Genomic DNA, 115,343 nt, shown 5'->3' with positions numbered 1-115,343 from the left:
GGCGATCGCATTGTCGGGGTGAAATGCGGCGATGAGATCATCAAGGGCGACGCCTATGTGATGGCCTTCGGCTCCTACTCAACGGCGATGCTTAAAGGGCTGGTGGATATACCGGTCTATCCCCTGAAAGGGTACTCATTGACCATTCCGATTGCCCAGGAGGACGGGGCGCCGGTTTCCACTATCCTTGATGAGACATACAAAATCGCTATTACCCGTTTCGATCAGCGCATTCGCGTCGGCGGCATGGCCGAGATCGTCGGTTTTAACAAAGCGCTGCTGCAGCCGCGTCGCGAAACCCTGGAGATGGTGGTGCGCGACCTGTTCCCGCGCGGCGGCCACGTCGAGCAGGCGACGTTCTGGACCGGCCTGCGGCCGATGACGCCGGACGGCACGCCGGTGGTCGGACGCACGGCGTATAAAAATTTGTGGCTCAACACCGGCCACGGCACGCTTGGCTGGACCATGGCCTGCGGCTCCGGGCAGCTTATCAGCGATCTGATCTCCGGGCGCACGCCGGCGATCCCTTACGACGATCTGGCGGTCGCCCGCTACAGCCCCGGCTTCACCCCGGCGCGCCCGCAGCATCTGCATGGCGCACACAACTAAGGAGCTTGCATGACCCGTCCGGTAGTGGCCAGCATCGACCTGCTGGCCTTGCGGCAGAATTTACAGATAGTGCGTCGCGCGGCCCCCGGGTCGCGCCTGTGGGCGGTGGTCAAAGCCAATGCCTATGGCCACGGCGTGGCGCGCGTATGGAGTGCGTTAAGCGGGGCGGATGGTTTCGCCTTGCTCAACCTGGAAGAGGCGATCCTGCTGCGCGAGCAGGGCTGGAAAGGTCCGATCCTGCTGCTGGAGGGCTTCTTCCATGCCGATGAACTGGCGGTGCTCGATCAATATCGCTTAACCACCAGCGTCCACAGCAACTGGCAGATTAAGGCGCTGCAGCAGGCGAAGCTGCGCGCGCCGCTGGATATCTATCTCAAGGTGAACAGCGGCATGAACCGGCTGGGCTTTATGCCTGAGCGGGTGCATACCGTCTGGCAGCAGTTGCGGGCGATAAGCAACGTCGGCGAGATGACGCTGATGTCGCACTTCGCGGAGGCGGAGAACCCGCAGGGGATTGTCGAGCCGATGCGCCGTATCGAACAGGCGGCGGAGGGGCTGGATTGCCCGCGCTCGCTGGCCAACTCGGCGGCGACTCTCTGGCATCCGGAAGCGCATTTTGACTGGGTGCGTCCGGGCATCGTGCTGTATGGCGCGTCGCCTTCCGGGCAGTGGCAGGACATCGCGAACACCGGGCTGAAGCCGGTCATGACGCTGCGCAGCGAAATCATCGGCGTGCAGAACCTGCGCCCCGGCGAGGCGATAGGCTATGGCGGCCTGTACCGCACCACCCAGGAGCAGCGGATCGGCATCGTCGCCTGCGGCTATGCCGACGGCTATCCGCGGGTGGCGCCGAGCGGCACGCCGGTGCTGGTGGACGGCATACGCACCACCACCGTTGGACGCGTATCGATGGATATGCTGGCGGTTGATTTAACGCCTTGTCCGCAGGCCGGGATCGGCGCGCCGGTCGAGCTGTGGGGCAAAGAGATTAAAATCGACGACGTGGCGGCCAGCTGCGGCACCGTCGGCTATGAGCTGATGTGCGCCCTGGCGCCGCGGGTGCCGGTTGTGACCCTGTAACCTATTCCGGGGCGGATCACTCCGCCTCGTCTTCCGCGACCCGCACCCCGACCTTCAGCACGTGATCGTTCTCTTTTTCCGCTACCGTCCACACCATCCCGGCGAACTCCACCTGGTCGCCCACCACCGGCGCGGCGCCCAACAGCTGCTGCACCACTTCCCCGAGTGACTGCTGATGCTCGCGGAACTCCTCTCCGCCGTCGAGACCGTAGATTTGCGCCACATCGGCGAAGCGGGCCTCGGCATCAAGAATAAAGTCGCCGAAAAAGCGCTGATCGAGCGCCACCGGCGGCGACTGGCTGAACATTTTTCCCAGCGCCGGCAGGTCGTGCTCCCGGCCAATGACGCACAGGATATCGCCTTCCCGCAGGCGGGTGCTGCCGGTGGGGTGCAGCAGGGCATTGTTGCGAAACAGCGCCGCAATCCGCGTCTCCGGCGGCATATGCAGATCGCGCAGCGCCGCGCCGATGCACCACTTATCGGCGCCCAGCTGATAGACAAACTGCTCCCACGGGTTTTCCGGGTGAATATCCAGCCCGACGCGGGAGATGGGCCAGCTGATGGGCGGCACCACCACTTTGGCTTTCTTCGCCGCCCACGACAGCGAGGTGCCCTGCAGCAGCAGCGACACCAGCACCACGAAGAAGGCGACATTGAAGAACAGACGGGCGTTGTCCAGCCCGGCCATCATCGGGAATACCGCGAGAATAATGGGCACCGCGCCGCGCAGGCCAACCCAGCTGATAAACACCCGTTCGCGCAGGTTAAAGCCGCGAAACGGCAGCAGGCCGGCAAACACCGACAGCGGGCGGGCAATGAAAATCATCCACATCGACAGCAGCAGCGCCGGGATGGCGATAGGCAGCAGGTCGGATGGCGTCACCAGCAGGCCCAGCACCAGGAACATGGCGATCTGCGCCAGCCACGCCAGGCCGTCGAAGTTCTGCAGGATGCCGTGTCGGTTGCGGATCGGCCGGTTGCCCAGCAGAAAGCCGCAGAGATAGACGGCAAGGATACCGCTGCCGTCGAGGGTGGTGGTGACGGCAAAAATCATGATCCCGCCGCTCAGCGCCAGCAGCGGATAGAGCCCGGCGGGCAGCACGATGCGGTTAATCATCTGCAGCAGCAGGTAGCCGCCGCCGAGGCCGATGGCGATCCCGAGGCCGAACTGCTGAATGATATGCACGGCGAACATCCAGCTGAGGCCGGTTTGGTGCTGCTGGATCATTTCGATCAGGGTGATGGTCAGGAAGACAGCCATCGGGTCGTTACTGCCTGACTCAATCTCCAGCGTTGAGCCGACGCGCTCGTTGAGCCCCTTGCCGCCGAGCAGCGAGAAGACCGCCGCGGCGTCGGTGGAGCCGACAATAGCGCCGATCAGCAGGCCTTCGATCATATCCAGCTTGAACAGCCAGGCCGCCATCATCCCGGTCAGCGCCGAGGTAATCAGTACCCCGACCGTCGCCAGCGATAGCGCGGGCCATAGTGCGACGCGAAAGGAGCTGGCCTGGGTGCGCATCCCACCGTCCAGCAGGATCACCGCCAGCGCCAGGTTACTCACCATATAGGCGAAGGGGTAGTTGTCGAAGGGGATGCCACCGATGCCGTCAATGCCTGCCAGCATCCCGATGGCCAGAAAGATGACCAGAATCGGGATGCCAAGGCGCGAAGAAAAGGAGCTCAATAAGATACTGCAGGTTACTAAAACAGAACCCAGAATAAACAGACTAATGACCGCAGCGGCGTCCAATGTTCACGTACTCCCTGACTGGCGTGAAAGAATGGCTAAAAGTGACACTATTTTAACAATTCGCAGGGGATCCGCCTATGCGTCCGGGAAATTTATTCTGTCAGCACCGGGTGGCCGCTGATCGTCAGAGTGGTGGTAGCAGCCTGATTCACCAGTCGCGCGCGGGCGCCCAGCGGCAGGGTCACCGTGCGCTGCTCGTGGCCAAACTCCAGTCCGCTAATCAACGGCAGGGAGAGCTGCTGGCGCAGGTAATCAAAGACCTGCGGCAAATCGTACCCCGCGTCATAGTCGTTTGGCGCGCTGCCGGTGAAGCTGCCAAAGATCACCGCTTTCTGGGCCGCCAGCACGCCGCTATGCAACAGCTGAAGCAGCATGCGCTCGACGCGGAACGGGTGCTCGTTGATATCCTCCACCACCAGGATGCCGTCGCGGATCGCCGGTAGCCACGGCGTGCCGATAAGCGAGGTCAGCATCGCCAGATTTCCCCCCCACAGGGTGCCTTCCACCCGGCAGTTCGGCCCTTCGCCCGGCCATTCGAGGGTAAATTCCGGCTGGCGTAGCGCCTGCCAGAAATGGTGCTCGGTAAACGGATCGAGGGTCTCCGCGCCGAAGTTGCCCGCGAGCATTGGCCCGCTGAAGGTGATGACGTTGCCCGTAGCCAGCAGGCCCGACTGGATAGCGGTGAAATCGCTGTGGCCGCAAATCAGCAGCGGGTCGCGCTGCTGGCGGGCAATCAGTCCCTGCCAGTCGATAAGCGGCAGCAGGCGGCTGGCGCCGTAGCCGCCGCGCACCGCGAGGACGATACGGTTGCGTCCGGGCAACTGGGCAAGCTGGTTAATATCGGCCAGGCGTTCATGTTCAGTCCCGGCGAAACGCTGCTGCCGGCGGGGAATGACCTGCTGGTGGGCCACCTCATGTCCGGCCTGCTGCAGACGCTCGACGCCGCGGGCTGCCGCCTGCTGGTTGATGCAATAACCCGATGGCGCGACCAGATAAAACTGAGACATGATAATTCCTTGCTATGAATGAAAGGGTTATGATGCCGCCTGGAATGGCGATTGTCATCTCCAGGTGGCTAACTTCAGTCCGCACCCGTCATCCTTCAGGTTGTCGGCCGGCGGGGGACGTACCGCTGCCGTCGTTCTGCAGCATGATGGCGTTTGGGTAGATAAGGATAGATGTGTGAAATTGAGATGGTTGCTTATTTTAGTCGTTTTTCTGGCCGGTTGTAGTTCGAAACATGATTACACCAATCCGCCGTGGAACCCCGAGGTCCCGGTGAAGCGGGCGATGCAGTGGATGCCGATCAGTGAAAAAGCCGGCGCCGCCTGGGGCGTGGACCCGCAGCTGATCACGGCGATCATCGCCATCGAGTCGGGCGGTAACCCTGCGGTGGTGAGTAAATCCGGCGCCGTCGGGCTGATGCAGCTCAAGCCGTCGACCTCCGGACGCGATGTCTACCGGCGGATGGGCTGGCGCGGCGAGCCGTCGGTCAGTGAGCTGAAAAACCCGGAACGTAATATCTCGATGGGGGCCGCCTATCTGAGCATTCTGGAGAACGGTCCGCTGGCGGGGATCAAAGACCCGCAGGTGATGCGCTACGCGGTGGTGGTCTCCTATGCCAACGGCGCCGGCGCCCTGCTGCGCACCTTCTCGTCGGATCGCCAGGACGCCATCGATGAGATTAACGATCTCGACGCCGATGAGTTCTTCGAGCATGTGGTGAAGAAACACCCGGCACCGCAGGCGCCGCGCTATATCTGGAAACTGCAGAAAGCGCTGGACGCCATGTAGTCCTACGCTCACCCCGCAGGCCTGGCGGGGTGAGCTTTTCACACTCGCCTAATCCTCGGTACGCAGCGACGTGATAGCGCTCATCGGCGCAATGAGCGTTTTATAGTCCCGGTAGCGCTCGGGAAGGGATCCTGGGCCGTTCACCGCCACGCAGAGCATGCCTGTCGCGTCATCCCCCTGATCGCCTTTCAGCGCTATCGCTTCTCGTAACGCGTCAATGCAGGCATGGGCGTCATGATGTGAGATGCCGCAGATATCGAGACGAATGGTTTTGCTAATGGCTTCTATCCATAACCCGCCCCACAGAACGCAACCCGTGGGCATGAGCAGGCAACTAAAGATGCTGTAAGCGGTGAGGTCGAGCCAGATAAAGGTCTTACTGACAACGATAACGCCGAGGGCGAGCGAAGGGATGCTGATGGCCAGCATATTACACCCGCGGCGCAGCGGACTTAAGGCTAAGCCCGCGCTATCTATCTGTTCCTGCCAGAGGTTATGTCCGGCAATACTCAGGCTGCAGGGCAGATCTTCATGACACGGCTTTCGCACCTCAAAATGGTCAAACAATATTCTTTCAATGACGTTCATTTCTTGGTTTGCATAGCGTCCGTTGGCCAAAACCTGCCCGGCCTCCGGGATCCACAGATACTTTTTACTGAGTAAGCTAAACATCGCCAGCTGAATCACCCGGGTCCCTTCTCCGGTCAGCCAGGCCAGCAGCCATGGACTGACCTCCGTCACGTGCGGCTGGGGCTGAGCCGCTGGCCGTGTCAGGACGATCGTCGTACCGATAGCAATATAGATACCCGGGACGATAAACATAAATCCGCCGAGAAACAGCAGTGGATGCAGATGCATCATAAAATTCTACATACTGTCCCCTCGTTAATCCAGGCGCTGCAGACAAAAGGGATACTGAATAAGGTTGATGATTTTTACATATTCAGCAAATCTTTCGGGAAGCAGGGTGGTTGTACCAATCGCCACGCAATAATCGGCGTTTTCATCGGTCAGGGTATCTGCGTCAGCAATAAGCGTATCTTTCAGGGTATCAATATAGTGGTGAAGAATATTAATAGCGATCCCCTCCCGGTCGAGCCGGGTGGCATTTAAGGTGATGCATAATAGCCACAGCCACCACAGTCCGGAAACCATAAACATCACCAGCCAGCTCAATACGCTGGAGTGAATTATCGCCTGATGATCAAAAAGCGTTTTCCAGACGAGCACAGCGATTAACAGCAGGGAGGGGGCGGCAATCACTATCATGTTCCACGTTTGGTGCGTTGGGCTTAGCCGCAGCCCGCTGCAGTGGGGATCGGTAGCCCAGTGGTTTTGTTCAGCGACGTGCAGAGAAAGCGGCAGATCCTGGTGACTGGATTTTGGCGTAGCGAAATGCTCAAACAGTATTTTTTCCACACAGGTCATTTTGCAGTCGGCATACTGCTGATTGGCGCAGAGCTGAATATTTTCTGCAGAATAGATGAGAGTGACATAGTTTTTTCTTAACAGCCGGAACATAGCAAGCTGAATAACGCTGGTGGCGCGATGACGTAGCCAGGCTAAAAAAGAGGGGGAGATAGAATAGGGCGCCGGAACGGCGGTGGTATTTCCGGCAGGGCGGGTCTTCGCAATAATTATATTCAGCAGAATATATATCACTGTGGTGGATAATACATAATAACCCATAAATGATAACGGATGTAAATTGGCAATATAGCTAATGACGGGGTTCACTTTTATTCCTTGTGAGCGCTATAACCGGTTTGCGCCAGCATAGTAAGCTTTCTCATCCGCGGGGGGCAAGTGAAATAATGGGGGGGCATTTTTAAGTTAATTTCAGCAATAAAAGCGAGACGGAAAGTCTTCATGAAAGCCTCCGCCGTCATGGCCGGAGGCTTATATTGCTGCGGTCAGTTAAAAGTCGTAGCCCACGGTGGCCATGACGCTGCGCTCTGCTCCCCAGTAGCAGTTGCCGGTGCCGTAGCAGCCGGAAATATACTCGCGGTCGCCGATATTGTTGGCGTTAACCTGCACATAAGCGCCTTTCAGCGTTGGCGACCAGACGCCGAGGTCGGCCCGCATCATGGCATCCATCAGCGTGACCGACGGCAGCCGCGCGGTGTTGGCATCATCCGCCCACTGTTTGCCGATGTAGCGGACGCCAGCGCCCACCGAGATCCCCGCCGGGAACTGATAGCGCGCCCAGAAGGAGGCCATCTGATCCGGGGTCAGCTGCGGCGTGTTGTTGTCGGTACCGTCCCTGGTGTCCTGGAAGCGCAGACGATTCCAGGTATACGAGGCGATAGTACTCAGCTGCGGGGTGATCTGGTGGTGTGCTTCCAGCTCAACGCCCTGGGAATGGACCTTACCCGCCGGAATATAGGTGGCGGTGGCGATGTTCGGGTCGCGGGTGGCGACATCCTTTTGCGTCAGGTCGTAAATTGCAATGCTATAGAGGTCGCGGCTGCCCGGCGGCTGGAACTTCAGACCGGCTTCGACCTGCTCGGCGGTGGTCGGTTTCAGCGGTTTGCCGTCCGCGCCCGGCAGCATCGCCGGGGTGATCGCCTGGCTGTAGCTCAGATAAGGCGAAAGGCCATTATCCAGGGCGTACAACAGCGAGGCACGGCCGCTGATATGGTCGTCTGAACGGCGGTTTGAGGTGCCGAAGGTATCGCTGACCTGCTGGGAAACGATGCGGTCGTAGCGTGCGGAAACATCCACATGCCAGCGGTTCCAGACCATCTCATCCTGCAGATACAGCCCGGTCTGGTAGTAGCGGCGATGATTGTCATCGCTGTAGGTGACGGTATGCCCGGTCTGCGCGGTATAACCGGTAAACGGGTTTAGCGGCGCCGCACCGCCGGCGCCGGTCCACAGATCGTTGCGGAAGCGATGATATTCGGCGCCGAGGATCAGGGTATGCGCCAGGTCGCCAGTATTGAAATCGGCGCGCAGGCGGTTATCGGTTGACCAGCCGTCCAGCGAACCGCGCGAACCGCTGTAGCCGCGGGCCAGCATGTCGCTGTCATCTATCCAGCCGACCTGGTAGACCTGATCGAGAGAGACGTTGGTATGGGTGTAGCTCCCGGCGGAATAGACCGACCAGACGTCGGTGAACTGGTGGTCAAACTCATAGCTGTAGATCTGCTGGCGGCGCTGATAGCCATCTCCCGGATCGCCCTCGTTGGTGCTGGGGGAGAGCTTACGACCATTGTGCGCGTAGCGGGTGCCGTCCAGCGGCAAAGAGCCATGATAGCCGCCGGAAGGATCTTTTTGCAGATAGGCGCGCAGCAGCAGCGAGGTGTCGCTGTCCGGCTGCCACAGCAGGGAAGGTGAAATGGCGTAGCGCTCTTCGCGGGTATGGTCATACTGCGTGTCGCTGCTGCGGGTCATACCGATCAGCCGCCATGCCCACTGCTCGTTGATGGCGTCGGTGTAATCGAAGGCCGCGCCTTTGGTATTTTGCGTACCGCCGGTCAGGCGGACGTGGCCCTGCTGGCTGAACTGCGGGCGTTTGGAGGTCAGGTTGACCACGCCGCCCGGCACGCTCTGCCCGTAGAGCGCGGAGGAGGGGCCGCGGATCACATCGACGCGTTCGATAAACCACGGGTCGATTTGCACAACGTTATGGCTGCCGCCGTCGCTCATCAGGCGCATACCGTCGAGGAACAGGTTATCGACGTCGCCGCCGTGGTAGCCGCGCAGGGAGATGGCGTCGAACCGGGTCGCGCCGCCGCCGAAGCTGGAGTAAACCCCCGGAGTATATTCCAGCGCCTGGCTGATGGTATTCGCCCCCTGGTCCGCCATCTGCTGGCGGGTGACAACCGATACCGACTGGGCGGTGGTGATTAACGGCTGGTCGGTTTTCGTTGCCCCGAGCGAAGTGCTGGCGCTGTAGCCTTCAGTCGGCGCGCTGGCGGACGCCGGCGGGCTGGCAGTGACCACCACCGTCTCTTCGGCTTGCGCGGTGAGGGGAAGGGCGACCACGAGGGCGTACAGCAGCCTCGGGCGTTTTCGAGAAATAGCCACGTTCATAAGATCATCCTGAACCAACGCGGTCTGGTACTCCTGTACGCCGCCGCGTGAAAAACGAATCTGTCATTGTTCGTTAAAAAGTAATGCGAATTATTATTGTTTGTATTTATGCGATCAAGCGAAAGGTGACCGGTTCAGGGCTATGGGGGGAGTGACGTGCTTCCCGCGGGCCGCAGAGCGGGGCTGCACGGGGCCGTTGTCAGCAGGGAGATAACTCCCCCTACTGATTTTGGTAGGGGGAGGGACGGGCCGGAAAAGCGTCAGGCGCCGGTCTTTTGCGCTGCCGCCGGCGCGGGGTCGTTGGCGGCTGGCTTGCTCTGCGCGGAAGGGGCCGCCGCCGGGCGCGTGGCGGGCAGGGCGTCACAGGGTTTCTCCCGCGGGCAGATCAGATCCAGCATCTTCAGGGTGACGCCGTTGGTCCAGCCAAAGCCATCCTGTAGCGGATATTCCCCGCCGCCGCCGCCGGTGCCGGTCGAGCTTACGTCATACTTCTCCACCAGCTTTTGCTTGCTGTCATAGGTATGCTGAACGTTGCTCAGGAAGCGCCAACTGACCTCCATGGCGATCTTTTGTTGGCCGTAGTTTTGCAGGCCCTCGACCGCCACCCACTGCAGCGGCGCCCAGCCGTTCGGGGCGTCCCACTGCTGGCCGCTGTTGACGGTGGTGGTGGTCAGCCCGCCGGGTTTGAGCAGCCGCGACTCAGCGGCGGCGGCCACTTTCGTCGCCCGCTCGCGTGACGCCGCATTGACGTACAGCGGGAACAGCGCCGCCGCGGTCAGCTGATTGCGCACCTTGTGGGTTTTCAGATCGTAATCGGCGTACCATCCCTCTTTATCATTCCACAGGTATTTCTCGATGGTCTGCTGGCGGGCGTTAGCCAGCGCATCGTACTGCGTAGCGCCGGCGCTGTCCCCGGATGCCTTGCTGGCGCGGGCGAGGGTTTTCTCCAGATGGAACATCAGGGCATTGAGATCGACCGGGACAATCGAGGTGGTGCGAATGGTGGCGAGCTGCTGCGGATTATCCATCCAGCGGGAGCTGAAATCCCAGCCGGAGGCGGCGGCGGAGCGCAGGTCGCGATAGATCTCGGTTGCCGGACGATTCGGGTTGCTCTTGGCGGTTTTGACGTCGTCAAGCCAGGACTCGGGGCGCGGGGTGTCGTTATCGTCCCAGTAGCGGTTGAGCAGCGCGCCGTCCGCCATCCGCACCGCCCGTTTGTCGGCGCTGCCGGGGGCCAGCGCGTCCGCCCCGGCCATCCAGTAGCGATACTCCTTCTCCAGCTGCGGCTGGTAGGTTTTCAGCACCTGGTCGCCATCGTGCGTCGCCAGCAGGCTCACCATAAAGGAGAAGAAGGGGGGCTGCGAACGGCTGAGGTAATAGGTGCGGTTGCCGTTGGGGATATGGCCCCAGGTGTCAATTTCCGCGGCGAAGTTGGCGACCATATCTTCGACTTTATCCCAGTGACCGCTTTCGGCAAGACCCAGCATGGTGAAATAGCTGTCCCAGTAATAGACTTCGCGAAAGCGTCCTCCGGGGACCACGTAGGGCTTAGGCAGCGGCAGCAGCGAGTCCCATTTTTCCACCTCGACAGTGCTGCGGGTCAGGACCGGCCACAGGCCATCGATATGTTGACGCAGGGTTTGCCCTTTGGGCGGCACATAGGTGTCATTTTCTTTCGGCAGCGTGAAGTTCAGCTCGACGAAGTGGCGCAGGTCAAAGCTGGCCTGGTTTTTCTGCATCCGGTAATCGGCAAGGATCATCAGCGGATCGCTGTTAGGGATCGCGTCGGCGAAGGTTTTTTGATCGGCAAAGAGCTTCGCGCTCTGGACATCATTGAACAACGGGCCCAGCAGAATATCCGGCGAGGGGGGCGGCGCGGTTTTGCCGTCTTCCGCCTGGACATTCAGGCTCATCAGAGCGAGCAGGGCGCCGCCAATCGCCAGGCGCAGGGAACAGGGCAAAGCAGCGGGACGATGTGCATCAGTACTCGTCATGGGGAGTTCTCCTTATCATTATCGACTGCGGGCCACGACGTTTGGCCATCCAGAAACCTTAGACGAATATCTGCCGCTGCGCGTGTCAGGGGTAACATTTTGCGCGAAAACAGAGGATTTACCTGTCAGGTTTTCTGATACAACCGCCAGCAAAGCGGTTAGGCTTACAGGCAAGCCAACGCGCCCGGGAGCCAGTCATGAATCGACGTCAATTTCTGCTGTTCAGCGCCGCCGCGCTGTCTGCGGCGCGGGGCGCGGCGGCCACTGCTCCGGCGCTGACGCTGCCGCTGTGGCCGGATCAACCGCCGGGCGGAGGCGGGCCGGGGGGAGAGTCTCGGTTATCCGCCCGCGGCGCGCTGAGCCATATCGCTCGTCCTGTGCTGACGGTCTGGCAACCCGCCCGGGCCACTGGCCACGGGGTGCTGGTGGCGGCCGGCGGCGGATACCAGCGGATCGAGATGGGCAGTGAGGCCTGGCCTGCGGCGCACTGGCTGACGGCGCACGGCTATACCGCCTATGTCCTGAGCTACCGCTTGCCGGGGGAGGGCTGGCAGGCCGGTGCACTAGCGCCGCTGCAGGATGCGCAGCGAGCTCTGCGACTGATCCGCGCCCGGGAATCGCAGGTCAGCGTGCTCGGTTTTTCGGCGGGGGGACATCTGCTGGGGATGGCTGCCTGTCGGCCGGCGTTTACCAGCTACCCGCCGGAGGATGCGCTGGACCACCAGCCCGCCACCGCCGACGGCGCCGCGCTGATCTATCCGGTGATCACGCTCCTGCCGCCCTGGAGCCATACGGCGACCCATCGTCTGCTGGTGGGGCCGCAGGCGAGCGAGGCGGCCGACCGCGCCTGGTCGGTACAAACCTGGGTGACAACGGCCACACCGCCCTGTTTTCTGGTACAGGCGCAGGACGATCCGATTTCCGATCCGCACAATACGCTGTTGATGGCTGACGCCTGCCGCCAGCATCAGGTTCCTGTGCAGCTTTTCCGCTATACCCGCGGTGGCCATGGCTTTGGTATGGGGCGCCCGGGAACGCCGACGACCGCCTGGCCCACGGCCTATGCCGCCTGGCTGAAGGCGCTGGCGTCCACGATGGCGCAAAAATCGTAGCGCTGCCTCACGACGGTGCAACCGCAGCCGGGCGCGGGCGGCTGTTCTGGCGATTTTTTGCACAACCAGACGGCGGGTCAGAACAGATTTGCACAACGCCGCGGCGGCAGAGGACCTGGCATAATTAATGCTTATCTCTTACCGGGATTACCACAAAGTGAGTACAACCGGAGGGGATAGCCATGATTAAAATTACGCTACCTGACGGGCATTATTATGACGAGATGCTGACCGCGCAGGGTGAACAGCGGCCGCACTATAATGCCTGGTGGCAATGGTTTCGCAACACTGATCAATTCTCTATCCGGCAGAAAAAAGCGCAAGCGGAACTGCTTTTTCACCGTATCGGCATCACCTTTAACGTGTACGGCGAGGATGAGGGAACCGAGCGGCTGATCCCGTTTGATAGTGTGCCGCGGATCATACCCGCCGGGGAGTGGCAGCGCATTGACCGCGGTATTCGCCAGCGGGTGAAAGCGCTGAACGCCTTCCTCTATGACATCTATCATGAGCAGAATATCCTGCGCGCGGGGCTGATCCCGGCCGAGCAGGTGCTGGCCAACGAGCAGTATCAGCCGTGCATGCAGGGCATCAACCTGCCAAACAACACCTATGCCCATATCACCGGCGTCGATATGGTGCGCAATAACGACGGTCAATACTACGTGCTGGAGGATAACCTGCGTACGCCATCCGGCGTCTCCTACATGCTCGAAAACCGTAAGATGATGATGCGCCTCTATCCGGAGATGTTCGAACAGCATCACATTGCGCCGGTGGAGCGCTACCCGAGCTATCTCCTGCAGACCCTGCGCGAAAGCTCGCTGGTGGATGACCCTTGCGTCGTGGTGATGACCCCGGGGCGCTTCAACAGCGCCTACTTCGAGCACAGCTTCCTGGCGCAGCAGATGGGGGTCGAGCTGGTGGAGAGCGCCGACCTGTTCATTAAGAACGGCGCGGTGTATATGCGGACCACCGAGGGGCCGCGGCGGGTGGATGTGATTTATCGCCGCATCGATGACGCCTGGCTCGACCCGCTGGCCTTCCGCGCCGATTCGATGCTTGGCGTACCGGGGCTGCTGTCAGTCTATCGCGCCGGCGGCGTAGTGCTGGCCAACGCCATCGGCACCGGCGTCGCCGACGACAAATCAATCTATCCGTACGTTCCGGAGATGATCCGCTTTTACCTCGGCGAACAGCCGATCCTCAGTAATATCCCCACCTGGCAGTGCCGGAAAGCAGAGGACCTGCGCTATGTGCTGAGTAACCTCGAGCTGATGGTGGTCAAGGAGGTCCATGGCGCAGGGGGCTACGGCATGCTGGTTGGCCCGCGTTCGACCAAAGAGGAGCGAGAGGCCTTCCGCCAGCGCCTGCTGGCCAATCCGGCCAACTATATCGCCCAGGACACCCTCGCGCTGTCGACCTGTCCCACCTTCGTTGATGAAGGTCTGTCGCCGCGACATATCGATTTACGGCCCTACGTGCTGTCCGGGCAGGAGATGCGGCTGGTACCTGGCGGCCTGACCCGCGTGGCGCTGACCGAAGGGTCGCTGGTGGTCAACTCGTCGCAGGGCGGCGGAACCAAGGATACCTGGGTGATGGAGGATGACGCATCATGCTAAGTCGTACGGCGAGTGAACTGTTCTGGATGGCCCGCTATCTCGAGCGGGCGGAAAGCTACGCCCGGGTACTGGACGTGACCTGGAAATTATCGATGATCCCCCGCCACAGCCAGCAGTCGCGGGATCTGGCGCTGCCGCTGAATTTGTCGATGACCCACGAGCTGTTTCAGGCGCGCCATGCCCGTTTTACCATGAGCAACCTGCTCAACTTCTTTGCCCTCGATGGCAACAACCCCTGCAGTATTTACAGCTGCGTGGAGATGGCGTGGAACAATGCGCACGCGGTGCGCGGCAGTCTGTCGGCCGAAGTGTGGGAGAGCATTAATGCGACCCGAATCGAGCTGCGAACCCTGCGCCACCAGGGGCTGGGCGAACTGGGGAGCGACGGCTTTTTCGAGTGGGTGAAAGAGCGGGTGCATCTGTTTCGCGGGGCGGTGATTGGCACGCTGCTGCGCAACGACGCGCTGAGCTTTATCGGTATCGGCACGCTGATTGAGCGTGCGTTTGCCACTACCCAGCTGCTGCTGATTAAGGATCAACAACTGACCAACGACCCGGATCCGGTGCGGGAATACTATCGACTGGATACCTTGCTCAATGCGGTCAGCGCCCGCGAAGCCTACAACAGCCTCTATCGCCAGCCGGTCAGTCGTGAAACGGTGATGGAGCTGCTGATCCTGCGTAACGATATTCCGCGTTCGCTGCGCGCCAGCATTGCCGATCTGGTCGGCGAGCTGGAGAAAATCGCCAACGATCGCTCCTATCAACCGCTGCGCCTGGCCCATCAGCTCAACGTTGACCTGCGCTTCAGCACCCGCGACGACCTGGCGCAGGCGGACCTGCAGACCACCCTTAACGGCCTGCTGGCGAGAATTAACGCGCTGTCCGACAGCATCAGACAAACCTATCTGGAGGCCTTATGAAACTGGTCATCGATCATCTCACCCGCTATGGCTACGATGAAGAAGTGAAGTTTTCCACCCAGTATCTGCGCCTGACGCCGCGCAGTACCGGCCGGCAGACCATCACCGCCTGGACGCTGACCCTGCCGGACGGGGCGGCGGTGACCACCACCGACGGCTGGGGCAATGTGCTGCATGTGCTGACGCTGGATAACCCGCACAAGGAGATCACTATCCGCGCCAGCGGGATTGTCGATATCGCCGACGAAGGGGAAGAGACGCGTGATGAAGAGGCCGAGCTGCTGTCGCCGCTGGTTTTTCTGCGCTGTACGCCGCTAACCCGCGCTGATACGGCGATCCGTGAGTTTGCCCAGCGCCTCTATCGTCCCGATGCAGCGGAAGAAAGTCTGAATCAACTGATGGCGGATCTGCTGTTAAGAATGCCATACTCCCCCGGCGCGACCCAGGTGCAGGACTCCGCCGCCGACGCCTTCGCCCGCGCGAAGGGAGTGTGCCAGGATCATACCCATGTTTTTCTGGCCTGCTGCCGCGCGCTGGAGATCCCGGCGCGCTACGTCAGCGGCTATGTTTACAGCGATAACGCTCAGCATGTGGCGATGCACGCCTGGGCGGAAGTCTGGCTCGAAGGCCGCTGGCTGTCGTTTGATATCACCAATAATACTCGTCGCCTGAATCAGCATTTGCGGCTGGCGACCGGGCTGGATTATCTCGACGCCTGCCCGGTACGGGGCACCCGGCTGGGCGGCGGCGGGGAGATTATGTTAACCAACGCTGAAGTGCGCGAACAAAGCCAGCAGGCGCAGCAGCAATAATACGGGAAAAACCGCAATGACCTACTGTGTGGCCATGTGCCTGGCGGATGGACTGGTGTTTGCTTCCGACTCCCGCACCAACGCGGGCGTCGACCATATTGCCACTTTTAAAAAGCTGCACGTTTTCCATCAGGAGGGGGAACGGGTGCTGGTGCTGCAATCCGCTGGCAACCTGGCCACCACCCAGAGCGTGATAAGCCTGCTCAGCGCGCGCATCCGTACCCAGCAGGAGCCGAATCTGATGCAGGTCACCTCCCTCTACGACGCCGCGATGCTGATCGGTAAAACGCTGCTGGAGGTGATCCAGCGCGACAGCAGCAACCAGCAGAACTGCAGTAACACCAACTTCAACTGCAACCTGCTGCTTGGCGGCCAGATCGCCGGCGAAACCCATCGTCTGTTCCATATTTATCCGGAGGGCAACTTTATTGAAGCCACCCGCGACACGCCTTATTTCCAGATCGGTGAAAGCAAGTACGGCAAGCCGATCATCGATCGGGTGCTGACCATCGATACGCCGCTGGAGCAGGCGATGTGCTGCGCGTTGATCTCCATTGACTCGACGCTGCGCAGTAATCTGTCCGTCGGCCTGCCGCTGGATACGCTGCTCTACCGCAGCGATAGCCTGAGCAGTGCCGGGCAGCATCGCATCACCGACAGCGATCCCTACTTCAACCGCATTCGCAAGGCGTGGTCCGAGGGGCTGTTGCACACCTTCCAGACGCTGCCGACCTGGACCCCAGCAGAGCGGGAAGAGGAGTAGCCCTGGAACTCGACGTCGCACGGAGCCCGGCCACACGGAAGATGACCGGCTCCCTTCGCCCTTAGCGCGTCTCCGCCAGCCGCTCGCCGCTGGCGGCATCAAACAGATGCAGGTTTTCGCGGCGGAGAGTCAGCCCCAGCGTCTGCTGCGCCGCGACCGCCACCCTGCCGGCAACCTGCACATGCACCGGAAAACCCTGCCAGTCGAGATGCAGCAGGGTGGATTCCCCCGTCACCTCCATGATGTTTACCGTTGCCGGCGCGCCATGCGCATCCGGCAGAATATCCTGCGGGCGCAGACCGACAATCAGCGGGGCATCGCCCTGCTGCGCCACGGCCTGATGCCAGCGTTCGGCCAGCGGAAACCACAGCGCGCCGCAGGCGACGCCGGGCTGGCCGTCGCGCACGGCGCGCTGACCGGGCAGGAGATTCATCGGCGGGGAGCCGATAAAGCGGGCGACGAAGGTATTGCAGGGCTGGTCGTAAATGGCCAGCGGCGCCCCCTGCTGGACGATCTGCCCGTCGCGCATCACCACAATCTGATCGGCCAGAGTCATCGCCTCCACCTGGTCATGGGTGACATAGATCATAGTGGTATTGATGCGCTGGTGAAGGGATTTGATCTCCGCGCGCAGCTCCATCCGCAGCTGGGCGTCAAGGTTCGACAGCGGCTCATCGAACAGGAAAACCTGGGGGTTTCTGACCATGGCCCGGCCCATCGCCACCCGCTGGCGCTGGCCGCCGGAGAGCGCACGCGGATAGCGAGCCAGCAGTTTATCTATCCCCAGCAGGCTGGCGACCTGCTGCACTTTGCTTTTCTGTAACTGCTTATCCACCTTTTTGACCTGCATATGAAAGGCGAGATTTTCCGCCACCGTCAGGTGGGGGTAGAGCGCGTAGCTCTGAAAGACCATCGCCACATCGCGGTCGGCCGGATCCAGATCGTTGACCGGCCGCTTGTTCATCAGAATGGTGCCGCCGGAAAGCGTTTCGAGACCGGCCAGCAGGCGCAGCAGGGTCGACTTGCCGCAGCCGGAAGGGCCCACCAGCACGGTAAAGCTGCCATCGGGGATGGTGAGGTCCAGCGGCTGGAGCACCGTCTGTTTGCCGTAGCGCTTGGCGACATCGATCAGTTCAACACTGGCCATCGGTGGCCTCCTCAAGGTGATGTTGCAGGGTATGCCAGTCGGGATAGCGGCGCGGGGAGGTGCCGATCGCCTGCGCGGCGACGGTATTTCCCCAGCGCAGCGCGGCTGCCGCAGGTTTACCGCTCAGCAGCGCGGCAAGGAATCCTGCGTTAAAGCTGTCGCCAGCGCCGATGGTATCGATCACGGTGACTGGCCGGGTCGGCGCATGGTGATGGCCGTCGGTCGTCCAGCAGTCCGCGCCGTCGGCGCCGCGCTTTACCACGCACCCGCCGCGGCCGCTGAGCCGTGCCGCCAGGGCTGCGGCGGCTTCGGCGAGGGTCGGGTGGCCGGCCAGCTGCAGGGTTTCAACGTCGTTGAGCAACAGCCAGTCGCAGTCGCCCAGCCAGCGGTCGACCTCATGACGCAGCGGGTCGCTCCAGCCCTGAGGCGGCCAGCCGGTATCGACGGCAAGGGTAAACCCGCGCTGGCGGAGCGTGGCGAGCAGCTGCGGATAGTCGGATAGCAGCCCGGTACAGAGAAAGGTACCGCAGAGCAACACGATATCGCCCTCGCCAGCGGCGGCCGGCAGCTGGCTCAGCACATCCCCGGCGGTCAGGCGGGTAATATGTCCGTGGTTGCTGAGGAAGGAGCGCTCTTTGTTGGGATGGGTGATCGCCACCGTCAGCGAGGTTTCACAGGGATACTGCGGCCAGCGTGCGCTGCCGCCGGGAAACTGTGCCGCCAGCCACGGAGTAAACGCGTCGTCGCCCTGACAGCCGACCGCGCAGTGCGGAAGCTGCATGGCGGCGGCGGCCAGCGCGCAGTTGCCGGCAGAGCCGCCGGGCCGCAGCGCGCTGTGCTCGAGCATCATCTCAGTCCCCTGGGCAGGCCAGTGGGTCAGGGGTCCCATCACTAAATCAATATTGTAATTGCCCACGATATAGAGCACAGGTGTCCTGGTGTTATCCATAGTTATCCTTTACTTCCTCCGTTGGTGAGGCCGCTGACCAGCGATTTTTGCAGCCAGATAGCAATCAACAGCGGAGGGACTGAGGCCAGTATGCCGACCGCCGCCACCAGCCCGTCATCGGTGGCGCGGCCAGCGGTGAAGCCGGCGATGGTCACCGGCAGCGTTTGGGCGGCGAGGTTGCTGGTGAACAGTAGCGCATAGAAAAACTCGTCCCACGCCAGCAGCCAGCCGAACAGCGCGGCGGCGCCAAGCATCGGTTTCGCCAGCGGCAGAGTGATACGCAGCAGGACCTGCCAGATGCGCAGACCGTCAAGCCGGGCCGCCTGCTCGATATCCTGCGGCAGGGTATCGAACTGGTTTTTGACCATCCACGTCAGAAACGGCACGATCAGCGAGCAATAGACCAGCACCAGCCCGCTGCGGGTGTTGAGCAGGCCAAAGTGTTCAAGAATAAAATAGAGCGGCAGCACAAAGGCCACGGGCGGCACCATATAGATGCCGAGGCCGGCGTACAGCCAGCCGTCGCGGCCGGGATAACGCGAAAAGCTGAAGGCGGCGGGGATCGCCAGCAACAGCGACACCAGCGTCGCGCCGGCGGCCACCAGCAGGCTGTTGCCCAGCGCGGGAAGAAACAGCGCCCCGGGTTCGCCAGGGGCCAGCGACAGCAGGTGGCCATAGCGGCTGAAGTCCCACTGCCGCGGGAGCCACTCCAGCGGGACGCGGGTGAGGTCCGCGGTGGTGCTGACGCTCATCAAAAACAGCCACAGCATCGGGGCGAGGATCGAGATCGCCACCGCCAGCGCCGCCAGGTAACGCAGTACGATGTACCCTTTACGCTTCATCATCAACACTCCGGCGCCGCTGACGCAGCAGCAAAAACAGATACAGGGCTATCAGCACGGCGCACATCAGGCTCATCAGCATGGCGTAGGCCGCGCCGCTGCCGGCGCGCAGGTAGCTGAAGGACTCCTGATAGACAAAAAAGCTCAGCGTTTTGGTGCTGTTGAGCGGGCCGCCGCGGGTCATCACATAGATAATGTCGAACACTTTGAAGGCATCGATGGTGCGTAGCACCAGCGCGACGCCAAGGGGGCCCACAATGGCCGGAAAGGTAATGGCGCGAAAACGCCGCCAGGCCGAGGCGCCGTCGAGCCGCGCCGCCTCGTACAGATCGTCGGGAACGGACTGCAGGGCGGCCAGCACCAGCAGGGTGACCAGCGGGTAGTTTTTCCAGATATCCGCCAGCATCACCGCGTGCAGCGCAGAATCCGGCGAGCCCAGCCAGCTGCGATAGCTGTCAATCAGCCCCAGCTGGCTGAGCAGAGCATTAACGCTGCCGTAGTCGGGATTAAAGTTAAGCCGCCACATCATGGCGTTGACGATAGTCGGCAACGCCCACGGCAGGATCACCAGCACCCGCAGGACATTTCGCCCGACAAAACGCTGATTCAACAACAGCGCCACCAGTACGCCGATCGCCCCCTCAATCGCCACCGAGACCACGGTGAAATAGAGCGTTCGCGCGAAGGCCGCACGAAAGTCCGGGTCGGTCAGGGCATAAAGATAATTATCCAGCCAGACGTAGTGGGTCGCCTCGCCGCTTCCCGCCAGCGCGGTATCGGTAAAACTCAGCCACAGCGTGCGCGCCAGCGGCCATGCGGTGAGGATAAACATCGCGATAAGCATGGGCGCTAACAGCACCCATGCCTGACGATGCTCGCGTCGTTGCAGACTCAGCATCATGCCTCCTTAACGCAGACGGGCCGCGCTGGTGTCGACCGCCTTGAGGGCGACGTCGGGCGTGGCTTTACCCTGCAGTACCGACTGAAGCTGCTGTTGCAGGGTATTTGACAGGCGCGAGTAATCTGCCGTTTCGGGACGAGAAAGCATCACGTTCAACGACTTGTCGGCGGCGGCGATCAGGCTCTCCTGGCCTTTGGCAACGGCAGGATCCTGGTACGAGGCTTTCCACACCGGCAAGCTCAGTTTGGCATACTTGTCCTGTACCGGCTGGGAGGTCAGATAGTGAATATACTGCCAGGCCTCTTCCGGATGCTGACTGGCTTTGGCGATGCCCAGCCCCATTGAACCGTTGACGGCGCCGGGTTTATCCGGGGTATCGCCTGGGGCGGGGACAATGCCCACATCACCTGCGACTTTACTCTGTTTCGGATCGTTGGCCATGTTGTACATATAGGTCCAGTTGAGCGCAAAGGCGGCGTCGCCATTGGAGAAAGCCTTACGCACATCCTCCTCAAGGTATTCACGTGAGGCCGGGTTGCTCAGCCCCTGATCGAGCGAGGTTTTCATCAGCGTGACCGCTTTCAGCGAGGCGGGCGTCGAAAAATCGAGCTTGCCGTTCTGGTAGAAGCTCCCGCCGAAGCCGGAGACGAGGGTGGTGTAATCGCAGACCAGCGCTTCCGCTTGCGACCAGCTCCAGACCAGAGGATATTTAACGATCCCTTTGTCCTTAAGCACTTTGGCGTCGTCCATTACCTGCTGCCAGCTGGCAGGCGGCGTTTTGATCCCCGCTTTGTCCAGCATGGCTTTGTTGTAGTACAGATATTTGGTGTCGAGGATCCACGGCATGCCGAGGGTTTTGCCTTGATACACCACGGTATTCATCGCCCCGGGGAAAATCTTTTCGCGCTCGTCGGCGGCAATCCGTGAGGAGACATCCTGCAGCAGATCGTAGCGGCTAAACTCCGCCGGCCAGATCGCGTCGAACAGCACCACATCGTAGCCGTTACCCCCCGCGCCGCGGGCGGCGACGATCTTGTCGTGCAGCGCTTCATAGGGGACGAATTCGAGGTTGACCTTCACGTCAGGGTGTTGCTTTTCGAAGTCACTGGTCATCGCGCGAATGTCGTTTTCGCTATAGGCCGCCTGGGTCATGAACAGGGCATTAATCTGGGTCGCTGCGCTGACGCTCCCGCTGATAACGAGCATCGCCAGCAGACAGGCGTTGACCCGTAGTGCGCTGTGGTATTTCATCTTTGCTCTCCGCTGTGCTGTACTGAAAGGGGTTATGATTTATTAAATCAATTTGATTGATTTAATCAGGGCGACAATATCGGCAACATCTCCCGAGTGGTCCCAGCACTAAGCGTAGCAAAGGGTATGCCATCGCGAAGGCTCGCCTGCGCGGGTCGTTGTCAGATCTGTGATGCCGGCTAAAATTTCACCAGTCCAGCCTGGAAGGGAAACGATGAAAACATCAGGTACAAACCTTGAACATGCCCGGGTCCATAACCGCCGGGTGATCATTGAGGCGGTGCGTTTACATGGCGAGCTGACCCGCGCCGAGCTGGCGCGGCTGACCGCGCTGACCCCGCAGACCGTGTCGAATATTGTGGCGGAGCTGGAGCAGATGGATCTCCTGACCAGCCACCAACCGCGGCGCGCCAGCGGCCGTGGACAGCCAGCGGTGCCGGTGAGCCTCAATCCCGCCAGCGCCTGGTCAATTGGCATCCATCTTGATCATCAGACGCTAATTGTGGTGCTGGTGGATCTGGCCGGCGAGGTCCATTTTCGCCGACTCATTCTGGTGCAAAAGCCCCAGCCTGGTGCGACCTTTGCCCGCCTCGCCGAGGTGCTGGATGAGATCCGTGCGCTGCCGACGCTGGACTGGTCGCGGGTGCTGGGGATGGGGGTCGTGATGCCGGGGCCCTTTGGCGTGGAAGGGATCTCGTCGACGGGACCCACGACGCTCAACGGCTGGGAAGGGGTCGATGTAGCGGCGGAGCTCGGGCGACTCAGCGGCCTGCCGGTGACTCTCGAAAACGACGCCACGGTGGCCGCCATTGGCGAACGCTTTCACGGCGTGGCGCGGCAGCTCAACTCTTTTGTCTATCTCTATATTGGCACCGGTCTGGGCGCCGGTATTTTTACCGATGGTCATGTGTATACCGGCCATGCCCATAACGCCGGTGAGGTCGGGCATATTGTGGTCGCGCCGAACGGTCGCCCTTGCTATTGCGGGAATGAGGGATGCCTTGAGCGCTATGTTTCGCTGCAGGCGGCCTATGAGTTTTGCGGCCTCGACCCCTATCGCGCGCTGCCGGAGGATCTGCTGTCGGTGGACGCTGCGCTTTTCGACCAGTGGATCACCAGCATCCTGGCGCCGTTGCGTCAGGCGATCAATTTGCTGGAGTGCGTCTTCGATGCCGAGACGGTGGTGGTGGGCGGTATGATGCCCGCCCCCTTGCTGGAGAAAGTGCTGGCGCGGCTGCCGCCGCTGTATCAGTCTGTGCGCGGGCGTTACCTGCCGGCGCAGCGTGTCAAAATGGGGATGACCGGCACCGATACCGCCGCGCTGGGCGCCGCTGCGCTGCCAATCTTTGATGAATTTAATCCGCAGTTTCAGGTGTTGATGAAAGCGGTGAATACAAACGCGCTTTTTGGCAAAGCTAAGTAAATTAAATACTTTGTTATTTAACGTGTTATCTCACATCTTCGGAGGGAATGAGGCAACACGGCAAGGTATCGGAAGTGACGGAAAAGAAGACGGCTGTCTATGTGGATGACCAACAGCGCATCCTGATCCGCCAGCTGGCGCGCAGCTGGCTGTGGCGCAGCGAGCTGCCGACATGGCTGCTGATTGTGACGGTTTACGGCGGCTGGTTTGCCTGCGTGGCGGGCTGGCGGACGCTGGGTTTGATGCCGGCCACGCTGCTGCTGATCTGGTTTACCACCTGGTATATGTCCTTACAGCACGAGCTTATCCATGGGCATCCCACCCGGCTGGCATGGTTTAACCAGCTGTTGGGGACGCTGCCGCTGGCGGTCTGGTATCCCTACGGCATCTACCGCGACAGCCACCTGGCGCACCATCGCAACCATCTGCTGACGCACCCCGAGGACGACCCTGAATCGTACTATGTGACGGCGGAAAGCTGGCAGCGCTTCTCTGCCTGGCAGCGCCGCCTTATCCACCTGCGCAACACCTTCTGGGGGCGTCTGCTGCTGGCGCCGCTGATGGATATTATTCACACCCTGAACAGCGCGCTGCGGGCTTTCCGCGAGGGTGACCGCCGCGCTATCGCCATGTGGAGTCTGCATCTGTTGCTGCTGACGGGCCTGCTGACCTGGATGGCGGCGCAGGGGTTTTCCCCACTGTGGTTTGTGCTGGCGGTGAGCTACCCGGCGCTGGCCCTGACCAAAGTGCGCTCTTTTCTCGAACACCGCGCCGCGGATGACCCGCTGGCCCGCTCGGTGATCAACGAGGCCGGGCTCCCCTGGCGGGTGCTGTTCCTCAATCTCAATTACCATGCGGTGCATCATGACCTGCCCGGCGTCCCCTGGTACGGTTTACGTCGGCTGTATCTGCATCGCCAGGCGGCTTATCTGCAGCGTAATCAGGGGTTCCTGGTGCGCGGGTACGGTGAGTGGCGACGCCATTTTGGCCGCCGGGCGGTGGCGGTGAACGCCCATCCGGGCTTTGGCGAGCAGGCGCAAGCGGGAGGAGAACATGGCTGAACGCATGACCTTTCCGATGTATGCCATCCACCGTCAACAGACCCAGGCCCTGTGGCAGGCGGTGCAGTCGCTGCTGGCCGAACGCGGCGTGACCGTGACGGGAGACCCTCCGGCGGCTGACCCCGAGGATCTGCTGGACCACTGGCGCCAGCCGACGCTGTTGCTGAGCCAGACCTGCGGCTACCCGCTGGTGACCCAGCTGCCGGAGGTGCAGACGGTGGGCTGTTTCCACTACGCCGCGCCCGGTTGTGAAGGGCGACGCTACCGCAGCCTGTTGGTGGTCCGCGAAGCGGATAGTCACCGGATGCTGGGGGACTTTTTTGGCCGTCGGGCCGTGTGCAATGCCGAGCACTCGCAGTCCGGCTACAACGTGCTGCGTAAAATGGTCGCGCCGCTCTCCCGGGAGGGGCGATTTTTTTCGGCGGTGGTGTTCAGCGGCAGCCATCGGCAGTCGCTGCGCGAGCTGCAGCAGGAAAACGCCGATATCGCCGCCATCGACTGCGTGACCTACGCGCTACTGCAGCGCCATCAGCCGCAGGCCCTGGCAGGCCTGGTGGCGATCGGCTGGAGCCCGGCCGCGCCAGGGCTGCCGCTGATCACCGCTGGCGCCACCCCGGCGGCGACGCTGAATAGCCTGCGCGAGGCGCTCCAGCAGTTGGTGAGCGATGCGCGCTATCGTCCCCAGTGCGACGCCTTACTGATCTGCGGCTACAGCGATATGCCGCGGGAGGCCTATGCGCCGCTGCTGGCGTGGCGGGATGAGGCCGCGGCGCTGGGAGTCAGCCAGCTATAGGTAAAATGCCCCGGCCAGCGATCTGTGCCGGGGCGGGCCACGTCGGGCTACGGCGCGGTGAAGCGGTTTTCCACCGCGGGCAGACCGAGCTTTTCACGCAGGGTGCCGGGTGGATAGCGATCGCGCATGGCGCCGTTACGCTGCAGAATCGGCACCACCTGGTCAACAAAGCGGTCAAAGTCTCCCGGCAGCAGCGGGAACATCAGGTTGAACCCATCGGCGGCGCCCGCCTGCCAGGTCTCTGTTAAGGTGGCGGCAATCTCCTCGGCACTGCCCAGCAGCAGCCAGCTATCGGAACTCTGTAATAACAATTTCCCCAACTCCAGCAGGGTGAGCCGCGGATCGTACTGGCGGATAAGCTTCAGCGCCGTGCGGATGCCATCAAAGCTCTCTTCATCGGGGAGCGGCGGCAGGGGTTGGTCCCGTGGCAGGGTGCTGAGATCCATCCGAAGATAAGAGGAGAGCAGGTCGATAGCCATCTGGTCGCTCATCAACTGCTCGTTAAGCTGCTGGCGGGCCGCCTTTTCCTCGCTGGAGTTCACCACCACCGGCAGGACCCCGGCGATAATGTTGAAATGGGCCGGATCGCGCCCGTGCTGGCGCAGCCGCTGGTTCATCTCTTCGCGATAGGCCAGCCCTTCGGCGATCGAGTGAATAAACACGAAGTGCATATCAGACCAGGCGGCGGCCAGCGCTTTTCCCGCCTCTGAAGAGCCGGCCTGCACCAGCAGCGGATGGCCCTGCGGCGGGCGAGGGACGTTGAGCGGGCCGCGCACGCGAAAGTACTCGCCCTGATAGTCGAGGTGATGCACCTTGCCGGCATCGGCGAATAATCCGTGCGCTTTATCGAAGATCGCCGCGCCATCTTCCCAGGAATCCCACAGGCGAGTGACCACGTCGATGAATTCATTGGCCCGCTGGTAGCGGGTGCCGTGGCGGGGAAGCTGCTCCAGACCGAAGTTTGCCGCCTCTTCTTCCAGCCACGACGTCACCACATTCCAGCTGGCCCGACCATTGCTGAGGAAATCCAGCGAGGCAAAGTAGCGCGCCAGGTTATAGGGTTCGTTATAGGAGGTCGACGCGGTGGCCATCAGACCGATATGCTCCGTCACCGCGGCGAGGGCGGAGAGCAGCGTCAGGGGTTCAAGCCGGGCGTTGGCATAGTGGGTCAGGCCGCTGGGCACCGTATCCCACACCGCGATATGGTCGGCGACAAAGATAGCGTCGAGGGTCGCCGCTTCGGCCTTGCGCGCCAGACTGGCGTAATAGTTGAGGGTAAATATTTCCGCTTCTGGAGCGTCAGGGTGACGCCAGGAGAAACGGTAATCCCCCTGCGGGTTATAAAAGAACAGGTTCAGGATCATGTGTCGGGTAGACATAGCGTGGACTCGCGGCTGAACGCCATCCGTGGCGGGGTGACGGTCAGTGTTGGGTGAGGTTGGCATTAACCCATTGCTCGGCGACGGCTGCCGGATCTTTATGCTGGAGATCCACCTGCTGGTTGAGGGCAATCAGCGTGGCATTGTCCAGCTTGCCGGAAACCTCATTGAGCACGGCGCTGATCTCCGGCGTCAGGCTGGCTTTGCGCACCAGCGGCACCACGTTCTGACTCGGTTGCTCATGTTTATCATCTTCCAGAACCACCCATTTCTCCTTCGCCAGGTTGCCCTGGGTGGAGATGACCGTCGCGACGTCGATTTTGCCCGAATTGAGCGCCAGCCGGGTCAGCGGCCCGCCCATGTCCAGCGATTTCACCGCTTTGAACTCAAGACCATAGACGCGCTTCAGCCCCGGCAGGCCCAGGGCGCGTACCGCCAGCTCCGGTGGTCCGCCGATCACCAGCTGCGGGGCGACGGGCTTCAGGTCGGAGAGGGTGCGCAGATGGTATTTCTCCGCGGTCTCGGCACGTACCGCCCAGGCGGTGATCGAGGTGGCCGGGGCCGGGGTCAACAGGGTGAAATCGGCGGGCAGGGCCTGGGCCAGCTCAGCGCTAACGGCCTGCTGGCTGGTGGCCTCGGTCTTGCCGTTATAGAAATTGAGCAGAGCGCCAAGATATTCCGGGACGATATCGATCTCACCGCTCTGCAGCGCCGGAATAATAATTTCCCGGTTGCCAAGGTTGAGACGGGTGTTGGCCTCGATATGATTTTTCTTTAACGCGCTGGCGTAGATGTTGGCGAGAATGGAGCTTTCGGTAAAGTTGGCCCCGCCCACCGTGACGCTGGCGGCAAGGCTGCTAACGCTCAGGCTGAATAGCCCGGCAGCCAGCAGCGAGAGACGAAATCGACGGGCGGTGACGGCCTTGCCAAATAATTGCTTCATAATACCTCTTTTATTTTCAGGTTAATCAGCCCCAGGCGCTGGGGTCATGTCAGTTTCACGCTAATAAGGCGCGGCAATACGGCGATGAACCAGGCGGCCGGCGCAGCGGGCGAAAAGCAGTTCACCGCCTATCGCCAGCAGGGAAACCACCAGCGAGCCGCCGATCACCTGCGGGATATCCCGCTGCCCGAGGCCGTCGATCAGAAAACGTCCCAGCCCACCCAGACCGGCATAGGCCGCGACCACCGCCGTGGCGATAAGCTGAACCAGCGCCGTGCGCACCCCGGCGAGGATCAGCGGCGCCGCCAGCGGGATCCGCACCTGCCACAGGTTTTGCCAGGGGGTCATGCCCAGCGCGATGGCCGCATCGCACAGTGGACGGTCGGCGTGATAAATCCCCACCCAGGTGTTAGTGAGAATGGGCGGGATCGAGAGCGCGATAAGCGCCGCCAGCACCGGGATATCGTTAAAGCCAAAAACAATGATGCATAATAAAATCAGCCCTAACGACGGAATGGCGCGGCCGAGATTAAACAGGTTGATCACCACAAAGGCGCCTTTGCGCCAGTAGCCCAGCGCAATGCCGAGCGGCAGGGCAATGGCGCAGGCCACGGCCATACTGACCAGCACGTAATAAAGGTGTTGGCCGAGGCGCAGCAAGATGCCCTCGTCACCCAGCCAGTGCTCCGGCTGGGTTAGCCAGTGAAAGGTGGCGAGAAGCAGCGTCATCATTCGGTCCACGGCGTTAGCCAGTCGCCAAGACGGGCAATCAGCCCGTCAAAGACCAGCGACAGGAGCAGGCTCAGGACCAGGCTAACGACAATCGGCGTCAGAAAGTCCTGATTAAAACCCGCCAGCAGCAGCTGCCCCAGCCCGCCCTGGCCGATCAGCGCCGTGACGGTGACCAGGCCGACCAGCGTCACCGAGGCAATGCGCAGCCCGGCAAACAGAGAGGGCAGCAGCAGCCACAGCTCGATATCGAAGAAGCGGAACCCGCGGGTGTAGCCGAGCGCCCGCGCGGACTCCAGCGCCGCCTGCGGCAGCTTCTCCATGCCGGCCAGCACGTTGCGCAGCAGGATCAGCAGGGAGTACAGCGTCAGGCCAATCAGCGAGGTGGTCAGCGACAGCCCGGTAAACGGCAGCAATAAAATAAACAGCGCCAGCGAGGGAATGGTAAAGAGCACGCCGCACAGGGTGATGAGCGGCTGCGCCGTCGCGGGCCAGCGTAAGGTCACCGCTAACAGGCCGCCGGTGAGCAGGGAGCCGAAAAGCAGGGCCAGCAGGACCATCCGCGCATGCTGCAAGAGCAGATCGCCGATCATCGCGCGGTTATCGATAACCCAGCTCCAGTCAATCATGAGATCGCACCCCCACCGCGCCGTCGAGCACCTGCTGCAGCAGGGTGTGGGATACCGCCCCCTGGTATTGTCCTTCGTCATCCACATGCACCAGCACGCCGGTCGCCACGTCGAGCAGCGCGCTGTAGGCAAAACGCAGGCTGTGGCTGCTGGCGAGCGGGCGCTCCACCGGCAGGGTGAGGCCCCGCAGCGGATCAAACCAGTGCAGCGGGCGTCGCTGGCGGTCAAGCACCAGACGCAACGGGCTGGCCAGCGGTGGATGGGCGCTGGCGATCGGCGTCAGCGCTTCGTCGAGCAGGGGGACATCGTGACGCGGCAGCTGGCCGACCTGTATCATGCCCAGCCGCTTCAGATTGGGTTCCGGGCCAATAAAGCGGCGCACGAACTCGCTCGCCGGGTGGGCCAGAATACGGTCGGGGGTATCAAACTGCGCCAGCACGCCGCCTTCCTGGAAAATGGCGATTTTATCGCCGAGGCGGATCGCTTCATTGATGTCGTGGGTCACTAATACAATGGTTTTCTGCAGCCGCTGCTGCAGGAGCAAGAGCTCATCCTGGAGGCGTTCGCGGACCACCGGGTCGATGGCGGCGAAAGGCTCATCCATCAGTAAAATGGGCGGATCGGCGGCGATAGCGCGGGCGATGGCCACACGCCCCTGCTGGCCGCCGGAGAGCTGATGCGGATAGCGGTGCAGCAGATGACTATCGAGCGACATCAGCGCCACCAGTTCGTCAATCCGCGCGCGGATCCGCGCTTTGCTCCAGCCCGCCAGCCGCGGCACGGTAGCGATATTTTGCGCCACGGTACGATGGGGAAAGAGCGCAGCGCTTTGCATCACGAAGCCGATCTGGCGGCGGATCTGGATAATATCAGCGTCAGCGAGACGGACGCCCTGAATATAGACGTCGCCGCTGTCGGGAATATCCAGCTGGTTAATCATCCGCAGGATAGTCGTTTTTCCGCAGCCGCTCGGGCCGACGAAGGTGCAGAATTCGCCATGATCAATATCCAGACTGAGGTCGCGAATGGCCGGCTGGGCGCTGCCTGGATAGGTTTTAAAAAGATGCGCTAATTTTATCATGGCGGAATTTAACACTCTGAATAATAAAGTCCTGACCCGGATAAACTGGCGCCGGGATCCTGGCTCAAACTACAGAGCGCCTGCGGGGAGGGCAAATACGTTATTTGCATTTGCATAGTGAAAAGCTGGTTAATCATCTGCGGGGGAAGAGAGGCCAGGCCGTTGTTTTATGGATTTGTGATCGGCAACACAAATGACTCTCCATTGGCCGCCGTAAAAGATAAATTACCAGGGTTGATTTTAATCAAAGTATGACCGGCTGTGAGATGGCGGAAAAAGCAGCACCGTCCGCCGCACAAGAAAAACAAGATTGTGAATTTAATGTTTCTTTGGTGTAAATAATGACTGCGCATTTTCCCCAACCGCCGGGGATAAAATGTGATGCCCAACCGGCTTGTCGTTAAATAACGGCGTTTATTGCATCCGCTTTTTATTGTTTACAGCATTAATTTAATTTTTGGATTTCCCACCAGCCTGACAGTGATGCTCGAATAGCGTACAAAAGGCGTATTTTTTATCGCCATTTTAGCGGCGCTGTTATCGCCATCAATTATTTTTATCCCCGCATTCGCGCACGCCGGAAGTCGCATAAAGAACACTCATTTTTATTATAACTTAATGATTTTAATGTTTTTATTTTTGTTGGCGAAGTCTGGCTATCCGCCGCGGCGGAGCCTTTGTGAGAGCTCTCACATAACCCGGCAATCGCGATTTGTTACACTTTCCGCCGTCAACAAAGGAATGAAAGTGAGACGCGATGAATACTTTTTCTCTGCCTAAAACACAGCATCTGGTGGTTTTCCAGGAAGTGATCCGCAGTGGGTCAATCGGGGCCGGAGCAAAAGCGTTAGGACTCACTCAGCCGGCGGTCAGTAAAATCATTGGTGACATGGAAAGTTATTTTGGCAGCGAATTAATCGTCCGGCGAAATACCGGCGTTTCGCTCACCGAGGCCGGGCAGGTATTTCTCAACTGGTCAGAAGCGATCACCCGTGAAATGAAAAATATGGTCAATGAAATGAATGCTCTGACCAACAGCGCGGTGGTGGATGTCTCCTTTGGTTTCCCTTCGCTGGTCGGGTTTACCTTTATGTCGGAGATGGTGCATCAGTTTAAAATGACTTTCCCGAAGGCGCGGGTATCGATGTATGAAGCGCAGCTCTCCGCTTTTTTACCGGCGATCCGCGACGGGCGTCTCGACTTCGCCATCGGGACGCTGAGCGATGAGATGAAACTACAGGACCTGCACGTCGAGCCGCTGTTTGAATCTGAGTTTGTGCTGGTGGCGAACCGGGCGCGGATCGGCAATGGCACCGTCCGCCTGGCCTCGCTCCAGCATGAGCAGTGGGTGCTGCCGGAGACTAATATGGGCTATTACAGCGAACTGCTGACCACCCTGCAGCGCAGCGGCATCCGCCGCGAAAATATCGTCAATACCGATTCGGTGGTGACGATCTATAACCTGGTACTCAATGCCGATTTTCTGACGGTGATCCCCTGCGACATGACCACGCCGTTCGGCTCGAGCCAGTTTGTCACCATCCCCATTAAAGAGGCCTTGCCGGTAGCGCGCTATGCGGCGGTATGGTCGAAGAATTACCGGCTTAAAACCGCGGCGGCGTCGCTAGTGGAGATGGCGAAACAGTATTCTTCGGGGCAGGGCAACCGCCACTGGCAGCCAATAGAAATTGCCTGACTGATATTGATTAAATAACCCAACACACTTCCTCGCTGTTATCAGCAGGATGACGCCCGGTCATTGACTTTATATTAAGATACAGAGGCTATCATGCATATTACCTACGATCTTCCGGTATCCATTGACGATATTCTCGAGGCGAAGCAACGCCTGGCGGGAAAAATATATAAAACGGGCATGCCCCGCTCGAATTATTTTAGTGAACGCTGCCAGGGTGAAATATTCCTTAAATTCGAAAATATGCAGCGCACAGGCTCATTTAAAATCCGCGGTGCCTTTAATAAGCTCTGCGGTTTAACCGCGGCGGAAAAACGCAAAGGGGTGGTGGCCTGTTCGGCGGGCAACCATGCGCAGGGGGTCTCGCTCTCCTGCGCCATGCTGGGCATTGACGGGAAAGTGGTGATGCCGAAAGGGGCGCCGAAATCGAAAGTCGCCGCCACCTGTGATTATTCGGCAGAGGTAGTCCTGCATGGCGATAACTTTAACGATACCCTCGCCAAAGCCAGCGATATTGTTGAACTTGAGGGGCGTATTTTTATTCCCCCCTATGACGACCCGCAGGTTATCGCCGGGCAGGGAACGATTGGCCTCGAAATATTAGAAGATCTGTATGACGTGGATAATGTCATCGTGCCCATTGGCGGCGGGGGCTTAATTGCCGGCATCGCGATTGCGATTAAATCCATTAACCCGACGATCCGCATTATCGGCGTGCAGTCAGAAAATGTTCACGGGATGGCCGCCTCCTGGTATGCCGGGGAGATCACCAGCCATCGCCACGCCGGCACCTTAGCCGATGGTTGCGATGTCGCCCGGCCAGGGAAACTGACCTATGAAATCGCCCGCCAGCTGGTGGATGACATCGTCCTGGTCAGTGAGGACGACATTCGCCAGAGCATGGTCGCCTTAATTCAGCGCAATAAAGTGATCACCGAAGGGGCCGGGGCGTTGGCCTGCGCCGCGTTATTAAGCGGCAAACTAGACAGCTATATCCAGAACCGCAAAACGGTCAGCCTGATTTCCGGGGGCAATATCGATCTCTCCCGGGTATCGCAAATTACGGGTTTTGTTGACGCTTAATTCAATACATAAGTGAGGACAGGATATGAGTACGACTGAGAGCATTGCATCCAGCCAGACAAGCCTTTCGTCCTGGCGTAAATCTGACACCACCTGGACCCTGGGCCTGTTTGGCACCGCTATCGGCGCCGGGGTGCTGTTTTTCCCTATCCGCGCCGGCTTCGGCGGGCTGATCCCGATCCTGGTGATGCTGGTGCTGGCCTATCCCATCGCCTTCTATTGCCATCGGGCGCTGGCCCGGCTGTGCCTGTCGGGGGCTAACCCCTCCGGCAATATCACCGAAACGGTGGAAGAGCATTTTGGCAAAACCGGCGGGGTGGTGATCACCTTTCTGTACTTCTTCGCCATCTGTCCGCTGCTGTGGATTTATGGCGTCACGATCACCAACACCTTTATGACCTTCTGGGAGAACCAGCTGCAGATGCCGGCTCTCAACCGCGGGGTGGTGGCGCTGCTCCTGCTGCTGCTGATGGCGTTTGTCATCTGGTTTGGTAAAGACCTGATGGTCAAGGTGATGAGCTATCTGGTGTGGCCGTTTATTGCCAGCCTGGTGGTGATCTCCCTGTCCCTGATCCCTTACTGGAATAGCGCGGTGATTGAGCAGGTCAACCTCAGCGATATCGCCTTAACCGGTCACGACGGCATTCTGGTGACGGTATGGCTGGGCATCTCCATCATGGTCTTCTCCTTTAACTTCTCGCCAATCGTCTCCTCGTTTGTGGTCTCCAAACGCGAAGAGTATGAAGCGCAGTTTGGCCGGGAGTATACCGAACGCAAATGCTCACAGATCATCTCCCGGGCCAGCATGCTGATGGTGGCGGTGGTGATGTTCTTCGCCTTCAGTTGCCTGTTTACCCTCTCGCCGCAGAACATGGCGGACGCCAAGGCGCAGAATATCCCGGTACTCTCCTATCTGGCGAACCACTTTGCCTCGATGTCGGGCACCAAATCCTCGTTTGCCACCCTGCTGGAGTATGGCGCGTCGATCATCGCCCTGGTGGCCATCTTCAAATCGTTCTTCGGCCACTATCTCGGCACCCTTGAAGGGCTGAACGGTCTGATCCTGCGCTTCGGCTATAAAGGGGATAAAACCCGGGTCTCCAGCGGCAAGCTCAATACCCTGAGCATGGTGTTCATCATGGGCTCGACCTGGGTGGTGGCGTATGCCAACCCTAATATCCTCGACCTGATTGAGGCCATGGGCGCGCCAATTATCGCCTCGCTGCTGTGCCTGCTGCCGATGTACGCCATTCGTAAAGCGCCTTCGCTGGCCAAATACCGTGGCCGTCTCGATAACCTCTTTGTGACCGCCATTGGTCTGCTGACCATCCTCAACATCGTTTACAAACTGTTCTAATCCGGCTCAGGCCACGCGGAGTACAACATGACTGAATTTCCGGTAGTACTGGTGATCAACTGCGGCTCGTCGTCGATCAAATTTTCCGTACTGGACGCCGTCAGCTGCGACTGCCTGCTGAACGGCGTGGCCGAGGGCATCAACGCGGAACGGGCGTTTCTCTCGCTCAACGGCGGCGAGCCGGTGGCGCTGGCGCAGCGCGGCTATGAAGGCGCCCTGCAGGCGATTGCCGGGGCATTAGCCCAACGCGACCTCATCGACAGCGTGGCCCTGATTGGCCACCGCGTTGCCCACGGCGGCGACCTCTTCACCGAGTCGGTCATTATTAGCGAGGAGGTTATCAATAACATTCGCCAGGTATCGTCCCTGGCCCCGCTGCATAACTACGCCAGTCTCAGCGGCATCGCCTCGGCGCAGCGGCTGTTCCCGCAAGTGATGCAGGTGGCGGTCTTTGATACCAGCTTTCACCAGACCCTGGCCCCGGAAGCTTTTCTCTATGGTCTGCCGTGGGAGTATTACCAGAACCTCGGGGTACGCCGCTACGGTTTCCACGGCACCTCGCACCGCTATGTGTCCCGGCGCGCCCTGGCGCTGCTCGGGTTGCCGGAGCAGGAGAGCGGCCTGGTGATCGCCCACCTGGGCAATGGCGCCTCGATCTGCGCGGTGCGCAACGGCCGCAGCGTGGACACCTCGATGGGGATGACGCCGCTGGAGGGGCTGATGATGGGCACCCGCAGCGGCGATGTCGACTTCGGCGCCATGGCGTGGATTGCCGGGGAAACCCGGCAGACCCTCAGCGACCTGGAGCGGGTGGCCAACACCGCCTCCGGTCTGCTGGGGATCTCCGGCCTTTCCTCCGACCTGCGGGTGCTGGAGCAGGCGTGGCATGAGGGCCATGCCCGCGCCCGCCTGGCGATTAAAACCTTTGTCCATCGCATCGCCCGTCATATTGCCGGTCACGCCGCCGCGCTGCAGCGTCTCGACGGCATTATTTTCACCGGCGGGATTGGCGAGAACTCGGTGCTGATCCGTCGGCTGGTAAGCGAGCGGCTGGCGGTCTTTGGCCTTGAGATGGACGTCGCCCGCAACCAGCAGCCTAATTCGGTCGGCGAACGCCTGATCTCCGCCGACGCCAGCCGGGTGCGCTGCGCGGTTATTCCTACCAATGAAGAGCGCATGATTGCCCTTGATGCGATCCGCTTAGGGCGGATCCACACGGCGGCGCTGGCCTGACTTTTTATTCTGTAGAGAGACGATGTTCATGAAAGTAGATATCGATACCCAGGATGTACGATACGCCGAGGCCTGGCAGGGCTTTCGCGGTACGGCGTGGCAAACGCAGATCGACGTCCGCGATTTTATTCAGCATAACTACACCCCTTACGAGGGCGATGAGTCTTTCCTCGCCGACGCGACGCCAGCGACCACCGCCCTCTGGGAGCAGGTGATGGCCGGGATCCGCGTCGAGAACGCCACCCATGCGCCGGTGGATTTCGACACCAATGTGGCCACCTCCATCACCGCCCACGCGGCGGGCTATATCAACCAGCCGCTGGAAAAGATCGTCGGCCTGCAAACGGACCAGCCGCTGAAGCGCGCCCTGCATCCTTTTGGCGGCATCAATATGATCAAAAGCGCCTTCGAGGCCTATGGCCGCGAAATGGATCCCGACTTTGAGTATCAGTTTACGGCGCTGCGCAAGACCCACAATCAGGGGGTATTTGACGTCTATTCCCCGGATATGCTGCGCTGTCGCAAGTCGGGGGTGCTCACCGGGCTACCGGACGGCTATGGCCGCGGACGGATCATCGGCGATTACCGTCGCGTGGCGCTGTACGGCATCCGCTATCTGGTTCGCGAACGTGAGCTGCAGTTTGCCGACCTGCAGCCAGCCCTTGAGCGCGGCGAGGCGCTGGAGGCTACCCTGCGCCTGCGCGAAGAGCTGGCCGAACAGCGGCGTGCGCTGCAGCAGATGCAGGAGATGGCGGCCCGCTACGGCTGCGATATCGCCCACCCGGCGCGTACTGCCCGGGAGGCGGTGCAGTGGCTGTACTTCGCCTACCTGGCGGCGGTGAAGTCGCAGAACGGCGGCGCCATGTCGCTGGGGCGCACGGCCACCTTCCTCGACATCTATATCGAACGCGATTTGCGGGCGGGTCGGCTCAATGAACAGCAGGCCCAGGAGCTCATTGACCACTTCATCATGAAGATCCGCATGGTACGTTTCCTGCGCACCCCGGAATTTGACACGCTGTTCTCCGGGGATCCCATCTGGGCGACGGAGGTGCTGGGCGGTATGGGGCTGGATGGCCGCACCCTGGTCAGTAAAACCACCTTCCGTTACCTGCATACCCTGCACACCATGGGGCCGGCGCCGGAGCCGAACCTGACCGTGCTCTGGTCGCAAGCGCTGCCGGTGGCGTTTAAAAAATATGCCGCCCGGGTCTCTATCGCCACCTCGTCGCTGCAGTATGAGAACGACGATCTGATGCGCAGCGATTTTCACAGCGACGACTACGCCATCGCCTGCTGCGTCAGCCCGATGGTGATCGGCAAGCAGATGCAGTTCTTCGGCGCCCGCGCCAATCTCGCCAAAACGCTGCTCTACGCGATTAACGGCGGGGTGGATGAGAAACTGAAGATCCAGGTGGGGCCGAAAACCGACCCTCTGCGTGATGAGGTGCTGGACTATGACACCGTGATGGCCAGCCTCGACCACTTTATGGACTGGCTGGCGGTGCAGTACATCAGCGCACTGAACATCATCCATTGTATGCATGATAAGTACAGCTACGAGACGGCGCTGATGGCCCTGCACGACCGCGACGTCTACCGCACGATGGCCTGCGGCATCGCCGGCCTGTCGGTGGCGGCGGATTCGCTGTCGGCGATAAAGTACGCCCGGGTGAAGCCGGTGCGCGATCACCACGGGCTGGCGGTGGACTTTGTCATTGAAGGCGACTATCCGCAGTACGGCAACAACGACGATCGGGTCGATGCCATCGCCTGCGACCTGGTGGAGCGCTTTATGCGCAAAATTCAGGCGCTCCCCACCTGGCGTCAGGCGGTGCCGACCCAGTCGATCCTGACCATCACCTCCAACGTGGTATACGGACAGAAAACCGGCAATACGCCGGACGGACGTCGGGCGGGGACGCCGTTCGCCCCGGGGGCCAATCCGATGCATGGCCGCGACCGGAAAGGGGCGGTGGCGTCGCTGACCTCGGTGGCGAAACTGCCGTTTACCTATGCCAAAGATGGCATTTCGTATACCTTCTCCATCGTGCCGGCGGCCCTCGGCAAAGCCCCGTCGGCGCAGGAAAACAACCTGGTGGGACTGTTGGACGGCTACTTCCACCACGAGGAGACGGTGGAGGGGGGACAGCATCTCAACGTCAATGTGCTGAACCGGGAAAAGCTGCTCGATGCGATAGAACACCCGGAGCAGTATCCGAATCTGACGATCCGCGTCTCCGGCTATGCGGTCCGCTTTAACGCGCTGACCCGCGAGCAGCAGCAGGATGTGATCTCCCGAACGTTCACCAGCCAACTCTGAGCGGCCGCCAGGCCACAGGAGAGCCTTTAACGGGCTCTCCTGTTATCATCTTCACATTACCGCAACAAAATAATCACCACTGTTGATCATATTCGCATTTTTGCACCACGCTGGCGCGCAGCGACCGCTAACTGCATCTATGTTTAGCTCACGGGTCGGTACGGATACCGCGTTGTCCGGCTCGCCACGTGATGGCAACCGATCTCCTGACCTGAAAGGGAATGCGCCCTTGCCGGATGCGGTACGGGTTGCCGTCGCGTGCGCACTGACCGGGGCGTCCGCTCTCCGGCGCGCCATTTCTACCTGGCGGGATTTTTGCTTCTTCCACCCTGGCCGTCCTGGCGCTGCGCCAACGTCGGCACCACACGGTAAGTGATATTTTCTGCGTCATTCCATGACGCCAGGCTTTACATCGCTGAGGAATATCCGAATGTCTTTGAAACTGAAAACAATGACGCTTCATGTTGTGATAGCAGGTTGTATGAGCATGGCCTTTTACGCCCAGGCAGACGTGAAGATCGGCGTCGCCGGGCCTTTTACCGGACCCAACGCCACCTACGGCGCCCAGTACTGGAAGGGGGCCTCGCAGGCGGTGGCCGATATCAATGCCGCCGGTGGCATCAAAGGCGAAAAGATTGTGCTGGTGCAGGGGGATGACGCGTGCGAACCGAAGCAGGCGGTGGCGGTGGCCAACCGGCTGGTGGATGAAGCGAAAGTCTCTGCCGTGGTGGGGCACTTTTGCTCTTCCTCAACGATGCCGGCCTCCGAGGTATATGACGAAGCCGGGATCCTGACCATTACCCCCGGCTCGACCAACCCGCAGATCACCGAGCGCGGCATGAAGGACCTTTTCCGCATGTGTGGTCGTGACGATCAGCAGGGGGCGATTGCCGCCAACTATATGCTGGATGTGCTGAAGGCGAAGAAAATTGCCGTCATCCACGATAAAGACACCTATGGTCAGGGGCTGGCCGATGCCACCCGCGCGGCGCTGGCGAAGCGGGGCACCAAAGAAGTGTTGTACGAAGGCCTCTCCCGCGGTGAAAAAGACTTTAATGCCCTGGTGACCAAGATCGGCGCCCTCAAGCCGGACGTGGTCTACTTTGGCGGCTGTCACCCTGAGGCGGGCCCGCTGGTGCGTCAGATGCGCGAGCAGGGGGTGCAGGCTAAATTCTTCTCCGGCGACTGTATCGTCACCGAGGAGCTGGTGACGGCCGCCGGCGGGCCGCAGTTCACCAACGGCGTGCTGATGACCTTTGGTCAGGACCCGCGCACCCTCCCGGAAGGCAAAGCGGTGATCGAGAAGTTCCGCGCCGGCGGCTTTGAACCAGAAGGCTATACCCTCTACGCCTACGCCTCCATTCAGGCCATTGCCGCGGCCTGGAACGCCGTGGGTACCGATAACGCCAAAGCCAGCGACTGGCTGAAGAGCCACGACGTCGATACGGTGATGGGCAAGAAAGCCTGGGATGGCAAAGGCGACCTCAAGGTGTCCGACTACGTGGTCTATCAGTGGGACGACAAGGGCAAATATCATCAGCTCTGATCGGCCACGACCTGAGGACACTCTGTCCTTTTGACTTGCGAATCGTCACACGGCGGCGGTCGACCGGGAACGGAACCCGGCGGCCGTCTGCCTGGCGGCTGGAGGGGCTATGACGGCGTTTTTTCTGCAACAACTGATCAATGGGCTGACGCTGGGCGCAGTGTACGGCTTAATCGCCATCGGCTACACCATGGTGTATGGGATCATCGGCATGATCAACTTCGCCCACGGCGAGGTGTATATGGTCTCCGCCTATCTGTGCGCCATCGGCCTGGCGCTGCTCTCTTTCTTCGGGATCCACTCCTTTCCGCTGCTGATTTTCGCCACCCTGGTGTTCACCATCGTGGTCACTGGCGTATATGGCTGGGCTATCGAGCGCATCGCCTACCGGCCGCTGCGCAACTCGACGCGGCTGGCACCGCTGATCTCGGCTATCGGGATGTCGCTGATCCTGCAGAACTATGTCCAGCTGAGCCAGGGGCCGAACCAGCAGGGGATCCCGACGTTGCTCAGCGGCGCGCTGCGCATGACGGTGGGCGATGGGGTGGTGCAGATCACCTGGACCAAAGTGTTTATTCTCGTCGCGGCGCTGGTGGGGATGCTGATCCTGACCTGGATTATCCAGTACACCCGGCTGGGGCGCATCTGTCGCGCTACCCAGCAGGACCGGCGCATGGCGGCGATCCTCGGCATCAATACCGACCGGGTGATCTCCCTGGTGTTTGTCATCGGCGCGGCGATGGCCGGTCTGGCCGGCGTGCTGGTGACCATGAACTACGGCACCTTCGACTTCTATATCGGATTTATTATCGGCATCAAAGCCTTCACCGCCGCGGTGCTGGGCGGGATCGGCTCGCTGCCTGGCGCGATGCTGGGCGGACTGCTGCTCGGGGTGGCCGAAGCCCAGTTCGCCGGGCTGGTGAATTCGGATTACAAAGATGTCTTTTCCTTTGCGCTGCTGGTGGCGATCCTGATTTTTCGCCCGCAGGGGTTGCTGGGACGTCCGCTGGTGGCCAAGGTCTAAGGAGGCTTTATGGGTGAATTTACGCGCCAGCCTGCGCGGGATATCAAAAGCGCGCTGATCGACAGCGTGCTGGCCGGTCTATGCGCGTTAATTGTCTTTGGCCCGATCGTCGGCGTGGTGCTCAAAGGGTATGGTTTTACCCTCGCGCCCGCGCGGGTGGCGATCCTGGTGGCGGTGGTGATGGCCGGCAGGCTGGCGCTCAGCCTGCTGCTGCAGAGTCGTCGGGGAAAAGCCTTTATTGCCCGCTTTGAGGGGGCGGATGACGGGGTGTACGTCCGGCCGCCGGGCTACCGCTCGCGGCTGCGCTGGATAATGCCGCTGCTGGTGGTCCTGGCCATCGCCTTTCCGCTTCTCGCCAGCAAATATCTGCTGACCGTGGCGATCCTCGGCCTGATCTACGTTCTGCTTGGCCTGGGGCTGAATATTGTGGTGGGCCTCGCGGGCCTGCTCGATCTGGGGTACGTGGCGTTCTACGCCATCGGCGCCTACGGCCTGGCGCTGGGCTACCAGTACCTGGGCCTCGGCTTCTGGGCGATGCTGCCGCTGGGGGCGGTGATGGCGGCCCTCGCCGGGGCGTTGCTGGGCTTTCCGGTGCTGCGCATGCATGGCGACTACCTGGCTATCGTCACCCTCGGCTTTGGCGAAATTATCCGCCTGGTGCTTAACAACTGGGTGAGCTTCACCGGGGGGCCCAACGGCGTACCGGTGCCGTCCCCCACGCTGTTTGGCCTCGAATTTACCCGCCGGGCGAAAGATGGCGGCATCCCCATCCATGAGTTTTTCCACGTCAGCTATAACCCCAACCTGAAATTTATCTTCCTCTACGCCGTGCTGTGCCTGGTGGTGATGCTGGTGCTGCTGGTGAAACATCGTCTGACGCGGATGCCCATCGGTCGCGCCTGGGAAGCGCTGCGCGAGGATGAGATCGCCTGCCGGGCAATGGGGCTCAACCACGTGCTGGTGAAGCTCTCGGCGTTTATGCTCGGCGCGTCGACCGCCGGCATCGCGGGGGTGTTCTTCGCCAGCTATCAGGGATTTGTTAACCCGACGTCGTTCACCTTTTTTGAGTCGGCGCTGATCCTGGCGATTGTGGTGCTGGGGGGAATGGGCTCCACCCTCGGGGTGGTGCTGGCGGCGTTTGTGCTGACGGTCACTCCGGAGTTGCTGCGCGGTTTTGACGAATATCGGGTGCTGCTGTTCGGCGTGCTGATGGTGGTGATGATGATCTGGCGGCCGCGCGGCCTGGTGCGCACCAGCCGCAGCGGGGTCGCGTTGCGAAAAGGAGTCGCGCCATGACCGACAGCATCTTACGCGTTGAGCATCTGATGATGCATTTCGGCGGCATCAAAGCGCTGAATGATGTCAATCTGGAGGTGGAGCGGGGGTCGATCACCGCCCTGATCGGCCCCAACGGCGCGGGCAAGACCACAGTGTTTAACTGTCTGACCGGTTTTTACCGGGCGACGGGGGGGAGCATCGTGCTGCGGGCGCGGGAAAAGGTCACCGATGTCATTCAGGTGCTGGGGCAGAAGCTTCACCCGGACGATTTTCTCCACCCGGCGCAGCTGGGGAGGCGGATCTATTACAAGATGTTCGGTGGCACCCATCTGGTGAACCGCGCTGGCCTGGCGCGCACCTTTCAGAATATACGTTTATTTCGCGAGATGTCGGTGATTGAGAACCTGCTGGTGGCCCAGCATACCCAGGTTAACCGCCATCTGCTGGCCGGGATCCTCAATACCCGCGGGTATCGGCAGGCGGAGAGTCAGGCGCTGGATCGCGCTTTTTACTGGCTGGAGGTGGTGGAGATGGTGGACTGCGCCAACCGTCTGGCGGGGACCCTCTCCTACGGACAGCAGCGACGGCTGGAGATCGCCCGCGCCATGTGTACCCGCCCGGAGATGATCTGTCTGGATGAGCCGGCCGCCGGTCTCAACCCAGTGGAAACCCAGGCGCTGAGCCGGATTATTCGCTTTCTGCGCCAGCAGCACGGCATCACGGTGCTACTGATCGAACATGATATGGGGATGGTGATGGAGATTTCGGATCATATCATCGTCCTCGATCACGGGGACGTCATCGCCCGCGGCGCGCCGCAGGCGATCCAGGCCAACGCCAGCGTGATTGCCGCCTATCTTGGCGCTGAGGAAGAGGAGACGCGCCGATGAGCCAGCCATTGCTTGCCTTTGATGAGGTGGATGTCTTCTACGGGCCGATCCAGGCTCTGAAGCAGGTCTCCCTCACCGTCAACGAGGGGGAGACGGTGGCGCTGATCGGCGCCAACGGCGCCGGTAAATCAACACTGCTGATGTCGGTCTTCGGCCAGCCGCGCATTGCCGGCGGGGAGATTTTCTATCGCGGGGAGGCGATCAGCCGGAAATCGACTCACTTTATCGCCAGCAACGGCATCGCCCAGGCCCCGGAAGGGCGGCGCATCTTTCCCGATATGACTGTCGAGGAGAACCTGCTAATGGGGACCATTGCCATCGGCAACCGCTATCAGGCCGAAGACAAGGCGCGGATGTACCAGCTGTTCCCCCGGCTGGAAGAGCGGCGGGGACAGCGGGCGATGACCCTCTCCGGCGGCGAGCAGCAGATGCTGGCCATCGCCCGGGCGCTGATGAGCCGACCGCGCCTGCTGCTGCTGGATGAGCCGAGCCTGGGGCTGGCGCCGCTGGTGGTGAAGCAGATTTTTCAGATCCTGCGCGAGCTGACGGCCCAGGGGATGACGCTGTTTCTGGTGGAGCAGAATGCGCGCCATGCCCTTAACCTGTCGGACCGCGCCTATGTGATGGTGAACGGTCAGATCCGCCTGAGCGGCAGCGGCCAGGCGCTGCTCAACGACCCGGAGGTGCGTAAGGCATATCTGGGGATCAGCGGCTGAGGGGGTTATTCCCGCGGTTCGTTACGGGTTTTAATGTGCTGCCAGAAACGTTCGGCGGCCTGGTTAAGCCGCGAGCCGGAGCGGTAGAGCCAGGCGCCGATCGGCAGCGACAGGCGGTCATCGAGGATCGTCAGTCGGCCTTCGTCCAGCTCGCGCTGAATAGAGTATTGCGGCAGCCAGCCCACGCCGTCGCCATTGAGGATCATGCGCTTGAGCAGCTCACTCATGGAAGAGACGAAGGTGAGGGAGAAGGTGATCTCCGGCGTACGGTCGATGACCTGGTTGACCTGGCGCCCCATATAGCTGTCGTTGGCGTATTTCATCAGCGGCAGCACGCCGCGATGTAAATGAAACAGCGGGCGGCCATGTTCGTCGCAGGGGGAGACCAGGTGCAGGTAAGAATCAAAAATTTTATGATTAATAAACGGATAGTTCATTAATTCTTCATTATAGAAGGAGAGGATAAAATCGCTTTTTCCCTCTTTCAGATTAAATACGGCGTCGTTGACGTTAATCGATTCAACATGAAAAGTCTTATTTTTACGGTCGGTGTAACCGGCGATGATTTCCGGCAGCAATAACACCGACAGCGAAGGGGCCGCGTCGATTCTTATTTTCTGGGTCGTGTTATTTAACCCCTTAATACGACTGATCTGAAAATCCATGTCATCGAGCATATTTCGCGCATAGCCGACAAAAATTTTCCCGCGGTTGGTCAATTGCAGGGGGTTGGCGCTACGATCAAAGATGCTGAATCCGAGGGAGGCCTCCAGCGACTGGATGCGACGGCTGAACGAGGACTGAGAGATGTTGCGGGCTTTGGCCGCCAGGGTAAAGCTGCGCGACTCCTCGAGGGCAATCACATCATACAGCCATTTTACTTCCAGATTTGCCAACACCGATCCAGTCCTCAAAAACGTAATAAAGGCTATGCAATTTTAGCATAGCGCATAGAAACTATGCAATTAACATAATTATCGACAGGTGTTAACATTTTTTGGAAAGTTGAGATTTATGAATGCATATCGGCGACCCTACATGAGCACGATATGAAATCGCGACTCACGGTTATTTATTGCTTTATTTTATTGTCCAGGACTTATCTTATTAAATCGCTGGCGACGATGACGAAAGCAATGAATAACCCAGGCCTCTTACCTTAAATAGTTTGTCAGGAGTTCCATGTCACAACAAATTGAATCAGTTAAAATGGCTCTGCAGGAGCTGGGGATTAATGCAAGCGGCGAATTCTTTTACAACCCTGATTACGATTTGCTTATTGCACATGAAACCGCTCCTGAGCTGACCGGCGCGGCCCGCGGCGTGATGACCGACTCTGGCGCTGTGGCTGTTGATACCGGGATCTTCACCGGCCGTTCACCGCGCGATAAATACATCGTCCGCGACGAACAGACTCGCGACACCGTCTGGTGGGCAGACTCCGGCCTCGGCCGCAATGACAATAAGCCGTTATCGCCAGAAGTGTGGAGCAGCCTGAAAAACCTGGTCGCGGGCCAGCTGAGCGGTAAAAAACTGTATGTCATCGACGCCTGGTGTGGCGCCAGCCCGGACACCCGTCTTGGCGTACGCTTCGTCACCGAGGTGGCGTGGCAGGCCCACTTTGTCAAAAACATGTTTATCGTGCCGAGCGCCGACGAGCTGGCCAGCTTTACGCCAGACTTCGTGGTGCTCAACGGCGCGGGCTGCACCAATGCCAACTGGCAGGCGCAGGGGATGAACTCCGAGAACTTCGTCGCCTTTAATCTCAGCGAGCGTATTCAGCTCATCGGCGGCACCTGGTACGGCGGCGAAATGAAGAAAGGGCTGTTCTCGGTTATGAACTACCTGCTGCCGCAGAAAGGCATCGCGTCGATGCACTGCTCGGCCAACCGTGGCGAAGCAGGGGACGTGGCGCTGTTCTTCGGCCTCTCCGGTACCGGCAAAACCACCCTGTCGACCGATCCGCATCGTCAGCTGATTGGCGATGACGAGCACGGCTGGGACGATGACGGCGTGTTTAACTTTGAAGGCGGCTGCTACGCCAAGACCATCAATCTCGACCCGCAGGCGGAGCCGGAGATTTATGGCGCCATCCGCCGCAATGCGCTGCTGGAAAACGTGGTGGTGCGCGCTGACGGCAGCGTGGATTATGCCGACGGCAGCAAAACCGAAAACACCCGCGTCTCCTATCCGCTGTCGCATATCGACAACATCGTCAAGCCGGTGTCCCGCGCGGGCCATCCGTCGAAGGTGATTTTCCTGGCCGCCGACGCGTTTGGCGTCCTGCCGCCGGTCTCCCGTCTGACCACCGAGCAGATGCAGTACCATTTCCTGTCGGGTTTCACCTCAAAGCTGGCGGGCACCGAGCGCGGCATTACCCAGCCGACGCCGACCTTCTCCGCCTGCTACGGCGCGGCGTTCCTGCTGCTTCACCCGACCCAGTACGCCAGCGTACTGGCGGCGAAGATGGCGGAATCCGGTGCCGAAGCCTGGCTGGTCAATACCGGCTGGAACGGCGAGGGCAAACGCCTGTCGCTGCGCGATACCCGCAGCATCATTAGCGCGATCCTCAACGGCACTACCGGCCCGCTGCGCGAGGAGGCCATCCCGGTGTTCGGTCTTGCGATCCCGCAGAGCATTCCAGGGGTAGACAGCGCGGTGCTGGATCCGCGTAATGGCTGGAGCTCAGCGGATAAGTGGCAGGAGAAGGCCGAGAGCCTGGCTCAGCTGTTTATGGATAACTTTAAGCAGTACAGCGATACCGAAGCGGGCGCGCGTCTGGCGCTGGCCGGTCCGCAGCTGCAGAATAGCGCGGTCGAAGCCTGATCCGCGGCCAGCAGGTCGACGCCTGGCGCCGACCTGCTGGCGAGCCGCTTTACTCCGCAAAGGCCCGCAGCGCATCGCCCGTGAGGCGATAACGCACCCACTCATCCTGCGGCTGCGCGCCAATGCTCAGATAGAAATCAATCGCCGGCTGGTTCCAGTCGAGCACGCTCCACTCCAGACGCCCGCACTGACGCTGTACAGCATATTGCGCGATGGTTTTCAGCAGCGCTTTTCCGGCGCCGATCCCGCGATAGTCGGGGGTGACGTACAGATCCTCCATATAGATACCATTGCGTCCAAGCCAGGTGGAGTAGCTGGTGAAGAACACCGCGTAGCCCACCGCTTTACCCGCCACCTCGCAGATCAGCGCTTCGGTTTTGCTGCCGCTGGCAAACAGCGTCTCTCTGATCTCCTCTGCCGTCGTCACCACCTCTTCAGGGGCTTTCTCGTAGACCGCGAGTTCATAAATCATGTCGTAAATAGCGGTGGCGTCGTCCGGGGTGGCCTGGCGGATCGTGATGCTCATGGGGCGTCCTGTATCAATAGTCAAAAGAGAGCAAAATTGCTGACCCTGAGGATAAGCGGTATTGTGAAAAGAATTAAGTGCAATGAAATCAGCAAACGATGAATATTATGCATCCTGTCCTGCGCCGGATTGACCTCAACCTGCTGCCAGTCTTTGACGCGGTCTATCGCTCCCGCTCGGTGCGCCTGGCGGCGGAAGAGCTGGCAATGAGCACCTCGGCGCTGAGCCATGCGCTTTCCCGGCTGCGCAGCGCCCTCAACGATCCGCTGTTCTACCGCGAAGGCCACCGGATGTGCCCCAGCGTCTATGCCAGCCAGCTGGCGCCCTCGATTGCTTCGGCGCTGAAGTTTCTCAACCAGGAGCTGACGCCGCCGGCGGCGTTTGTGCCGGCCGCCAGCACCGACTGCATGCAGATTGCGATCACCGATTTCACCGCGTTCTGCGTCTTTCCGACGCTGATGCACCACCTGCAGCGCGAGGCGCCCGGGCTGCGTTTTGAACTCCGTTATCTGCCCCACAGCCCGGCGCTGACCGAGCTGCTGGCGGGCGAGGTCGATCTTGCCCTCGGGTTCAATACCCCCGACCAGCCAGCCCATCCCGATCTCGAGGAGATTAACTGGCTGCGGGACGAATATGTGGTCATCAGCCAGGCCGACCGGACGGCGCTGACCCTCGACGCCTACCTTGCGGCCCGACATCTGGTGGTGACCCCGTGGAATGAACAGCAGGGGGTGCTGGATTGCGAACTGGAACGGCAGGGGTATTCCCGGCAGGTGGCGATGAAAACCCCCTCGATGCTGAGCGCGCCCTTTATTATTGAGCAGAGCGACCTGTTGATGGCGCTGCCCCGGCGAGCGGCGGAGACGATGGCCCGCGCCGCCCGGCTGACCATTTTCCCGCTGCCGTTTCCGGTTCCGCCGTTTGACGTCAAGATTTACGCCCACCAACGCAGCGGGAAACGCGAGGCTACCCGCTGGCTGATCGCTCTGTTGCAGACGCTGGTGGGGGAGTCTGCCGCGTCCGCTTCCTGACGCGCTTTGCGGCCGGCAGCGTGTATCCTCACCCCAGGCCAGGGTTTTTATGCCGTCAACCCACGGCGACGTACCCTGGCCTCGGTCACAAAACGGAAAACTGACTTTTTCGCCGTCACCCGCGGCGTGGTTAGCACGGCATGTGTTAAATGATTGTATGTAAAAGTAATGTTAATTAGTTAAATGTTATTCATGCGTAAAATGCATTAATGGATGCGTTTATTACGCTTATTTCGTTCCCGGTTCTGTTTCAGTCTTCAGCAACAGGCGCGCGACAACGCGTGGATAACAAACTGGAGACCTGCATGCATTCAACAACCTCACTGATGAGTACCCGTGACCGGATCGGCGCCATCCTGCGCGTCACGTCCGGTAACTTTCTCGAACAGTTCGACTTTTTCCTGTTCGGGTTTTATGCCACCTACATCGCACATACCTTTTTTCCGGCGAGCAGTGAATTCGCCTCGCTGATGATGACCTTCGCGGTCTTTGGCGCTGGCTTTTTGATGCGCCCCATCGGCGCCATCGTTCTTGGCGCCTACATCGACAAGGTGGGGCGGCGCAAGGGACTGATCGTCACCCTGTCGATCATGGCCACCGGCACCTTCCTGATCGTGCTGATCCCCTCTTACCAGACCATTGGCCTGTGGGCGCCGCTGCTGGTGCTGATCGGCCGTCTGCTGCAGGGCTTTTCCGCTGGCGCTGAGCTGGGCGGGGTGTCGGTCTATCTGGCCGAGATCGCCACGCCGGGCCGCAAAGGCTTTTACACCAGCTGGCAGTCGGGTAGTCAGCAGGTTGCCATTATGGTGGCGGCCGCGATGGGCTTTGCCCTCAACGCGGTGCTGGAGCAGAGCGCCATCAGCGACTGGGGCTGGCGCATTCCGTTCGTCTTCGGCTGCCTGATCGTACCGTTCATTTTTGTCCTGCGCCGTAAGCTGGAGGAGACCCAGGAGTTTACGGCCCGCCGCCATCATCTGGCGATGCGCCAGGTGTTCGCCACGCTGCTGGCGAACTGGCAGGTGGTTATCGCCGGGATGATGATGGTGGCGATGACCACCACCGCGTTCTACCTGATCACCGTCTATGCGCCGACCTTTGGTAAAAAGGTGCTGATGCTCAGCGCCTCTGACAGCCTGCTGGTTACGCTGCTGGTGGCGATTTCCAACTTCTTCTGGCTGCCGGTGGGCGGGGCGCTGTCTGACCGCTTTGGCCGCCGACCGGTGCTGATTGCCATGACCCTGCTGTCGCTGGCTACCGCCTGGCCTGCACTGACCATGCTGGCGAACGCGCCGAGCTTTTTGATGATGCTGAGCGTGCTGCTGTGGCTGTCGTTTATCTACGGCATGTACAACGGGGCAATGATCCCGGCGCTGACCGAAATTATGCCCGCCGAAGTGCGCGTGGCAGGTTTCTCGCTGGCCTACAGCCTGGCGACCGCGGTATTTGGCGGCTTCACGCCGGTGATTTCCACGGCGCTGATCGAGTATACCGGTGATAAAGCATCTCCCGGCTACTGGATGAGCTTTGCCGCGGTCTGCGGCCTGCTGGCCACCTGCTACCTCTATCGCCGTAGCGCCGTTGCGCTGCAGACAGCACGTTAATCAGGGAGAAGATGATGCGTAAAACGACAGGAACCCTGCTGGCCACGCTGCTGCTGGCCGCCACCGGCGGCAGCGCGCTGTCCGCTGAGGTCACCGTGATGATCTCCGGCGGCTTCAAAGCGGCGCTGGAAAAGCTGGCTCCGGCGTGGGAAAAACAAACCGGCAACCACCTCGTGGTGATCCCCGGCCCGTCGATGGGGAAAACGCCGCAGGCGATCCCTAACCGCCTGGCGCGGGGCGAACACGCGGACGTGGTGATTATGGTCGGGGACGCGCTGACCAGCCTCGAGAAAGCGGGCCGTACGCAACCGGATTCGCGCCGGGAGCTGGCCGACTCGCCGATCGGCGTGGTGGTGAAGGCAGGGGCGCCGCTGCCGGCTATCCATAGCGCAGACCAGCTGCGGGCGACGCTGCTGGCGGCGCCGTCGGTCGCGTACTCCGACAGCGCCAGCGGACGCTATGTCAGCTCGACGCTGTTCCACACCCTGGGCATTGATGACGCGATGCAGAGCAAAGCGCAGATGGTGGAGCGCATTCCGGTGGCCTCGGAAGTGGCGAAGGGACGGTATGCGATCGGTTTTCAGCAGGTGAGCGAGCTGCTGCCGGTACCCGGCGTGACCTTCGTTGGTGAACTGCCGGATAACCTGCAGTACATCACCCGCTTTGCCGGGGCGGTGACCATCAGCGCCGACCACCCGCAGGAAGGCAAGGCGCTGCTGACGTATCTGGCCTCACCGGCGGCGCAGGAGACCATCCACGCCACCGGCATGCGAAGCGCGGCCGCCGCCGCGCCGGTCAGCCAGAAGGATACTGTTCAATAATCAGCTTCTCCAGCTCTGCCGCCACGTAGGACTGAATACGGCCGCTGAGACGGATCAGGCCTACCGTGCGCGTGACCACCGGGTCAGTGAGCGGCACAGCGCGGAGAACGGAATGCTCCCCGGCGGGCATTGACATCGCGGGCACGGCGGCAATGCCGATGCCCGCTTCCACCATCCCCAGCATCGTGGTGACGTGGCGGGTTTCGCAGATACTTGGCCGCGCCGGCGTTAGATGCGCCAGCTCCCGGTCGAGTAGCGTCCGGTTGCCCGAGACCCGATCCAGGCCAATATAATCCTGTTCAAAATACGCCTGCCAGCTAAGGTGCGTCTTGCGCGCCAGCGGATGATCGTACCGACAGGCGGCCACATAGCGGTCGTCGGCCAGTGGGGTGAATTCGAGACTGGCTGGCAGGTTTTTGGCAAAACAGAGGCCAAAGTCAGCCTGTCCGCTGCTGACGGCCTCGATCACATTGCCGACGCTGCTGTCAATCAACCGGATGCGCACCTGGGGATAACGCGCCTGAAAGCTGCGAATGATTTCCGGCATAAAGTAGTAGGCGGCGGAGGGCACCGTCGCCACCGTCACCAGCCCGGTGCGCGCCTTGCTGACCTGGCTGATATCCGCCAGCACCGTCTCGACATGGGCCAGCAGCTGCTCCGAACGTTCGGCAAAATTTTGCCCATACAGCGTGAGGGTCACCCGCCGGGTGGTACGCTCGAACAGCCGGTTGCCCAGCGCCGTCTCCAGCTTTTCGATGCGTCGGCTAAGGGCCGACTGCGACAGGCAGATGGATTCGGCCGCCAGCCGAAAACTGCCATATTCCATCAGGGCGCGAAAGGCGTAGAGATCGTTGAAGTCAAAATTTACGGGCATGGCGGCGGCATCCTTATCGGCTGTCTGGCGCCATCGCCCCGTCCGGCGAGGGGCGATGGCGGGTCGCATATCGGGCAGGTCTTCGGGCGCGCGGGAAACCGCGCGCCGGGGCTTACACCTTAAGCAGTTTTACCGTGGCATCGATATCGATTTCGTCTTCCGAGAAGATCAGAGTTGTCCCCTGAAAGGTGGTGATCGCCAGCTTTTTCACCGAGCGCATCTCCCCCGACTGCACCGCGGATTTTGGCCGGATGCTGTTCATCAGCAGCCCGACCGACAGCACGGCGTTTTCTTTATCGACGCGGGTCTCGACCGGCTCTTCTTCCCGGTACACCACATAGGATTTGATGGAGGTCAGCTTCAGCCGCTCGCCGGCGATATAGATATATTTGCTCTCCGGAATGACCTTCACCGCGTAGGCCGACAGCCCTTTATTGTTGGTGGTAGGTTCGAAAGTCACCGCCGCGTCTTTCTTGATAAGATCAGGATTGGCGACCTTAATCACGTGAAAATAACGATTTTCGCCGTTTTCATCTTTGATAAATCCAAAACCTTTATCTTTAAACCACGTTGTGATTGTTCCGTTCATCGCCATTACCGTATTACTCGTTGGTTAACACAAATTTTGCAGCGCGCAGTGTAAAGCACATTGCCTGTGCAGGCCATGCCTTTGCGATAAGTGTGGGTGATAAATGGCGCCGCCGCGAGGGCGGATTGTGCGCCAGCGTCGTGCCGGCGGCCAAAATGGGGTACTATCGCCAGCCACTCCTTCTTCGGGCCGCCTGATGTCCACCATTATCGATACCTTTGTCGCGCCGCCGTGCCGCGAACAGATCACCCTCTTGTATCAGGATGAACACCTGCTGCTGATCAATAAACCGGCCGGGCTGCTGAGCCTGTCGGGTAAAGATCCACGCAACCTCGACTCCGTGCATCACCGGCTGGTTCAGCGCTTTCCGGGTTGCACCCTGGTGCACCGCCTGGACTTCGGCACTTCCGGCCTGATGGTCATCGCCCGCAACAAGGGCATTAACGCCTTGCTGTGCCAACAGTTCAGCCAGCGCACGGTGGACAAGGTCTATACGGCGCTGCTGTGTGGCCATCTGGTGGAAGACGAGGGGATAGTGGAGGCGGCGATCGCCAAAGATCCGGCCCGTTTCCCGCGCATGTCATTGTGCGCCCGGCACGGCAAACCGGCGCGTTCGCGCTATCGGGTCATCGACCGCCTGTATCAGTCACGGGAAGGAGAGAGGGCGCTGGCGTTGACGCGGGTGGCGCTCACCCCGGAGACCGGGCGCACCCATCAGCTGCGCATCCACTGCCAGCTGCTGGGCTATCCGATCCTTGGCTGCGATCTGTACGGCGGCCGGGAGCTGCCTGGCACGGAACAGGCTCCGCGGCTGATGCTGCACGCCAGCGAACTCCGCTTTGTCCACCCCGTCAGCCATGAGCCGATGCATATCCAGCAGGCGAGCCCGTTTTGATTGCCCGCGGCGGGAAAGCCCCGGGTTACCACATCAGATCGTCGGGCACCTTAAAGTCGGCATACGGATCGTCTTCATCCTGTTCATCCTGACTCAGGGCGCTGTGCAACACGATGCTGCTGGCGTCGCGCTGGGCAATTTTCTCAGCCACCACCGCCGGAATAATCGCGTATTCACCTTCGGGCTTGTTATCCACCGCCAGGCGGGCAATCGCCAGGCGGCCGTTAATCAGCTGGGTCTGGGTGAGCTTGTCGACCATGATTTTTTTGATCAGATTATTATCGGTAAAGTTAAAGCCGATATCGCCCCGGGCGACCGTAATGCGGTTCATCTCAATCAGCTGCTTCACCTGGGCTTTATACTCTTTCGCCAGGGCTGCCTGCTTTTGCTGCTCGCTGAGCTGCTTATCGCGCTCAAGCTGAGCTTTTTTATTTTCTTCCACCGCTTCCCGGGCCTCACGGGCCTGAACGCGGGATTTTTTCGCCGTTCTCTGGACTTTAGCCATTTTTTTGCTGCTGACCAGGCCGGCTTTGAGCATCTGCTCTTGTAAGGTGAGTTTTGTCATCTGCGTGTCTGAAACTGAGGAAACATCTGCCAAGTATACCTGCATTGGCCGAAACGACGCCAGACTACCAACCGTTCGTTACCCCGATTAGCCTGACAGCCCCCCGCCGAAGCCGCGTTAACCCAGCCTCGCAGGCCCATCTTTCCCGTCCCCGGCGAAGGATCTTCACCACCATTTTTGGCAAGCCGACGATCCTTTTTCGTTATGAGTTGTCTTTTTTGTGATCTTGATTGTAGTACAATTTTTATTAATAGTACTACTATGTGTCACAGGCAAGGATGAACAGGTTCACGTTTGTACTACCAGACTGGGTGGAAATGCGCTGAACGGAGTAAAGTAACCGGGCATAACCCCGTTAAGGACACGCTATGAACCTGACTAAAACCGATCGGCTGATGGTGACCCTGGGCCGCCAGATTGTGAGCGGCAAATATCTTCCCGGCGCGGCGCTGCCGGCGGAGGCTGAGCTGTGCGAGGAGTTTGCCACCTCCCGCAACATCATCCGCGAAGTCTTTCGCTCGCTGGAGGCGAAGCGCTTGATTGAGATGAAACGCTATCGCGGCGCCTTCGTCGCGCCGCGCAGCCAGTGGAATTTCCTCGACAGCGACGTATTGCAATGGGCGCTGGAACAGGATGAAGACCCGGGGCTCATCGCGGCGATGAGCGAAGTGCGTAATCTGGTGGAGCCGGCGATCGCCCGCTGGGCGGCAGAGCGGGCCACCTCCAGCGATCTGGCGCAGATTGAGGCGGCGCTGAATGACATGATCGCCAACAACCAGCAGCGCGATGCCTTTAATGAAGCCGACATTCGCTATCACGAAGCGGTGCTGGCGTCAGTGCATAACCCGGTGCTGCAGCAGCTCAGCGTGGCGATTAGCTCGCTGCAGCGCGCGATATTTGAACGGACCTGGATGGGGGATGAGGCCAACATGCCGCAAACGCTCCAGGAACATAAGGCGCTGTTCGATGCGATTCGCCATCAGGACAGCAACGCGGCAGAGCAGGCGGCGCTCACCATGATCGCCAGCTCGACACGAAGACTGAAGGAAATCACATGACATCTCGCTACATCGCTGTTGACTGGGGATCGACCAATTTTCGCGCCTGGCTGTTTGAGGGCGAACGCTGCCTCGACAGTCGGCAGTCGGCGGTGGGGATCGCCCGCCTGAACGGTCAATCGCCGGCAGCGGTGTTAGCGACACAAATCCATGGCTGGCGGGAGGGGCATACCCCAGTGGTCATGGCGGGAATGGTAGGCAGCAACGTGGGCTGGAAGAACGCGCCCTATTTACCGCTTCCCGCCGATTTTACGGCCATTGGCGACCAGTTGACCGCCGTAGATGAAGGGATCTGGATTGTCCCCGGGCTTTGCACTTCCCGCGAAGACCACCACAACGTCATGCGCGGCGAAGAGACACAGCTCCTCGGCGCACGCCTGCTGGCCCCTGCGGCGGTGTATGTCATGCCCGGCACCCATTGCAAATGGGTCAAAACCGACGGCCGGCGGATTGAAGACTTTCGCACGGTGATGACCGGCGAACTGCACCATCTGCTGCTGACGCACTCCCTGATCGGTGCGGGATTACCCGAGCAGCAGGCTGCGCCGGCGGCGTTTCACGCCGGGCTGGCGCGCGGCCTGGCCGCACCCGCGGTGTTGCCACAGCTTTTTGAGACCCGCGCCGCGCACCTGTTGGGGGCGCTGGCCCGGGAGCAGGTGAGCGAGTATCTATCCGGCCTGTTAATTGGCGCCGAGGTGGCCAGCATGCGCGCCTTCATTGCCGACGAACAGGCTATCGCGATCGTTGCCGGCCCGTCCCTCACCGCGCGCTATCAGCAGGCTTTTCAGCTGCTGGGGCGCCAGGTGACGACAGTGTCGGGCGACGATGCCTTTCTGGCTGGTATAAGGAGCATCGCACATGCAGTGGCAAACCTCACTTCCGCTGATCGCTATTCTGCGCGGCATCACCCCTGACGAGGCGCTGGCGCACGTCGGCGCGGCGATCGCCGCCGGGTTCGACACCGTGGAGATCCCGCTCAATTCACCGCAATGGCAGCAGAGCATCCCGGCCGTGGTCGAGGCCTACGGCGCGCAGGCGCTGATTGGCGCCGGAACGGTGCTGCAGGAAGCGCAGGTCGATCGGCTGGCGCAACTGGGGGCGCGGCTGGTGGTGACCCCCAATGTGCAGCCGGCGGTGATCCGCCGGGCCGTCGGGCACGGGATGACCGTCTGCGCCGGCTGCGCGACGGCAAGCGAGGCGTTTACCGCGCTGGAGGCCGGGGCGCAGGCGCTGAAGATTTTTCCCTCTTCGGCGTTTGGCCCCGACTACATCAGGGCGCTGAAAGCGGTTTTGCCCGCGTCGGTGCCGGTATTTGCCGTCGGCGGCGTCACGCCGGAAAACCTGGCGCAATGGATCGAGGCCGGTTGTGCGGGCGCGGGGCTGGGCAGCGATCTCTATCGCGCCGGTCAGCCGGTAGCGCGGACCGCAGAGCAGGCCGCCGCATTTGTTAGGGCGTATCAAGAGGTTGTGAAATGAAAATAACCAAACTGACCACCTGGCGTTTACCCCCGCGCTGGATGTTCCTCAAGATTGAAACCGACGAGGGGATAGTCGGCTGGGGCGAGCCGATCGTCGAAGGCCGGGCGCGCACCGTGGAGGCGGCGGTACATGAGCTGGGGGACTATCTGATTGGCCAGGATCCGGCACGGATCAACGATCTGTGGCAGGTCATGTACCGCGCCGGCTTTTATCGCGGCGGGCCGATCCTGATGAGCGCGATCGCCGGTATTGACCAGGCGCTGTGGGACATCAAAGGGAAGGCGTTAAATACGCCGGTCTGGCAGCTGCTGGGTGGCCTGGTGCGCGATAAAATCAAAGCCTACAGCTGGGTGGGAGGAGACAGGCCTGCCGAGGTCATTGCCGGAATTAAGACGCTGCGCGGGATGGGGTTTGATACCTTCAAGCTCAACGGCTGTCAGGAAATGGGGATGATTGACAGTTCGCGCACGGTGGATGCGGCGGTGAACACGGTGGCGCAGATCCGCGAAGCATTTGGCAACGACATCGAATTTGGCCTCGATTTCCATGGCCGCGTCAGCGCGCCGATGGCGAAATTGCTGATTAAAGAGCTGGAACCCTATCGGCCGCTGTTTATCGAAGAGCCGGTGCTGGCCGAGCAGGCGGAGTACTACCCGCGGCTGGCGGCGCAAACCGCGATCCCGCTGGCCGCCGGCGAGCGCATGTTCTCGCGCTTTGAGTTCAAGCGGGTGCTGGAGGCCGGCGGCCTGGCTATTTTGCAGCCCGATCTCTCTCACGCTGGCGGCATCACCGAATGCTTCAAAATCGCCGGTATGGCGGAAGCGGCGGATGTGTCGCTAGCTCCGCACTGCCCGTTAGGCCCCATCGCGCTGGCCGCCTGTCTGCACGTGGACTTTGTTTCCTACAACGCTGTCTTCCAGGAGCAGAGCATGGGGATCCACTATAACCAGGGCGCCGAGTTACTCGACTTCGTGAAAAACAAAGCCGATTTCAATATGGAGGGGGGGTACTTTAAACCATTAATGAAGCCGGGGCTGGGGGTCGACATCGACGAAGAGAAAGTGATCGAGATGAGCCGACGCGCTCCTGACTGGCGGAACCCCGTCTGGCGCCTTGCCGATGGCGTGGTCGCCGAGTGGTAGTCCCCGGTTAATACCTGCTGCGATTCTTAATATCAATCTTTGCCTGGTGCGGGCGGTCTTCCCCTGCCCGAGGCAAAGTCATGGGGTTATTATTATGAGCATTGAACTCTGTACTTCTACATTAAAAAAGCTAAACAGCAAAATCATCCCCTTTATTATTATCTGCTATTTTGTCGCGAATCTTGATAAAACCAATATTTCCATTGCCGCGCTGCAAATGAACGCCGATCTGGGATTAACGGCCAGCATGTACGGCCTTGGGGTCGGCATGTTTTATATTTCCTATATTATTTTCGAAATTCCCAGCAACCTGATCATGACCCGGGTGGGGGCGCGGATCTGGATCGCCAGAATAATGATCACCTGGGGAATGGTGAGCGCCGGCATGGCGTTCGTCCAGACGCCGACCCAGCTCTATATTATGCGTTTTTTACTCGGCATGGCGGAGGCGGGATTCACCCCAGGGATTATTTACTATATCTCCTGCTGGTTTCCGAAGCGCAACCGGGCGCGGGCGATGTCGTTCTTTTATATGGGATCGGTGCTGGCGTCGATCATCGGGCTGCCCGTCTCGGGGCTGATTTTAAATATGCATGGCATCGCCGATGTTGCCGGCTGGCGCTGGCTGTTCGCCATTGAAGGCGTTCCCGCCATCGTGCTGGGGGCGCTGGTGCTCTGGCTGCTGCCTTCCAGCCCGCAAAAGGCGGCATGGCTCTCTGAGGCGGAGAAAGGCTGGCTGACGGCGCAGATTGCCGCTGATAACCGCGGCGCGGTAGTCAATCAACACGCCTCCTGGTTCAGTGCGCTGAAAAATAAAGTGGTACTCCTGCTGAGTCTGGTCTGGTTTCTGCAGGCGTTCGGCTCCATCGGCATCACGCTTTTCTTACCGCTGATCCTCAAAAGTATGGTCAGCGAGCAGAGCGATGTGGTCATTAGTCTGCTGTCCGCGGTGCCGTTTATTTTCGCCTGCCTGTTTATGTACCTCAATGGCCGTCATTCGGATCTGACCGGCGAGCGGGCGTGGCATATGGGGCTACCGCTGATTCTGGCCGGTCTCTCGCTGGCTGTCGCCATCTATGCCGGCAACCTGCTGGTTGCCTATCTGCTGCTGGTGCTCACCGTGGGCTTCAATTTCGCGCTAACGCCGGTGTTCTGGGCGGTGACCACCGAGAAGCTGGCGGGCGTGGCGGCCGCGGCCTCCATTGCATTTATCAACACCATCGCCAATTTTGTCGGCTTAGGCCTGCCGCCGCTGCTCGGGAAGATTAAGGACCTGACCAACAGCTATCACTCCGGACTGCTGATCGTCGCCGTGGCGCTGGCCCTCGGCGGAGTTATCGGCATCATCGTCTCCCGGAGCGGCCAGAAACCCTCCGCCTTCCACACTCTGAAAGAAGATAAGCTATGAAACTGAACGTGTTAAAACAGGCTTCGCTCCCGGATGCCCTGACCGCGGAACTGGCGCGACGCTATCACCTCGTGGAGCTGACAGCACTCACCGATGCCGACTTTCGCGCGCTGGCCGGCACCTTTACCATGCTCATCACCAACGGCGAAGCCACCGTGACGCGAGCGCTGATCGCCAGCCTGCCCGCGCTGGAGCTGATCGCCGTCTTTGGCGTCGGCTATGACGGCGTGGATGTGCAGGCGGCCGCTGAGCACCAGGTGCGGGTCAGCCATACGCCGGGGGTGTTAACCGACGATGTGGCGGATCTGGCGCTGGGCCTGATGCTGGCGACCTCGCGGCAGATCGTCGCCGCCCACAAGTTTATCGAAGCGGGCGAGTGGGCGGCGGGCGGTTTTCCGTGGACGCAAAAAGTCTCCGGTTCGCGGGTCGGCATCGTGGGCATGGGGCGCATCGGCCAGGCCATCGCCCGGCGCTGCGAGGGGTTCGCCATGCAGATTGCTTATCATGACCGCAAGCGTCTCCCGGCGCTAAATTATGCCTGGCGGGAAGATCTGCTGACCCTGGCCGCGGAGAGTGATTTTCTGGTTATCTGCACGCCGGGAACGGCGGCAAACCAGGGGCTCATTAACCAGCCGGTGCTGGCGGCGCTGGGGGAGAAAGGGATCCTCATCAATATCTCGCGCGGCAGCGTGATTGATGAGCCCGCGCTGGTTGCCGCGCTGGAGAGCGGGATTATCGCCGGGGCGGGGCTGGATGTCTTCAGCCATGAACCGGCGGTACCGGCCGGGCTGCTGCAGCGCAGTAATGTGGTCGTCACACCGCATATGGCCAGCGCCACCTGGAGCACCCGCGCGGCGATGGCGCAACTGGTGCTCGATAACGTTGCCTGCTGGGCTGAGAAGAAGGCGCTGGTGACTCCAGTGGCGGAAAGCCTGGCGGACTGACCGCAACGCCGTGAACGCGCTGGGCTGCTGTATTGTACAGCGTGTTCGCGGCGGGGATTACTCCCGGGGCTGAAGCTGATAAATCCAGGCGCTGACCTGCTGTCCATCGTCGGTGGTCACCTCCACCGGCACCCGATCGTACCCCTCCTCAAAGTCGTCCAGCATGGGCCAGTGCGCCGCCAGCCGATCGGACAGGAACAGATAGCCGTTGACCCGCGGGCCGTGAGCGTCGAGGACGATCCCCGGAAAATCGGCGGCTGCGCCCCAGCCGCGCGCGTAAAAGGTGCCGGTGACGTAGCCGGGACGCCACTCGCCCCCGATCGCCTCCAGAATGTGCGCATTGCTGCGACCGGGACAGAGCGTCCCATAGACAAATAGCGGTTTCATTTTCTCTCTCTCGTTCGCCCTGATACCCGCCCACAGCGGAGCGGAAAACCAAAATACGGGGTAATTCAGCGCCTGGCAATGGCCGGGTGGGGCGGGGCAACCCTCCGGGCATCTCTCTGATGCCGGGGGAGGCTTTGGCCTCGGCGCTAATGAAGCTATATCGATTGCGATGATATTTTTATTATTTATATTTAAGATCAATATAAATAAGCCTGACGGAGAGACTAATTCGCTAATTAACATTCAATGGGGAAATAATAAAACGATAGCTTATGGAATATTCCTTCTCAATGGATTAAACAAGAGCCATAAAAGCAGCCGTAGGTTGAATTCAGATATTATTTAGGGCCAGGCGTTACCTCCCCTGGCTTTTTCGCTTTATGATAAACCTCCCTTGTACAAAGAATACCATCTGACTTCTAAACCCTCGCGGGCAGAGTTGATATTTCCTTTCCCTGAAGCGGCAGGCAATAAATCGAGCCGAACGACGTTCGGGAGAAAAACCGCTAGTGATGAACAGGCCAGAGCAAAGGCAAAGGCTGAGGCGAACGTACGGCGGATGAAGGATATCCGACCGGGCATTTGGTCCTGTCTGCAGACCAATGAAAGCGAAAGGCACAGGAGGTGCAATGAAGATTTTCCGCCCATTATGGCGCGACGGGGCTTTTCTGGTCCCGCAGCAGTTTCAGCAACAGGCTCGCTGGGACGCGCACGTCGCCGATACGGTCTCCCGCATGGCGCTCGCCCACCCGTGGGGGGTATTGCGCGCGGAGTTTGACGCCAGCGCGCTCACCCTTTCCCGGCTCAACGCCACCCGGCTGATCGTTCGTTTCGCCGACGGAACGCTGATTGACACCGAGCTGGCGGATACTCTGCCACCGGTCCGCGATGTCTCGGGCGTGATGCTGGACAGCGTGGAGGTTCTGCTCGCGCTGCCGCTGCTCAGTGCCAGCGGCGGTAATCTTGATGACGCTCAGGAGAGTGCCCGCCCGCGCCGCTGGCGCGCCGAGCAGGTGACCGTGCAGGAGCTGGCCGGCCATGAACGCAGCGAGCTGGCCGTTCTGCGGCACGCGCTGACGCTGCGTCTCTCCACCGAAGAAAACGCGGCCTTCCTCACCTGCCCGGTAGCGCGTCTGGTACGCGACGCCCAGGGGCTGTGGATCGTTGACCCGGAATTCATTCCGCCGCTGCTGTCGCTGGCGGCAAGCCCGACGCTGGTCAGCGAGCTGGGCGAGCTGTTACATCGCCTGCAGGCCCGACGCAGACGCCTCATGGCCATGCGCCGTGAAAGCAATGCGCGCATGGCTGATTTTGCCGTGGCGGATGTTTCCTTGTTCTGGCTGCTCAACGCACTGAACAGCGCCGAGCCGGTGCTCAGCGAGCTGCATCAGGACCCTTCGCGCCATCCGGAGCTGCTCTATCGCGAACTGGCCAGGCTGGCCGGCAGTCTGATGACCTTCTCCCTTGAACATCATCTGGAAGCTATCCCCCGCTACCGGCATGCCTCGCCGGAGCAGGTATTCCCGCCGCTGTTTGCCCTGCTGGATACGCTGCTCGAAGTCAGCCTGCCCTCAAGGGTGATCGCCATCGCTCTGGAGCAGGGCGCCGACCGGGAGATCTGGCGGGGCAGGCTACACGATGCGCGACTGCGCGAGGGGGCGGATTTTTATCTGTCGGTGCGCTCTTCACTCCCCCCTCACCAGCTACAGAGCCGCTTTCCGCAGCTCTGTAAGGCGGGTAGCCATGATGATGTCGCCGAGGTCGTCAACATTGCCCTCAGCGGCATCGCGATCAAACCGCTGAGCCACGTGCCGGCGGCCATTCCGCTACGTCTGGAAAACCAATATTTCGCTCTGGATCTCTCCACCGATGCCGCCCGCGCGATGCTGGAGGCCGGCAACTGCACCTTCTATACCCCGGAATCGCTTGGCGACGTGAAACTTGAACTCTTTGCGGTACTGCGCTCATGAACACCTCTGAAAGCGATCTGATCAACAAAACTTTTTACCCGGGCTGGCTGATGGTCAGCCAGTTACGCTGCGGCCAGCCGGTGACCGATGGCGAGGCGCTCTATCGTCAGGCCTGTCGATGGGTGACCGAGGCGCGCGAGGCGCTGACGGCGGCGGGAGTCAGTGACACCAGCGCTGAGCAGATGCTCTATGCCTACTGCGCGCTGCTGGATGAGAGCGTCCTCAACCGCGCCAGTCAGGATGATGGCTACCGCAGGTGGCGCAAGGATCCGCTGCAGGCGCGTTTTTTCAGCACTCTCAACGCCGGGGAAGAGCTCTGGGAACGGATCCGCCAGCTGCTGCGAGAGCCCACGGCGGATGCGGCAGTGCTGACTTGTTTCTATCGTACTTTGCAACTGGGGTTTGTCGGACAGTACCGCGCCCAGGATGACGAACGGCGTGAGGACGTGGCGCATGCGCTTGGCGCACGGGTCCCGCCGTTCAGCCTGACCCAGGAGGCGCCGGTGGTGGTTCGTGCCTCCCGGCTGCGCAGCGGACGGCGGATGTACTGGTGCGGCTGGGCGGCTGGCATTGTGGCGCTGGCGGCGCTGTGGTTGACCTTCTCCGCTGTGCTGTCACAGATGGTGGCGAAGATAGCAGGGCAGGGATAAGAGATGCGTGATAACGCCCGTCGTCTGCTTACGCTACTGACCGTCATCCTGGCCCTGTGGCTGGTGCTGGGCTTCTGGCCGCTGTCCATCGGCAACCAGGTGATCTTCAGTCTGTGCATCCTGCTGGCGGGCGGCGCGGCGCTCTGGCGTCAGCGTCGCCGGGCAGTCAGCAGTCAGCGATCGGATATCGTCCTGCCGCCCGAGGATTTTCAGGGGGCAGTGGTTCTGGTCTGCGGGGATACCGACAGTCTGTTTCCCGGGCGTTCGGCGCACGGCGAAACCCGTCACGGCTGGTATCTACGGGGAGACAGCGCGGAGCAGTTGCCGCTGCTGGCCCAGTACCTGGCGGCGGCGCGTCCGGCGCTGGTATCGCAGGTTTCCGTGCTGCTGGCGGTGGTACCGGAGCACCACCCCTCCGGGGAGCAACTGGCGCAGTCGCTGCGCGACTGGCGACGGAGTATCGTTCAGTGCCGAACCTGGCTAAACGGTCTGCCGCCGGTGTGGAGCGTGTTCTGGGTGACACCGCCTGGCGGCCAGGCAGGGGAAAGCCGCTGGTTTACCGTCACGCCGGAGAGGCCTGGTCTCCAGGTGCAGCAGAAGGGGCAAGCGCCCCAGTCGGTTGCCGAGTGGCAGCGGGAGGGCAGCCCTGCCTCACGCCTGTATCAGATGCTGTGGCTGGAGAGCATTCTGACCTTGGCCGAAAACGCTCTTTTCCGGCCATTCCGCGCCCGGCAGGCGGAACTTTCTCCGCTGAACCTGTGTGCTGCGGGCATCTGCCTGACACCGGTGGCGCCGGTGGCGAATAACCTCTGGCAACAGCAAATCGCCGGGATCACCACGCTCTCTCCTGGTAACGCCGCGGCGCCAGGTCCTCACCCGCTGCCGGATCTTCTTCTGTCGTCACTGCCCCGCCGCCACGGGGTCAGCCGCCGGATGCGCGATGCTGGTCTTGCCGCTGGCGTGGGCTTCCTCTTTCTGGCGCTGGCGATGCTGGCTTCCTTTATCAACAACCAGCGCCTGGTGCGCAGCGTCGGCGATCATCTGGCGGTGTATCACCGCCTCAGCGGCACGCCGCCGACGCCGAAGCTGCAGGCGCAGCAGCGTCTGCGTGCCGACAGCCGCCTGCTGGATGACTGGCTGCGCCGGGGAGAGCCGTTGCGTTACCGGCTGGGGCTGTATCAGGGGATGCGGCTGATCCCCTTCGTGGAAGCCGCTATCAATGACTGGGCGCCGCCCCCGCCGGTGCGTCCGGTCATTAAGCAGGTTGTGCAGGGACCGCAGACGATCCGCCTCGATAGCATGGCGCTGTTCGATACCGGCAAATCGGCGCTGAAACCGGGTTCGACAAAGCTGCTGGTGAACTCGCTGCTGGGCATTAAGGCGAAACCCGGCTGGCTGATCGTGGTGGCAGGCCATACCGACAGCATCGGCAACGATAAATCCAATCAACAACTCTCTCTGAAGCGTGCCGAGGCGGTCCGCGACTGGATGCGCGATACCGGCGATGTGCCGGAGAGCTGTTTTGCGGTGCAGGGCTACGGCGCAAGTCGTCCTGTCGCCAGCAACGAGACGCCAGAGGGGCGGGCGCAAAATCGCCGGGTGGAGATCAGTCTGGCCCCGCAGAAGGACGCCTGTCTGACGCCGGGCACGGCTAATACGTCAGGAGCCGGGGCTGACGCATTAAAAAACGAAACCGAGTAATCCGCGAACCCGATCGCGGAGGTTGAACAACAATCTGCCTGCCTGACCTTGTGCGCTCCGGGTCCCTGATAAACAGGAAACAGCGATGGGCGGTAGCGTGCCTGCAGCCAGTCAATCTTGTCGGCTAAGCGAAGCCTCTGCGGGGATGAAGGGCGGGAAAGGGGGATGGATAAAGGAGATCAGTATGGATAGCGCTAAAGACAGTACCAGAGAAATGCTGGCGACGATAAACGGTGAAGGTTCCGGTTTATTGCTGCTTTTTTTATTTCTCAGTAAGTGAATATAAATATCCCTGGGATTGCCTTTTAGTTATGAAACTCCTAGTGGGGTATCTGATATATCGATATACACATAAATATATTTATGATGAATGAGATGATTATCATTAAACAAAATTAAACAGGGCATCCTGTTAATTTGTTTTTGATGGTCATTGCTGCGGAGTAAAACAGGAATATAATGGATACCTCTTCAATAATTACCGGCACCACCCTTAACCGTTACCAGCTGGATATTCCTTCATGTACCGCATCGCTGGATGTGGAAGAATTCAGCGGTGCAGAAAAACTGAGTGAACTTTATTATTACACCATTACGTTTACCAGCGCAGAGAAAAACATTGATGCCGCACAGCTTCTGAGCAAACCCGCCATGCTGACGATGGGCGGCGGCGCACTGCAGCAGCTGGTGGACTGCAAACGCGTCCATGGTGTGATTACCACCTTCCGCCGCGTCAGTCGTTCTGAAGATCAGTCGACCTATCAGATAACCCTCCAGCCGTTTCTCTCCATGCTGGATAAACAGTTCCGCAGCCACCGTTTTTTCGTGAATAAATCGGTGCCGGAGGTGGTGGAGCAGGTATTGCAGGAACATCACCTGCATGACTGGGAGTATGAGTTTAATCTCAAGCAACACTATCCTCGGCGCGAGCAAATTAATCAGTATCAGGAGAGCGACCTGGCGTTTATCCAGCGCCTGCTGGCTGAGGTGGGGATATTTTATTTCTTCACCCTGCAGGAAGAGGCGCAGAGCGAAGTAGTCCACTTCGCCGACGCGCAGCGGGCACTGACGTTTGATAAGACACTTCCTGTAAACAGCCCGTCCGGGATGAGCGACAGCGGTGCGGAATCGATATGGGGTCTGAACATCACCCACAACGTCGTAGAGGCGAACGTTACTACCCGGGATTATAACCCCCGCGATGCGCAGAGCGTTCTCCAGTCGGCAACAGCGGATATGACCCGGGGAAATGGGGAAGGCCTCACTTACGGTGAGGTATACCACTATAAGCTTCGCCACCGGGAGCGTGGCGATAAAATCGACCCGCAGACGGAGACCGCCAACTTCTATGCCCGTCTCGACCATGAGCGTTTTCTGGCTCACCAGACGCTTATTACCGCGAGCAGTACTGCAGCCTGGCTGGCGCCGGCCCAGGTGCTGACCGTTACCGACAGCCTCCCTCCGACCCTGCCTGCGCCCGTGCAGGATCCGCTGTTAATCACCGGCACCGGTTTTACCGCCAGCCGCCGGGAGGCGCTGCGGGTGACCCTGCTGGCGGTGCCCTACAGCGAAACATTGTGCTGGCGTCCGCCGCTGCTGCCGCGCCCGAAGGTGACTGGCACCATGACGGCGCGGGTGACCAGCGCGAAAGCGAATGATATCTACGCCTGGCAGGATGCGTCCGGCCTGTACCGGGTGAAATTTGACGCTGACAGAGATGAGAAAGGGCAGGGTCAGGAAAGCATGCCGGTGCGTCTCGCCAAACCCTACGGCGGCGACGTGTACGGCTTTCACTTCCCGCTGATCCAGGGCACGGAGGTGGCGATTGCTTTCCACGAAGGCGATCCCGACCGGCCGTATATTGCGCATGCGTTGCATGACTCGCGGCATGTCGACCCTGTGACGGAGAAAAACAGCACCCGCAATGTGATTCGTACTCCGGCCAATAATAAGCTGCGAATGGAGGATAAGCGCGGCGAGGAGCATATCAAGCTCAGCACCGAGTACGGCGGCAAGACGCAGCTGAACCTGGGGCATAACGTGAATGCGCAGAGGGAGTTGCGGGGCGAGGGGGCGGAACTGCGTACGGATAAATGGGTGAGCATCCGGGGCGGTGCGGGAGTGTTTATCAGTGCGGATAAACAGCCTTCGGCAGGCGACAGGATGCTGGCAATGGAGGAGGCGATTGCGCAGCTTGAAAATGCCCTGGGTATTGCGAAAAGCCTGGCGTCGGCAGCGGAATCGGCTCAGGCCCTGCCATCGGATACCGGCAACCAGCAGACGCTGAACGATGCGCTGAAAGAGCTGGCGCAGCAGGGGATAGTGCTGAATGCGCCGCAGGGCGTGAGCATCAGCAGTCCGCAGGCGGTACGGTTGTCTTCGGGTAGCGCCAGCGTGGGGATTGTGTCACAGCAGAATACGGACATCAGTGCGCTGAAACGTTTTACGGTGGCGGCGGGAGAAGCCGTCAGCCTGCTGGCGCGAAAGGCGGGGATGAAGCTGTTTGCGGCGAAGGGAAAGATGGAAATCCAGGCGCAGGATGATGCGCTGGAGGCGACGGCGAAAAAGGATATCACCGTGACCAGCGTGGAAGGGCGAGTGGAAATCACGGCGGCGGAGGAACTGGTGGTGAACTGTGCGGGAGCGTATATCAGGCTAAGTGGTGGCAATATCGAGCTGGGCTGCCCGGGGAATATTCTGCTGAAATCGGCCAATGTGCAGAAAATGGGCGCAGCTGATTATGATGCAAACAAACCTGAGCTTCCCGTCGGTTTCAGTGAGTTTTTTACTGCAAAAGATGAAGAGTCCGGGGAGATTTTACCTTTTACCCGGTACAGGATAACAACCGGTGAAGGTAAAGTATTTGAAGGCAGGACCGATGCGGAAGGTAAAACTGTTGCAGTTTATACTGCCCTGCCTGATGCCCTGCATATAGAATTACTTTAAAGAATGAAGGAATAGCATATGGCTACCGGAGAAGAGAAAAGTAAAACATCGGTACAAGGGACGGGAACGGTTGTAAAAGGAAAATATGGCCCAGAATGTTATTTTCACCCAGGTAGCGCAACATTGCTTTTTCTGGAGGCTTCAGATACTAAAATTATCGAACAGGAGCATGATTTTCTGTCTGGCTTGCTTGAAACTCAGAAACAGGCGCAAAAAAATCTTGATGATATTAATTTTGAAGCAATCACTCAGGCAGGCAGAGTGCCAGCAAGAAAATTTGAAAGTGAAATCACTAAAGCCTATGAAGCCTTAAACAAAGCAAATCAGGCTTTGCGGAAAGAGCTTATGTCACTAACAGCGAATCCTCCGGAGGGGGAATTGCTTAATGATAAAATGAAAGATACTGCCATTGGTATAATGGAACTTATTCCGCTTAAAAATAACACAGTGAAAGGGTTCAAGAAAACTTATGTGCGTTCCGATAAAATAAAACACCAGTGGCGAACATATAAGCTCAGCGAAGTTGATAAAGAAAGTGGTGAAGCCAGTTTCATAAAATATAAAAACAAAACTATTGTTTCTCAGGATGCGAATGGTAATCAGGTTAATAAAACCATACGTCAGGGAAAAATAGATACAGCAGAACTAAAAAAACAACTAAGTAACGTACCTGTTTCACTGAAATTCGATCTTGTTGACGATACGAATGTTATTGTCAGTCACTGGGCAGAGGAAATGAACAAATCTCTGACCTGGCCAAAGGGGGATGGTAAAGTCGACGAATCTGTTTATCACCAGTATGTTGATATTAGCGCGCAGGCTCAACTGATGCGCTACAGCCATGGAGGGGGTGCATCAGCGGAATATAATCCGTCAGAAAAAAAACTGGAGGGCAAAATAGAAGGTCATGCCAGTTTTGCACTGGGGGAGGCGAAGGCCGAAACGGCCCTGTACCTGCCGGACAGGTTAGGTGTCAGCCTTTTATTTCCGGCGAAAAAAGTGACTCCACAGACACCGGATGGTGTCTGTAATATGGGAGCGCTGCGTTTTGCCATGAAACTGGTATTGTCAGGTAGCGTTGGTGCCAGTGCTGCAATTGAATTAGGGGTGACAGTAGACTGGAGTGGAGAAATGGGAAAGGGCTATGGCATTAAAGGCCGTCCTGCAACCCTGACTGCCCCACCGTTACCAGGACAGCAGCAGGTGAATTTAAAGACCTCAACAATACCTGAAGCACAGGGGGGAGGTGAAATTGGTGTTTTTGTTGGTGCTCAGGCGGGAGGCAATATTAGTGGAGCCATTGAGTGGTTTGACCCGCATCCTGATGATACGCCAGTGGCTATAGGTGTTGAGAAAGATAACAAACCCATTGTCAATAAAGAGAAGAAGTTTGCCGCGATAGCCAAACTGGAAGCAGGGATGACGGTGCAGGCAGGCGCTGGGGGAAGTGGATTTTTTTATATCACCTATATTCAGGGACGTTTTCGTATTTACTGTAAAGCGGCTTTATGTTGGGGAGTGGGAGCTAAAGGGGACGTCGGTTTTGAAGTTGATGGCAGCAGCTTTGCGGCTTTTATGAAGAGTTTTATGTTTATGCTAAGGAATGTGGATTATCAGAAGTTAGAAGATATGATGGGAGAGAATGCTTTTAGAGGATTATGTGCAATCCCAATAATTATAGCAGCAGAAGGAATACAAGCACTGGAGAAAAGATATAATCAAGTTGTGGATATATTGGACAGCTTAAGAGTAGATCTTCTGGAAGAAAATAAACGTGTGGATTTGATGAGCAGTATTTTGTCTAATCCGGATCAGCTAAAATATACTCCTCCAGAAACAAAAGGGGCAGTGATTGCCACATTAATTGACAGGGACTGGATGGACTGGCTTGACCCTCGCAATCAGAATAATGATTTTTTTTCCATTAACAGCTGGAAGCTTGGTCCTTTAAAGAGACGAAAACAAGCGGTGTTTATGGCGCTGAAGTGGATACAAAGTCAGGCAGATTATAACAATGTCATGCAGCATTTGACGTTGTCGCCAGGGGAGAAGAAAGGTAATAAAGAATTGAATGAAAAAGATGTGATTAAGTTTTTAGGCATTGGAGAACGAAAATTGTTTTTCTATACCAATTATGGCGAAAAGCTCACCTTATTGCATAATAACCTTCCGGTTTCCGTTGGCCCGGATGAACCATTTAGACCTATTCCGGATATCCTGATGTCAGAATATCTTGCCATGATCGACGACCAGCATCCGACGGGTACAATGACTGCCTGATGCAATGGCTGAGGTGATAAGATGAGAAAATTAATCGTAGTTGCTTCCGTTGCTGCCGGTTTACTGACCGGGTGCGATCAGGGAAATACCACCGGGAGTGAAAAAGCAGCTAAAGCACTTGTGGATAAATCGGTCTCTAATATGGTCCCCGTTCAGGGTGGTGAGTTTTTAATGGGTGATTTTGGTCCATTAGTTGGTCAAAAATTACCTTTCAGCATACAACAGGATGATAAAACTTTACATAAGGTTATTTTAAGTGATTTTTCGATATCAAAATATAAAGTCACTAACGATGATTTTAATGTTTATTTGAAAGTAACAGATAAAAAAAATCCACCTGTGGATATACTGGCAAAACGTCATCCTTCTCTGCTAAAGGGGGATTATCCTGCAGGTGTTATCTGGCAACAGGCAAAAGATTATTGTCAGTGGTTAGGTAAAAAATCCGGTAAAAAAATTGATTTGCCGACAGAGGCGCAATGGGAGTTTGCAGCAAGGTCCAGAGGTCAGTATCTTCCGTTTGCTACTAACAATGGTGAGTTTTCACCAGGAAAAAATGTCCCAAGCCAGGATGAACTGAATAAATACACTGACGGGATGGGGCTTCCCATTTATCCAGTAGGTAAATACCCATCAAATCCCTTAGGGCTGTATGATATGGGATTGAGTGGTTCAGAATGGACCAATGACTGGTATGCAGCAGATTATTACTCCAACTCTCCGGTAAAGAATCCTCAGGGACCAGAGCAAGGGACCGAGAAAGTGTTGCGTGGGAATGTTGGCGGCGACAGACAGTACGCATTGACTATGTTTAGACAATCTGCTTCACCACTCCCAGAAGAAGTTGATGGTGACTATGAAAAATATGGTGTTGGTCCGCAGTATGTATTTCGTTGTGTCGTTAATAAATAATGTGTGATGCCATCTCTTATTTTAACCGAGTCAGAATGCTCAACGAATATTCAGCTGAACCGGATAGGATATTTAATCTATCCCGGATTTCCTGATGTCAGAATATCTTGCCATGATTGATGAGCTGCACCCGACGGGGACAATGACTGCCTGATGCAAAGGCTTAGGTGATAAGATGAGAAAATTAATCGTAGTTGCTTCTGTTGCCGCCAGTTTACTGCTCGGGTGCGACCAGAAGAGTACTGACAAGCGTGAAACCTTGTCTGAAGCGCTTGTTGCTAAGTCGCTCTCTAACATGGTTCCCGTTCAGGGCGGCGAGTTTTTAATGGGGGATTTTGGCCCATTAGTCGGTGAAAAACTGCCTTTCAGCATAAACCAGGATGACAAGGTATTACATAAGGTTGTATTAAGCGATTTTTCGATATCAAAGTTTAAAGTTACCAACGATGATTATAATAAATATCTGCAGATAACAGGAATGAAAAAACCTCCCATTAATATTCTGGTAAAAGAGTACCCATCCTTGCAAAAAGGTGATTACTCTGTTGGTGTGACCTGGCAACAGGCAAAAGATTATTGTCAGTGGCTAGGTAAGGAGTCCGATAAAAATATTGATTTACCGACAGAAGCACAATGGGAATATGCGGCAAGGTCAAGAGGGCAGTATCTTCCTTTTGCGACTAATAATGGAAATTTCGAGCTTGGTTCTAATATACCTGAACAAAAGAAATTAGATGAATACACAGATGGTTATGGTTTTCCTATTTATCCAATTGGGAAATATCCTCCGAATCCGCTAGGTTTATACGATATGGGGCTAAGTGGAGCCGAATGGAGTAATGATTGGTATTCAACTGATTATTATTCCCACTCCCCTGTTTATGATCCTCAAGGTCCAGTTAAAGGTAATGAAAAAGTTTTAAGGGGGTATGTTGGCGGAGATCGTCAGTATGCCTTGACTATATTCAGGCAATCGTCACAACCTGTGCCAAAATTTGCTGGGCGTGATGATTATCAAAAGTTTGGAGTTAGTCCTCTTTTTGTATTTCGTTGCGTTATTAATAAATGATATCGTTTGACTGTAATACTATATTATAGTCGGAACGCTCAATGAATATAATATTCCGCTGGACAGCCTGTTTAAACCTGTCCCGGATAGCCTGATGTCAGAATATCTTGCCATTATCGACGACCAGCACCCGACGGGGACAATGACTGCCTGATGCAAAGGCTTAGGTGATAAGATGAGAAAATTAATCGTAGTTGCTACTGTTGCCGCCAGTTTTCTGCTCGGGTGCGACCAGAAGAGTACTGACAAGCGTGAAACCTTGTCTGAAGCGCTTGTTGCTAAGTCACTCTCTAACATGGTTCCCGTTAAGGGCGGCGAGTTCTTAATGGGGGATTTTGGGCCGTTAGTCGGTGAAAAACTGCCTTTCAGCATAAACCAGGATGATAAGGTATTACATAAGGTTGTGTTAAGTGATTTTTTAATATCAAAATATAAGGTTATTAATAAGAATTATAAAGAGTATTCAAAACTTACTAATAAAAGAGCACTGCCAGTAGGTCCATTTATGAAAAATCATCCATCTTTATTATCCGATGATTATTCAGCAAATGTGACCTGGCAACAAGCAAAAGACTATTGTCAGTGGTTAGGTAAGGAGTCCGGTAAAAAAATTGATTTGCCGACAGAGGCGCAATGGGAGTATGCAGCAAGATCCAGAGGGCAGTATCTTCCGTTTGCTACCAACAATGGTGAGCTTTTACCCGGGAAAAATTTCCCGAACCAGGACGAACTGGATAGTTATACTGATGGTATTGGGCTTCCTTTTTATCCAATAGGGAAGTTCCCGCCAAACCCCTTAGGTCTGTATGATATGGGACTCAGTGGCTCTGAATGGACCAATGACTGGTATGCAGCAGATTATTACTCTCATTCTCCGGTAAACGATCCTCAGGGGCCTGCGCAGGGTACTAAAAAAGTCCTGCGCGGGAATGTTGGCGGTGACAGACAATACGCTTTAACCGTGTTCAGACAATCAGATTTGCCAGTTCCAAAGATCAATAAAGACGATGATTATGAAAAATATGGTGTTGGTCCGCAGTATGTTTTCCGTTGCGTCATCAATAAATAATGTCGTTTGGTGGTGACATATATCATTTTAACCGGAGCAACAACGTTGAATGAATGTTCCAATAAACCGGAGAGACTATTTAAACCTGTCCCGGATAGCCTGATGTCAGAATATCTTGCCATGATCGACGACCAGCACCCGACGGGGACAATGACTGCCTGATGCAAAGGCTTAGGTGATAAGATGAGAAAATTAATCGTAGTTGCTTCTGTTGCCGCCAGTTTACTGCTCGGGTGCGATCAGGGAAATACCACCGGGAGTGAAAAAGCAGCTAAAGCACTTGTGGATAAATCGGTCTCTAATATGGTCCCTGTTCAGGGTGGTGAGTTTTTAATGGGTGATTTTGGTCCATTAGTTGGTGAAAAATTACTTTTCAGCATACAACAGGATGATAAAACTTTACATAAGGTTATTTTAAGTGATTTTTCGATATCAAAATATAAAGTCACCAACGATGATTTTAATGTTTATTTGAAAGTAACAGATAAAAAAATCCACCCTGTGGATATACTGGCAAAACGTCATCCTTCTCTGCTAAAGGGGGATTATCCTGCAGGTGTTATCTGGCAACAGGCAAAAGATTATTGTCAGTGGTTAGGTAAAAAATCCGGTAAAAAAATTGATTTGCCGACAGAGGCACAATGGGCGTTTGCAGCAAGATCCAGAGGTCAGTATCTTCCGTTTGCTACTAACAATGGTGAGATTTCACCAGGAAAAAATGTCCCCAGCCAGGATGAACTGAATAAATACACTGATGGGATGGGGCTTCCCATTTATCCAGTAGGTAAATACCCATCAAATCCCTTAGGCCTGTATGATATGGGACTGAGTGGTTCAGAATGGACCAATGACTGGTATGCAGCAGATTATTACTCCAACTCTCCGGTAAAGAATCCTCAGGGACCAGAGCAAGGGACCGAGAAAGTGTTGCGTGGGAATGTTGGCGGCGACAGACAGTACGCATTGACTATGTTTAGACAATCTGCTTCACCACTCCCAGAAGAAGTTGATGGTGACTATGAAAAATATGGTGTTGGTCCGCAGTATGTATTTCGTTGTGTCGTTAATAAATAATGTGTGATGCCATCTCTTATTTTAAAAAATCGGTGGCGTTCAACATATAAGGTTTTTTATAATGGATGGTAAAATCATGTACAGTAGTGAAATTATTTCATCGTCATCAACGATGATTGTCAACGGAAAAAAGTGGTGCTCATTAAAAATCTGAAAGAAGAGATGTTAAGGTTTGAAGATGAAGCCAAAACTGACTGGCTGTTTCCTAATCCTATGCCGTTTGGTCTGGAACGAGTTATGACTCAGCAGTGAGTGCGGGCTTATCTAGGATTTCCGATGGTTTATGTTGAAGCAAAAATTGTTATGACTGCTTATAGGGGGGGAAGAGATATATACCTTACCTGTTCCTCATCAAAATAGTTCTGTCGGATTTACCTATAACAAGGATTTATTTGCAGAAACCGTGATTTTTAATCCACTGAAGCGAGCAAAGGGGATTCATATTGCGCTGGAGAAAAAGCGACTTGGTGGCAAATGAATATTGATATCGAACACTTGTGAAGCAATTAGGTAAACCTTATCAGGATATTTATGAACAAGGTTTAATTCCCTACAAAACAAAACCAACGATTACTGTTAGTGATGATATTTCCAGGCTGGATATGAGGCGAGAAGGAATATTTTCATCTTTTATCAATAACCAGAAAAAATCTTGAGGAAGTAACTTTGCGGTTAGAAGATGAAAAAAAACGGCTTGGTTATTTCCTAATCCGCTGCCATTTAGTCTTGCACCAGTAATGACGCAGCGATGGATGCGCGAACGCTTTGGATTTCCCATAGGTTATGGCGAACGCAAAACGATAGAGAGCTATAGTCGTCGTATTAGCGAGGTATACCCACTGTTGCCACCTAATCAGAAAATGTCTGTTTTATTTGCTTATAATTCTGATTATTTTGTTGTTAGTGTATTTTTTATTGTATAGAGCATGCAATAGAAATTAAGGCGGATCTCGCGAGTATAAGGTCGTCTGGCAATTGGCGTTCGAAGTGAAAAGTTATTAATGTAGGGGATATCACCTGGGGAAGAAGTATATATTAAGTAAAGAGAGGTGTGCAGATATTCCAGATATTATTTTATGTTTATTATTCTTTGTTTGATAGGAGTAGCCGGTTTTTGTCTGTTATTAAATGTTATTGCCTCACTCTTTAGGTTGAAATAGATGCGATTGAGTATTCTAATTAATAACTACTGTATCGCTGATATATAAAAGGAAATTCAATGTCCAAAGGTTTTGTATTACTCGGCGATAAAACCACGCACGGCGGTGCTGTTATTTCCGCATCCTCCACCATGATTGTAAATGGAAAGCCTGTAGCGCTGGTGGGGGATAAAGTCAGCTGCCCGATTCCGGGACATGGCACTAATGCCATTATTGAGGGAGCGCCGGAATGGTCTTCCGATGGTAAAGCCATCGTGGTCGATGGCTGCAAATGTCAGTGCGGTTGCCAGGTGATTTCCGGCGCGCCGGAATGCGCGATAGGATAAAAAATGGGCTGGGTACGAACAAAAGCATTGACCATGGAGCAGCCATCGGCTCCTTCACTGACCCGATGGCTGTTTGCCGGTGTACTGATGGCGATTATCGGTGTCCTGCTCTTTATCCTCCATGCTTCCGGCACCGTAAAAATTCTCTCAGTGATAAATATCTGGTGGGTATCCCTGATGCCTGCAGGATGCTGGTTGCTGATTTTTTGTCTGCGTTGCTACCTGTGGGACAGGGATCTGAAAGCGCATCAGTTCTTGCTGAAAGAGGCGGAATACGGACAGCAGAGGTGGGAAGACTGGGCCGGGCGCTGGCTGGCCGTTCTGGGCAGTGCAGTGCTGTTGCCGGATCATTTTTCTGCGGCGCATTGGGGGAGTGAGCGGCCTCAGCAATACGGACTTACCCGCAGGATTAATTACCTTCCGGTAGAAGAGCCCGTGCAGTTGAGTGCGATGCATGCGCTGCTGACCAGTATAGAAGAGCGCGTGCAGTGCCTGCCGGAAGAGCTACCGCTGTATGTCACCCTGATCACGGATAATCCCTCGCCTGAGCTGACCAGCAGTTTCAGTAATCTCTGGAAAGAACACATTCCTGGCCGCGCCGTGCCTGATGATATTACCGTTACCGGCTCATTCTCACTGTCGGAAGTGGAGGAGCGCCTGAAGCAGCCTGTACTGACGGTCAATTTACTCCTGGTCATCCAGCTCAACGGTGGTACAGCATACTCCGACGGGCTGGCCGTGCTGCTGCTGACCAGCGATGATGTGGCGCAAAAATACCATCTGCCGCACTCATCACGGCTGTTACGTCCTATGCCCTTAGATATGACGAACTTTGAAGACGATATCACCCTGTTTCTGGAAACCCAGACTGTCGCCTGTCAGACGCCCTCCGTTATCGGGGACGCAAAAAAATGGACGGAAAGAAGCGCCGCGCTTATCACGCAGGGCGGCAAAATGCATACCCCATGGAAAGCTGAAGATATCGCGCTGCTGGAAAAATGGTGCGGTATTCCGGGACCCGCAGCGCCCTGGCTCCTGGCCGCCCTGGCAGCCGATCTGGTCAGCCTCCGTAAACAGCCCCTGCTGGCGTTATTTTCCAGCGAACAGGAACATTTTATCAGTACCATCACCCCAGGGAGTGAAGATGAATATACCGGGTAATGGCCTGGGCCGGTTTGGCCTGGCCGGGCTTACGTTGGCCGGGATGGCTGCAATATGGTGGGGGATCACCCGCTATGGCGGCATGCTGAATATCAATACGCGGGGCGAGCAGGTACTGGCGTTTGTCCTGGTCTGTCTGGCGTTGGTATTTGTTTTTTACCTTCCTGCAATGTCCCGCCGTGTGAAGGAGAGTTTATATCGCCGGCAGTCGCAGCAGGCCAGCGTCTTACCCGGCGAAGAAGGGCGCGTGGCGCTGACACCTCCCCATCATATTACGGTGGGGGAAATTCGCCAGACTCTACGCTATCAGTATGGACGCGCCTGGTCCCGCAAAGTCCGTATTCTGCTGATAATTGGCTCAGTCAGAGACGTAGAACAACTGACCCCAAAGCTCACGCAGGAACTCTGGCAGGAAGATCAGGGTACATTATTGCTGTGGGGTGGAGACCCTGGGGCAGCGGTAGATAACGCCTGGTTCACAGCGCTGCGTAAACTGCGTTATCGCCCGGCTGATGGTATGGTGTGGGTAACATCGGGCTTTGACGGCGTTTTGACAACGATGAACAGAACGAAGCCCAGGCTCACGCCAGATGAAATGGACAGTGTGTCTCACTCTCTAAAGCTACGCTACGAAGCTCTTGGCTGGAAACTACCCCTATACGTCTGGTCGCTGTATGAGGGGGGCAACGAAAAAAATGGACGTATCACTCAGCCTGTAGGCTGCCTGTTACCTGCAGGTAGTACGCCGCAAATAGTTGCCGAACAGTTCACTGCCCTGGCGCCGTTACTGATAGAGCAGGGCATCCAGCAGATATGCGGGCAACCACAGCACAATTTTTTACTCGCGCTGGCCGATCAGTTGACCCGTAAACCGGAAACGGTGACGGAGCCGTTATCGGTACTGCTTAATCCTTACCGCCCGCAGCCGCTGGCCGGAGTGGTATTTAGTGAGGCGTCAGTAGAGGCTGGTCGCAGTGTCCGTCATCACTGGGGACGGGATAACCGCTGGGAAACGATACCAGACTCAGTGCTGTGGTTGCCAGCCGGTCTACGTCCGCGCAAACAGGGAGTCAACTGGATGCGTGGGATGAGCGTGGCAACTGCCGCCCTGATGTTACTTTGGGCCGCCACTCTGCTGGTCTCTTTTATCGCCAACCGCGAGCTGGTGGCGACCGCACAGCAGCAGGTGCAGCAGGCCTCGGCGGGAAAACAGCCGCTGGCCGTACGCCTGCATGCGCTCTCCGCGTTACAGAAAACGTTTTCTAAACTGGAATACCGCTCGCAGCACGGCGCGCCGTGGTACTTCCGCGCTGGCCTCAGTCAGAACGATGACCTGCTGGCGGCGCTGTTTCCGCGCTACGGAGAGAGGGCGCAGCCGCTGCTGCGCGATGCGGCAGCAGCGCACCTTCAGCGGCAGCTGAACACCTTCGCACAGCTGCCGCCGGACAGCCCGCTGCGTGAGAAGATGACGAAGACCGCTTACGACCAGTTGAAACTGTACCTGATGCTGGCCCGCCCGGAGAGAATGGATGCTGCGTGGTTTGCGGGAGCGTTGATGCGCGAGTGGCCGCAGCGTTCCGGCGTGGCGGACGGCGTCTGGCAGGGAAGCGGCCCTTCGCTGCTGGCATTTTACGCCGCCAGCCTGGTGTCGCATCCGCAGTGGCGTCTGCCTGTCGATGACGGTCTGGTCAGCCAGGCGCGCACACGGTTAATTCGACAGCTGGGCCAGCGCAACAGTGAGTCCACGCTTTATCAGAAGATGCTCGCGCAGGTGGCGAATCAGTATGCCGATATGCGCCTGGCGGATATGACTGCGGACACCGATGCTTCGCGTCTGTTCAGCACTGATGAGGTGGTGCCGGGAATGTTTACCCGTCAGGCCTGGGAGCAGACCGTGCAGCCGGCCATTGAGAAAGTGGTCGCGGAGCGCCGCGATGAAATGGACTGGGTGCTGAGCGACACGAAGCAACCTGCCGCGCAATCGACGTCGCCGGAAGCCTTGCGAGCCCGGCTGGCGGAGCGTTATTTCGCTGATTTCAGCGGCGCCTGGCTGGATTTTCTCAACAGCTTACGCTGGCAGCGCGCGGCGACCCTCTCCGATGCCATCGACCAGCTGACCCTGATGGCCGATGTGCGCCAGTCGCCGCTGGTGGCGCTGATGAACACCCTGAGCGTGCAGGGGCGAACCGGCCAGACCGGGGAAGCCATCGCCGATTCGCTGGTCAAATCGGCCAGGCAGCTGTTCAACCGTGACAACCCGCCCGCCATCGATCAACAGTCCGGCGCGCGCGGTCCTCTGGATGCCACCTTCGGGCCCGTACTTGCGCTACTGGACAATCGCGACGGCGGGACGCCCACCAGCCGTCTTAGCCTGCAGACCTTCCTGACCCGCGTCACCCAGGTGCGTCTGCGCCTGCAGCAGGTCACCAACGCCACCGACCCGCAGGCGATGACCCGCCTGCTTGCGCAGACGGTGTTCCAGGGCAAGGCTGTGGATTTAACCGAAACGCGCGACTATGGCAGCCTGGTGGCGGCGGGACTGGGCCAGCAGTGGAGTGGTTTTGGACAGACGCTGTTTGTTCGCCCGATGGAGCAGGCCTGGCAGCAGGTGCTGGCTCCGGCGGCGGAAAGTCTCAACGCCCAGTGGCGCAGCGCGGTGGTGGAAGACTGGAATAGCGCTTTTGGCGGCCGCTACCCCTTTAAAAATACCAGCAGTGAAGTCTCTCTGCCGCTGCTGGCAAAATATCTCAATAGCGAGACCGGGCGCATCGCCCGCTTTCTGCAGACCCGGCTGAACGGCGTACTGCATAAAGAGGGGAGCCGCTGGATGGCGGACAGTATCAATGCCCAGGGGCTGATGTTTAACCCGGCCTTTCTGCAGGCGATGAATACCCTGAGCCATCTCTCCGACGTCGCGTTCGCCAACGGCGAAGCGGGTTTGCATTTTGCGCTTCGCCCCGGCACCGCGGATGGCGTGATGCAGACGGAGCTGGTCATTGACAGTCAGAAACTTGTCTATATGAACCAGATGCCGGCCTGGCGGCGGTTCAGCTGGCCCGCCGACACCGAAGCGCCGGGTGCCAGTCTGAACTGGATCAGTACCCGGGCGGGCACCCGCCAGTATGGCGATTTCCCGGGCGCCTGGGGCTGGATCCGCCTGCTGGATAAGGCGGTGGTCAGCGCTTATCCCGGAACGAGCAGCAGCTGGAGCCTGAGCTGGAAAGCGCCGGATGGTCTGTTGCTGAACTACACCCTGCGTACCGAGGCGGGGGAAGGACCGCTGGCGCTTTTGGCCCTGCGAAACTTTACGCTACCGGAGACGATATTCAGCGTGCGCGCGCCTGCTGAGCGTGTTCCGCTGACCGACGATATACCCGGCGAAGAGGGATACTGAAACCGCCTCCCTCACTGATTCGCGTTGACCTGCGACGCCGGGCCTCCTCTGCTCATGGCCGCCCGGCGGCCAACTAATCTGACCGCGCAGCCATGCTGCGTGTCTCCCTGTAGACGAATAAGGGAATATTCATAATGGACGATTTAACCCTGCGATATTTTGACGCTGAAATGCGCTACCTGCGCGAGGCTGCAAAAGCGTTCGCGCAGGCTCACCCCGATCGGGCGGCGATGCTGGATCTCGATAAAGCCGGCACGCCGGACCCTTACGTTGAGCGCCTGTTTGAAGGCTTTGCCTTTTCCGTAGGTCGCTTGCGCGAAAAAATTGATGATGATCTGCCGGAGCTGACCGAGGGGCTGGTCAGCATGCTGTGGCCGCACTATCTGCGCACCATTCCGTCGCTATCGATCGTGGCGCTGACCCCAACGCTGCCGGCGATGAAGATGGTGGAAACGGTGCCCGCCGGGTTTGAGATAAGCTCCCGCCCACTGGGGCCGAAAAATACCGTGTGCCGGTACCGAACCACCCGCGATCTGACGCTTAACCCGCTGGCGTTAGAGGAGGCGGTGATGACGGCAGAGCCGGACGGACGTTCGGTCCTGCGGCTACGCTTCACCTGTAGCGAGCTGGCGGACTGGTCGCAGACCGATCTCCGCCGCCTGCCGCTGTACCTGGGGGAAGACGCCGTTACCGGCAGCGCCCTCCATCTGTGGCTGACCCGACGCCAGGCCGCGCTGTACCTGCGCCTGCCGGGTCAGACAGAGCGGGTAAGCCTCGACGGCTATTTTTCCCCGGGGGGATTCAGCGAGGAGGATCGTTTATGGCCGAAAGGGGAGAGCGCTTTCAGCGGCTATCAGTTGCTGCTCGAGTACTTCACCTTTCGCGAAAAATTTATGTTCGTGCAGCTAAATGGCCTGGAAAACATCACCCTGCCGGCGGGGATATCGCATTTCACGCTTGAGGTGGTGTTCAGCGAGGTCTGGCAAAGCGATTTACCCGTCAGCGCAAGCAGCCTGCGCCTGCACTGTGTCCCGGTGATTAACCTGTTTACCCTCGAGGCCGATCCGTTGACCATCAGCGGCCTGGAGAGCGAATACCTCCTGCGTCCGAAGCGCCTGCAGGACGGGCATACCGAAATCTATTCTGTTGACAGCGTGACCGGCTCCGGGCGCACCGGGGAGGCACGCTATGTGCCTTTCACCCGCTTTCGTCACCAGGGGGGAATGATGCGTCGCCATGCGCCGGAGCGCTACTACCACACCCGCGTCAAACGGGGCGTCACCGGCATGCACGATACCTGGCTTATCCTCGGCGGACAACAATGGGAGACCGACCGGGCGCTGGCGCGGGAAACGGTCTCCTTGCGCATCACCGGCACTAACGGCCAGCTGCCGCGCCGGGCGCTACAGAGCACGCTGCTGGATCGCTGTGAGTCGATATCAGCCACGTCGCTTACCGTGCGCAATCTCTGTAAGCCCACGTTGCCGGCCTATCCACCGTCGGAAGACCGCTATCACTGGCGGGTCATGAGCCATCTGGGCACCCGTTTTCTCAACATGATGAGCAGCGCCGAGGTGCTGCGCGGCACGCTGTCGCTCTACAACTGGCGGGAGGATGAGCTCAATAATCGCCGTCTGGACGCCATTCTGGCGGTCAGCCATCACCGAATTCAGCGTTTCGAGCAGGGCTTCTTGCTGCGCGGGCTGGATATCGAAGTGACGCTCGACGGCAGCGGATTTACCGGTGCGGGCGATGTCCACCTGTTTGGCGACATGCTCAACCACTTTTTCGCGCTGTATGCCGATATGAATCAGTTCAACCAGCTGACGCTCATTGTTCAACCTGAAGGGAAATGTATCCGGTGGAAAGAGAATCACAGTCTGCGCCTGCCCGGCTGATGGCGCAGCTCCGGCCTCAGTTGCCGTACATGAATTTTTACCGCTTCTGCCAGTTGCTGGAGAAGAACCATCCGAAGGCGCCGATCATCGGCAGCGGCTGGCTATTAGGTGATGAACCCATACGCTTTCGCCCGCATCCGGGGATGGGCTTTCCGGCTGGCGAAATCCGCGGAATGGACGATCCTGAACCGCCCCGACCGCCGGCGGTTCGCGTTGCTTTTATGGGGCTCTACGGCGTGGAATCCCCGCTGCCGACCCACTATAGCGATGACATTGCGCAACGGCGGGAAGGCGTCGAGGCGACCGAGGATTTTCTCGATATCTTTAACCATCGGCTGATCGCCCAGTATTACCGTATCTGGCGCAAATATTCCTACCCGGCAACCTTTCGGGCGGGGGGCACGGACAACACCTCGCAGTATCTGCTGGGCCTGGCGGGGCTGGGCATACCGGGATGTGCCGCCGTTGCCGCAGCGCCGCTGTCGCGATTTCTGGCGTTGCTGCCGGTGATGATGCTGCCAGGGAGATCCGGGGAAGGCATGGAGGCGCTGGTGGCGCTCCTGGCCCCGGGGACCCGGGCGACGGTGTACCACCACGATCCCTGCCGGATCCCCTTGTCGCAGCCGTTAACGATGAGCATCCGCCAGCCGGTTAGCCTGCAACATAGGCCAGTGATGGGAACTCACGCCACGGATGTGAACGGTCAGGTGTTGCTGCAGCTGGCGACGGAAAAGCCTGATGAGGTCCGCGGCTGGCTGCCTGGCGGCGAACTGTTCAGCGACCTGATGGCGCTCCTGCACGTCTGGCTCGGATCTCATCTCGACGTGCGGCTGCAGCTTTGCGTCGCCCGCCATTTACTGCCGGATGCGCAACTTTGCTGCCAGCAGGCGCGTGCCGTCCAGCTCGGGAGAACGGCTGTGCTGCAACCGCTGGATGCGCAAAAGCAGGCTGACGACAGGATCACGATTTATCTGGGGCGCTATCAGCGCGTCCGGGAAAATATCCACCGCAGGGAGAGCGATGAAGATGGCGATTACCGCAGTTAAATCCTCCGCCAGGTTGCTGGCATTCCTCATGGTTACCGTCTTAACCGGCTGCGGCCTGACGCAGACCGTAAAAGACGGCGCCGTTTCCGTGACCCAGTCCATTTTTTACCCCCAGGTGAAAACCCTGCATCTGGATCTTCGCGCCCGGGAAGGCGTCAATAACAACGCCAAAGGCGCTTCCCTGGCGACGGTGGTGCGTATTTACCAGCTTAAGGACCGGCAGGCGTTTGACAATACTGACTACCCGTCGCTGTTTGCCGGCGATGGCCAGGCGCTGCAGGCGGACCGGGTGGCGGAAAAAGATGTTCGCCTGCGTCCGGGCGAATCGGTGACCGTCGATATGCCCATGGAAACCCGCGCGCAGTTTGTGGCGGTGGCGGCCATGTTTATCGATCCAGACCTGACGCAAAACAGCTGGCGGCTGGTACTCACCCGGGACGATCTTGACCCGGCCAGGCCGCGCATTATCGAAGCCAGCCAAAACCAACTGACGCTGCAACCGCTTAAGGAGAAGTGAAAATGCCTCGTCCCTCCCTGTATGACATCCTGTACGGCAACTTCGCCGGCGGGCTTGATCTGAATACTGTCAGCGAAACGGATCAGGTCATCCTGTCGGTGCTCGATAACATGCAGCGCATCCTTAACTGTCGGGCCGGAACGCTGGCTCATCTGCCGGACTACGGCCTGCCGGATATGACCGCTATCCTCCAGGGCATGCCGGCGTCGGCGCACCAGCTGATGAGCACGTTGTCGGCGGTATTGCTGAAATACGAACCGCGCCTGCAGCGGATTGCGGTGGTGATGCTCGATCAGCATGCGCCCGGCGAACTGCGCTATGCCATTGATGCGGAGCTGAAGGATATTGGCCTGGTGCGTTACGGCACGGAGTTTATGCCTGAAGGCAGGGTGTTGATCCGCCACCTCAAACGTCAGCAGTACCTTGACGCCCGTTCCGCTCTCTAATCTCTCGCTGAAAGACATCATGATGACAACACACCACGACCGTCACTATAAAACCGGCGGCGACCCGCGCACGCTGGCTGATTTTATTGCCCTACGTGCGGAAATGAACAAGCTCAGCCACCCGGCGCGGCCGGATATTAACTGGCCGTATGCCGAGCAGCTTGCCCGCTCGCTGCTCGAGCATCACGGCGCGGATCTGCAGACTGTCGCCTGGTATACGCTGGCCCGCGCCCGGCTGGGCGGGCTGGCAGGGATCCACGAGGGACTGTCGCTAATGGAGTCGCTGCTGGCCCACCAGGGTAAAAACCTGTGGCCGCAGGCGCTCCCGGCCCGCGCAGAGATCTTCCGCACCCTGAGTAAGCGGCTGCGGCAGGTGATCCGCACTCTGAGTCTCGCCCCGGCGGATCTCGAGTCGCTTGATCAGGCTGAACGTTCGCTGCAAAGCTTCGACGCAGTGCTCCAGCGCTTTGAGATCGCGCCTGAAAACCCGCTGAGCGACCTGCGGGCGCTGTTGCACAGCACGGTAAGCCGCTTCGAGAATCTCGACCCTGCGCCAGCGCTCCCCACCGCGCCGCCGGTGGCGGTGTCTGACGCGGAACTTCCCGGCGCTCTGGTCAGCGAAGAGGATGCGGCAAAGGTTGAACCCGTGCCAGAACTAAAACGTAGACCAAAGGCTGAGCCGCTTGCGCCGCCTTTACCTGCAAAGCGGCCCGCGCCAGTGGTGGCGTCTTCTCCGGCACCCGCGCCGCGCTGGAAGCCGTTTGTCGCCGGGATGGTCACCATGCTGGCGGTGACGGGCATCGCCGTCGGTGGATGGCTGGCGTTGCGTCAGTCCGATTTACCGCCCATTTCGGTGACCCAAAATGTGATACCGGGCCTGCCGGGGGCATCTCCCCTGATGCCGGTGGATCTGCCTCAGACGCAGCGCCAGCTTGGCGAGCTCGCCCGCCTGGCGCCGGACTGGGCGGTAAGCTACGGCGACCAGCTGGTCCGGCAGGCCCTGAGTCGCTGGCCGGATCAAGCACAACCGCTGGCGCAGCAGTGGCGGCAGCAGTTGAGCGCTGCCGCATTGCCCGCGGAAAACCTCACCGGCTGGTCCGAGGGAATGCAGCAGCTGCAGCGGCTCGCCGGCCAGCTCAATGCCCTCGACGAGCAGAAGGGGAGATACCTCACGGTGAGCGAACTGAAAACCGCAGTGTTTGCCATCATGCAGTCGTTTAACCGCGCCGTTCCGCTGGAGGAGGAGCTACGCCAGCTGGTCGCGCTTCCCGTTGATCAACCCTGGCCTGCCGCCCGGGGAAGCCTCGCGGAGCTGCATCTGCAACAGCTGATCGTGGAGTATGCCCTGCTGAAGCGAAAGCAGTCGCCGCCCGCTGAGATCCCCCTACCGGTAAGCCCTCAGTGAGTGAGGCGGTGAAATAAAGTGTGCGCATGGCAACATTTTCTTTACATCATGATTGCAAGAACCGAACGCCCTTCGTAGTCTGAAAATGATTTAAATATACCATTTGTGTTTATATTGAAAATTTCATTTCGACCTCTGAGGGCATGCTATGAAGCACTGTAAAATCATCCTGTTAGTGGGGTTACTGGCCAGTTCCGCCTCGGCTTTGGCGGAGAAGATCGGCGTCTCAATGGCCTACTTCGATCAAAACTTTCTCACCATTATCCGCCAGTCCATTGAGAAAGAGGCCCGCGCCCGTCATGTCGACGTGCAGTTTGAAGACGCCCGCGGCGACACCGGACGCCAGGCCGACCAGGTGCAGAGCTTTATCGCCTCCGGCGTGGACGCGATCATCGTCGACCCGGTGGACTCCGCCAGCACCCCGCAGCTGACGAAGATGGCGCAGCAGGCCAAAATGCCGCTGGTGTATGTGAACCGGACGCCGGGGGATAAAACGTTACCGCCTGGCGTGGTGTTTGTCGGTTCGGACGAGCGGGAGTCCGGCACATTGCAGATGGAGGCGCTGGCGAAGCTGGCGAACTACAAAGGCAATGTCGCCATCATGATCGGCAATCTCACTGACGCCGGCGCGCTGCAGCGCACCAAAGACGTGGAGCAGGTGGTGGCCAAGTATCCGGCAATGAAAGTGGTGCAGAAACAGCCGGCCAACTATTCCCGCAGCGAGGGAATGGATCTGATGCAGAACTGGACAGGCAACGGGGAAGCGATTGATATTGTGGCGGCGAACAACGACGAGATGGCGATTGGCGCGGCGATGGCGCTGGAGAAGAGCCAGAAGAAGCTGTTGATCGGTGGGATCGACGCCACCCCGGACGGGCTGAAAGCCCTGGCCAGCGATAAGATCCAGGTGACGGTCTTCCAGGACGCCGTCGGTCAGGGCAAAACGGCCTTAGCGGTAGCGCTGAAGCTGATTAAAGGAGAAAAGGTCGAGTCTCATGTCTGGATCCCGTTTGAGTTAGTGACCAAAGAAAACATGCAGACCTATGTGGAAAAGAGTCATTAACGGCAAGGCGCACGTTAACGAACTTTGCTGATAAAACCGGGCTGATAATGTGACGCCCGGGCAACGAAACCGGAGGAAAAGACATGGCAACGGCAAGAAGCGGCTATACGCTGCAGGTGATAAAGGCAGGGCAGCAGGGACATGTTGAAATGAGGTGGGGGCATCTCGCGGAAGTTGATACGCGGGCGGCGGCGGCGGCCATCGTGCAGCAAATCGGGCGACCATCGTCAGCGGCGAGCCAGCAGGAGATCAGTCTGTCACTGACCAATGCCGCCAGCGGCATCTCGGTCGAGCTTCATCACCCGGCCTCCGGGGAAAGCGCCACCCCGGCTTTCATCGAGGGCGAGTTAAAGAAAATTGTGCAGATCGTTGATGGCTATGAGGCGGCTGAAGAGACCCATATTGTGGAGTAGCGTGCCGTCCGGGTAAAAAAAATCCACGCCGGAGCGTGGATTTTTATGGCGCGGTGGTGGCGAAAATGCCAGCCAGCGGGATCAGACGTTGAACAGGAAGTTCATCACATCGCCATCTTTCACGATGTAGTCTTTGCCTTCTGCACGCATTTTACCGGCTTCTTTTGCACCCTGTTCGCCTTTGTAGGTAATAAAGTCTTCATAGGCGATGGTCTGCGCGCGGATAAAACCTTTTTCGAAGTCGGTGTGGATCTTACCGGCTGCCTGCGGCGCGGTTGCCCCGACCGGGATGGTCCATGCGCGAACTTCCTTCACCCCTGCGGTGAAGTAGGTCTGCAGATTCAGCAGCTCGTAACCGGCGCGGATCACGCGGTTGAGGCCTGGCTCTTCGAGACCCAGCTCGGCCATAAACTCGTCGCGGTCAGCGTCGTCCAGCTCGGCAATATCGGACTCAACGGCGGCGCAAACGGCGACGACCACAGAACCTTCGGCGGCGGCAATTTCACGGACTTTATCGAGATAAGGGTTATTCTCGAAGCCGTCTTCATTGACGTTGGCGATATACATGGTCGGTTTCAGCGTCAGGAAGCTGAGGTATTTAATCGCCGCTTTGTCTTCGTCGGTCAGGTTTTTCAGTGAACGCAGCATGCCGGCATTTTCCAGCTGCGGCAGGCATTTTTCCAGCGCCGCCAGCTCAGCTTTAGCGTCTTTATCGCCGCCTTTAGCTTTCTTCTGCACACGGTGGATAGCGCGCTCGCAGGTGTCCAGATCGGAAAGTGCCAGCTCGGTGTTGATAACGTCGATGTCGTCAGCCGGATCCACTTTGTTGTTAACGTGGATAATGTTGTCGTTTTCAAAGCAGCGAACCACGTGACCGATGGCTTCGGTTTCACGGATGTTGGTCAGAAACTGGTTGCCAAGACCTTCACCTTTGGACGCGCCTTTCACCAGGCCCGCGATATCAACGAATTCCATCGTCGTCGGCAGGATGCGCTGCGGTTTGACGATTTCAGCCAGCTTGTCCAGACGCGGATCGGGCATCGGTACGACACCGGTGTTCGGCTCAATGGTACAGAAGGGGAAGTTGGCCGCTTCAATACCCGCTTTGGTGAGCGCATTGAACAGGGTGGATTTGCCGACGTTGGGCAAACCGACGATACCGCATTTGAATCCCATGATTTAAATCACCTTAATCTTTGGATAATCAACCTGTTATAAGCAACAGATTGCAGAAAATTGAATAGCTTTGCCTATTATACACGGTGCGCGGCAAAAATGCCGCACGACAACGGCTTATTGCGCCTTAAAGGCATGCAAACGGTTGGTGGCTTTGGTCAGCCCGTCCTTTAACCAGATTTCCGTGCAGCGCGCCGCTTCGTCTACGGCATCATCAATCAGTTTCTGCTCGCTGGCCGGCGGTTTGCCGAGTACAAAGCCGACAACCTTGTTTTTGTCACCCGGATGGCCGATCCCGACGCGTAAGCGGTGAAAGTTCGGGTTATTGCCGAGCTTACTGATGATGTCCTTCAGGCCGTTGTGGCCGCCATGGCCACCGCCAAGCTTGAATTTCGCCACCCCCGGCGGCAAATCCAGCTCATCATGGGCGACCAGAATTTCATCCGGGTTAATGCGATAAAAGGTCGCCATTGCAGCCACTGCTTTACCGCTGAGGTTCATAAACGTCGTAGGAACCAGCAGGCGAACGTCTTCGCCCGCCAGATTGATGCGCGAGGTGTAGCCGAAGAACTTGCTCTCTTCGCGCAGCGGCGCACGATGGCGATCCGCCAGTAAATCTACATACCAGGCGCCAGCGTTGTGCCGGGTGGCGGCATATTCCGCACCGGGGTTGGCCAGGCCGACAATCAGTTTAATGGTCACGTTTTCTATCCTGCATGGAGCATTCTCTGCCGCGTAGTGTACTGTCTGCGGGCGCGCTTGACAAAGTTCTGTCCACGAGACAATACCAGCATTGATGATTACCCACCTGAATCATTAGAATTTGATATTGTTCAGAGGCTTATTTGTAAATATTTGTCTAATCGGTGTTCACTAATGTGATCGTGGGCGCACTCCAGGGCAGGGACCCTGTCTATACTACACCTATAAGATTTGGGGATATTCCCTGGCAACCCAAAGTCCGGAGGTGACACATGAAACGCAAAAACGCTTCGTTACTCGGTAACGTACTCATGGGGTTAGGGTTGGTGGTGATGGTTGTGGGGGTAGGTTACTCCATTCTGAACCAGCTTCCGCAGCTTAACCTGCCGCAATTCTTTGCGCATGGCGCAATCTTAAGCATCTTCGTTGGCGCCGTGCTCTGGCTGGCCGGTGCCCGTATTGGCGGCCACGAGCAGGTCAGCGACCGCTACTGGTGGGTGCGCCACTATGATAAACGCTGCCGTCGTAATCAGCATCGCCACAGCTAACCGCAAAATGATTTTCCGCATCGGCCGGTAACGGCCGATGCATCTTCATGTTTTCGTTTCTTTCATCTTCGTTTTGTTCCCGTCGCCTTACACCCTGTTTTGTCCAGATATCGTCGTTGCCAATGTTGCCCGCAGACAAATATTGCACCCGGTTTTATGCTTGATCATGGCGTTATATCAGGCGGCGGCAGGCGCAGAGGCCTGCCGTCGGGGGATCACAGGTCAGCCAGCGCGGCCTGACGATCGGGGTAGAAGCTCAGGCGTCCGGGCAGCGGCTTGACGCCGGCGCGCGCTAAGGTGCGCAGCGGCTGAAACTCGAGGTTAGATACGCGCAGCTCACAGCCTTCCGGCAGTTTGTTCACAAAGCGCTGGAAGGCATCCAGGCCGCCGGCGTCGAGAACCGGCACCGCGTCCCACTTCAGCACCACGATGCGCTTGCCGGCGATCCGGGTCTCCAGGTCGTTGAACAAGCCCTCGGCGGCGGCAAAGAACAGTGGGCCAATCACCCGCAGCACCAGCACATCGTCTGGCACCTCGACGTTGACTGGCGCCAGATGGGTCATGCGTGCGATACGACGCATAAACAACAGCGAGGCCAGTACGATCCCGACGCTGATAGCAATCACCATATCAAACAGCACCGTCAGCGACATGCACATCAGCATCACCACGATATCGTCTTTCGGCGCGTGGCGCAGCAGATTGATGACTTTATGCGCCTCGCTCATGTTCCATGCCACCATCAGCAGCAGGGCGGCCATCGCCGACAGCGGCAGCCAGGAGAGCAGCGGGGCGAGGATCAGCAGCGCCAGGATCACCAGCAGGGCGTGGATCACGGCGGCCACCGGCGATGTGGCGCCGGCGCGGACGTTCGCCGCCGAACGGGCAATCGCCGCGGTGGCAGTGATCCCGCCGAAGAACGGCGCGACAATGTTGCCCAGCCCCTGGCCAATCAGCTCGCTGTTGGCTTTGTGCTTGGTACCGGTCATGCCATCGAGCACCACCGCGCACAGCAGAGATTCAATGGCCCCGAGCATCGCCATTGAGAAGGCGGCAGGCAGCAGAGCCTGCAGCGAGGCCCAGCTCAGGGTAAAGTTTGAGCCCGGCATATCCCAGGGGAGTACCAGCTGCGGCAGCAGCTGTGGAATGCCGTTGCCCTGAGTGCCATCCGCCAGCTGATAGTGGAACTGCGAGCCAATTGTGGCGACATCGCCGCCGAGCAAATTAACCACCAGCATCACCGCGCAGCCGGCCAGCAGCGCCGGAAGGTGGCCCGGCAGACGAATACCCAGTCGCGGCCAGAGGATCAAGGTGCCAAGGGTGACGACGCCGATGGCGGCATCGCCGGGGTTAATCGTTGGCAGGGCCATCGCCAGCGCTGCCACTTTCTGCAGGTAATGCTCCGGCACATGGGGCATCTGCAGGCCGAGGAAGTCTTTAATCTGCATGGTACCGATGGTGATACCGATCCCGGAGGTGAAACCGAGGGTGACCGACAGCGGGATATATTCGATCAGACGACCAAAGCGCGCCAGGCCAAAGAGGATTAAAAAGATCCCTGACATTAGCGTCGCCACCAGCAGCCCCGCCAGGCCAAACTGTTGTGAGACCGGATAGAGGATCACCACAAAGGCGGCGGTTGGGCCGGAAACGCTAAAGCGCGACCCGCCGGTTAAGGCGATCACAATCCCTGCCACCGCGGAGGTATAGAGGCCGTACTGCGGCGGCACACCACTGCCAATCGCCAGCGCCATCGCCAGCGGAATCGCAATGATCCCGACGGTGATCCCGGCGATCAGATCACGCGTGAAGCGGGCCGTGGTGTACTTTTCTTTCCAACAAGCGTCGATGAGGGCGCGGAAAGGCATCACATGTGAGGAAAATAATCTGTTCACAATAATGTTTCATCCATGAGCGCATCATCTGTCAACTAAATGGCAGGTGAAGGAGGCATTGGTCATTTCCACGTCATCCTTCGGGATGCCTCTGTGTTGGCTGGGTTCATTTACCCCGGTCACGTACTGCCTGTACGCTCCCGGGGATTCATTCACTTGCCGCCTTGACGCATGCCGAATGATTTTGTGGAAGAATTAAAAATTCAGAGACAAAAAAACCCGCCGCAGCGGGTTTTTATGCTCGGCTCGATTAATGTTCGAACATAGCAGAGATAGATTCTTCATTGCTGATACGGCGAATAGCTTCAGCCAGCATACCGGAAAGCGTCAGAGTACGCACTTTATCCAGCGCTTTAATTTCTGGTGCCAGCGGAATGGTATCGCAGACGACAAATTCATCAATCACAGAGTTTTTGATGTTCTGGATAGCGTTGCCGGAGAAGATCGGGTGCGTTGCGTAAGCGAATACGCGTTTCGCGCCACGCTCTTTCAGCGCTTCAGCCGCTTTACACAGGGTGCCGCCGGTGTCGATCATATCGTCGACCATCACGCAGTCACGACCAGCCACGTCGCCGATGATATGCATCACTTGGGAGACGTTGGCGCGCGGACGGCGCTTGTCGATGATAGCCATATCGGTATCATTCAGCAGTTTAGCGATAGCGCGGGCACGCACGACGCCGCCGATGTCCGGAGAAACCACAATCGGGTTGTCCAGGTTCAGCTGCAGCATATCTTCCAGCAGGATTGGGCTGCCGAACACGTTATCAACTGGCACATCGAAGAAGCCCTGGATCTGTTCTGCGTGCAGGTCAACGGTCAGCACGCGGTCAACGCCGACGCTGGACAGGAAATCTGCCACCACTTTCGCGGTGATTGGCACACGAGCAGAACGAACACGACGGTCCTGGCGAGCATAACCGAAGTAAGGGATAACGGCGGTGATACGACCTGCCGAAGCACGACGCAGAGCATCAACCATAACAACCAGTTCCATCAGGTTGTCATTGGTGGGAGCACAAGTGGACTGGATGATGAAAATATCACCACCGCGTACGTTTTCATTGATTTGTACGCTGACTTCGCCGTCGCTAAAACGACCTACAGCGGCGTCGCCAAGAGAAGTGTACAGGCGGTTGGCAATACGTTGTGCTAGTTCCGGGGTGGCGTTACCAGCAAAAAGCTTCATATCAGGCACGAGAAGAACCTCAGGCATGCGTCCAGTGGTGGATGAGTGGGCCAATAATGTGCGGGCTGGCGCCATTCGATCCAGTCGGTGTATTTAAAGAGCACGATGCAACGTCTGGAACAGGGTGACGTTGTCACCGTAACTCAATTTCCCCGGTTGACTCGTTATCGTTGCGCCATCACGGCGCAGGATTCAGAGCAGGGCCTGCTTGAGCGGCGAAAGGTTAACTCCGCGCGCCACAAAGCCATTTAGCCATGCCGGGGCAGTGTCCAGCACCTGGCGGGCAGCGGATTCGGTGTTAAATTCAGCAAACACACAGGCCCCTGTGCCAGTCAGGCGTGACGGCGCATATTCTAACAGCCAGGAAAGCGCTGCATCAACCTCGCGAAAACGTTTTCTTGCGATAAGCTCGCAATCGTTGCTGAATTCACAATTTAATAACGTATTAATTGACCGGCGCGGGGTATTTCGTGGTAGCTCCGGGTCGCGAAAAATGACTGGCGTCGGAATACTGACCCCCGGGTGCGCCACCAGGTACCATTTTTCCTCGGGATCCACTGGCGTCAGAATTTCACCGACCCCCTCGGCAAAGGCGGCATGACCGCGCACGAAGACCGGCACATCGGCCCCCAGCTGAAGGCCCAGGGTCGCTAGCTTCTCTTCCGAGAGACCGCAGCCCCACAGATGGTTGAGCGCCACCAGCACGGTGGCGGCATTGGATGAGCCGCCGCCCAGACCACCGCCCATCGGCAGGCGCTTGTCGACACTGATATCGGCGCCGCTGCCCGCCGGCAGGCGGTCGCTTTCGCTGGCGGCACGCATCAGCAGACGCGCGGCGCGAACGATCAGGTTCTCCTCGTCCGGCACGCCGGCCACCGGCGTCAGCAGGCGCAGTTGGCCGTCAGTTCGCGGTTCGATGGTCAAGGTGTCGCCATAGTCGAGAAACTGAAACAGCGTCTGCAGGGTATGGTAGCCATCGGCCCGCTGGCCGGTGATATATAAAAACAGATTCAGTTTTGCAGGAGAGGGCCAGCGGCTCATCATTTCACGATCCAGTTATCCATCTTCAGCTTGATGCGCTGAGCGCCATTGTTCAACTCGAGATTAGACGGCAGGGCTGGCTGGGTATCGCTGGTGTAGCCGCCGTAGGTGACGTGCCAGGTTTTGCCATTTTGCGTGTAGTTAAGTTCACGCAGACGGTACTGTTCGTCCAGCGAATAGTCGGTGGCGTCGCCAGGCAGGCCGATGATCCACTGGCGCAGGCTGTTCAGCGGGATTGGCATCCCGGTCAGGCGGCCTATCATCTCTTCGGCATCGGTGGCGGTGTAGGTCTGGCCTTTGTTATCGATCAGCTGCACGCTGCCCGGCTGCGCGGTCAGCGACAGCTCGGTGCTGCCCAGTGGGTTGGTTAGCAGCAGGCGATAGCGGTCCTGGCCGGTCTGTTGCCAGAAGAAGCGGGCATAGACTTTTTGCTCATCGGAAAGATAGGCAAACGCCCCGCGAGTCTGAAACTGGTTGAGGCTGCGAACAGCCTGCTGGTGCTGACGCCACTGCGGCGAATCCGGGCTTTTGCCAGGCCCTTGTGGCGTATGAAGAGAACAGGCGGTGAGGACGAGGCTGGCCAGCGGCAGCAGGCGGAACAGTCGATTCATAATGATGACAAATCCTTGATGTCTACAGGGAAAAACGGCGGCAGGGGAACAGCGGGCCGATTTGTGTAGCAGGTTACATTTATAACCCTTAATGCTAGCGTCGCCGGGCGATAGCGTCTACGTTCAAGTTGTCTGAAATCAAAAAATTAACGTTAATGGCGGTCTTGCTTTGGCTATTACTCCAAAAGGGGAGCCTCTCTTTTATTGATTACGCGCATCCTGTATGATGCACTCAGACTAACCTTAGCAACGCTGGTACTACTCCCTCACAATGACCCTTTTAGCTCTTGGCATCAATCACAAAACAGCGCCGGTCGACCTGCGAGAACGCGTGACGTTTTCGCCGGAAACGCTCGATCAGGCGCTGGAGAGCTTGCTGGCTCAGCCGATGGTGCAGGGTGGGGTCGTGCTGTCGACCTGCAACCGTACGGAACTCTATCTCAGCGTCGAAGAGCAGGATAACCTGCAGGAAGCGCTGATCCGCTGGCTGTGCAACTATCACGGCCTCAACGAAGAAGACCTGCGTAAGAGCCTCTACTGGCACCAGGATAACGACGCCGTCAGCCATCTGATGCGCGTCGCCAGCGGCCTCGATTCGCTGGTGCTGGGCGAACCGCAGATCCTCGGCCAGGTGAAAAAGGCCTTTGCCGACTCCAGCCGCGGCCACCTTAACGTCAGCGAACTGGAGCGGATGTTTCAGAAATCGTTCTCGGTGGCGAAGCGCGTGCGTACCGAAACCGATATCGGCGCCAGCGCCGTTTCTGTCGCGTTCGCCGCCTGTACCCTGGCGCGGCAAATCTTTGAATCGCTTTCCAGCGTCACCGTGTTATTGGTCGGCGCCGGTGAAACTATCGAACTGGTGGCGCGCCATCTTCGCGAACATCACGTACGCAAAATGGTCATTGCCAACCGCACCCGCGAACGCGCCCAGGTGCTGGCGGACGAAGTAGGCGCCGAGGTGATTGCTCTCAGCGATATCGACGAACGCCTGAAAGAGGCCGACATTATTATCAGCTCCACCGCCAGTCCGCTGCCGATCATCGGCAAAGGTATGGTGGAGCGCGCGCTCAAGGCGCGGCGTAACCAGCCGATGCTGCTGGTGGATATCGCCGTCCCGCGCGATGTCGAACCGGAGGTCGGCAAGCTGGCCAACGCCTACCTCTACAGCGTCGACGATCTGCAAAACATCATTCAGCACAACCTGGCGCAGCGTAAGGCCGCGGCGGTGCAGGCGGAATCGATCGTTGAGCAGGAAACCAGCGAATTTATGGCCTGGCTGCGCGCGCAGAGCGCCAGCGAGACGATTCGCGAATACCGTTCTCAGTCTGAGCAGGTCCGTGAGGAGCTGACGGCGAAGGCGCTGGCCGCGCTGGAGCAGGGCGGTGATGCCCAGGAAATTATGCAGGATCTGGCGCGTAAGCTGACCAACCGCCTGATCCACGCGCCAACCAAATCTCTTCAGCAGGCCGCCCGTGACGGGGACGACGAACGCCTGCATATTCTGCGCAACAGCCTCGGGCTGGAATAGCGCACCTTTCTCTTATTTTCAGGACAGGGTGAATTCACGCCTATGAAGTCTTCTATTGTTGCCAAACTGGAAGCGTTGTACGAGCGCCATGAAGAAGTGCAGGCGCTGCTCGGCGATGCCGCGACGATTGCCGATCAGGATAAATTCCGTGCGTTGTCGCGGGAATACGCTCAACTGAGCGATGTGGCGCGCTGTTATACCGACTGGCGTCAGGTGCAGGAGGATATCGAAACTGCGCAGATGATGCTCGACGATCCGGAAATGCGCGAAATGGCGCAGGAAGAGCTGCGTGACGCCAAAGATAAAGGCGACCAGCTGGAGCAACAGCTGCAGGTACTGCTGCTGCCGAAAGATCCCGATGACGAGCGTAACGCTTTCGTGGAAGTGCGCGCCGGAACCGGCGGTGACGAAGCGGCGCTGTTTGCCGGCGATCTGTTCCGCATGTACAGCCGCTACGCCGAATCGCGCCGCTGGCAGGTGGAAATCCTCAGCGCCAACGAAGGTGAACACGGTGGTTTCAAAGAGGTGATCGCCAAATTCAGCGGCGACGGCGTTTACGGTCGGCTGAAATTTGAATCCGGCGGCCATCGCGTGCAGCGTGTGCCGGCCACCGAATCGCAGGGACGTATCCACACCTCCGCCTGCACCGTGGCGGTGATGCCGGAGCTGCCGGAAGCCGAAATGCCGGACATTAACCCGGCGGATCTGCGCATCGATACCTTCCGCTCCTCCGGCGCGGGCGGTCAGCACGTCAACACCACCGACTCGGCTATCCGTATTACTCACCTGCCGACCGGCATCGTGGTGGAGTGTCAGGACGAACGTTCCCAGCATAAAAACAAAGCCAAGGCGTTGTCTGTACTGGGCGCGCGTATCCGCGCCGCCGAAGTGGCCAAGCGTCAGCAGGCGGAAGCCTCCACGCGCCGTAACCTGCTGGGCAGCGGCGATCGTAGCGACCGCAACCGTACTTACAACTTCCCACAGGGGCGCGTGACCGACCACCGCATCAACCTGACGCTTTACCGTCTGGATGAAACCATGGAAGGCAAACTCGATATGCTGATTGAGCCGATTGTTCAGGAATATCAGGCCGATCAGCTGGCGGCGCTGTCCGAGCAGGAATGATGACCTTTCAGGCCTGGCTGCAGCAGGCGATCGCCCGGCTACGTGAAAGCGACAGCCCGCGACGCGATGCCGAGATCCTGCTGGGACATGTTACCGGCCGGGCGCGCACCTGGATTTTGGCCTTCGGCGAAACGATGCTGTCTGCTGACGAGGCGACGACGCTGGAGGCGCTCCTGCAGCGTCGCCAGCGCGGGGAACCTATCGCCCATCTGGTTGGGCAGCGTGAGTTCTGGTCGCTGCCGCTGTTTGTCTCCCCGGCGACGCTGATCCCCCGTCCGGATACCGAGTGTCTGGTGGAGCAAGCGCTGGCGCGACTGCCTGCCGCGCCGTGCCGTATTCTCGATCTCGGCACCGGGACCGGCGCCATTGCCCTGGCGCTGGCCAGCGAGCGTCCGGACTGTGAGGTCACCGCGGTGGACGTAATGCCGGACGCCGTGACGCTGGCATTGCGCAATGCCGCCCATCTGGGCATCGCTAACGTGACGATACGGCAAAGCGACTGGTTTAGCGCGCTGGCCGGGCAGCGTTTCGCCATGATCGTCAGTAATCCACCCTATATCGACGCCGCCGACCCGCATCTCGCCGAGGGCGATGTACGCTTTGAGCCGTTGACGGCGCTGGTCGCTGCCGACCAGGGGCTGGCCGATCTGGCGCAGATAATCCGCGAGGGGCGGCAGCATCTGCAGCCCGGCGGCTGGATGCTGCTGGAGCATGGCTGGACCCAGGGCGAGGCAGTTCGCGCCCTGTTCCGCGAAGCGGGCTATCTCGACGTCTCAACATGTCGCGACTATGGCGACAATGAACGTCTGACTCTCGGACACTTACCCGACATGGAGAACGTTGGCTGATGAACTTATTCACGGCTGTCCTCTACCTGCACATCGCCAGCGTGGTGGTGTCGGTAGGATTGTTCGTTTTACGTTACTGGTGGATGTATCACCAGAGCCCGCTGCTGAACCAGCGGTGGGTGCGAATTGCGCCGCACTGCAGCGATACGCTGCTGTTTCTCAGCGGTGCGGGTTTAATGGCGATAACGCACTACCTGCCGTTCACCGAAGACGGCGCATGGCTGACTGAAAAGCTGTTTGGCGTTATCATTTACATCGCATTAGGTTTTATCGCGCTGGGCCGCCGTCGTCCGCGCAGTCAGCAGAGCCGCTTTATCGCGTTTCTGCTGGCGCTGGTGGTGTTGTTTATTATCATTCAACTCGCCATCACAAGAATACCGATACTGGGGTAGGGCATGGGGTCATTAGCGGATTTCGAATTTAACAAAGCGCCATTATGTGATGGCATGGTCCTCATTTCTGAGCAGGTCCGCGACGATTTTCCGACGCATTTTGTCGAGGAAGAGCTGCAGCGGCTGCTGCGCCTGGCGCAGGAAGAGATTGCGACTTCGTGGGACCAGGAACGCCAGATAGAACGCTTGCTGGCGCTGTTTTACAAAGAGTGGGGCTTTGGCGCTTCGCAGGGCATTTATCGTCTTTCCGACGCATTGTGGCTGGATAAAGTGCTGATCAACCGCCAGGGCAGCGCGGTATCGTTAGGTGCCATCCTGCTGTGGATCGCTCAGCGCCTGGGGTTACCAGTGGTGCCGGTGATCTTCCCGACCCAGATGCTGCTGCGTGCGGACCCGGAAACCAGCGAAGAGATGTGGCTGATTAATCCGTTTAACGGAGATACCCTTGACGAACATACCCTGGAGGTATGGCTGAAGGGCAACATCGGGCCGGTGGCGGAACTGTTTAATGAAGATCTCGACGAAGCCGACAACGCCGAAGTGATCCGCAAACTGCTGGATACCCTGAAGTCAGCGCTGATGGAAGAGCGGCAGATGGAGCTGGCCCTGCGCGCCAGTGAGGCGCTGCTGCAGTTTAACCCGGAAGATCCGTACGAGATCCGCGACCGCGGGCTGATATACGCCCAGCTGGACTGCGATCACGTGGCGCTGTTGGATCTGAGCTATTTCGTTGAGCAGTGCCCGGAGGATCCGATCAGTGAGATGATCCGCGCGCAGATCAACACGATTTCGCACAAACAAATTACATTGCATTAGTCTGGAACCATTCCGGTTACACCCTGATAAGGCGAACTTATGAAACAAAAAGTGGTTAGCATTGGTGATATCAACGTAGCGAACGACCTGCCGTTCGTGCTGTTTGGCGGGATGAACGTCTTGGAGTCGCGCGATCTGGCGATGCGCATCTGCGAACATTACGTCACCGTTACGCAGAAGCTTGGCATCCCCTACGTCTTCAAAGCCTCCTTTGATAAAGCCAACCGTTCCTCCATCCACTCCTATCGTGGTCCGGGTCTGGAAGAAGGGATGAAGATTTTCCAGGAGCTGAAGCAGACCTTTGGCGTGAAAATCATCACCGACGTTCATGAAGCCAGCCAGGCGCAGCCGGTGGCTGACGTGGTGGACGTGATCCAGCTTCCGGCCTTCCTCGCGCGCCAGACTGATCTGGTGGAAGCGATGGCCAGGACCGGGGCGGTGATCAACGTCAAGAAGCCACAGTTCGTCAGCCCGGGCCAGATGGGTAACATCGTCGATAAGTTTATCGAAGGCGGTAACGACAAAGTGATTCTGTGCGACCGCGGCGCTAACTTCGGTTACGACAACCTGGTCGTGGATATGCTCGGCTTCGGCGTGATGAAGAAAGCCTCCAACAACTCGCCGGTCATTTTTGACGTCACCCACGCGCTGCAGTGTCGCGACCCGTTTGGCGCTGCTTCCGGTGGCCGCCGTGCGCAGGTGAGCGAACTGGCTCGCGCCGGTATGGCGGTAGGTATCGCCGGTCTGTTTATCGAAGCGCATCCGGATCCGGAGCACGCGAAATGCGACGGCCCGTCCGCGCTGCCGCTGGATAAACTGGAGCCGTTCCTCAAGCAGATGAAAGCGATTGACGATCTGGTGAAAAGCTTCGACGAGCTGGATACCAGCAAGTAAGCCTGACTGCGTCAATGAAAAAACCTGCCGGCGTCAACACCGGCAGGTTTTTTTTTCGCCCGGACTCCGCCGGGCGGGAAAGCGGGTCAGGCGAAAATGGTCATCAGATAGGCGGCGAACAGGGCCAGGTGGGCCGCGCCGTTCAGCACATTGGTGCGCCCGGTGGAGAAGGAGATATGGCACAGCACCAGCGAGGCGACCATCACCACCATCTCCGGGGCGCCGAGGCCGAAGCGCAGCTCATTGCCGGTCAGGAAGGCAATGAGGGTGACGACCGGCACCGTCAACGAGATGGTGGCCAGCACGGAGCCGAAGAACAGGTTCATCGCTCGCTGTACCTGATTGTTGAGTACCGCTCTGAGGGCGCCAAGGCCTTCCGGCGACAGGATCAGCAGGGCCACCAGGAAGCCGGTAAAGGCCACCGGGGCATTCATACTGGTCAACAGCGTTTCCAGCGGATTGGCGTTCATTTTAGTAACTGCGATCACCGCCACCAGGTGCACCAGCAGCCAGATAGTATGCCACCCGCTGCTGTGGGCGGACGGTTTACCATGATGCGGGTCGTCGTCGTCGCCGTCGTCTTCATGCTCATAAACAAACAGACTCTGATGGGTTTTGGTTTGAATAAGCAGGAAAACGCCGTACATGGCCGCCGAGATCACCGCTACCAGCAGTGATTGCCCGGTACTGAAGTTTGCGCCCGGCAGCGCCATTGGAAAGACCAGCACGATAATCGCCAGCGGAAACAGGGCGATAAGATACTGCTTAATGCCGAACAGATTCATATATTGGGTGGCGAATTTACGCCCGCCCAGCAGCAGGGAGAAACCGACCAGACCGCCAGTGACGATCATGATAATGGAGTAGAGCGTATCGCGCATCAGGGTCGGCGCGGCGTCGCCGGTGGCCATTAAGGCGGAGATCAGACTGACCTCAAGGATAACCACCGACAGGCTTAAAATCAGGGAGCCATAGGGTTCGCCCAGGCGGTGGGCGAGGACGTCGGCGTGGCGGACCACGCTGAAAGCGCTGCTTAAAATACCGACCAGCGCGAGGATATTAATCGCGATAACCACTGGCAGTGACTGGCTGTTTCCCCAGAAAAACAGCACCGCCAGCGCCAGCACCGGAAAGACGAGGGAAGACTCCTTATGGCGGGTTTTTACCGCCTCATGTGCATGGGTCATGAACCATCTCCATTTATGCAGGTGTTATAATTATAAAAACGTAGGGCGATAAAGTAACAGATTTTGATAAATTGCCGCTGGTTTTTTACTTAAGTTTACGGGTGTCGAGAGATATCTTGATTAGTTTATTATAATTTTCGATTACTATTATTTTGTACTTACTATTCAGATGATTACTAAAATTCATTTTTCACTCATCCTCGCCTTGATAGCCTGTCCCCTGCGTTCCAGACTTAGGTTTTATGCTAAAACAGGAGAATATTATGCCCTATCACAGTAAACAAGAGCTCCCCGACAGCGTTCAGCATGTTCTGCCTGCCCATGCGCAGGAAATTTATAAAGAAGCGTTTAACAGCGCCTGGGATCAATATAAAGATAAAGACGAGCGGCGCGATGACGCCAGCCGCGAAGAGACGGCGCATAAAGTCGCCTGGGCGGCAGTGAAAAACAGCTACGAGAGAGGCGATGACGATAAGTGGCATAAGAAAAAATAATTGCTGACGCCGCTTTTATGCTTGCCAGCGCCCCGCGCATTGCTTATTGAAAGATAAAGCTGGATAATATTTCAGCAATATTGACGGATGCATGAGACGAACGCCGGGAAGCGGGCAGTGGCGGAGGTAGTAAACAGTGTTAACTCGTGATTTCTTAATGAATGCGGATTGTAAGACAGCGTTTGGCGCTATTGAGGAATCGCTACTCTGGTCGGCAGAACAACGTGCAGCCTCGCTGGCGGCGACGCTGGCCTGTCGCCCGGATGATGGCTCAGTATGGATCTTTGGCTACGGTTCGCTTATCTGGAACCCGGCGCTCAATTATCGCGAGTCCTGCACCGGCACGCTGCCGGGCTGGCACCGTGCGTTTTGCCTGCGGTTGACCGCCGGGCGCGGTAGCGCCTGCCAGCCGGGGCGCATGCTGGCTCTCAAAGAGGGCGGCCGGACCACCGGCGTTGCCTATCGTCTGCCTGACGACACGCTGGAAGAAGAGCTGACCCTGCTGTGGAAGCGGGAGATGATCACCGGCTGCTATCTGCCCACCTGGTGCAAGCTGGAGCTGGACGACGGACGGACGGTGAATGCCCTGGTGTTTATTATGGATCCGCGCCATCCACTGTTTGAACCGGATACCAGCGCCCAGGTTATCGCCCCGCTGATCGCCCGGGCCAGCGGGCCGCTCGGCACCAACGCCCAGTACCTTTTTTCGCTTGAGCAGGCGTTGAGCACGCTGGGTATGCACGATGCCAGTCTTGATGACCTCGTGGCCAGCGTACGCGCGCTGTTGGGCGAGAGCCCGACGCCGGGCCTGGCCTGAGCGCGCGGAAAAGAAAAACGCCCGGCATGGCCGGGCGTAAGTTCTGGAAGTGACGGTCAGGCCGGAACGTAGCTGATGGAGTGCTCCAGTGACTGGCTGTGACTGTCGATAAGCACGTTCCAGGTGCCGCTGTAGGGCACCGTCAGATAGGCGCTGTCCCGATCCTGCACGCTCAGAATATCCGCATGGCTGTCGCCCGGAACCTTCGCGCTCATGAGATGAATATGGCAGCGCTCTGAGCACCGCACCACCAGTGTGTCACCACCAAACAACGTCAAACTTGCTTTAACCATCGCCATTTTTGTACCCCGTTTCTGTCCCGCTACAGCATCCTGCCCACCCAGTCCTCGCGTGATATTGTTCACACTTTGCTCTGTGCATCACATCAAACGCCGCGGGTCGGGATGCTGATTTTGATCAAAAAAAGGGATAAAGATTAAACAAAAATGACGTTGTTCCTGAAAGCATTCAGCTAACGTTTTTTTTGCCTCTTCAAGCGCCGATACGTGACATTTCATCCCGTTCGACAGCCTATCTTCAGAAGGTCAGCACTTTATCTGCCGCCAGCGTCCACTGGGCCAGCTCAACCAGGGTACCAACCTCTACGCCGTCAATCAGCGGTAGCGCGCTGACGCCGCGACCGTCCGCGCAGGTTTTGCACAGCTTCACCGGCACCTGCTGGGCGGTGAGGATCTCCAGCATCTGCTGCACATTGTATCCTTCCGCCGGCTTCTGCCCGCGCAGCCCGGCGGTGACGGCATCAGACATCAGAAACAGCTTGAGATCGAGGTCGGACTGTTGCTCGCACAGGGCAATGGCCAGGCGCAGGCTGTTGAACAAGGATTCGCTGCCATAGGCGGCGCCGTTGGCGATAATCACAATACGTTGCATACAAACTCCTTCTTAAAGGCACGGTTATTGCTTTACCGCAGTATAAAGCGTTAACCCGGAGGAGGGGTATGAATAATACGACTGGTCACGCGGACGATGTGACAGCCTGGCTACAGCTGGCGCGTCGCCTGCAAAAACAACAGCTTCAGCAGCTTAGCCAACTGGGGGAACTGGCCAGCCAGCTCAGCGCGCTGGTGCATATGCTGCAGTGTGAGCGCGGGGCGTCGAATATTTTTCTTTGCTCGGACGGCCAATTGTATGCGGCGGAGTGTCGGGCGGGCGGGGCGCTGGTTGATGAGCGGTTAGCGCTGTTCTATGCCAGCCTCGAACGGGCACGTACGGTCGCCGGCAGCGCGCTGTGCTGGCGCATTGCCAGGGCGGTTGGCGATCTGCTGCAGCTTCCGGCGCTGCGCGAGCAGATCGCCCGCCGGCAGATTGCCGCGGAAGCCGCGACGGAGCAGTTCAGCCGCGTCATCCGCCATCTGCTGAACATCGTCCCGCAGCTCAATGACAGCATTGACGATCCGCCGGTGGCTGGCCGCATGGTCGCCCTGTACAGCTTTATGCAGGGTAAAGAGCTGGTGGGTCAGGAACGCGCGCTGGGCGCTCTGGGCTTTACCCGCGGCGAGTTCAGCAACAGCCTGCGCCAACAGCTGGTGGACCGTATTGACGGTCAGCAGCCCTGCTTCGACAGCTTTCAGGCGCTGGGCAGCCCGGCGACCGTCCAGCTGTTTATCACCCAGTGCCAGGCCGGCCTGGACATCGAACAGCTGCGGCGGATCGCCTGCACCCGCCAGCCTGCCGCCGACGGCGGGGAAACCGCGCTGCGCTGGTTTGGTCTGCAAACCCAGCGGCTTGAGCACCTGCGCGAAGTGGAAGAACAATTGATCGACGATCTGCTGGACGCCACCGACGCGCTGTTAGTGGACGACGTGCCAGGCTGGCTGGCCGGCGAGGAAGTCGATACCCTGACGCCGCATCTGGAGAAACAGCTGCTGCCGCTGGTGCGCCAGCAGGCCTATGAGCTGCAGCAGCTCTCCAGCCAGCTGGCCTCGCTGAAAGACGCGCTCGAAGAACGCAAGCTGATCGAAAAAGCGAAAAGCCTGCTGATGACGCACCAGGGAATGCAGGAGGAGCAGGCCTGGCAGACGCTGCGCAAGATGGCCATGGACAAAAATCAGCGCATGGTTGAGATAGCCCGCGCGCTGCTGATGGTGAAAGCGATTTGGCCGCTAACACCAAAGGAGTAGATGCACAATCAATGGGCATTCTTTGCCTGTCGGCGGTGCACTTTTACGTGAAAAACCGACCAACGCTGGGGAAAAGCCCGCCAGCGCGCCATTGCCAAAGCTGGCATCCCGTTTGCATTACTTATTGAGTGAATAAAAGTCCGGACAACGAACCAATGGCGGTTCGGGTGTCCGTGGATAAAGGCGTCCTGCAGTGCGTAAGCACTGTCGGACGCTTTTTTTTTGCGCGTGGTGGAGCGGATATGAGCGACAAGTTTTCAATTTCCCGGCGGCGCTTGCTGCAGGCAGGGGCCGCGCTGGGCGGCGCGATGCTGCTGCCGGGTGTGATGCAGGCCGCATGGGCCGGCGGATCGGACAAACCGGAGCAAACCCGCGTGCGGGTCGGATTTATTCCGCTGACCGATTGCGCGCCGCTGGCCATCGCCGCGGCGAAGGGGTTTGACAAAAAGTATGGCATCACCCTGGTGGCGAGTAAGGAAGCCAGCTGGGCGGCGGTGCGCGACAAGCTGGTGGCCGGCGAGCTGGACGCGGCACATATTCTCTACGGCCTGCTGTACGGTCTTGAACTGGGGATCGCCAGCAAGCCGCAGGCGATGGCCAATTTGATGACCCTCAACCGTAATGGCCAGGCGATTACCCTCTCCGGCGAGTTGCAGGAGAAAGGGGTAACCGACCTCGGCGGGCTGAAACGGCTGATCGACCGCAGCGCGCCGGGCAGCTACACCTTCGCCCATACCTTTCCCACCGGCACCCATGCCATGTGGCTCTACTACTGGCTGGCGAGCGCCGGCATCGATCCCTTTAACGATGTGCGCACCGTCGTGGTGCCGCCGCCGCAGATGGTGATGAACATGCGCATCGGCAATATGAGCGGCTTTTGCGTCGGCGAGCCGTGGAACGCCCGCGCCATTAACGACCGCATTGGCTTCACCGCGGCCACTTCCCAGGATATCTGGCCCGAGCATCCGGAAAAGGTGCTGGGCACCCGTCGCGACTGGGTGGAACGCAACCCGAACACCGCCCGCGCGCTGGTGGCGGCCCTGATGGAGGCGCAGCGCTGGATCGCCGCCTCGCCGGAGAACACTCAGGAGACGGCCCGCCTGCTCGCCAGACGCGGCTGGCTCAATACCAAGGAGCAGTACCTCACCGGCCGGATGCTTGGGGAGTATGACAACGGCCTCGGCCGCCGCTGGCAGGATGCCCATCCGATGCGCTTCTGGGCCGGGGGCGAGGTGAGTTTCCCCTGGTTGTCGGACGGAATGTGGTTCCTCACCCAGTTCCGCCGCTGGGGACTGCTGAAGCAGGCTCCGGATTACCTCGCGGTGGCGTCGCGCATTAACCGCATCGACGTCTGGCAGGCTGCCGCCCAGGCGGTCGGCGGGATCAGCGCCCCGGCAGCCACGATGCGCAGCAGCACACTGATGGACGGTACGGTCTGGAACGGGGCCGACCCGGAAGGCTACGCCCGCCATTTTGCCATTCAACGTAAGGGGGCATGAGATGAAGCAGGCACAACGTAAGCAACCGGTCGTCAGCGTGGAGAACGCGTCTGGCGAAGTGATTATCCTGCCGCCGGTGCAGGTCAGGCGTACCACGCCAACCGTCACGCGTTGGCTGCGTGAGCTCACTCAGCGCTTGCTACCCCCGCTGTTGGGGCTGGGGGTGCTGCTGCTGGCGTGGCAGCTGGCGGCGATGCACAGCAAAGGCTTTCCCACGCCGCTGAGCACGCTGGACTCGGCGCTGACGCTGTTTGCCGATCCGTTCTATCAGGACGGGCCCAATGACATGGGCATCGGCTGGAACGTGCTGGCCTCCCTGCAGCGCGTAGCGGTGGGCTTCGGCCTGGCGGCGCTAGCGGGCATTCCGCTGGGGTTTTTGATCGGCCGTTCGCTGTTCTTCGCCCGCATGTTTAATCCGCTGATTGCCCTGCTGCGCCCGGTCAGCCCGCTGGCCTGGCTGCCGATTGGCCTGCTGCTGTTCCAGAAGGCGGAGCCGGCCTCCAGCTGGACCATTTTTATTTGCTCCATCTGGCCGATGGTGATCAACACCGCGGAAGGCGTACGGCGGATCCCGCAGGACTATCTCAATGTCGCCCGCGTCCTCCAGCTCTCGGAGTGGACGGTGATGCGCAAAATTCTCTTTCCTGCAGTGCTGCCGGCGGTGCTCACCGGCGTGCGTCTCTCCATCGGCATCGCCTGGCTGGTGATCGTGGCGGCGGAAATGCTCACCGGCGGGCTGGGGATCGGCTTCTGGATCTGGAACGAGTGGAACAACCTCAATGTGGAAAACATCATCATCGCCATCGTCATTATCGGCGTCGTCGGCCTGCTGCTGGAGCAGGGTCTGATGCTGCTCGCCCGCCGCTTTAGCTGGCAGGAAAAATAAGGAGCCAACATGAAACCATTAATTCAGGTGCAGGCCGTCAGCCAGCGCTTTAACACCGCCAGCGGCGAGTTCCTGGCGCTGCAGAATGTCTCCTTCGATATCGTCGAAGGGGAGACCATCAGTCTGATCGGCCACTCGGGCTGCGGAAAATCGACCCTGCTGAATCTGATCGCCGGGATCACGACGCCCACCGAGGGCGGACTGCTGTGCGATAACCGGGAAATCGCCGGGCCCGGGCCGGAGCGGGCGGTGGTTTTCCAGAACCACTCGCTACTGCCGTGGCTGAGCTGTTTCGATAATGTGGCGCTGGCGGTGGATCAGGTGTTCCGTCGCACCATGAGCAAGAGTGAGCGCCGGGAGTGGATCGAACACAACCTGGCACGCGTGCAGATGGGGCATGCGCTGCACAAACGTCCCGGGGAGATCTCCGGCGGCATGAAGCAGCGGGTAGGTATCGCCCGGGCGCTGGCGATGAAGCCGAAGGTGCTGTTGCTTGATGAGCCCTTCGGCGCCCTGGACGCGCTGACCCGCGCTCACCTCCAGGACACGGTGATGCATATCCAGCAGGAGCTTAATACCACCATCGTCATGATCACCCACGACGTTGATGAAGCGGTGCTGCTCTCGGATCGGGTGCTGATGATGACCAACGGTCCGGCGGCGACGGTCGGCGAGATCCTCGCGGTCGATCTGCCGCGTCCGCGTCACCGCGTTCAGCTGGCGGACGACAGCCGGTATCACCATCTGCGTCAGCAGATCCTGCATTTTTTGTATGAAAAACAGCCGAAAGCGGCGTAAGGGGGCGGTCATGACGCGGCGACTGGTGGTGATCGGTAACGGCATGGCGGCCACCCGACTGGTGCAGCGACTGGTTGAGCGCGACCCCGCGCGGTTTGCCATTACCGTCGTCGGCGACGAGCCGCAGCCGGCCTATAACCGCATTCAGCTCTCGCCGCTGCTGGCTGGCGAAAAAACGGCGGCGCAGCTCCCGTTGCTGCCGGCGGAGTGGTACACCCGGCACGGGGTGTGCCTGCGGTCCGGCGAGGCGGTCGATGAAGTCGATGTTGAGCAACGGCGGCTGCGCATCGCGGAAACCTGGCTGCCGTGGGACGAGCTGGTGTTCGCCACCGGTTCGCGGCCTTTTATCCCGCCGCTGCCGGGCAGTAATCGTCCGCAGGTTATCCCCTTCCGCACTCTGGCGGACGTGGAACGAATTCTGGCGATACCCGGCCCGGCGGTGGTGATTGGCGGCGGAGTACTCGGTGTGGAAGCGGCGGCGGCGCTACGTCGCCACGGCGGAGAGGTCACTCTTCTGCATCGCGGCAGCGGATTAATGGCGCCGCTGACCGACGCTTTTGCCGCCGATGAGCTCAGGCAGCAGCTTGAAGCGCGCGGCATCCGCTGCGTGCTGGAATGCCGGATCGCCGCCATCGAAGAGGATGGCGTGCGGCTGGCAGACGGGCGCGCTTTCCGCGCCGCCAGAGTGGTGCTGGCCGCCGGCGTGCAGCCTAACAGCCGTCTGGCGGCGCAGAGCGGCGTGCTGTGTCAGCGGGGGATCGTGGTTGACCGCCAGATGGCCGCCTCGCTGCCGGGGATCAGCGCCATCGGGGAATGTTGCGAAATTGACGGCCAGACCTGGGGGCTGGTGGCTCCCTGCCTGCGCCAGGCTGAAGTACTGGCGGATCGCCTGTGCGGCGCCCCCGGCGAGGGCTTTGTCTGGCAGGACGCCGGGACCCGCCTGAAGGTCACCGGCATTGAACTCTTTAGTGTCGGGGAGCAGCAGGCCGGCGAACAGGATGACATCTATACCAGTTGGGACCCCATCGACCGCCACTATCGTCGCCTGCTGCTGCGCGACGGCCGCCTGCGCGGCGTGTTGCTGATGGGCGACTGCACCGCCGCCGCCGCGCTCACCGCGCGCCTGGAAAGCGACGAGCCTGCCACCGCGGACTGGCTTTTTGACTCCTCTTCAACGCAGCCGCAGGCTGCAGGAATAATGACGATGACGAAACCTGTATTAGTGCTGGTGGGACATGGCATGGTCGGCCACCATTTTCTCGAACAATGCGTGAGCCGCAACCTGCATCAGCAATATCGAATCGTGGTGTTTGGCGAAGAGCGTTACGCCGCCTACGACCGGGTGCATCTCTCCGACTATTTCGCCGGGCGCAGCGCTCAATCGCTATCGCTGGTGGCCGATGATTTCTTTCACCAGCACGGCATCGAACTCCGCCTCGGCGAGGCGGTGGCGACGATCGACCGCGACGCGCGGTTGGTGCGGGACGCCGAGGGGCATGAAACCCACTGGGATAAACTGGTGCTGGCGACGGGCTCGTATCCCTTTGTTCCGCCGATCCCTGGCAACGATCTCGACGGGTGCTTTGTCTACCGCACCCTTGACGATCTTGACCGTATCGCCGCCCATGCCGCCGCGGCGAAGACCGGGGTGGTTATCGGCGGCGGCCTGCTCGGGCTGGAGGCGGCCAACGCCCTGAAACAGCTGGGGCTGGACACGCACGTGGTGGAGTTTGCCCCAAACCTGATGGCCGTCCAGCTGGATAACGGCGGGGCGGCGATGCTGCGGGAGAAGATCGTCGCCCTCGGCGTGGGGGTGCATACCAGCAAAGCGACCACCGCCATCGTGCGCGAGGCCGACGGCCTGCGGCTGAACTTTGCCGACGGCGGCGCGCTGCGGACCGACATGGTGGTCTTCTCGGCGGGGATCCGTCCGCAGGACGCGCTGGCCCGCGGTTGCATGCTGCAGGTGGGCGAACGCGGGGGCATTCACATCGACGGCCAGTGCCGCACCTCTGACCCGGACGTGCTGGCGATAGGCGAATGCGCCCTGTGGGACAATAAAATTTACGGTCTGGTGGCGCCGGGCTACCAGATGGCGCGTATCGCCGCGGCCACCCTCGCGGGAGAAGACGCCTGCTTTAGCGGCGCCGACATGAGTACCAAACTGAAGCTGCTGGGGGTAGACGTCGCCTCATTTGGCGATGCGCAGGGGCGCACGCCGGGCTGCCAGAGCTATCAATGGACCGACGGTCCGCAGCAGGTGTACAAAAAAATCGTCGTCAGTCAGGACGGCAAAACCCTGCTTGGCGGCGTGCTGGTGGGGGAGGCCAGCGACTATGCCACGCTGCTGCAGATGATGCTGAACGGCATGGCGCTGCCGCCGCGTCCGGAGAGCCTGATCCTGCCCGCGCTGGAGGGCGCCGCGCCGAAGGCGCTCGGCGTCGCGGCGCTGCCCGACAGCGCGCCGATCTGCTCCTGCCATAATGTCAGCAAAGGCGATATCTGCCAGGCGGTGAACAATGGGGCGGGGGATATGGCGGCGATAAAAAGCTGCACCAGAGCGGCCACCGGCTGCGGCGGCTGCAGCGCGCTGGTGAAACAGGTGATGGAGTACCAGCTGGCGGAGCAGGGCGTCGAAGTGAAAAAAGACGTCTGCGAGCATTTCCCGTGGTCGCGCCAGGAGATTTACCACCTGGTACGGGTCAATCATATCCATACCTTCGAGCAGCTGATTAGCCGCTACGGCCAGGGACACGGCTGTGATGTCTGCAAACCGCTGGTGGCCTCGGTGCTGGCTTCCTGCTGGAACGAGTACCTGCTGAAGCCGGCGCACCTGCCGCTGCAGGATACCAACGACCGCTATTTCGCCAACATTCAGAAGGACGGAACCTATTCGGTGGTGCCGCGGATGGCGGCAGGGGAAGTGACGCCGGACGGGCTGATCGCTATCGGGCAGATCGCCAAACGTTACCAGCTCTACAGCAAAGTGACCGGCGGCCAGCGTATCGATCTGTTTGGCGCGCGGCTGGAACAGCTGCCGGCTATCTGGCGCGAGCTGGCCGACGCCGGGTTTGAAACCGGCCACGCCTACGGCAAGTCGCTGCGCACGGTGAAATCCTGCGTCGGCTCAACCTGGTGTCGCTACGGCGTGCAGGACTCCACCGGGCTCGCCGTGCGGCTCGAGCATCGCTATAAAGGGCTGCGCGCCCCGCACAAAATCAAGATGGCGGTCTCCGGCTGCACCCGCGAATGCGCCGAAGCCCAGGGGAAAGATATCGGGGTGATTGCCACCGATAAAGGCTGGAATCTGTACGTCTGCGGCAACGGCGGGATGAAACCGCGTCACGCCGACCTGTTTGCCAGCGATCTCGACGAAGCGACGCTGATCCGCAGCATCGATCGTCTGCTGATGTTCTATATCCGTACCGCCGATCGCCTGCAGCGGACCAGCACCTGGATGGATAACCTGGAGGGCGGCGTCGCCTATCTGCGGCAGGTGGTGCTGGAGGATAGTCTCGGCCTTGGCGAGGAGCTGGAGCAGGAGATGGCCCGGATCGTCGACAGCTACCAGTGCGAGTGGCAGACCACCCTCAACGATCCGCAGCGTCTGGCGCTGTTCCGCTCCTTCGTGAACAGCGACCAGCCGGACGAGGCGGTGCAGCGCCACGAGCTGCGTGGTCAGCCGCAGCTGTTGCTGACTGAGACGTTGCCCGAAGGCGAACTTCCATCCCGGCCGTGGCAGGCGGTATGCGACCTTGACGCCATCCCGGCGCAGGCGGGGATTGGCGCCCGCTTAGGGGAGCGGCAGATTGCCCTGTTCCGCTTCGGTGAGCGGGTCTACGCCCTGGACAACCGCGAGCCGGGCAGCGCGGCCAACGTGCTGTCACGCGGGCTGTTAGGGGACGTCGGCGGCGAGCCGGTGGTGATCTCCCCACTGTACAAACAGCGGATTCGCCTGCGCGACGGCTGGCCGTGCGACGGCAGTGAACAGGCGGTACGCGCCTGGCCGGTAAAAGTGGAAAACGGCAAAGTATGGGTGGGCAGCCAGCAGCTGCTGGCGCGCGCGGAGGCCTCCTGATGCAGACCATCCGAACGACCTGTCCTTACTGTGGTGTGGGCTGCGGCGTACTGGCGAGCGTGGACGACGCGGGGCAGGTGAGCGTGCGCGGCGACGATCAGCACCCGGCGAACCTCGGCCGTCTGTGCGTCAAAGGGGCGGCATTAGGGGAGACCACGGGCCTGGCGGGGCGGCTGCTGGCGCCGGAGGTCGACGGCCAGCAGGTAGCCTGGCCTCAGGCGCTGGCGGAGACCGCTGCGCGCCTGCAACAGGTCATCGACCAGCATGGCCCGCAGGCGGTGGCCTTTTACGCCTCCGGCCAGCTGTTAACGGAGGATTACTATGCCGCCAATAAGCTGATGAAGGGGTTTATCGGCGCGGCGAACATCGATACCAATTCACGGCTGTGCATGTCGTCAGCGGTGACCGGCTACAAGCGGGCTTTTGGCGCCGACGTGGTGCCCTGCAGCTACGACGATGTGGAAAACAGCGATCTGGTGGTGCTGGTCGGCTCGAACGCCGCCTGGGCGCATCCGGTGCTGTTCCAGCGGCTGGCGCAGGCGAAGCGGGATAATCCCCAACTGCGGATCGTGGTGATCGACCCCCGACGCACCGCCACCTGCGAGATCGCTGACCGCCATCTGGCGCTGGCCCCGGGAAGCGACGGTGGGTTGTTTGTGGGATTACTTAACGCCCTGGTGCAAGCCGGAGCCTGCGTCGATGGCTTTCGCGATGGCTCGCAGGCGCTGGCCGAGGCGAGTGGCTGGGACGTGGCGAAGGTGGCGGATTTTTGCGGCCTGGCTGCCGATGAGGTGGCGGCCTTCTATCGCGAGTTCATCGCCGCCCCGCGGGCGATCACCCTCTACACCATGGGAATCAATCAATCCGCCAGCGGCAGCGACAAATGTAACGCTATCATCAACGTCCATCTGGCCAGCGGGAAGTATAGCCGCCGCGGCTGTGGCCCCTTTTCGCTGACCGGTCAACCCAACGCCATGGGCGGCCGCGAAGTTGGCGGGCTGGCGACGATGCTGGCGGCGCACATGGATTTTGTGCCAGACGATCTGCAGCGGCTGGCCCGCTTCTGGGGGACGGAACGGCTGGCGCAGACCCCGGGGCTGACCGCCGTGGAGCTGTTTGCCGCCATTGGCCGCGGCGAGGTCAAAGCGGTCTGGATCATGGGTACCAACCCGGTGGTGTCGCTCCCTGACAGCCACGCGGTGAGCCAGGCGCTGGCCGCCTGTCCGCTGGTGATCGTCTCGGATGTCGCCGCTGAGACCGATACCGGACATTTCGCCCACATCCGCTTTCCGGCGCTGGCCTGGGGCGAAAAGAATGGCACGGTCACCAACTCGGAGCGGCGGATCTCCCGTCAGCGCAGCTTTCTGCCGCCGCCGGGGGAGGCGAAAGCGGACTGGTGGATCATCGCCAGAGTGGGGCAGGCGCTGGGGTATCGCGAGGCGTTTGCCTGGCAGCATCCGCATGACGTCTTCCGCGAGCATGCGGCGCTGTCCGGTTTCGAAAACGACGGTCAGCGGGCGTTTGATATCGGCGCGCTGGCGGATCTCAGCCGTGAGGCGTGGGACGCCATGGCGCCGGTGCGCTGGCCGGTCAGCCGCAGCGAAGCCGCCTGGGATATCGTGCGCGGCTGGCATGGCGATGGCAGGCTGCGGATGGTGCCGGTGACGCCTCAACCGACCCGGGCGACAACCGATGTCTTTTATCCGCTGATCCTCAACAGCGGGCGGATCCGCGATCAGTGGCACACCATGACCCGCACTGGCACGGTGCCGCGGCTGATGCAGCACATCGCGGAGCCGGTGGTGGAGGTGGCGCCGCAGGATGCCGTTCGCTACCAGCTTCCCGCCGACGGGCTGGCGCGGATCTGGTCGCGGCATGGGGTGATGGTGGCGAAAGTGACGATCAATGAAGGGCAACGCCCCGGCTCGCTGTTTGTTCCGATGCACTGGAACAATCAGTTTGCCCGCCAGGGGCGGGTGAATAATCTGCTGACCGCCGTCACCGACCCGTACTCCGGCCAGCCGGAAAGTAAACAGGCGGCGGTGGCCATCGCCGCCTGGCAACCGGCCTGGCACAGCGAACTGCTTTGTCGCGAACCGCTGCCGTTTCCAGCGGCCTGGCACTGGCGGCGGCGGGCAGCGCCTGGCGTGCTGCACTATTCGCTGGCCGGGGAGGCGTCTGCCCGACAGTGGATCAGCGCGTGGTGCGCGCAGCGCGGCTGGCAGCTACAGGTGGCTGACGGCGGCGCGGTATGGAACCTGCTGGCCTGGCATCAGGGGAGTCTGATGCTCGGCTGGTGGAGCGATGCGCGCGAGCCGGCGGTGGATAGCGCATGGATAAGCGCCGCCTTTGCCGCGCCGCCGTCCGATGCCGTCCAGCGACATGCGTTGCTTAGCGGCCGACCGGGCGCCGCCGTCGCCCCGCGGGGGCGGATCGTCTGCAGCTGCTTTGGCGTGGGGGAACGGTCAATTAGCGAGGCTATCGCCAGCGGCTGCGCCAGCGTCGGGGCGTTGGGAGCGAAGCTGAAATGCGGGACCAACTGCGGTTCCTGCGTGCCGGAGCTCAACGCGCTGCTGGCGGCGCAACGAACCCGAACCCAGGCGTAACGGTGGCGCGCAGTGACGGCTCCGGTTGGGTGATATGTTGCCCAACCGGTTTCAGCATATTCCTGGAATTGCCCACAGGGCTGCGGGAGCAGGGAAAAAACGATAAACTAACACTTCTTCCCATTTTTGTGAGCCTGCTCAAAATCTGTTGATGCATGTGTCCTTCCGTTTGTTGCCAACGTTGACCTGTCTCCTGCTGCTGCCGGGCGTTCCCGTCTGGGCGCTGACCGCCAGCGACACCACTCGCCCCACACAAGCGCAAGATCCGCTGCCCGATATGGGGATTGCTCCCCAGGTCGATGACGACGCCCGGCACTTTGCCGAAGTGGCGAAGAAGTTTGGCGAGGCCAGCATGAGCGATAACGGACTGACGGCGGGCGAGCAGGCGCAGCTGTTCGCCATCAGCAAAATCGGCAATGAAGTGAGCCATGAGCTGGAGAGCTGGCTGTCACCATGGGGCAACGCCAATGTCGACCTGCTGGTCGATAAAGAGGGTAAGTTCACCGGCAGTAAAGGGAGCTGGTTTGTGCCGTTGCAGGATAACGACCGTTACCTGACCTGGAACCAGTATTCGGTGACCCGGCGCGAGAACGATCTGGTGGGCAACATTGGACTTGGCCAGCGCTGGCGGGTCGGTGGCTGGCTGCTGGGCTATAACTCGTTTTACGACAAAGTGCTGAGCGAAAGCCTGGCGCGCGGCAGCGTCGGCGCGGAGGCGTGGGGAGAATATCTCCGGCTGTCGGCAAACTACTACCATCCGCTGGGCGACTGGCAACTGCGCGATAATCAGACTCAGGAGCAGCGGATGGCCGCGGGGTATGACGTCACCGCCCAGGCGCGGCTACCGTTCTACCAGCACATTAATACCAGCGTCAGCGTCGAACAGTACTTCGGCGATAGCGTCGATCTTTTTCACACCGGCACCGGCTACCATAATCCGGTGGCCGTCTCCGTTGGGCTCAATTACACCCCGGTCCCGCTGGTCACCGTTACCGCTAAGCATAAGCAGGGGGAAAATGGCGTCAGCCAGAACAATGTGGGCCTGAAGCTAAACTACCGCTTCGGCGTACCCCTTAAGCAGCAGCTGGCCGCTGACGAGGTAGCGATCAGCAATTCGCTGCGCGGGAGCCGCTTCGATAGTCCGGAGCGGGATAATCTGCCGGTGGTGGAGTATCGTCAGCGCAAAAATCTGACAGTCTATCTGGCCACGCCGCCCTGGGATCTGCAGTCCGGAGAGACGGTGCAACTGAAGCTGCAGATCCATAGCCTGCACGGTATCAAGGCGCTGCACTGGCAGGGTGACACCCAGGCGCTTAGCCTGACGCCGCCGGTGGATGGCGCCAGCCCGGATGGCTGGAGCGTGATCATGCCGGTGTGGAACAGTGAACCGGGCGCCGCGAACCGCTGGCGCCTGTCGGTGGTGGTGGAGGATAAACAGGGGCAGCGCGTCTCCTCCAATGAGATCGCTCTGGCGCTGACCGAGCCGCTGGTCAAGTTCACCACGCCTGGCGTCTCCTGGACGGACTCGCCTTAGAAAATTCGCTCCTGGTGGACCCATACCGCGGCTTCCACCCGGGATTTGAGCTTCATTTTCTTCAGCATGTGCTTCACGTGTACTTTGACGGTGCTTTCGGTGATATCCAGGCGACGGGCGATCATTTTGTTCGGCAGTCCTTGGGCGATCAGCTTGAGGATGTCGCGCTCGCGCGGGGTCAACTGGCTGATGTCGCGATCGGAGGTGGCGCGGTTGGCGCGCAGGCTGGCGGCCAGCACCGGGGTTAACGCTTCGCTTAACACCATCTCTCCGGCGGCGGCCTGCTGCAGGGCTTTCAGCAGATCTTCCGGCTCCATATCTTTCAGCAGATAGCCATCGGCGCCGCGCTTCAGGGCGGTGACAACGTCCTCTTCATGGTTGGAGACGCTGAAGACCACCACCCGGCCAGAAAGCGATTTCTCACGCAGTTTGTCCAGCGTTTCCAGGCCATTCATGCCCGGCATATTGAGGTCGAGCAGGATCAGGTCCGGATCCAGCGACTCCGCCAGCTCGATACCTTGCGCACCATTGCTGGCCTCGCCAATCACCTGGATGTCTGGTGCCATGCTGATCAATTGTTTTACGCCGGTGCGCAGCATCGGATGGTCGTCAATGAGAAGGATGGTTGCCCGTTCCTGTTGACTCATGGGGGTCTCCTTATTGGATGGAAAACGTTTTTTCCGGGATAAACGTGACGATCACTTCGGTTCCACCGGTTTCCCGGCGTCGTACCTGACAGTCACCGCGCAAGCTCTGGGCGCGATCCCGCATAATAATTAAACCGTAATGGTTACTCCGCTCGGCGTGATCCGGCACGCCGCGGCCGTTATCCGCCACCACCAGACGGACCTGATTATCGCGTTGTGACACCGTCACGGTTACTTTGGTCGCGCTGGCATGCTTCAGGGCGTTGCTTAACGCTTCGCGGGCGATCTGCAGCAGGTGAATGGCCTGATGCGACGGTACAAAGCGCGGCGGAAGCTGATAATCAAGCTGTACCGTAAAGCCGAAGTGGGCGCTGTACTCCTGACAGCTGGCCTCCAGCGCCGGGCGCAGGCCCGGCTCGGTCAGCTGCAGGCGGAAGGTGGTTAACAGCTCCCGCAGCTGGGCCCAGGAGGTAT

General features: G+C 59.2%; 102 protein-coding genes and 5 pseudogenes (2 of these 107 running past the window's edge). 73 read left to right on the top strand and 34 right to left on the bottom strand.

All coding sequences use genetic code 11. The features are described 5' to 3' along the window. Both CWM54_RS08650 and dadX read left to right on the top strand, forming a co-directional pair. On the top strand, positions 1 to 609 hold the end of the coding sequence (locus tag CWM54_RS08650) for a D-amino acid dehydrogenase (protein WP_100681192.1). 690 nt of this gene lie to the left of the window's left edge; the window shows 609 of its 1,299 coding nt (coding positions 691-1,299); its start codon lies beyond the left edge, outside the window; it ends in the stop codon at positions 607 to 609. Between the two features lie 9 nt (positions 610 to 618). Continuing rightward, entirely contained in the window at positions 619 to 1,689 is a 1,071-nt protein-coding gene (gene dadX, locus CWM54_RS08645; RefSeq protein WP_100696759.1) for a catabolic alanine racemase DadX, read from the top strand. A gap of 16 nt (positions 1,690 to 1,705) precedes the next feature. On the opposite strand, the gene CWM54_RS08640 is transcribed toward dadX, so the two are convergent. Next, entirely contained in the window at positions 1,706 to 3,439 is a 1,734-nt protein-coding gene (locus CWM54_RS08640; RefSeq protein WP_008804311.1) for a potassium/proton antiporter, read from the bottom strand. A 92-nt stretch (positions 3,440 to 3,531) separates the two neighbouring features. Continuing rightward, entirely contained in the window at positions 3,532 to 4,446 is a 915-nt protein-coding gene (gene ldcA / locus CWM54_RS08635) for a muramoyltetrapeptide carboxypeptidase (protein WP_100696757.1), read from the bottom strand. A gap of 175 nt (positions 4,447 to 4,621) precedes the next feature. On the opposite strand from ldcA, the gene emtA reads away from it, so the two are divergent. Next, positions 4,622 to 5,233, top strand: a complete 612-nt coding sequence (gene emtA / locus CWM54_RS08630) for a membrane-bound lytic murein transglycosylase EmtA (RefSeq protein WP_008804313.1) — start codon at positions 4,622 to 4,624, stop codon at positions 5,231 to 5,233. Between the two features lie 48 nt (positions 5,234 to 5,281). Here the strand turns inward: emtA and CWM54_RS08625 are convergent, their stop codons facing one another. The 4 genes from CWM54_RS08625 to CWM54_RS08610 all read right to left on the bottom strand — a co-directional run bounded on the left by CWM54_RS08625 (position 5,282) and on the right by CWM54_RS08610 (position 11,265). Next, a complete protein-coding gene (locus CWM54_RS08625) occupies positions 5,282 to 6,094 on the bottom strand; it encodes a TIGR04222 domain-containing membrane protein (RefSeq protein ID WP_227521611.1) in 813 nt (270 codons plus the stop codon). Between the two features lie 24 nt (positions 6,095 to 6,118). Further along, the gene (locus tag CWM54_RS08620) at positions 6,119 to 6,970 is read right to left on the bottom strand and encodes a hypothetical protein (RefSeq protein WP_100681153.1); all 852 of its coding nucleotides are present in this window, start codon (positions 6,968 to 6,970) and stop codon (positions 6,119 to 6,121) included. A 180-nt stretch (positions 6,971 to 7,150) separates the two neighbouring features. Continuing rightward, positions 7,151 to 9,271, bottom strand: a complete 2,121-nt coding sequence (locus CWM54_RS08615) for a TonB-dependent siderophore receptor (RefSeq protein ID WP_008804316.1) — start codon at positions 9,269 to 9,271, stop codon at positions 7,151 to 7,153. 260 nt (positions 9,272 to 9,531) lie between these two features. Further along, the gene (locus CWM54_RS08610) at positions 9,532 to 11,265 is read right to left on the bottom strand and encodes an alpha,alpha-trehalase (RefSeq protein WP_100696755.1); all 1,734 of its coding nucleotides are present in this window, start codon (positions 11,263 to 11,265) and stop codon (positions 9,532 to 9,534) included. Between the two features lie 197 nt (positions 11,266 to 11,462). Here CWM54_RS08610 and CWM54_RS08605 point away from each other — a divergent pair, with 197 nt between their 5' ends. The 5 genes from CWM54_RS08605 (at position 11,463) to CWM54_RS08585 (ending at position 16,497) form a co-directional block, all read left to right on the top strand. Then, entirely contained in the window at positions 11,463 to 12,377 is a 915-nt protein-coding gene (locus CWM54_RS08605) for an alpha/beta hydrolase (RefSeq protein WP_100696753.1), read from the top strand. 182 nt (positions 12,378 to 12,559) lie between these two features. After that, on the top strand, positions 12,560 to 13,999 hold the full coding sequence (locus CWM54_RS08600; RefSeq protein WP_004180417.1) for a circularly permuted type 2 ATP-grasp protein: 1,440 nt from the start codon (positions 12,560 to 12,562) through the stop codon (positions 13,997 to 13,999). Further along, positions 13,993 to 14,922, top strand: a complete 930-nt coding sequence (locus tag CWM54_RS08595) for an alpha-E domain-containing protein (protein WP_061154153.1) — start codon at positions 13,993 to 13,995, stop codon at positions 14,920 to 14,922. Before CWM54_RS08600 ends, CWM54_RS08595 begins: the two co-directional genes overlap by 7 nt. After that, positions 14,919 to 15,734, top strand: coding sequence for a transglutaminase family protein (locus CWM54_RS08590; RefSeq protein WP_100696751.1), 816 nt, complete (start codon positions 14,919 to 14,921; stop codon positions 15,732 to 15,734). Before CWM54_RS08595 ends, CWM54_RS08590 begins: the two co-directional genes overlap by 4 nt. Positions 15,735 to 15,750: 16 nt before the next feature. Further along, positions 15,751 to 16,497 (top strand): proteasome-type protease, encoded by a 747-nt coding sequence (locus tag CWM54_RS08585; RefSeq protein WP_100696749.1) that lies wholly within the window; start codon positions 15,751 to 15,753, stop codon positions 16,495 to 16,497. Between the two features lie 61 nt (positions 16,498 to 16,558). Here CWM54_RS08585 and CWM54_RS08580 read toward each other — a convergent pair whose 3' ends face one another. The 5 genes from CWM54_RS08580 to CWM54_RS08560 are packed head-to-tail and all read right to left on the bottom strand — an operon-like array spanning position 16,559 to position 21,587. Next, positions 16,559 to 17,644 (bottom strand): ABC transporter ATP-binding protein, encoded by a 1,086-nt coding sequence (locus CWM54_RS08580; protein WP_008804321.1) that lies wholly within the window; start codon positions 17,642 to 17,644, stop codon positions 16,559 to 16,561. Then, a complete protein-coding gene (locus CWM54_RS08575; protein ID WP_100696747.1) occupies positions 17,631 to 18,593 on the bottom strand; it encodes a carbohydrate kinase family protein in 963 nt (320 codons plus the stop codon). The genes CWM54_RS08580 and CWM54_RS08575 overlap by 14 nt, the downstream gene beginning before the upstream one ends. 2 nt (positions 18,594 to 18,595) lie before the next feature. After that, a complete protein-coding gene (locus CWM54_RS08570; protein ID WP_008804323.1) occupies positions 18,596 to 19,435 on the bottom strand; it encodes a carbohydrate ABC transporter permease in 840 nt (279 codons plus the stop codon). Beyond that, positions 19,425 to 20,333, bottom strand: a complete 909-nt coding sequence (locus CWM54_RS08565) for a carbohydrate ABC transporter permease (RefSeq protein ID WP_100696745.1) — start codon at positions 20,331 to 20,333, stop codon at positions 19,425 to 19,427. Before CWM54_RS08565 ends, CWM54_RS08570 begins: the two co-directional genes overlap by 11 nt. Before the next feature lie 9 nt (positions 20,334 to 20,342). Next, a complete protein-coding gene (locus CWM54_RS08560) occupies positions 20,343 to 21,587 on the bottom strand; it encodes an extracellular solute-binding protein (RefSeq protein ID WP_012541291.1) in 1,245 nt (414 codons plus the stop codon). 214 nt (positions 21,588 to 21,801) lie between these two features. Between CWM54_RS08560 and CWM54_RS08555 the strand changes: the two genes are divergently transcribed. The 3 genes from CWM54_RS08555 to CWM54_RS08545 all read left to right on the top strand — a co-directional run bounded on the left by CWM54_RS08555 (position 21,802) and on the right by CWM54_RS08545 (position 24,864). Then, complete coding sequence (locus tag CWM54_RS08555) at positions 21,802 to 23,010, top strand: ROK family transcriptional regulator (protein WP_032733255.1); 1,209 nt, start codon at positions 21,802 to 21,804, stop codon at positions 23,008 to 23,010. A 74-nt stretch (positions 23,011 to 23,084) separates the two neighbouring features. Next, positions 23,085 to 24,071 (top strand): fatty acid desaturase, encoded by a 987-nt coding sequence (locus CWM54_RS08550; protein WP_165785793.1) that lies wholly within the window; start codon positions 23,085 to 23,087, stop codon positions 24,069 to 24,071. Then, positions 24,064 to 24,864, top strand: a complete 801-nt coding sequence (locus CWM54_RS08545) for a phosphate/phosphite/phosphonate ABC transporter substrate-binding protein (protein ID WP_100681147.1) — start codon at positions 24,064 to 24,066, stop codon at positions 24,862 to 24,864. The genes CWM54_RS08550 and CWM54_RS08545 overlap by 8 nt, the downstream gene beginning before the upstream one ends. 47 nt (positions 24,865 to 24,911) lie before the next feature. On the opposite strand, the gene CWM54_RS08540 is transcribed toward CWM54_RS08545, so the two are convergent. From CWM54_RS08540 to CWM54_RS08520, 5 genes are read right to left on the bottom strand one after another with little or no spacing between them, the layout of a single operon-like run. Beyond that, positions 24,912 to 26,228: an NtaA/DmoA family FMN-dependent monooxygenase gene (locus CWM54_RS08540; protein ID WP_227521621.1), complete on the bottom strand. Its 1,317-nt coding sequence runs from the start codon at positions 26,226 to 26,228 to the stop codon at positions 24,912 to 24,914. 58 nt (positions 26,229 to 26,286) lie between these two features. Next, positions 26,287 to 27,186, bottom strand: coding sequence for an ABC transporter substrate-binding protein (locus CWM54_RS08535; RefSeq protein ID WP_100696741.1), 900 nt, complete (start codon positions 27,184 to 27,186; stop codon positions 26,287 to 26,289). A gap of 60 nt (positions 27,187 to 27,246) precedes the next feature. Beyond that, positions 27,247 to 27,915 (bottom strand): ABC transporter permease, encoded by a 669-nt coding sequence (locus tag CWM54_RS08530; RefSeq protein ID WP_100696740.1) that lies wholly within the window; start codon positions 27,913 to 27,915, stop codon positions 27,247 to 27,249. Next, a complete protein-coding gene (locus CWM54_RS08525; RefSeq protein ID WP_100696738.1) occupies positions 27,915 to 28,544 on the bottom strand; it encodes an ABC transporter permease in 630 nt (209 codons plus the stop codon). The genes CWM54_RS08530 and CWM54_RS08525 overlap by 1 nt, the downstream gene beginning before the upstream one ends. Then, positions 28,537 to 29,625, bottom strand: a complete 1,089-nt coding sequence (locus CWM54_RS08520) for an ABC transporter ATP-binding protein (protein ID WP_100696736.1) — start codon at positions 29,623 to 29,625, stop codon at positions 28,537 to 28,539. The genes CWM54_RS08525 and CWM54_RS08520 overlap by 8 nt, the downstream gene beginning before the upstream one ends. 757 nt (positions 29,626 to 30,382) lie before the next feature. Here CWM54_RS08520 and tdcA point away from each other — a divergent pair. The 5 genes from tdcA to pflB all read left to right on the top strand — a co-directional run bounded on the left by tdcA (position 30,383) and on the right by pflB (position 37,317). Beyond that, positions 30,383 to 31,321 carry a transcriptional regulator TdcA gene (gene tdcA, locus CWM54_RS08510; protein ID WP_044612909.1) on the top strand — a complete coding sequence of 313 codons (939 nt, stop codon included), beginning with the start codon at positions 30,383 to 30,385 and terminating at the stop codon, positions 31,319 to 31,321. Positions 31,322 to 31,414: 93 nt separating this feature from the next. Beyond that, complete coding sequence (tdcB, locus tag CWM54_RS08505; RefSeq protein WP_002910762.1) at positions 31,415 to 32,404, top strand: bifunctional threonine ammonia-lyase/L-serine ammonia-lyase TdcB; 990 nt, start codon at positions 31,415 to 31,417, stop codon at positions 32,402 to 32,404. A gap of 25 nt (positions 32,405 to 32,429) precedes the next feature. Then, positions 32,430 to 33,761, top strand: a complete 1,332-nt coding sequence (tdcC, locus tag CWM54_RS08500; protein ID WP_100681143.1) for a threonine/serine transporter TdcC — start codon at positions 32,430 to 32,432, stop codon at positions 33,759 to 33,761. 27 nt (positions 33,762 to 33,788) lie between these two features. Continuing rightward, entirely contained in the window at positions 33,789 to 34,994 is a 1,206-nt protein-coding gene (tdcD, locus tag CWM54_RS08495) for a propionate kinase (RefSeq protein WP_100681142.1), read from the top strand. Between the two features lie 28 nt (positions 34,995 to 35,022). After that, positions 35,023 to 37,317, top strand: a complete 2,295-nt coding sequence (gene pflB, locus CWM54_RS08490) for a formate C-acetyltransferase (protein ID WP_100696933.1) — start codon at positions 35,023 to 35,025, stop codon at positions 37,315 to 37,317. A 51-nt stretch (positions 37,318 to 37,368) separates the two neighbouring features. Here the strand turns inward: pflB and CWM54_RS28505 are convergent, their stop codons facing one another. After that, on the bottom strand, positions 37,369 to 37,515 hold the full coding sequence (locus tag CWM54_RS28505) for a hypothetical protein (RefSeq protein ID WP_032431965.1): 147 nt from the start codon (positions 37,513 to 37,515) through the stop codon (positions 37,369 to 37,371). Positions 37,516 to 37,804: 289 nt separating this feature from the next. Between CWM54_RS28505 and CWM54_RS08485 the strand changes: the two genes are divergently transcribed. The 5 genes from CWM54_RS08485 to CWM54_RS08465 all read left to right on the top strand — a co-directional run bounded on the left by CWM54_RS08485 (position 37,805) and on the right by CWM54_RS08465 (position 42,771). After that, positions 37,805 to 38,863 carry a branched-chain amino acid ABC transporter substrate-binding protein gene (locus tag CWM54_RS08485; protein WP_165785915.1) on the top strand — a complete coding sequence of 353 codons (1,059 nt, stop codon included), beginning with the start codon at positions 37,805 to 37,807 and terminating at the stop codon, positions 38,861 to 38,863. 109 nt (positions 38,864 to 38,972) lie between these two features. Then, complete coding sequence (locus CWM54_RS08480) at positions 38,973 to 39,887, top strand: ABC transporter permease subunit (RefSeq protein WP_004175489.1); 915 nt, start codon at positions 38,973 to 38,975, stop codon at positions 39,885 to 39,887. A gap of 9 nt (positions 39,888 to 39,896) precedes the next feature. After that, positions 39,897 to 41,183 carry a high-affinity branched-chain amino acid ABC transporter permease LivM gene (gene livM, locus CWM54_RS08475; protein WP_061154165.1) on the top strand — a complete coding sequence of 429 codons (1,287 nt, stop codon included), beginning with the start codon at positions 39,897 to 39,899 and terminating at the stop codon, positions 41,181 to 41,183. Further along, positions 41,180 to 42,055, top strand: coding sequence for an ABC transporter ATP-binding protein (locus CWM54_RS08470; protein ID WP_004148803.1), 876 nt, complete (start codon positions 41,180 to 41,182; stop codon positions 42,053 to 42,055). Before livM ends, CWM54_RS08470 begins: the two co-directional genes overlap by 4 nt. After that, positions 42,052 to 42,771 carry an ABC transporter ATP-binding protein gene (locus CWM54_RS08465; protein WP_023290181.1) on the top strand — a complete coding sequence of 240 codons (720 nt, stop codon included), beginning with the start codon at positions 42,052 to 42,054 and terminating at the stop codon, positions 42,769 to 42,771. The genes CWM54_RS08470 and CWM54_RS08465 overlap by 4 nt, the downstream gene beginning before the upstream one ends. A 5-nt stretch (positions 42,772 to 42,776) precedes the next feature. Here the strand turns inward: CWM54_RS08465 and CWM54_RS08460 are convergent, their stop codons facing one another. Beyond that, positions 42,777 to 43,670 carry a LysR substrate-binding domain-containing protein gene (locus tag CWM54_RS08460; RefSeq protein ID WP_008804342.1) on the bottom strand — a complete coding sequence of 298 codons (894 nt, stop codon included), beginning with the start codon at positions 43,668 to 43,670 and terminating at the stop codon, positions 42,777 to 42,779. 283 nt (positions 43,671 to 43,953) lie between these two features. Here CWM54_RS08460 and pckA point away from each other — a divergent pair, with 283 nt between their 5' ends. Then, positions 43,954 to 45,597 carry a phosphoenolpyruvate carboxykinase (ATP) gene (gene pckA, locus CWM54_RS08455; protein ID WP_100696730.1) on the top strand — a complete coding sequence of 548 codons (1,644 nt, stop codon included), beginning with the start codon at positions 43,954 to 43,956 and terminating at the stop codon, positions 45,595 to 45,597. 49 nt (positions 45,598 to 45,646) lie between these two features. On the opposite strand, the gene CWM54_RS08450 is transcribed toward pckA, so the two are convergent. After that, a complete protein-coding gene (locus CWM54_RS08450; RefSeq protein ID WP_008804344.1) occupies positions 45,647 to 46,123 on the bottom strand; it encodes a GNAT family N-acetyltransferase in 477 nt (158 codons plus the stop codon). Between the two features lie 98 nt (positions 46,124 to 46,221). Here CWM54_RS08450 and CWM54_RS08445 point away from each other — a divergent pair, with 98 nt between their 5' ends. From CWM54_RS08445 to CWM54_RS08435, 3 genes are all read left to right on the top strand, one after another. Beyond that, complete coding sequence (locus CWM54_RS08445; protein ID WP_100696728.1) at positions 46,222 to 47,154, top strand: LysR family transcriptional regulator; 933 nt, start codon at positions 46,222 to 46,224, stop codon at positions 47,152 to 47,154. A gap of 305 nt (positions 47,155 to 47,459) precedes the next feature. Next, positions 47,460 to 48,755, top strand: coding sequence for an MFS transporter (locus tag CWM54_RS08440; RefSeq protein WP_100696932.1), 1,296 nt, complete (start codon positions 47,460 to 47,462; stop codon positions 48,753 to 48,755). Between the two features lie 11 nt (positions 48,756 to 48,766). Beyond that, on the top strand, positions 48,767 to 49,576 hold the full coding sequence (locus tag CWM54_RS08435) for a substrate-binding domain-containing protein (protein WP_165785903.1): 810 nt from the start codon (positions 48,767 to 48,769) through the stop codon (positions 49,574 to 49,576). On the opposite strand, the gene CWM54_RS08430 is transcribed toward CWM54_RS08435, so the two are convergent. After that, complete coding sequence (locus tag CWM54_RS08430) at positions 49,551 to 50,450, bottom strand: LysR family transcriptional regulator (protein WP_008804348.1); 900 nt, start codon at positions 50,448 to 50,450, stop codon at positions 49,551 to 49,553. The genes CWM54_RS08435 and CWM54_RS08430 overlap by 26 nt on opposite strands. Before the next feature lie 112 nt (positions 50,451 to 50,562). Beyond that, the gene (locus tag CWM54_RS08425) at positions 50,563 to 51,045 is read right to left on the bottom strand and encodes a cold-shock protein (protein ID WP_061154172.1); all 483 of its coding nucleotides are present in this window, start codon (positions 51,043 to 51,045) and stop codon (positions 50,563 to 50,565) included. A gap of 190 nt (positions 51,046 to 51,235) precedes the next feature. Here CWM54_RS08425 and CWM54_RS08420 point away from each other — a divergent pair, with 190 nt between their 5' ends. Then, positions 51,236 to 51,934, top strand: coding sequence for an RluA family pseudouridine synthase (locus CWM54_RS08420; RefSeq protein ID WP_100630702.1), 699 nt, complete (start codon positions 51,236 to 51,238; stop codon positions 51,932 to 51,934). A gap of 25 nt (positions 51,935 to 51,959) precedes the next feature. Here the strand turns inward: CWM54_RS08420 and CWM54_RS08415 are convergent, their stop codons facing one another. Further along, the gene (locus CWM54_RS08415; RefSeq protein WP_100630701.1) at positions 51,960 to 52,499 is read right to left on the bottom strand and encodes a DUF2058 domain-containing protein; all 540 of its coding nucleotides are present in this window, start codon (positions 52,497 to 52,499) and stop codon (positions 51,960 to 51,962) included. Between the two features lie 368 nt (positions 52,500 to 52,867). On the opposite strand from CWM54_RS08415, the gene dgoR reads away from it, so the two are divergent. From dgoR to CWM54_RS08385, 6 genes are all read left to right on the top strand, one after another. Next, the gene (gene dgoR, locus CWM54_RS08410) at positions 52,868 to 53,557 is read left to right on the top strand and encodes a D-galactonate utilization transcriptional regulator DgoR (RefSeq protein WP_012541311.1); all 690 of its coding nucleotides are present in this window, start codon (positions 52,868 to 52,870) and stop codon (positions 53,555 to 53,557) included. Beyond that, on the top strand, positions 53,554 to 54,471 hold the full coding sequence (locus tag CWM54_RS08405) for a 2-dehydro-3-deoxygalactonokinase (protein ID WP_100681137.1): 918 nt from the start codon (positions 53,554 to 53,556) through the stop codon (positions 54,469 to 54,471). Before dgoR ends, CWM54_RS08405 begins: the two co-directional genes overlap by 4 nt. After that, complete coding sequence (locus CWM54_RS08400) at positions 54,416 to 55,033, top strand: 2-dehydro-3-deoxy-6-phosphogalactonate aldolase (protein WP_100681136.1); 618 nt, start codon at positions 54,416 to 54,418, stop codon at positions 55,031 to 55,033. The genes CWM54_RS08405 and CWM54_RS08400 overlap by 56 nt, the downstream gene beginning before the upstream one ends. Beyond that, positions 55,030 to 56,178, top strand: coding sequence for a galactonate dehydratase (dgoD, locus tag CWM54_RS08395; protein WP_100696724.1), 1,149 nt, complete (start codon positions 55,030 to 55,032; stop codon positions 56,176 to 56,178). Before CWM54_RS08400 ends, dgoD begins: the two co-directional genes overlap by 4 nt. A gap of 94 nt (positions 56,179 to 56,272) precedes the next feature. Then, positions 56,273 to 57,586, top strand: a complete 1,314-nt coding sequence (locus tag CWM54_RS08390; protein ID WP_038421434.1) for an MFS transporter — start codon at positions 56,273 to 56,275, stop codon at positions 57,584 to 57,586. Next, entirely contained in the window at positions 57,583 to 58,530 is a 948-nt protein-coding gene (locus tag CWM54_RS08385; protein WP_100696723.1) for a 2-hydroxyacid dehydrogenase, read from the top strand. The genes CWM54_RS08390 and CWM54_RS08385 overlap by 4 nt, the downstream gene beginning before the upstream one ends. Before the next feature lie 57 nt (positions 58,531 to 58,587). On the opposite strand, the gene CWM54_RS08380 is transcribed toward CWM54_RS08385, so the two are convergent. Further along, positions 58,588 to 58,917: a gamma-glutamylcyclotransferase family protein gene (locus CWM54_RS08380; RefSeq protein ID WP_012541317.1), complete on the bottom strand. Its 330-nt coding sequence runs from the start codon at positions 58,915 to 58,917 to the stop codon at positions 58,588 to 58,590. A gap of 629 nt (positions 58,918 to 59,546) precedes the next feature. Between CWM54_RS08380 and tssK the strand changes: the two genes are divergently transcribed. The 25 genes and pseudogenes from tssK to CWM54_RS08265 all read left to right on the top strand — a co-directional run bounded on the left by tssK (position 59,547) and on the right by CWM54_RS08265 (position 85,417). Beyond that, positions 59,547 to 60,887 (top strand): type VI secretion system baseplate subunit TssK, encoded by a 1,341-nt coding sequence (gene tssK, locus CWM54_RS08375; RefSeq protein WP_100696721.1) that lies wholly within the window; start codon positions 59,547 to 59,549, stop codon positions 60,885 to 60,887. After that, a complete protein-coding gene (gene tssL / locus CWM54_RS08370; RefSeq protein WP_100696719.1) occupies positions 60,884 to 61,537 on the top strand; it encodes a type VI secretion system protein TssL, short form in 654 nt (217 codons plus the stop codon). The genes tssK and tssL overlap by 4 nt, the downstream gene beginning before the upstream one ends. 3 nt (positions 61,538 to 61,540) lie before the next feature. Further along, positions 61,541 to 63,238 carry an OmpA family protein gene (locus tag CWM54_RS08365; RefSeq protein WP_100696717.1) on the top strand — a complete coding sequence of 566 codons (1,698 nt, stop codon included), beginning with the start codon at positions 61,541 to 61,543 and terminating at the stop codon, positions 63,236 to 63,238. An 85-nt stretch (positions 63,239 to 63,323) separates the two neighbouring features. After that, entirely contained in the window at positions 63,324 to 63,518 is a 195-nt protein-coding gene (locus CWM54_RS29485) for a hypothetical protein (protein WP_100696715.1), read from the top strand. A 179-nt stretch (positions 63,519 to 63,697) separates the two neighbouring features. Continuing rightward, positions 63,698 to 66,184: a DUF2345 domain-containing protein gene (locus tag CWM54_RS08355; RefSeq protein ID WP_100696713.1), complete on the top strand. Its 2,487-nt coding sequence runs from the start codon at positions 63,698 to 63,700 to the stop codon at positions 66,182 to 66,184. A gap of 921 nt (positions 66,185 to 67,105) precedes the next feature. Then, a pseudogene (locus CWM54_RS08345) lies at positions 67,106 to 68,135 on the top strand (hypothetical protein). A 251-nt stretch (positions 68,136 to 68,386) separates the two neighbouring features. After that, positions 68,387 to 68,464: pseudogene (locus CWM54_RS29240) on the top strand (hypothetical protein); the annotation flags it as partial. Between the two features lie 21 nt (positions 68,465 to 68,485). Next, on the top strand, positions 68,486 to 69,376 hold the full coding sequence (locus CWM54_RS08340; protein WP_008804363.1) for a formylglycine-generating enzyme family protein: 891 nt from the start codon (positions 68,486 to 68,488) through the stop codon (positions 69,374 to 69,376). Between the two features lie 175 nt (positions 69,377 to 69,551). Beyond that, positions 69,552 to 70,445: a formylglycine-generating enzyme family protein gene (locus tag CWM54_RS08335; protein ID WP_100696711.1), complete on the top strand. Its 894-nt coding sequence runs from the start codon at positions 69,552 to 69,554 to the stop codon at positions 70,443 to 70,445. A gap of 52 nt (positions 70,446 to 70,497) precedes the next feature. Then, positions 70,498 to 70,599, top strand: a complete 102-nt coding sequence (locus CWM54_RS29480) for a hypothetical protein (RefSeq protein WP_371934360.1) — start codon at positions 70,498 to 70,500, stop codon at positions 70,597 to 70,599. A 21-nt stretch (positions 70,600 to 70,620) separates the two neighbouring features. Continuing rightward, positions 70,621 to 71,514: a formylglycine-generating enzyme family protein gene (locus tag CWM54_RS08330; protein ID WP_100682223.1), complete on the top strand. Its 894-nt coding sequence runs from the start codon at positions 70,621 to 70,623 to the stop codon at positions 71,512 to 71,514. Positions 71,515 to 71,559: 45 nt separating this feature from the next. After that, a complete protein-coding gene (locus CWM54_RS28490; RefSeq protein WP_004217423.1) occupies positions 71,560 to 71,676 on the top strand; it encodes a hypothetical protein in 117 nt (38 codons plus the stop codon). 21 nt (positions 71,677 to 71,697) lie between these two features. Beyond that, positions 71,698 to 72,588 carry a formylglycine-generating enzyme family protein gene (locus CWM54_RS08325; RefSeq protein ID WP_100696710.1) on the top strand — a complete coding sequence of 297 codons (891 nt, stop codon included), beginning with the start codon at positions 71,698 to 71,700 and terminating at the stop codon, positions 72,586 to 72,588. Positions 72,589 to 72,720: 132 nt separating this feature from the next. Continuing rightward, positions 72,721 to 72,948 (top strand): annotated as a pseudogene (locus CWM54_RS08320) (DUF6392 family protein). Between the two features lie 114 nt (positions 72,949 to 73,062). Next, positions 73,063 to 73,511, top strand: a pseudogene (locus CWM54_RS29390) (DUF6392 family protein). 296 nt (positions 73,512 to 73,807) lie between these two features. Continuing rightward, positions 73,808 to 74,074, top strand: coding sequence for a PAAR domain-containing protein (locus CWM54_RS08310; RefSeq protein ID WP_004175522.1), 267 nt, complete (start codon positions 73,808 to 73,810; stop codon positions 74,072 to 74,074). A 3-nt stretch (positions 74,075 to 74,077) separates the two neighbouring features. Continuing rightward, positions 74,078 to 75,235 carry a type VI secretion protein gene (locus CWM54_RS08305; protein ID WP_100680549.1) on the top strand — a complete coding sequence of 386 codons (1,158 nt, stop codon included), beginning with the start codon at positions 74,078 to 74,080 and terminating at the stop codon, positions 75,233 to 75,235. Further along, positions 75,219 to 78,629: an ImcF-related family protein gene (locus CWM54_RS08300; protein ID WP_100696708.1), complete on the top strand. Its 3,411-nt coding sequence runs from the start codon at positions 75,219 to 75,221 to the stop codon at positions 78,627 to 78,629. Before CWM54_RS08305 ends, CWM54_RS08300 begins: the two co-directional genes overlap by 17 nt. Before the next feature lie 134 nt (positions 78,630 to 78,763). After that, positions 78,764 to 80,527: a type VI secretion system baseplate subunit TssF gene (gene tssF / locus CWM54_RS08295; protein ID WP_100696706.1), complete on the top strand. Its 1,764-nt coding sequence runs from the start codon at positions 78,764 to 78,766 to the stop codon at positions 80,525 to 80,527. A gap of 29 nt (positions 80,528 to 80,556) precedes the next feature. Further along, positions 80,557 to 81,573, top strand: a complete 1,017-nt coding sequence (tssG, locus tag CWM54_RS08290; protein WP_165785726.1) for a type VI secretion system baseplate subunit TssG — start codon at positions 80,557 to 80,559, stop codon at positions 81,571 to 81,573. Beyond that, positions 81,554 to 82,090, top strand: a complete 537-nt coding sequence (tssJ, locus tag CWM54_RS08285; protein ID WP_100680583.1) for a type VI secretion system lipoprotein TssJ — start codon at positions 81,554 to 81,556, stop codon at positions 82,088 to 82,090. The genes tssG and tssJ overlap by 20 nt, the downstream gene beginning before the upstream one ends. 2 nt (positions 82,091 to 82,092) lie before the next feature. Then, positions 82,093 to 82,536, top strand: coding sequence for a type VI secretion system baseplate subunit TssE (gene tssE, locus CWM54_RS08280; protein WP_004152261.1), 444 nt, complete (start codon positions 82,093 to 82,095; stop codon positions 82,534 to 82,536). Between the two features lie 19 nt (positions 82,537 to 82,555). Next, positions 82,556 to 83,958, top strand: a pseudogene (locus CWM54_RS08275) (VasL domain-containing protein). 131 nt (positions 83,959 to 84,089) lie between these two features. Next, positions 84,090 to 85,004, top strand: a complete 915-nt coding sequence (locus tag CWM54_RS08270; protein WP_032730670.1) for a sugar ABC transporter substrate-binding protein — start codon at positions 84,090 to 84,092, stop codon at positions 85,002 to 85,004. Between the two features lie 83 nt (positions 85,005 to 85,087). Next, entirely contained in the window at positions 85,088 to 85,417 is a 330-nt protein-coding gene (locus tag CWM54_RS08265; RefSeq protein WP_100680544.1) for a DUF1869 domain-containing protein, read from the top strand. A gap of 81 nt (positions 85,418 to 85,498) precedes the next feature. On the opposite strand, the gene ychF is transcribed toward CWM54_RS08265, so the two are convergent. Beyond that, positions 85,499 to 86,593, bottom strand: coding sequence for a redox-regulated ATPase YchF (ychF, locus tag CWM54_RS08260; RefSeq protein WP_008804380.1), 1,095 nt, complete (start codon positions 86,591 to 86,593; stop codon positions 85,499 to 85,501). A 117-nt stretch (positions 86,594 to 86,710) separates the two neighbouring features. Continuing rightward, on the bottom strand, positions 86,711 to 87,295 hold the full coding sequence (pth, locus tag CWM54_RS08255; protein ID WP_004180389.1) for an aminoacyl-tRNA hydrolase: 585 nt from the start codon (positions 87,293 to 87,295) through the stop codon (positions 86,711 to 86,713). Positions 87,296 to 87,567: 272 nt separating this feature from the next. On the opposite strand from pth, the gene ychH reads away from it, so the two are divergent. Beyond that, positions 87,568 to 87,843, top strand: coding sequence for a stress-induced protein YchH (gene ychH / locus CWM54_RS08250; RefSeq protein ID WP_002910437.1), 276 nt, complete (start codon positions 87,568 to 87,570; stop codon positions 87,841 to 87,843). A 215-nt stretch (positions 87,844 to 88,058) separates the two neighbouring features. On the opposite strand, the gene dauA is transcribed toward ychH, so the two are convergent. From dauA to lolB, 4 genes are all read right to left on the bottom strand, one after another. Then, positions 88,059 to 89,738, bottom strand: a complete 1,680-nt coding sequence (gene dauA / locus CWM54_RS08245) for a C4-dicarboxylic acid transporter DauA (RefSeq protein WP_071787626.1) — start codon at positions 89,736 to 89,738, stop codon at positions 88,059 to 88,061. A gap of 250 nt (positions 89,739 to 89,988) precedes the next feature. Continuing rightward, complete coding sequence (prs, locus tag CWM54_RS08240) at positions 89,989 to 90,936, bottom strand: ribose-phosphate diphosphokinase (protein ID WP_002910407.1); 948 nt, start codon at positions 90,934 to 90,936, stop codon at positions 89,989 to 89,991. A 183-nt stretch (positions 90,937 to 91,119) separates the two neighbouring features. Next, complete coding sequence (gene ispE, locus CWM54_RS08230; protein WP_165785724.1) at positions 91,120 to 91,968, bottom strand: 4-(cytidine 5'-diphospho)-2-C-methyl-D-erythritol kinase; 849 nt, start codon at positions 91,966 to 91,968, stop codon at positions 91,120 to 91,122. Next, a complete protein-coding gene (lolB, locus tag CWM54_RS08225; RefSeq protein WP_061154183.1) occupies positions 91,968 to 92,579 on the bottom strand; it encodes a lipoprotein insertase outer membrane protein LolB in 612 nt (203 codons plus the stop codon). The genes ispE and lolB overlap by 1 nt, the downstream gene beginning before the upstream one ends. 271 nt (positions 92,580 to 92,850) lie before the next feature. Between lolB and hemA the strand changes: the two genes are divergently transcribed. The 6 genes from hemA to kdsA are packed head-to-tail and all read left to right on the top strand — an operon-like array spanning position 92,851 to position 98,182. Then, positions 92,851 to 94,107 (top strand): glutamyl-tRNA reductase, encoded by a 1,257-nt coding sequence (hemA, locus tag CWM54_RS08220; RefSeq protein WP_008804386.1) that lies wholly within the window; start codon positions 92,851 to 92,853, stop codon positions 94,105 to 94,107. 42 nt (positions 94,108 to 94,149) lie between these two features. Further along, entirely contained in the window at positions 94,150 to 95,232 is a 1,083-nt protein-coding gene (gene prfA / locus CWM54_RS08215) for a peptide chain release factor 1 (RefSeq protein ID WP_061154184.1), read from the top strand. Then, positions 95,232 to 96,080, top strand: coding sequence for a peptide chain release factor N(5)-glutamine methyltransferase (gene prmC, locus CWM54_RS08210; protein ID WP_100696704.1), 849 nt, complete (start codon positions 95,232 to 95,234; stop codon positions 96,078 to 96,080). The genes prfA and prmC overlap by 1 nt, the downstream gene beginning before the upstream one ends. Next, positions 96,080 to 96,472, top strand: a complete 393-nt coding sequence (sirB2, locus tag CWM54_RS08205; protein WP_008804389.1) for an invasion regulator SirB2 — start codon at positions 96,080 to 96,082, stop codon at positions 96,470 to 96,472. Before prmC ends, sirB2 begins: the two co-directional genes overlap by 1 nt. Positions 96,473 to 96,475: 3 nt before the next feature. Continuing rightward, entirely contained in the window at positions 96,476 to 97,288 is an 813-nt protein-coding gene (sirB1, locus tag CWM54_RS08200; RefSeq protein WP_074385519.1) for an invasion regulator SirB1, read from the top strand. A 39-nt stretch (positions 97,289 to 97,327) separates the two neighbouring features. Next, on the top strand, positions 97,328 to 98,182 hold the full coding sequence (gene kdsA, locus CWM54_RS08195) for a 3-deoxy-8-phosphooctulonate synthase (protein WP_100680541.1): 855 nt from the start codon (positions 97,328 to 97,330) through the stop codon (positions 98,180 to 98,182). An 86-nt stretch (positions 98,183 to 98,268) separates the two neighbouring features. Here kdsA and chaA read toward each other — a convergent pair whose 3' ends face one another. Then, positions 98,269 to 99,369 carry a sodium-potassium/proton antiporter ChaA gene (chaA, locus tag CWM54_RS08190; RefSeq protein WP_061154188.1) on the bottom strand — a complete coding sequence of 367 codons (1,101 nt, stop codon included), beginning with the start codon at positions 99,367 to 99,369 and terminating at the stop codon, positions 98,269 to 98,271. A 263-nt stretch (positions 99,370 to 99,632) separates the two neighbouring features. Between chaA and chaB the strand changes: the two genes are divergently transcribed. After that, a complete protein-coding gene (gene chaB, locus CWM54_RS08185; protein WP_100696702.1) occupies positions 99,633 to 99,863 on the top strand; it encodes a putative cation transport regulator ChaB in 231 nt (76 codons plus the stop codon). 136 nt (positions 99,864 to 99,999) lie between these two features. Further along, on the top strand, positions 100,000 to 100,680 hold the full coding sequence (locus CWM54_RS08180; protein WP_074385521.1) for a gamma-glutamylcyclotransferase: 681 nt from the start codon (positions 100,000 to 100,002) through the stop codon (positions 100,678 to 100,680). A 56-nt stretch (positions 100,681 to 100,736) separates the two neighbouring features. Here CWM54_RS08180 and CWM54_RS08175 read toward each other — a convergent pair whose 3' ends face one another. Both CWM54_RS08175 and CWM54_RS08170 read right to left on the bottom strand, forming a co-directional pair. Beyond that, entirely contained in the window at positions 100,737 to 100,979 is a 243-nt protein-coding gene (locus CWM54_RS08175) for a DUF1883 domain-containing protein (protein ID WP_002910387.1), read from the bottom strand. A 238-nt stretch (positions 100,980 to 101,217) separates the two neighbouring features. Next, complete coding sequence (locus CWM54_RS08170; RefSeq protein WP_064160516.1) at positions 101,218 to 101,571, bottom strand: DsrE/DsrF/TusD sulfur relay family protein; 354 nt, start codon at positions 101,569 to 101,571, stop codon at positions 101,218 to 101,220. Positions 101,572 to 101,639: 68 nt separating this feature from the next. Between CWM54_RS08170 and nasR the strand changes: the two genes are divergently transcribed. The 7 genes from nasR (at position 101,640) to CWM54_RS08135 (ending at position 114,222) form a co-directional block, all read left to right on the top strand. Then, the gene (gene nasR / locus CWM54_RS08165) at positions 101,640 to 102,821 is read left to right on the top strand and encodes a nitrate regulatory protein NasR (protein ID WP_100696701.1); all 1,182 of its coding nucleotides are present in this window, start codon (positions 101,640 to 101,642) and stop codon (positions 102,819 to 102,821) included. A gap of 242 nt (positions 102,822 to 103,063) precedes the next feature. Further along, positions 103,064 to 104,320 carry a CmpA/NrtA family ABC transporter substrate-binding protein gene (locus tag CWM54_RS08160; RefSeq protein ID WP_100696930.1) on the top strand — a complete coding sequence of 419 codons (1,257 nt, stop codon included), beginning with the start codon at positions 103,064 to 103,066 and terminating at the stop codon, positions 104,318 to 104,320. Between the two features lies 1 nt (position 104,321). Further along, a complete protein-coding gene (gene ntrB, locus CWM54_RS08155) occupies positions 104,322 to 105,206 on the top strand; it encodes a nitrate ABC transporter permease (RefSeq protein WP_100680539.1) in 885 nt (294 codons plus the stop codon). A gap of 9 nt (positions 105,207 to 105,215) precedes the next feature. Beyond that, positions 105,216 to 106,004, top strand: a complete 789-nt coding sequence (locus tag CWM54_RS08150; RefSeq protein ID WP_004145418.1) for an ABC transporter ATP-binding protein — start codon at positions 105,216 to 105,218, stop codon at positions 106,002 to 106,004. A 10-nt stretch (positions 106,005 to 106,014) separates the two neighbouring features. Next, positions 106,015 to 110,082, top strand: a complete 4,068-nt coding sequence (gene nirB / locus CWM54_RS08145) for a nitrite reductase large subunit NirB (RefSeq protein WP_100680538.1) — start codon at positions 106,015 to 106,017, stop codon at positions 110,080 to 110,082. Next, positions 110,082 to 112,688 (top strand): nitrate reductase, encoded by a 2,607-nt coding sequence (locus CWM54_RS08140; RefSeq protein WP_100680537.1) that lies wholly within the window; start codon positions 110,082 to 110,084, stop codon positions 112,686 to 112,688. The genes nirB and CWM54_RS08140 overlap by 1 nt, the downstream gene beginning before the upstream one ends. Positions 112,689 to 112,839: 151 nt before the next feature. Then, positions 112,840 to 114,222 (top strand): YchO/YchP family invasin, encoded by a 1,383-nt coding sequence (locus CWM54_RS08135; protein WP_100696699.1) that lies wholly within the window; start codon positions 112,840 to 112,842, stop codon positions 114,220 to 114,222. Here the strand turns inward: CWM54_RS08135 and narL are convergent. Further along, the gene (gene narL / locus CWM54_RS08130; protein ID WP_002910198.1) at positions 114,219 to 114,869 is read right to left on the bottom strand and encodes a two-component system response regulator NarL; all 651 of its coding nucleotides are present in this window, start codon (positions 114,867 to 114,869) and stop codon (positions 114,219 to 114,221) included. The two genes, CWM54_RS08135 and narL, sit on opposite strands and share 4 nt — an antisense overlap. A gap of 10 nt (positions 114,870 to 114,879) precedes the next feature. Next, positions 114,880 to 115,343 carry the 3' end of a nitrate/nitrite two-component system sensor histidine kinase NarX gene (gene narX / locus CWM54_RS08125; protein WP_061154195.1) on the bottom strand. Its footprint extends 1,315 nt past the window's final position, so the window shows 464 of its 1,779 coding nt (coding positions 1,316-1,779); its start codon lies off the right edge, out of view; its stop codon occupies positions 114,880 to 114,882.

Origin of the sequence: Klebsiella sp. D-Nf1, from assembly GCF_002810515.1 — a bacterium.
In the GTDB taxonomy this organism is placed as follows: domain Bacteria; phylum Pseudomonadota; class Gammaproteobacteria; order Enterobacterales; family Enterobacteriaceae; genus Klebsiella; species Klebsiella variicola.
Note: the sequence above shows the minus strand (reverse complement) of the source record. Positions and strands in the feature narration are given on the sequence as shown.

Coding starts and splice junctions, on each gene's coding strand:
- CWM54_RS08470 (WP_004148803.1), top strand. CDS start 41,180: ATGACCGACAGCATCTTACGCGTTGAGCATCTGATGATGCATTTCGGC.
- dgoR (WP_012541311.1), top strand. CDS start 52,868: ATGAACCTGACTAAAACCGATCGGCTGATGGTGACCCTGGGCCGCCAG.
- CWM54_RS08480 (WP_004175489.1), top strand. CDS start 38,973: ATGACGGCGTTTTTTCTGCAACAACTGATCAATGGGCTGACGCTGGGC.
- dgoD (WP_100696724.1), top strand. CDS start 55,030: ATGAAAATAACCAAACTGACCACCTGGCGTTTACCCCCGCGCTGGATG.
- CWM54_RS08425 (WP_061154172.1), bottom strand. CDS start 51,045: ATGGCGATGAACGGAACAATCACAACGTGGTTTAAAGATAAAGGTTTT.
- CWM54_RS08135 (WP_100696699.1), top strand. CDS start 112,840: ATGCATGTGTCCTTCCGTTTGTTGCCAACGTTGACCTGTCTCCTGCTG.
- hemA (WP_008804386.1), top strand. CDS start 92,851: ATGACCCTTTTAGCTCTTGGCATCAATCACAAAACAGCGCCGGTCGAC.
- CWM54_RS08390 (WP_038421434.1), top strand. CDS start 56,273: ATGAGCATTGAACTCTGTACTTCTACATTAAAAAAGCTAAACAGCAAA.
- tssG (WP_165785726.1), top strand. CDS start 80,557: ATGAATTTTTACCGCTTCTGCCAGTTGCTGGAGAAGAACCATCCGAAG.
- ychH (WP_002910437.1), top strand. CDS start 87,568: ATGAAACGCAAAAACGCTTCGTTACTCGGTAACGTACTCATGGGGTTA.
- narL (WP_002910198.1), bottom strand. CDS start 114,869: ATGAGTCAACAGGAACGGGCAACCATCCTTCTCATTGACGACCATCCG.
- CWM54_RS08610 (WP_100696755.1), bottom strand. CDS start 11,265: ATGACGAGTACTGATGCACATCGTCCCGCTGCTTTGCCCTGTTCCCTG.
- CWM54_RS08325 (WP_100696710.1), top strand. CDS start 71,698: ATGAGAAAATTAATCGTAGTTGCTTCTGTTGCCGCCAGTTTACTGCTC.
- nirB (WP_100680538.1), top strand. CDS start 106,015: ATGACGCGGCGACTGGTGGTGATCGGTAACGGCATGGCGGCCACCCGA.
- tssK (WP_100696721.1), top strand. CDS start 59,547: ATGAAGATTTTCCGCCCATTATGGCGCGACGGGGCTTTTCTGGTCCCG.
- CWM54_RS08590 (WP_100696751.1), top strand. CDS start 14,919: ATGAAACTGGTCATCGATCATCTCACCCGCTATGGCTACGATGAAGAA.
- kdsA (WP_100680541.1), top strand. CDS start 97,328: ATGAAACAAAAAGTGGTTAGCATTGGTGATATCAACGTAGCGAACGAC.
- tssE (WP_004152261.1), top strand. CDS start 82,093: ATGCCTCGTCCCTCCCTGTATGACATCCTGTACGGCAACTTCGCCGGC.
- CWM54_RS08385 (WP_100696723.1), top strand. CDS start 57,583: ATGAAACTGAACGTGTTAAAACAGGCTTCGCTCCCGGATGCCCTGACC.
- CWM54_RS08140 (WP_100680537.1), top strand. CDS start 110,082: ATGCAGACCATCCGAACGACCTGTCCTTACTGTGGTGTGGGCTGCGGC.
- CWM54_RS08575 (WP_100696747.1), bottom strand. CDS start 18,593: ATGGATAACACCAGGACACCTGTGCTCTATATCGTGGGCAATTACAAT.
- CWM54_RS08335 (WP_100696711.1), top strand. CDS start 69,552: ATGAGAAAATTAATCGTAGTTGCTTCTGTTGCCGCCAGTTTACTGCTC.
- CWM54_RS08440 (WP_100696932.1), top strand. CDS start 47,460: ATGCATTCAACAACCTCACTGATGAGTACCCGTGACCGGATCGGCGCC.
- CWM54_RS08265 (WP_100680544.1), top strand. CDS start 85,088: ATGGCAACGGCAAGAAGCGGCTATACGCTGCAGGTGATAAAGGCAGGG.
- tssL (WP_100696719.1), top strand. CDS start 60,884: ATGAACACCTCTGAAAGCGATCTGATCAACAAAACTTTTTACCCGGGC.
- CWM54_RS08570 (WP_008804323.1), bottom strand. CDS start 19,435: ATGAAGCGTAAAGGGTACATCGTACTGCGTTACCTGGCGGCGCTGGCG.
- prfA (WP_061154184.1), top strand. CDS start 94,150: ATGAAGTCTTCTATTGTTGCCAAACTGGAAGCGTTGTACGAGCGCCAT.
- ldcA (WP_100696757.1), bottom strand. CDS start 4,446: ATGTCTCAGTTTTATCTGGTCGCGCCATCGGGTTATTGCATCAACCAG.
- sirB1 (WP_074385519.1), top strand. CDS start 96,476: ATGGGGTCATTAGCGGATTTCGAATTTAACAAAGCGCCATTATGTGAT.
- CWM54_RS08415 (WP_100630701.1), bottom strand. CDS start 52,499: ATGACAAAACTCACCTTACAAGAGCAGATGCTCAAAGCCGGCCTGGTC.
- pckA (WP_100696730.1), top strand. CDS start 43,954: ATGTCACAACAAATTGAATCAGTTAAAATGGCTCTGCAGGAGCTGGGG.
- dadX (WP_100696759.1), top strand. CDS start 619: ATGACCCGTCCGGTAGTGGCCAGCATCGACCTGCTGGCCTTGCGGCAG.
- tdcD (WP_100681142.1), top strand. CDS start 33,789: ATGACTGAATTTCCGGTAGTACTGGTGATCAACTGCGGCTCGTCGTCG.
- CWM54_RS08555 (WP_032733255.1), top strand. CDS start 21,802: ATGAAAACATCAGGTACAAACCTTGAACATGCCCGGGTCCATAACCGC.
- CWM54_RS08565 (WP_100696745.1), bottom strand. CDS start 20,333: ATGCTGAGTCTGCAACGACGCGAGCATCGTCAGGCATGGGTGCTGTTA.
- CWM54_RS08300 (WP_100696708.1), top strand. CDS start 75,219: ATGAATATACCGGGTAATGGCCTGGGCCGGTTTGGCCTGGCCGGGCTT.
- sirB2 (WP_008804389.1), top strand. CDS start 96,080: ATGAACTTATTCACGGCTGTCCTCTACCTGCACATCGCCAGCGTGGTG.
- nasR (WP_100696701.1), top strand. CDS start 101,640: ATGAATAATACGACTGGTCACGCGGACGATGTGACAGCCTGGCTACAG.
- CWM54_RS29485 (WP_100696715.1), top strand. CDS start 63,324: ATGGGCGGTAGCGTGCCTGCAGCCAGTCAATCTTGTCGGCTAAGCGAA.
- chaA (WP_061154188.1), bottom strand. CDS start 99,369: ATGACCCATGCACATGAGGCGGTAAAAACCCGCCATAAGGAGTCTTCC.
- CWM54_RS08365 (WP_100696717.1), top strand. CDS start 61,541: ATGCGTGATAACGCCCGTCGTCTGCTTACGCTACTGACCGTCATCCTG.
- CWM54_RS08530 (WP_100696740.1), bottom strand. CDS start 27,915: ATGACGCTGCTTCTCGCCACCTTTCACTGGCTAACCCAGCCGGAGCAC.
- CWM54_RS08545 (WP_100681147.1), top strand. CDS start 24,064: ATGGCTGAACGCATGACCTTTCCGATGTATGCCATCCACCGTCAACAG.
- CWM54_RS08420 (WP_100630702.1), top strand. CDS start 51,236: ATGTCCACCATTATCGATACCTTTGTCGCGCCGCCGTGCCGCGAACAG.
- CWM54_RS08465 (WP_023290181.1), top strand. CDS start 42,052: ATGAGCCAGCCATTGCTTGCCTTTGATGAGGTGGATGTCTTCTACGGG.
- CWM54_RS08355 (WP_100696713.1), top strand. CDS start 63,698: ATGGATACCTCTTCAATAATTACCGGCACCACCCTTAACCGTTACCAG.
- CWM54_RS08160 (WP_100696930.1), top strand. CDS start 103,064: ATGAGCGACAAGTTTTCAATTTCCCGGCGGCGCTTGCTGCAGGCAGGG.
- tdcA (WP_044612909.1), top strand. CDS start 30,383: ATGAATACTTTTTCTCTGCCTAAAACACAGCATCTGGTGGTTTTCCAG.
- pflB (WP_100696933.1), top strand. CDS start 35,023: ATGAAAGTAGATATCGATACCCAGGATGTACGATACGCCGAGGCCTGG.
- CWM54_RS08560 (WP_012541291.1), bottom strand. CDS start 21,587: ATGAAATACCACAGCGCACTACGGGTCAACGCCTGTCTGCTGGCGATG.
- CWM54_RS08600 (WP_004180417.1), top strand. CDS start 12,560: ATGATTAAAATTACGCTACCTGACGGGCATTATTATGACGAGATGCTG.
- CWM54_RS08520 (WP_100696736.1), bottom strand. CDS start 29,625: ATGATAAAATTAGCGCATCTTTTTAAAACCTATCCAGGCAGCGCCCAG.
- CWM54_RS08445 (WP_100696728.1), top strand. CDS start 46,222: ATGAATATTATGCATCCTGTCCTGCGCCGGATTGACCTCAACCTGCTG.
- lolB (WP_061154183.1), bottom strand. CDS start 92,579: ATGAATCGACTGTTCCGCCTGCTGCCGCTGGCCAGCCTCGTCCTCACC.
- CWM54_RS08330 (WP_100682223.1), top strand. CDS start 70,621: ATGAGAAAATTAATCGTAGTTGCTACTGTTGCCGCCAGTTTTCTGCTC.
- CWM54_RS08380 (WP_012541317.1), bottom strand. CDS start 58,917: ATGAAACCGCTATTTGTCTATGGGACGCTCTGTCCCGGTCGCAGCAAT.
- CWM54_RS08270 (WP_032730670.1), top strand. CDS start 84,090: ATGAAGCACTGTAAAATCATCCTGTTAGTGGGGTTACTGGCCAGTTCC.
- tssJ (WP_100680583.1), top strand. CDS start 81,554: ATGGCGATTACCGCAGTTAAATCCTCCGCCAGGTTGCTGGCATTCCTC.
- CWM54_RS08450 (WP_008804344.1), bottom strand. CDS start 46,123: ATGAGCATCACGATCCGCCAGGCCACCCCGGACGACGCCACCGCTATT.
- CWM54_RS08605 (WP_100696753.1), top strand. CDS start 11,463: ATGAATCGACGTCAATTTCTGCTGTTCAGCGCCGCCGCGCTGTCTGCG.
- tdcB (WP_002910762.1), top strand. CDS start 31,415: ATGCATATTACCTACGATCTTCCGGTATCCATTGACGATATTCTCGAG.
- CWM54_RS08585 (WP_100696749.1), top strand. CDS start 15,751: ATGACCTACTGTGTGGCCATGTGCCTGGCGGATGGACTGGTGTTTGCT.
- ychF (WP_008804380.1), bottom strand. CDS start 86,593: ATGGGATTCAAATGCGGTATCGTCGGTTTGCCCAACGTCGGCAAATCC.
- CWM54_RS08485 (WP_165785915.1), top strand. CDS start 37,805: ATGGCCTTTTACGCCCAGGCAGACGTGAAGATCGGCGTCGCCGGGCCT.
- tssF (WP_100696706.1), top strand. CDS start 78,764: ATGGACGATTTAACCCTGCGATATTTTGACGCTGAAATGCGCTACCTG.
- CWM54_RS08405 (WP_100681137.1), top strand. CDS start 53,554: ATGACATCTCGCTACATCGCTGTTGACTGGGGATCGACCAATTTTCGC.
- chaB (WP_100696702.1), top strand. CDS start 99,633: ATGCCCTATCACAGTAAACAAGAGCTCCCCGACAGCGTTCAGCATGTT.
- CWM54_RS08170 (WP_064160516.1), bottom strand. CDS start 101,571: ATGCAACGTATTGTGATTATCGCCAACGGCGCCGCCTATGGCAGCGAA.
- CWM54_RS08430 (WP_008804348.1), bottom strand. CDS start 50,450: ATGCCCGTAAATTTTGACTTCAACGATCTCTACGCCTTTCGCGCCCTG.
- CWM54_RS08540 (WP_227521621.1), bottom strand. CDS start 26,228: ATGATCCTGAACCTGTTCTTTTATAACCCGCAGGGGGATTACCGTTTC.
- ntrB (WP_100680539.1), top strand. CDS start 104,322: ATGAAGCAGGCACAACGTAAGCAACCGGTCGTCAGCGTGGAGAACGCG.
- CWM54_RS08435 (WP_165785903.1), top strand. CDS start 48,767: ATGATGCGTAAAACGACAGGAACCCTGCTGGCCACGCTGCTGCTGGCC.
- ispE (WP_165785724.1), bottom strand. CDS start 91,968: ATGAGCCGCTGGCCCTCTCCTGCAAAACTGAATCTGTTTTTATATATC.
- livM (WP_061154165.1), top strand. CDS start 39,897: ATGGGTGAATTTACGCGCCAGCCTGCGCGGGATATCAAAAGCGCGCTG.
- CWM54_RS08400 (WP_100681136.1), top strand. CDS start 54,416: ATGCAGTGGCAAACCTCACTTCCGCTGATCGCTATTCTGCGCGGCATC.
- CWM54_RS08525 (WP_100696738.1), bottom strand. CDS start 28,544: ATGATTGACTGGAGCTGGGTTATCGATAACCGCGCGATGATCGGCGAT.
- CWM54_RS08175 (WP_002910387.1), bottom strand. CDS start 100,979: ATGGCGATGGTTAAAGCAAGTTTGACGTTGTTTGGTGGTGACACACTG.
- CWM54_RS08340 (WP_008804363.1), top strand. CDS start 68,486: ATGAGAAAATTAATCGTAGTTGCTTCCGTTGCTGCCGGTTTACTGACC.
- CWM54_RS08535 (WP_100696741.1), bottom strand. CDS start 27,186: ATGAAGCAATTATTTGGCAAGGCCGTCACCGCCCGTCGATTTCGTCTC.
- CWM54_RS08305 (WP_100680549.1), top strand. CDS start 74,078: ATGGGCTGGGTACGAACAAAAGCATTGACCATGGAGCAGCCATCGGCT.
- CWM54_RS08310 (WP_004175522.1), top strand. CDS start 73,808: ATGTCCAAAGGTTTTGTATTACTCGGCGATAAAACCACGCACGGCGGT.
- CWM54_RS08580 (WP_008804321.1), bottom strand. CDS start 17,644: ATGGCCAGTGTTGAACTGATCGATGTCGCCAAGCGCTACGGCAAACAG.
- CWM54_RS08625 (WP_227521611.1), bottom strand. CDS start 6,094: ATGATGCATCTGCATCCACTGCTGTTTCTCGGCGGATTTATGTTTATC.
- prmC (WP_100696704.1), top strand. CDS start 95,232: ATGACCTTTCAGGCCTGGCTGCAGCAGGCGATCGCCCGGCTACGTGAA.
- CWM54_RS08595 (WP_061154153.1), top strand. CDS start 13,993: ATGCTAAGTCGTACGGCGAGTGAACTGTTCTGGATGGCCCGCTATCTC.
- CWM54_RS08615 (WP_008804316.1), bottom strand. CDS start 9,271: ATGAACGTGGCTATTTCTCGAAAACGCCCGAGGCTGCTGTACGCCCTC.
- CWM54_RS08150 (WP_004145418.1), top strand. CDS start 105,216: ATGAAACCATTAATTCAGGTGCAGGCCGTCAGCCAGCGCTTTAACACC.
- tdcC (WP_100681143.1), top strand. CDS start 32,430: ATGAGTACGACTGAGAGCATTGCATCCAGCCAGACAAGCCTTTCGTCC.